Source organism: Cohnella rhizoplanae (assembly GCF_948329515.1).
Taxonomy (GTDB): domain Bacteria; phylum Bacillota; class Bacilli; order Paenibacillales; family Paenibacillaceae; genus Cohnella; species Cohnella rhizoplanae.
Genome location: NZ_CAOJCN010000005.1, coordinates 115,344 through 230,686 on the forward strand (window position 1 = coordinate 115,344; position 115,343 = coordinate 230,686).

At 61.2% G+C, this 115,343-nt stretch carries 105 protein-coding genes and 1 tRNA gene (2 of these 106 cut by a window edge); 30 read left to right on the forward strand and 76 right to left on the reverse strand.

From position 1 onward, the window contains the following. The 12 genes from PQG80_RS10625 to PQG80_RS10680 all read right to left on the reverse strand — a co-directional run. On the reverse strand, positions 1-589 hold the 5' portion of the coding sequence (locus PQG80_RS10625) for an ABC transporter permease (protein ID WP_271751287.1). Its footprint begins 362 nt before the window's first position; 589 of the gene's 951 nt are visible here — the first part of the coding sequence; the start codon lies at positions 587-589; its stop codon lies beyond the left edge, outside the window. A 207-nt stretch (positions 590-796) separates the two neighbouring features. Beyond that, positions 797-2,416, reverse strand: a complete 1,620-nt coding sequence (locus PQG80_RS10630; RefSeq protein ID WP_271751288.1) for a response regulator — start codon at positions 2,414-2,416, stop codon at positions 797-799. Next, positions 2,413-4,137, reverse strand: a complete 1,725-nt coding sequence (locus tag PQG80_RS10635; protein ID WP_271751289.1) for a cache domain-containing sensor histidine kinase — start codon at positions 4,135-4,137, stop codon at positions 2,413-2,415. The genes PQG80_RS10630 and PQG80_RS10635 overlap by 4 nt, the downstream gene beginning before the upstream one ends. Continuing rightward, positions 4,134-5,015, reverse strand: a complete 882-nt coding sequence (locus PQG80_RS10640; RefSeq protein ID WP_271751290.1) for a helix-turn-helix domain-containing protein — start codon at positions 5,013-5,015, stop codon at positions 4,134-4,136. The genes PQG80_RS10635 and PQG80_RS10640 overlap by 4 nt, the downstream gene beginning before the upstream one ends. A gap of 148 nt (positions 5,016-5,163) precedes the next feature. After that, positions 5,164-5,610: a Rieske (2Fe-2S) protein gene (locus PQG80_RS10645; protein ID WP_271751291.1), complete on the reverse strand. Its 447-nt coding sequence runs from the start codon at positions 5,608-5,610 to the stop codon at positions 5,164-5,166. Next, the gene (locus tag PQG80_RS10650) at positions 5,607-6,737 is read right to left on the reverse strand and encodes an amidohydrolase family protein (RefSeq protein ID WP_271751292.1); all 1,131 of its coding nucleotides are present in this window, start codon (positions 6,735-6,737) and stop codon (positions 5,607-5,609) included. The genes PQG80_RS10645 and PQG80_RS10650 overlap by 4 nt, the downstream gene beginning before the upstream one ends. Before the next feature lie 171 nt (positions 6,738-6,908). Next, entirely contained in the window at positions 6,909-10,028 is a 3,120-nt protein-coding gene (locus PQG80_RS10655) for a fibronectin type III domain-containing protein (protein ID WP_271751293.1), read from the reverse strand. A 289-nt stretch (positions 10,029-10,317) separates the two neighbouring features. Then, positions 10,318-11,085 (reverse strand): SDR family NAD(P)-dependent oxidoreductase, encoded by a 768-nt coding sequence (locus PQG80_RS10660; protein WP_271751294.1) that lies wholly within the window; start codon positions 11,083-11,085, stop codon positions 10,318-10,320. 16 nt (positions 11,086-11,101) lie between these two features. After that, positions 11,102-11,944, reverse strand: coding sequence for a fumarylacetoacetate hydrolase family protein (locus tag PQG80_RS10665; RefSeq protein WP_271751295.1), 843 nt, complete (start codon positions 11,942-11,944; stop codon positions 11,102-11,104). Positions 11,945-11,958: 14 nt separating this feature from the next. After that, positions 11,959-12,969 (reverse strand): zinc-dependent alcohol dehydrogenase, encoded by a 1,011-nt coding sequence (locus PQG80_RS10670; protein ID WP_271751296.1) that lies wholly within the window; start codon positions 12,967-12,969, stop codon positions 11,959-11,961. Positions 12,970-12,986: 17 nt separating this feature from the next. Next, on the reverse strand, positions 12,987-14,135 hold the full coding sequence (locus PQG80_RS10675) for a mandelate racemase/muconate lactonizing enzyme family protein (RefSeq protein ID WP_271751297.1): 1,149 nt from the start codon (positions 14,133-14,135) through the stop codon (positions 12,987-12,989). Positions 14,136-14,216: 81 nt separating this feature from the next. Then, positions 14,217-14,861, reverse strand: coding sequence for a GntR family transcriptional regulator (locus tag PQG80_RS10680; protein ID WP_271751298.1), 645 nt, complete (start codon positions 14,859-14,861; stop codon positions 14,217-14,219). Between the two features lie 78 nt (positions 14,862-14,939). On the opposite strand from PQG80_RS10680, the gene PQG80_RS10685 reads away from it, so the two are divergent. After that, entirely contained in the window at positions 14,940-15,569 is a 630-nt protein-coding gene (locus tag PQG80_RS10685; RefSeq protein WP_271751299.1) for a GntR family transcriptional regulator, read from the forward strand. Between the two features lie 597 nt (positions 15,570-16,166). Here PQG80_RS10685 and PQG80_RS10690 read toward each other — a convergent pair. From PQG80_RS10690 to PQG80_RS10730, 9 genes are all read right to left on the reverse strand, one after another. Beyond that, the gene (locus tag PQG80_RS10690) at positions 16,167-19,442 is read right to left on the reverse strand and encodes a DUF6259 domain-containing protein (RefSeq protein WP_271751300.1); all 3,276 of its coding nucleotides are present in this window, start codon (positions 19,440-19,442) and stop codon (positions 16,167-16,169) included. A 35-nt stretch (positions 19,443-19,477) separates the two neighbouring features. Further along, positions 19,478-20,992: a glycoside hydrolase family 32 protein gene (locus PQG80_RS10695; protein WP_271751301.1), complete on the reverse strand. Its 1,515-nt coding sequence runs from the start codon at positions 20,990-20,992 to the stop codon at positions 19,478-19,480. Further along, positions 20,993-21,874 (reverse strand): carbohydrate ABC transporter permease, encoded by an 882-nt coding sequence (locus PQG80_RS10700; RefSeq protein WP_271751302.1) that lies wholly within the window; start codon positions 21,872-21,874, stop codon positions 20,993-20,995. A gap of 18 nt (positions 21,875-21,892) precedes the next feature. After that, on the reverse strand, positions 21,893-22,792 hold the full coding sequence (locus PQG80_RS10705) for an ABC transporter permease (RefSeq protein ID WP_271751303.1): 900 nt from the start codon (positions 22,790-22,792) through the stop codon (positions 21,893-21,895). 142 nt (positions 22,793-22,934) lie between these two features. Next, on the reverse strand, positions 22,935-24,641 hold the full coding sequence (locus tag PQG80_RS10710; RefSeq protein ID WP_271751304.1) for an extracellular solute-binding protein: 1,707 nt from the start codon (positions 24,639-24,641) through the stop codon (positions 22,935-22,937). A gap of 144 nt (positions 24,642-24,785) precedes the next feature. Next, the gene (locus PQG80_RS10715) at positions 24,786-26,471 is read right to left on the reverse strand and encodes an extracellular solute-binding protein (RefSeq protein WP_271751305.1); all 1,686 of its coding nucleotides are present in this window, start codon (positions 26,469-26,471) and stop codon (positions 24,786-24,788) included. A 101-nt stretch (positions 26,472-26,572) separates the two neighbouring features. Further along, positions 26,573-28,267, reverse strand: coding sequence for a response regulator transcription factor (locus tag PQG80_RS10720; RefSeq protein ID WP_271751306.1), 1,695 nt, complete (start codon positions 28,265-28,267; stop codon positions 26,573-26,575). After that, the gene (locus PQG80_RS10725) at positions 28,260-30,023 is read right to left on the reverse strand and encodes a sensor histidine kinase (RefSeq protein WP_271751307.1); all 1,764 of its coding nucleotides are present in this window, start codon (positions 30,021-30,023) and stop codon (positions 28,260-28,262) included. The genes PQG80_RS10720 and PQG80_RS10725 overlap by 8 nt, the downstream gene beginning before the upstream one ends. Before the next feature lie 120 nt (positions 30,024-30,143). Further along, complete coding sequence (locus tag PQG80_RS10730) at positions 30,144-31,103, reverse strand: alpha/beta fold hydrolase (RefSeq protein WP_271751308.1); 960 nt, start codon at positions 31,101-31,103, stop codon at positions 30,144-30,146. Positions 31,104-31,248: 145 nt separating this feature from the next. Here PQG80_RS10730 and PQG80_RS10735 point away from each other — a divergent pair, with 145 nt between their 5' ends. Then, entirely contained in the window at positions 31,249-32,118 is an 870-nt protein-coding gene (locus PQG80_RS10735) for an AraC family transcriptional regulator (RefSeq protein WP_271751309.1), read from the forward strand. A 147-nt stretch (positions 32,119-32,265) separates the two neighbouring features. Then, the gene (locus PQG80_RS10740; protein ID WP_271751310.1) at positions 32,266-33,657 is read left to right on the forward strand and encodes an alpha-glucosidase/alpha-galactosidase; all 1,392 of its coding nucleotides are present in this window, start codon (positions 32,266-32,268) and stop codon (positions 33,655-33,657) included. A gap of 98 nt (positions 33,658-33,755) precedes the next feature. Here PQG80_RS10740 and PQG80_RS10745 read toward each other — a convergent pair whose 3' ends face one another. Beyond that, the gene (locus PQG80_RS10745) at positions 33,756-34,874 is read right to left on the reverse strand and encodes a CapA family protein (RefSeq protein WP_271751311.1); all 1,119 of its coding nucleotides are present in this window, start codon (positions 34,872-34,874) and stop codon (positions 33,756-33,758) included. 212 nt (positions 34,875-35,086) lie between these two features. On the opposite strand from PQG80_RS10745, the gene PQG80_RS10750 reads away from it, so the two are divergent. The 6 genes from PQG80_RS10750 (at position 35,087) to PQG80_RS10775 (ending at position 41,344) form a co-directional block, all read left to right on the forward strand. Further along, on the forward strand, positions 35,087-36,535 hold the full coding sequence (locus tag PQG80_RS10750) for a spore germination protein (RefSeq protein ID WP_271751313.1): 1,449 nt from the start codon (positions 35,087-35,089) through the stop codon (positions 36,533-36,535). Further along, on the forward strand, positions 36,532-37,692 hold the full coding sequence (locus PQG80_RS10755) for a Ger(x)C family spore germination protein (RefSeq protein WP_271751314.1): 1,161 nt from the start codon (positions 36,532-36,534) through the stop codon (positions 37,690-37,692). The genes PQG80_RS10750 and PQG80_RS10755 overlap by 4 nt, the downstream gene beginning before the upstream one ends. 21 nt (positions 37,693-37,713) lie before the next feature. Beyond that, positions 37,714-38,814, forward strand: coding sequence for a GerAB/ArcD/ProY family transporter (locus PQG80_RS10760; RefSeq protein WP_271751315.1), 1,101 nt, complete (start codon positions 37,714-37,716; stop codon positions 38,812-38,814). 91 nt (positions 38,815-38,905) lie between these two features. Then, positions 38,906-39,385 (forward strand): carboxymuconolactone decarboxylase family protein, encoded by a 480-nt coding sequence (locus PQG80_RS10765; protein WP_271751316.1) that lies wholly within the window; start codon positions 38,906-38,908, stop codon positions 39,383-39,385. A 460-nt stretch (positions 39,386-39,845) separates the two neighbouring features. Then, on the forward strand, positions 39,846-40,397 hold the full coding sequence (locus PQG80_RS10770) for a TetR/AcrR family transcriptional regulator (RefSeq protein WP_271751317.1): 552 nt from the start codon (positions 39,846-39,848) through the stop codon (positions 40,395-40,397). 206 nt (positions 40,398-40,603) lie between these two features. Continuing rightward, a complete protein-coding gene (locus PQG80_RS10775; RefSeq protein WP_271751318.1) occupies positions 40,604-41,344 on the forward strand; it encodes an SDR family oxidoreductase in 741 nt (246 codons plus the stop codon). Here the strand turns inward: PQG80_RS10775 and sigJ are convergent. The 7 genes from sigJ to PQG80_RS10810 all read right to left on the reverse strand — a co-directional run bounded on the left by sigJ (position 41,341) and on the right by PQG80_RS10810 (position 47,707). Then, on the reverse strand, positions 41,341-42,252 hold the full coding sequence (sigJ, locus tag PQG80_RS10780; RefSeq protein ID WP_271751319.1) for an RNA polymerase sigma factor SigJ: 912 nt from the start codon (positions 42,250-42,252) through the stop codon (positions 41,341-41,343). The two genes, PQG80_RS10775 and sigJ, sit on opposite strands and share 4 nt — an antisense overlap. A 370-nt stretch (positions 42,253-42,622) precedes the next feature. Next, on the reverse strand, positions 42,623-43,237 hold the full coding sequence (locus PQG80_RS10785) for a histidine phosphatase family protein (RefSeq protein ID WP_271751320.1): 615 nt from the start codon (positions 43,235-43,237) through the stop codon (positions 42,623-42,625). Between the two features lie 170 nt (positions 43,238-43,407). Then, positions 43,408-44,691 carry an ABC transporter permease gene (locus PQG80_RS10790; RefSeq protein ID WP_271751321.1) on the reverse strand — a complete coding sequence of 428 codons (1,284 nt, stop codon included), beginning with the start codon at positions 44,689-44,691 and terminating at the stop codon, positions 43,408-43,410. Continuing rightward, positions 44,684-45,586 carry an ABC transporter ATP-binding protein gene (locus PQG80_RS10795; RefSeq protein WP_271751322.1) on the reverse strand — a complete coding sequence of 301 codons (903 nt, stop codon included), beginning with the start codon at positions 45,584-45,586 and terminating at the stop codon, positions 44,684-44,686. Before PQG80_RS10795 ends, PQG80_RS10790 begins: the two co-directional genes overlap by 8 nt. Continuing rightward, entirely contained in the window at positions 45,583-46,536 is a 954-nt protein-coding gene (locus PQG80_RS10800; RefSeq protein ID WP_271751323.1) for an ABC transporter ATP-binding protein, read from the reverse strand. Before PQG80_RS10800 ends, PQG80_RS10795 begins: the two co-directional genes overlap by 4 nt. Further along, the gene (locus tag PQG80_RS10805) at positions 46,533-46,949 is read right to left on the reverse strand and encodes a GntR family transcriptional regulator (protein WP_271751324.1); all 417 of its coding nucleotides are present in this window, start codon (positions 46,947-46,949) and stop codon (positions 46,533-46,535) included. Before PQG80_RS10805 ends, PQG80_RS10800 begins: the two co-directional genes overlap by 4 nt. Positions 46,950-46,981: 32 nt before the next feature. Further along, positions 46,982-47,707 carry a hypothetical protein gene (locus PQG80_RS10810; protein ID WP_271751325.1) on the reverse strand — a complete coding sequence of 242 codons (726 nt, stop codon included), beginning with the start codon at positions 47,705-47,707 and terminating at the stop codon, positions 46,982-46,984. Positions 47,708-48,295: 588 nt separating this feature from the next. On the opposite strand from PQG80_RS10810, the gene PQG80_RS10815 reads away from it, so the two are divergent. Further along, positions 48,296-49,216 (forward strand): RluA family pseudouridine synthase, encoded by a 921-nt coding sequence (locus PQG80_RS10815; protein ID WP_271751448.1) that lies wholly within the window; start codon positions 48,296-48,298, stop codon positions 49,214-49,216. A gap of 570 nt (positions 49,217-49,786) precedes the next feature. Continuing rightward, a complete protein-coding gene (locus tag PQG80_RS10820) occupies positions 49,787-52,201 on the forward strand; it encodes a putative bifunctional diguanylate cyclase/phosphodiesterase (protein WP_271751326.1) in 2,415 nt (804 codons plus the stop codon). Positions 52,202-52,282: 81 nt separating this feature from the next. Here the strand turns inward: PQG80_RS10820 and PQG80_RS10825 are convergent, their stop codons facing one another. The 4 genes from PQG80_RS10825 to PQG80_RS10840 form a co-directional block, all read right to left on the reverse strand. Further along, positions 52,283-53,155 (reverse strand): fumarylacetoacetate hydrolase family protein, encoded by an 873-nt coding sequence (locus tag PQG80_RS10825; protein ID WP_271751327.1) that lies wholly within the window; start codon positions 53,153-53,155, stop codon positions 52,283-52,285. 53 nt (positions 53,156-53,208) lie between these two features. Beyond that, positions 53,209-54,795: a gamma-glutamyltransferase gene (ggt, locus tag PQG80_RS10830; protein ID WP_271751328.1), complete on the reverse strand. Its 1,587-nt coding sequence runs from the start codon at positions 54,793-54,795 to the stop codon at positions 53,209-53,211. A 103-nt stretch (positions 54,796-54,898) separates the two neighbouring features. Further along, the gene (locus PQG80_RS10835) at positions 54,899-56,107 is read right to left on the reverse strand and encodes an amidase (RefSeq protein WP_271751329.1); all 1,209 of its coding nucleotides are present in this window, start codon (positions 56,105-56,107) and stop codon (positions 54,899-54,901) included. 223 nt (positions 56,108-56,330) lie between these two features. Next, positions 56,331-57,008: a hypothetical protein gene (locus PQG80_RS10840; RefSeq protein WP_271751330.1), complete on the reverse strand. Its 678-nt coding sequence runs from the start codon at positions 57,006-57,008 to the stop codon at positions 56,331-56,333. A gap of 160 nt (positions 57,009-57,168) precedes the next feature. Between PQG80_RS10840 and PQG80_RS10845 the strand changes: the two genes are divergently transcribed. Next, the gene (locus tag PQG80_RS10845) at positions 57,169-57,882 is read left to right on the forward strand and encodes a response regulator transcription factor (RefSeq protein WP_271751449.1); all 714 of its coding nucleotides are present in this window, start codon (positions 57,169-57,171) and stop codon (positions 57,880-57,882) included. After that, positions 57,879-59,264, forward strand: a complete 1,386-nt coding sequence (locus tag PQG80_RS10850) for a sensor histidine kinase (RefSeq protein ID WP_271751331.1) — start codon at positions 57,879-57,881, stop codon at positions 59,262-59,264. Before PQG80_RS10845 ends, PQG80_RS10850 begins: the two co-directional genes overlap by 4 nt. A gap of 94 nt (positions 59,265-59,358) precedes the next feature. On the opposite strand, the gene PQG80_RS10855 is transcribed toward PQG80_RS10850, so the two are convergent. The 6 genes from PQG80_RS10855 to coxB form a co-directional block, all read right to left on the reverse strand. Next, positions 59,359-59,799: a DUF420 domain-containing protein gene (locus PQG80_RS10855; protein WP_432432747.1), complete on the reverse strand. Its 441-nt coding sequence runs from the start codon at positions 59,797-59,799 to the stop codon at positions 59,359-59,361. 103 nt (positions 59,800-59,902) lie between these two features. Continuing rightward, a complete protein-coding gene (ctaG, locus tag PQG80_RS10860) occupies positions 59,903-60,820 on the reverse strand; it encodes a cytochrome c oxidase assembly factor CtaG (protein ID WP_271751333.1) in 918 nt (305 codons plus the stop codon). Positions 60,821-61,065: 245 nt separating this feature from the next. After that, positions 61,066-61,386, reverse strand: coding sequence for a cytochrome C oxidase subunit IV family protein (locus PQG80_RS10865; RefSeq protein WP_271751334.1), 321 nt, complete (start codon positions 61,384-61,386; stop codon positions 61,066-61,068). 4 nt (positions 61,387-61,390) lie between these two features. Then, the gene (locus PQG80_RS10870; RefSeq protein ID WP_217596550.1) at positions 61,391-62,011 is read right to left on the reverse strand and encodes a cytochrome c oxidase subunit 3; all 621 of its coding nucleotides are present in this window, start codon (positions 62,009-62,011) and stop codon (positions 61,391-61,393) included. Beyond that, positions 62,008-63,813 carry a cytochrome c oxidase subunit I gene (ctaD, locus tag PQG80_RS10875; RefSeq protein WP_271751450.1) on the reverse strand — a complete coding sequence of 602 codons (1,806 nt, stop codon included), beginning with the start codon at positions 63,811-63,813 and terminating at the stop codon, positions 62,008-62,010. The genes PQG80_RS10870 and ctaD overlap by 4 nt, the downstream gene beginning before the upstream one ends. Before the next feature lie 80 nt (positions 63,814-63,893). Next, entirely contained in the window at positions 63,894-64,967 is a 1,074-nt protein-coding gene (gene coxB / locus PQG80_RS10880; RefSeq protein WP_271751335.1) for a cytochrome c oxidase subunit II, read from the reverse strand. Positions 64,968-65,396: 429 nt separating this feature from the next. Between coxB and PQG80_RS10885 the strand changes: the two genes are divergently transcribed. Beyond that, positions 65,397-66,119 (forward strand): hypothetical protein, encoded by a 723-nt coding sequence (locus tag PQG80_RS10885; protein ID WP_271751336.1) that lies wholly within the window; start codon positions 65,397-65,399, stop codon positions 66,117-66,119. A 143-nt stretch (positions 66,120-66,262) separates the two neighbouring features. On the opposite strand, the gene PQG80_RS10890 is transcribed toward PQG80_RS10885, so the two are convergent. From PQG80_RS10890 to PQG80_RS10900, 3 genes are all read right to left on the reverse strand, one after another. Next, complete coding sequence (locus tag PQG80_RS10890) at positions 66,263-66,451, reverse strand: hypothetical protein (protein WP_271751337.1); 189 nt, start codon at positions 66,449-66,451, stop codon at positions 66,263-66,265. A gap of 134 nt (positions 66,452-66,585) precedes the next feature. Continuing rightward, a complete protein-coding gene (locus tag PQG80_RS10895) occupies positions 66,586-67,335 on the reverse strand; it encodes an FHA domain-containing protein (protein ID WP_271751338.1) in 750 nt (249 codons plus the stop codon). Between the two features lie 134 nt (positions 67,336-67,469). Then, the gene (locus PQG80_RS10900) at positions 67,470-68,042 is read right to left on the reverse strand and encodes a hypothetical protein (protein ID WP_271751339.1); all 573 of its coding nucleotides are present in this window, start codon (positions 68,040-68,042) and stop codon (positions 67,470-67,472) included. 206 nt (positions 68,043-68,248) lie between these two features. On the opposite strand from PQG80_RS10900, the gene ilvA reads away from it, so the two are divergent. The 5 genes from ilvA to PQG80_RS10925 all read left to right on the forward strand — a co-directional run bounded on the left by ilvA (position 68,249) and on the right by PQG80_RS10925 (position 72,012). Beyond that, positions 68,249-69,523: a threonine ammonia-lyase IlvA gene (gene ilvA / locus PQG80_RS10905; RefSeq protein ID WP_271751340.1), complete on the forward strand. Its 1,275-nt coding sequence runs from the start codon at positions 68,249-68,251 to the stop codon at positions 69,521-69,523. A 106-nt stretch (positions 69,524-69,629) separates the two neighbouring features. Next, a complete protein-coding gene (locus PQG80_RS10910; RefSeq protein WP_334219817.1) occupies positions 69,630-70,823 on the forward strand; it encodes an MFS transporter in 1,194 nt (397 codons plus the stop codon). Between the two features lie 8 nt (positions 70,824-70,831). Further along, positions 70,832-71,473 carry a TVP38/TMEM64 family protein gene (locus PQG80_RS10915; protein ID WP_271751341.1) on the forward strand — a complete coding sequence of 214 codons (642 nt, stop codon included), beginning with the start codon at positions 70,832-70,834 and terminating at the stop codon, positions 71,471-71,473. Between the two features lie 90 nt (positions 71,474-71,563). Further along, positions 71,564-71,707: a hypothetical protein gene (locus tag PQG80_RS10920; protein WP_271751342.1), complete on the forward strand. Its 144-nt coding sequence runs from the start codon at positions 71,564-71,566 to the stop codon at positions 71,705-71,707. Between the two features lie 23 nt (positions 71,708-71,730). Next, positions 71,731-72,012 carry a transposase gene (locus PQG80_RS10925; RefSeq protein WP_271751343.1) on the forward strand — a complete coding sequence of 94 codons (282 nt, stop codon included), beginning with the start codon at positions 71,731-71,733 and terminating at the stop codon, positions 72,010-72,012. A gap of 117 nt (positions 72,013-72,129) precedes the next feature. On the opposite strand, the gene PQG80_RS10930 is transcribed toward PQG80_RS10925, so the two are convergent. The 5 genes from PQG80_RS10930 to PQG80_RS10950 form a co-directional block, all read right to left on the reverse strand. Further along, positions 72,130-73,185: an FUSC family protein gene (locus tag PQG80_RS10930; protein WP_271751344.1), complete on the reverse strand. Its 1,056-nt coding sequence runs from the start codon at positions 73,183-73,185 to the stop codon at positions 72,130-72,132. Continuing rightward, positions 73,182-74,297 (reverse strand): DNA alkylation repair protein, encoded by a 1,116-nt coding sequence (locus PQG80_RS10935; protein WP_271751345.1) that lies wholly within the window; start codon positions 74,295-74,297, stop codon positions 73,182-73,184. Before PQG80_RS10935 ends, PQG80_RS10930 begins: the two co-directional genes overlap by 4 nt. Positions 74,298-74,324: 27 nt before the next feature. Then, entirely contained in the window at positions 74,325-75,194 is an 870-nt protein-coding gene (locus tag PQG80_RS10940) for a DUF8692 domain-containing protein (protein WP_271751346.1), read from the reverse strand. Between the two features lie 51 nt (positions 75,195-75,245). Then, positions 75,246-76,214, reverse strand: coding sequence for a 2-hydroxyacid dehydrogenase (locus PQG80_RS10945; protein ID WP_271751347.1), 969 nt, complete (start codon positions 76,212-76,214; stop codon positions 75,246-75,248). Positions 76,215-76,351: 137 nt separating this feature from the next. After that, positions 76,352-78,118: an ATP-binding protein gene (locus PQG80_RS10950; protein ID WP_271751348.1), complete on the reverse strand. Its 1,767-nt coding sequence runs from the start codon at positions 78,116-78,118 to the stop codon at positions 76,352-76,354. A gap of 118 nt (positions 78,119-78,236) precedes the next feature. Between PQG80_RS10950 and mscL the strand changes: the two genes are divergently transcribed. Together mscL and PQG80_RS10960 are read left to right on the forward strand one after the other, a co-directional pair. Then, positions 78,237-78,728, forward strand: a complete 492-nt coding sequence (gene mscL / locus PQG80_RS10955) for a large conductance mechanosensitive channel protein MscL (protein WP_271751350.1) — start codon at positions 78,237-78,239, stop codon at positions 78,726-78,728. After that, positions 78,725-79,444, forward strand: a complete 720-nt coding sequence (locus tag PQG80_RS10960; protein ID WP_271751351.1) for an NUDIX hydrolase — start codon at positions 78,725-78,727, stop codon at positions 79,442-79,444. The genes mscL and PQG80_RS10960 overlap by 4 nt, the downstream gene beginning before the upstream one ends. A 493-nt stretch (positions 79,445-79,937) precedes the next feature. Here PQG80_RS10960 and PQG80_RS10965 read toward each other — a convergent pair whose 3' ends face one another. From PQG80_RS10965 to PQG80_RS11055, 19 genes are all read right to left on the reverse strand, one after another. Further along, positions 79,938-80,771 (reverse strand): hypothetical protein, encoded by an 834-nt coding sequence (locus PQG80_RS10965; protein ID WP_271751353.1) that lies wholly within the window; start codon positions 80,769-80,771, stop codon positions 79,938-79,940. Between the two features lie 121 nt (positions 80,772-80,892). After that, positions 80,893-81,975: an AI-2E family transporter gene (locus tag PQG80_RS10970; protein ID WP_271751354.1), complete on the reverse strand. Its 1,083-nt coding sequence runs from the start codon at positions 81,973-81,975 to the stop codon at positions 80,893-80,895. A gap of 68 nt (positions 81,976-82,043) precedes the next feature. Continuing rightward, complete coding sequence (locus tag PQG80_RS10975; RefSeq protein ID WP_271751356.1) at positions 82,044-82,820, reverse strand: DUF1906 domain-containing protein; 777 nt, start codon at positions 82,818-82,820, stop codon at positions 82,044-82,046. A 151-nt stretch (positions 82,821-82,971) separates the two neighbouring features. Continuing rightward, entirely contained in the window at positions 82,972-83,472 is a 501-nt protein-coding gene (locus PQG80_RS10980) for a phage holin family protein (protein ID WP_271751357.1), read from the reverse strand. A 38-nt stretch (positions 83,473-83,510) separates the two neighbouring features. Next, positions 83,511-85,772, reverse strand: coding sequence for a hypothetical protein (locus PQG80_RS10985; protein WP_271751358.1), 2,262 nt, complete (start codon positions 85,770-85,772; stop codon positions 83,511-83,513). Between the two features lie 20 nt (positions 85,773-85,792). Further along, positions 85,793-86,365 carry a YmfQ family protein gene (locus PQG80_RS10990; protein WP_271751359.1) on the reverse strand — a complete coding sequence of 191 codons (573 nt, stop codon included), beginning with the start codon at positions 86,363-86,365 and terminating at the stop codon, positions 85,793-85,795. Beyond that, the gene (locus PQG80_RS10995; protein WP_271751452.1) at positions 86,358-87,473 is read right to left on the reverse strand and encodes a baseplate J/gp47 family protein; all 1,116 of its coding nucleotides are present in this window, start codon (positions 87,471-87,473) and stop codon (positions 86,358-86,360) included. The genes PQG80_RS10990 and PQG80_RS10995 overlap by 8 nt, the downstream gene beginning before the upstream one ends. After that, positions 87,473-87,931, reverse strand: a complete 459-nt coding sequence (locus PQG80_RS11000; protein ID WP_271751360.1) for a DUF2634 domain-containing protein — start codon at positions 87,929-87,931, stop codon at positions 87,473-87,475. Before PQG80_RS11000 ends, PQG80_RS10995 begins: the two co-directional genes overlap by 1 nt. Continuing rightward, entirely contained in the window at positions 87,924-88,187 is a 264-nt protein-coding gene (locus PQG80_RS11005) for a hypothetical protein (RefSeq protein WP_432432744.1), read from the reverse strand. The genes PQG80_RS11000 and PQG80_RS11005 overlap by 8 nt, the downstream gene beginning before the upstream one ends. Then, positions 88,180-89,151 carry an XkdQ/YqbQ family protein gene (locus tag PQG80_RS11010; protein ID WP_271751361.1) on the reverse strand — a complete coding sequence of 324 codons (972 nt, stop codon included), beginning with the start codon at positions 89,149-89,151 and terminating at the stop codon, positions 88,180-88,182. The genes PQG80_RS11005 and PQG80_RS11010 overlap by 8 nt, the downstream gene beginning before the upstream one ends. Next, a complete protein-coding gene (locus PQG80_RS11015) occupies positions 89,148-89,738 on the reverse strand; it encodes a LysM peptidoglycan-binding domain-containing protein (protein ID WP_271751362.1) in 591 nt (196 codons plus the stop codon). The genes PQG80_RS11010 and PQG80_RS11015 overlap by 4 nt, the downstream gene beginning before the upstream one ends. A 33-nt stretch (positions 89,739-89,771) precedes the next feature. After that, a complete protein-coding gene (locus PQG80_RS11020) occupies positions 89,772-91,625 on the reverse strand; it encodes a hypothetical protein (protein WP_271751363.1) in 1,854 nt (617 codons plus the stop codon). 7 nt (positions 91,626-91,632) lie between these two features. Next, entirely contained in the window at positions 91,633-91,776 is a 144-nt protein-coding gene (locus tag PQG80_RS11025; protein ID WP_271751365.1) for a hypothetical protein, read from the reverse strand. Positions 91,777-91,799: 23 nt separating this feature from the next. Further along, positions 91,800-92,222 (reverse strand): phage tail assembly chaperone, encoded by a 423-nt coding sequence (locus PQG80_RS11030; protein WP_271751366.1) that lies wholly within the window; start codon positions 92,220-92,222, stop codon positions 91,800-91,802. Positions 92,223-92,300: 78 nt separating this feature from the next. Beyond that, positions 92,301-92,708 (reverse strand): phage tail tube protein, encoded by a 408-nt coding sequence (locus PQG80_RS11035; protein ID WP_271751367.1) that lies wholly within the window; start codon positions 92,706-92,708, stop codon positions 92,301-92,303. A gap of 15 nt (positions 92,709-92,723) precedes the next feature. Next, entirely contained in the window at positions 92,724-94,172 is a 1,449-nt protein-coding gene (locus PQG80_RS11040; RefSeq protein ID WP_271751368.1) for a phage tail sheath subtilisin-like domain-containing protein, read from the reverse strand. 2 nt (positions 94,173-94,174) lie between these two features. Then, positions 94,175-94,372: a YqzN/YkzM domain-containing protein gene (locus PQG80_RS11045; RefSeq protein ID WP_271751369.1), complete on the reverse strand. Its 198-nt coding sequence runs from the start codon at positions 94,370-94,372 to the stop codon at positions 94,175-94,177. Positions 94,373-94,385: 13 nt separating this feature from the next. Further along, complete coding sequence (locus PQG80_RS11050) at positions 94,386-94,835, reverse strand: hypothetical protein (RefSeq protein WP_271751370.1); 450 nt, start codon at positions 94,833-94,835, stop codon at positions 94,386-94,388. Positions 94,836-94,943: 108 nt separating this feature from the next. After that, positions 94,944-95,522, reverse strand: coding sequence for a sigma factor-like helix-turn-helix DNA-binding protein (locus PQG80_RS11055; RefSeq protein WP_271751372.1), 579 nt, complete (start codon positions 95,520-95,522; stop codon positions 94,944-94,946). Between the two features lie 279 nt (positions 95,523-95,801). Here PQG80_RS11055 and PQG80_RS11060 point away from each other — a divergent pair, with 279 nt between their 5' ends. Both PQG80_RS11060 and PQG80_RS11065 read left to right on the forward strand, forming a co-directional pair. Next, a complete protein-coding gene (locus PQG80_RS11060) occupies positions 95,802-96,215 on the forward strand; it encodes a helix-turn-helix domain-containing protein (RefSeq protein ID WP_271751373.1) in 414 nt (137 codons plus the stop codon). Between the two features lie 72 nt (positions 96,216-96,287). Continuing rightward, positions 96,288-96,860 carry an ImmA/IrrE family metallo-endopeptidase gene (locus PQG80_RS11065; RefSeq protein WP_271751374.1) on the forward strand — a complete coding sequence of 191 codons (573 nt, stop codon included), beginning with the start codon at positions 96,288-96,290 and terminating at the stop codon, positions 96,858-96,860. Positions 96,861-96,928: 68 nt separating this feature from the next. On the opposite strand, the gene PQG80_RS11070 is transcribed toward PQG80_RS11065, so the two are convergent. After that, a complete protein-coding gene (locus PQG80_RS11070) occupies positions 96,929-97,471 on the reverse strand; it encodes a type 1 glutamine amidotransferase domain-containing protein (RefSeq protein WP_271751375.1) in 543 nt (180 codons plus the stop codon). Positions 97,472-98,295: 824 nt separating this feature from the next. Here PQG80_RS11070 and PQG80_RS11075 point away from each other — a divergent pair. Further along, positions 98,296-98,673 (forward strand): c-type cytochrome, encoded by a 378-nt coding sequence (locus PQG80_RS11075; protein WP_271751376.1) that lies wholly within the window; start codon positions 98,296-98,298, stop codon positions 98,671-98,673. An 85-nt stretch (positions 98,674-98,758) separates the two neighbouring features. Here the strand turns inward: PQG80_RS11075 and PQG80_RS11080 are convergent, their stop codons facing one another. Further along, complete coding sequence (locus PQG80_RS11080) at positions 98,759-99,136, reverse strand: hypothetical protein (protein ID WP_271751377.1); 378 nt, start codon at positions 99,134-99,136, stop codon at positions 98,759-98,761. Between the two features lie 206 nt (positions 99,137-99,342). Beyond that, positions 99,343-99,418, reverse strand: a tRNA-Thr gene (locus tag PQG80_RS11085). Between the two features lie 137 nt (positions 99,419-99,555). On the opposite strand from PQG80_RS11085, the gene PQG80_RS11090 reads away from it, so the two are divergent. The 4 genes from PQG80_RS11090 (at position 99,556) to PQG80_RS11105 (ending at position 103,202) form a co-directional block, all read left to right on the forward strand. Next, positions 99,556-100,215, forward strand: a complete 660-nt coding sequence (locus tag PQG80_RS11090; RefSeq protein ID WP_271751378.1) for a response regulator — start codon at positions 99,556-99,558, stop codon at positions 100,213-100,215. Positions 100,216-100,242: 27 nt separating this feature from the next. Beyond that, positions 100,243-101,379 (forward strand): AbrB family transcriptional regulator, encoded by a 1,137-nt coding sequence (locus PQG80_RS11095; protein ID WP_271751379.1) that lies wholly within the window; start codon positions 100,243-100,245, stop codon positions 101,377-101,379. A gap of 111 nt (positions 101,380-101,490) precedes the next feature. Beyond that, on the forward strand, positions 101,491-102,489 hold the full coding sequence (locus PQG80_RS11100; RefSeq protein ID WP_271751380.1) for an SPL family radical SAM protein: 999 nt from the start codon (positions 101,491-101,493) through the stop codon (positions 102,487-102,489). 98 nt (positions 102,490-102,587) lie between these two features. Then, on the forward strand, positions 102,588-103,202 hold the full coding sequence (locus PQG80_RS11105; RefSeq protein WP_271751381.1) for a DUF3298 and DUF4163 domain-containing protein: 615 nt from the start codon (positions 102,588-102,590) through the stop codon (positions 103,200-103,202). 68 nt (positions 103,203-103,270) lie between these two features. On the opposite strand, the gene PQG80_RS11110 is transcribed toward PQG80_RS11105, so the two are convergent. After that, complete coding sequence (locus tag PQG80_RS11110) at positions 103,271-104,281, reverse strand: phosphodiester glycosidase family protein (protein ID WP_334219818.1); 1,011 nt, start codon at positions 104,279-104,281, stop codon at positions 103,271-103,273. A gap of 425 nt (positions 104,282-104,706) precedes the next feature. Here PQG80_RS11110 and PQG80_RS11115 point away from each other — a divergent pair, with 425 nt between their 5' ends. Beyond that, a complete protein-coding gene (locus tag PQG80_RS11115) occupies positions 104,707-105,594 on the forward strand; it encodes an aldose epimerase family protein (protein ID WP_271751382.1) in 888 nt (295 codons plus the stop codon). Positions 105,595-105,672: 78 nt separating this feature from the next. Here the strand turns inward: PQG80_RS11115 and PQG80_RS11120 are convergent, their stop codons facing one another. The 6 genes from PQG80_RS11120 to PQG80_RS11145 all read right to left on the reverse strand — a co-directional run bounded on the left by PQG80_RS11120 (position 105,673) and on the right by PQG80_RS11145 (position 114,649). Continuing rightward, a complete protein-coding gene (locus PQG80_RS11120) occupies positions 105,673-106,545 on the reverse strand; it encodes a TetR/AcrR family transcriptional regulator (protein WP_271751383.1) in 873 nt (290 codons plus the stop codon). Between the two features lie 31 nt (positions 106,546-106,576). Then, positions 106,577-109,750: an efflux RND transporter permease subunit gene (locus PQG80_RS11125; RefSeq protein ID WP_271751384.1), complete on the reverse strand. Its 3,174-nt coding sequence runs from the start codon at positions 109,748-109,750 to the stop codon at positions 106,577-106,579. Positions 109,751-110,451: 701 nt separating this feature from the next. Next, entirely contained in the window at positions 110,452-111,159 is a 708-nt protein-coding gene (locus PQG80_RS11130) for an SDR family NAD(P)-dependent oxidoreductase (protein WP_271751385.1), read from the reverse strand. Then, positions 111,156-111,611 (reverse strand): VOC family protein, encoded by a 456-nt coding sequence (locus tag PQG80_RS11135; RefSeq protein WP_271751386.1) that lies wholly within the window; start codon positions 111,609-111,611, stop codon positions 111,156-111,158. The genes PQG80_RS11130 and PQG80_RS11135 overlap by 4 nt, the downstream gene beginning before the upstream one ends. Positions 111,612-111,632: 21 nt before the next feature. Continuing rightward, the gene (locus PQG80_RS11140) at positions 111,633-112,682 is read right to left on the reverse strand and encodes a LacI family DNA-binding transcriptional regulator (protein ID WP_271751387.1); all 1,050 of its coding nucleotides are present in this window, start codon (positions 112,680-112,682) and stop codon (positions 111,633-111,635) included. 476 nt (positions 112,683-113,158) lie between these two features. After that, positions 113,159-114,649, reverse strand: a complete 1,491-nt coding sequence (locus PQG80_RS11145; RefSeq protein WP_271751388.1) for a DHA2 family efflux MFS transporter permease subunit — start codon at positions 114,647-114,649, stop codon at positions 113,159-113,161. Between the two features lie 226 nt (positions 114,650-114,875). Here PQG80_RS11145 and PQG80_RS11150 point away from each other — a divergent pair, with 226 nt between their 5' ends. After that, positions 114,876-115,343: the 5' portion of a TetR/AcrR family transcriptional regulator gene (locus PQG80_RS11150; RefSeq protein WP_271751389.1), read on the forward strand. The gene runs 168 nt beyond the window's last position; only the first 468 of its 636 coding nucleotides appear in the window; the start codon lies at positions 114,876-114,878; the stop codon falls past the right edge of the window.

A 115,343-nucleotide genomic window follows, 5' to 3' on the forward strand; every position in this document is an offset into this window, starting at 1 on the left:
GGAAGATGATCGCGCCCCAGCCCGCTTCCTTCCAGATGTCCGACGCGATCAGGATCCAGCGGAACCAGCCCTCCTCGGTGAGGAAAAAGATCGGCTTGAAGCCCAGCAGCTCAATGGCTTTGTTGACCATCCCGCTGCTCGGGGACAGCAGGTCGATCGCGATGCCGCCGATGATGACCCACGAGATGAAGTGGGGCAAATAGGTCATCGTCTGGATCGTCCGCTTCAGCCGGATATATTTCATCTCATTAAGCAGCAGCGCCAGAATAATCGGCACCGGGAAGCCGAACGCCAGCTTCATCAGGCTGATCGCCACCGTGTTCCGCACCACCTGGGGAAACTCGTCGAACAGGAACAGCTCGCGGAAAAACCGGAATCCGACCCACTCGCTGTCCAGCATCCCTTGCATCGGGTTGTAATCCTTGAACGCGATAATGACGCCGTACATCGGCAAATATTTGAAAATCACGATCAACGCGATCGCGGGCAGCGCCATCAAGTACAAATCCCAGTGCTTGCGAATCGCCCTCAGCGGACCGCCCGTCGCCGCCAAGTCGGGACGCGGCAGCCCCGTATTCGTTTTCGCCATGTTCGTCTCCTTCTTCAGCCGTTTGGGTCCCTGCATCAACTATAGCGCGGGCCCGATCGCGGCAGTAGACGAATGGTTTTACTTTAAACGCAACATATTTGCGGTTCTTCGTAAAAAACGGCATCCGACCGGGTTCGTCGAATGCCGCTGCCTTTGAATCCGGCCGCCTTTGATTGCCGCTCACTTAGCATTTCGCTGCCTATGTCCTCAGGCTTGCATGTCGCTCGGCTTGACGCCCCAATACTTCTGGAAGCTCTTGGAGAAGTAGTTGACGTGCTTGTAGCCGACTTGCTCCGCCGCCTCGTACACCTTCGCGCCTCCCGCGAGCAGCGCCTTCGCCTTCTCCATCCGCAGGCGGAGCACGCTCTCCGAGAAGGAGCTGCCCGTCACTTCCTTGATGATCCGGCTCGCGTACGAGTAATTGATATACAGCTTGGCAGCGACGGTATAAAGGCTGAGTTCTTCCTCGCCCAGATGCGCCTCGACGTAGGCCATGATCTCTCCCACGGTGACGTGCGTGCCGGATCGGCGACGCTCCGCGACGGAGCGGCCGATGCGCGCCATCATCCGCTCCAGCCAGGTCATCAATTGCTCCTTCGTCAGCAACTGGTTGAAGTTCATGAAATCCTCGTAGTCGGCGCCAAGCGTCTCCCGCAAGCCCCAGCCGTGCGCATGGACGATCCGCGTGAGCAGCGCCGTGATCCGCAGCAGCATCTCCTTGGCGTCCGCGAGCTGGCGGCCCGGCGAAAAGCCTCTCTCCATGAGCGCCGCGATCAGCTCCGCCCGCTTGCTCTCGCTGCCGGTATCGATCGCGATCTCGATCTCCTTTTCCACGTCGTTCATGTTGAGCCAGGACGCGTCGGGCGGGACGTCGTGCCGGTAGCGAATGACCGTCTCGTGGCCCAGTACAATCCGCTCCTGCAGCGCCATTCGGCACTGCTTGTACGCGACCGGCAGCAGCGCGGGATCGGTCACCTCGGCGCCGATGCCCGCGCTTGCCGTCAGCTTCAGGCAGTCCTTCACCGTGCCCAGCAGCCTCCCGAGCTGCTGATCCGCCAGCAGTCTTAGCGCCTCTCCGCCGGCCGCGGACGACGCGACAAAAATGACCGCCGTCATGCCGTCGTCGTCCTGCAGCGCGATAGCCTCGAGCGCCGTATCCTCGGCATCCTTCTCCGCCAGCACGTCCTTCGCGATATTAAATAACGCAAACTGCAGCAGCGCGCGCTCGTCCGACGGGAACCTGGCGTCGTTGCCCGCGGTCGGGTCCATGTCCACCACGGCGGACAGCAGCGTTTTTCCTTGCAGTGAAAAGCCGATTTCTTCGCTGCGTTTCGCAAGCTCCCATCCGGAGTAGCGACCGTTCAGCCAGTTTTTGTAGAACAGCTCCTTCAGGCGAGGCAGATGCTCCTTCCACCGGCGTTCGAGCTGCGACAGGTTGTGGTGGTCGTACAGCTCCTGCTCGCGCAGCCGCTTGGCCTTAAGCACGGTGTCGAGGATCAGCTCGTTCTCCGCCGGCTTCACCAAATATTTGAACACGCCCTGGTCGATGCTCTCGCGGGCGTATTCGAACTGGTCGTAGCCCGTCAAAATAATGACCTTCGCATGCGCATGGTCGCGCTTCAGCAGCTTGGCCAGCTCCAGCCCGCCAACGTCCGGCATGTGAATGTCCGTAACGACGATATCGATATGCGCCTCGCGCATTGCGGCGATCGCTTCCCTGCCGTTCTCCACCGCGCCGGCCACCTCGATGCCGTGCGCCTCCCAAGGGATGCCGAGCGCGATCCGTTCGCGGACGCGGTATTCGTCTTCGACGATCAGTAATTTCATGCGCGCTCCTCCGTCCGCATCGGAATGATCAACGTTATCTTTGTACCGACGTATTCCTCGCTCTCCACGAGCAGATCAGCCGCCTCGCCGTAATAAAGCTTGAGCCGGGACTTCACGTTCTTAAGCCCAAAAAAGCGGCTTGACGGACTGTCCTGCGGCAGCCGGTACAGCTTGCTCGTGATCGTGCCCAGCTCTCGGCGAATCTCCTCCAGCCTGGCTGGCGGCATGCCCGCGCCGGTATCCTCCACCTCGACGATCAGTCCGCGCCCGTCCGTACTGGACCGGATACGCAGCTCGCCGTCCATCGCATCCTTCTCGATACCGTGGATAATCGCGTTCTCGACGATCGGCTGCAGCAGCAGCTTTAGCACCGGCATTTCCTTCGTGTCTTCCGCCAGCTCGATGTCCGCGGTGAAATGCGCCGTGCGCATCTGCTGGACGCGAATGTAGTACATCAGATGCTCCGCCGTCTCCGCGAGCGTGAAGTCCTGCCTGCCCTTGCCGAGGCTGACCCTGAAAAATTTGGCCAGGTTCATCACCATGTCGCTGATCTCCCGCATGCCGTGCTTGACGGCGACGGAATAGATCGAATCGAGCGTGTTGTACAAAAAGTGCGGGTTGATCTGGGACTGCAGCAGATTGAACTCCGACTTGGCGATGCGCAGCTCCTTCTCGTAATTCTCCTCGATCATGACGCGCTGAGCGGCCGCCATCTGGTTGAATCCGTCCATGACATGGCCCAGTTCGTCGCGGCGGGCATGCTTGATCTGATGCGTCAGATTGCCGTTTTTGACCAGCTTGAACGCGCCGGACAGCTGATAAAGCGGCCGTAAAATCTGGATATAGACGAACCAGGCGATCCACATGGCGAGCAGGATGCTGAGCACGATCGTCAAGTAGGTGAACAGCTGCAGCCGGTGCGACTGTTTGAAAATCTCCGCCTTCGGCTGCTCTAGCTGAATGGACCACGCGCCGCCCGACTCGCGGATCGTGAACAGATCCTGTCCGCGGACGCGCTCCGCCTCGGCGTTCGTCTTGAGAATCCGCTTGTCTCCGTAGAACAGCGAGATATTCATGTCCGCGGACGTCTGCAAATGCTGGATGATGTCCTGCAGCGCTGTCTTGCGGACGGCGAAGATCAGCACGTTGGGCTCGGGCGATTCGCTCAGCACGTCGAGCAGCCTTATGTAGTAGAGGCTGTCGTCCTTGAGGTAGCGATTGGTCCCTTCGCCGGTCCCGGTTCCCGGGACGTACATCAACAGCGCACCGACGCCGTGCACCGCCTGCTGAAACCAGGCTTCCTCCTTGACGCGCGGCCAGCGGATGCCGCCGAGCGTCGTCGAGACGCCGTTGCCGCTCTCGCCGTGCAGGATATAGGCTTCCTTGATCGAGCCGTTGATGTTGGTCAGGGAATTCAACTGCTGCTGCACGGTGTGGACGTCGTACAGATTGTCCGAGGTGAACGGATCCCGCTTGTCCCGCCAGATGTTGACGATGCTGGGGTTGGAGCTGATAAGCAGCGTCTGCTGATCCATGTTGCTCGCCATCTGGTCCATGTAGGCAAGAGTCGTCTGCAGAGCGCCTTTCGTTCGCTCGCGAATCTGCTCGTTCATGATTCGCTGCGAGTAATTGTTCGCGAACAGACTGACGACCACGAGCGGGATCAGAATCAGGATAAAGGTGAGCGATAGCTTGAACTGCAGTCCCTGCGTCCGTCTCAATCCGTCTCCTCCGTCCCGGCATCGGGATCGTCTCCGCCGCGCCTCGCCTTGCGCCAATGGCCGGGCGGCATGCCGTAAAATTTGCTGAATGCGTGAGTAAACGCATAGGCGTCCGAGTAGCCGAGCATGGCTGCGATCTCCACGATCGCGTAGCCTGCGTCCAGCAGGTCGGCCGCCTTGTCCATGCGCAGCCTTTGCAAATAGTGTATGGGGGAGATGCCCATCCGCTCCGTGAACAGCTTGGAGAAATAGGCGCGGTGAAGGGACAGGTAGTCCGCCACGTCGTGAACGGAGATTTTCTCCGCATAGTGGGTATCCATGTAGGCGACGCTGCGGGCGATCCAGCTATCGATGCCCTGGCGCGTCCGCTCCGCCTCGCCTTGCGGTACAAGCAGCGCGAACACCTGGTATAGAACGGCGCAAAGCTCGAGATGGCGCTTCAAATCGTATCTTCGGGGTTGAAAAAGCAGCCGCAACGCGGACTCGAGCTCCTTGCCCAGCACGCCCGTCAGGAAGGGTTTGTGCCGGGCGAGTCCCGCGCGCTCGAACAGTCCGGGGACATGCGGGCCGTCCATGGAGATCCATGTCATCTGCAGCTCATGGTGGCCCGGCGCCAGGCTGTAGCGGTACGTATCTCCGGGAAACATGCCGAAGCAATCGCCCTTGGACAGCACGACCAGCTCTCCGCCGTGATCGAACTCGACCTTGCCTTCCGTGATAAAGTGCACATTGTAGTATTCCAGGATCTTCAGGCCCGTCCGATAAGTCGGCTTGGCCACGTTTCGGCCGATGCGAAGCGGCCAGATGCCCCCTTTGCAGGCCAAGGCGTCGGGGATGAACAGCTGCGATTCGAACCACTCGATGGCGGTCTCCTGCATGACACATCCCCTTTCCGCATAATCCCCCCTATTATAGCAAGCGCTTTCCAAACGGTGTCAATCGGCCTTCAGCATAAAAAACCTCATCGCCCGGAGAGGTTTCTTATGCTTCCATGCCGCTATCGATCATGCCGCATCGTTCATGCAGCTATAGATGAATCATCACGTAATCTTCTTCGACCGATACGCCGAACTTTTCCACGGTCACCTCGTAAGACTTGGTCCGCACTTTCCCGTCGACGACCATGCAGCCCGTCTTGATGTCGAACTCCCACTGATGCCACGGGCAGCGCACGATCTCGCCTTCCCGCTCGAAGCGAAAATCGTCCGGGCCAGAGGATACGACGGCCGCGGTTACGAGCCCCTTGCAGAGCTCCGCTCCCTGATGAGGGCAAACGTTGCGCAGCGCGTGAAAGGCGCCCTGAATATTGTAGACGCCGATGCTGCGCCCCTCCACCTCCACGATCTTGCGCGCGCCGGGCGGGATCTCCGATACGCGCGCGGCGCGGAATCGCTTGTCTGAAGAACCTGCCGGCCGTCTCGGTTCGACCGAAGCCGTTCGCGGATCGGACCGCTGCTGTCCCGTCGCGCTCATCCTTCCGCCTCCTTCTCTCGCGGCGGCAGGCCGTACAGTTCGGCGGCGGTGTCGTAGTAGACCCGGTCCGCCAGGGCGTCGGCCAGCTTGGGCAGCGCCTGTTTGGGCGAATCGTAGTCCCAGTGCGGATAATCGCTGCAGTACATCAGCGTTTCGTCGGCATGGACGCTGTCCAGCAGGGCGTCGAACAAGGCGCGGCTCGGCGGCTCGTCGATCGGCTGCGTCGTGACGCGGACATGCTCGCGGAAGTATTCGCTCGGCCGCTTGCGGACCCACGGCGTCTGCACGCGCAGCCCCTTCCACTCCTGGTCCATCTTCCACAGCAAGGGCGCGAGCCAGAGGACGCCGGCTTCCTGCAGCACGACCCGCAGCGTCGGGAAGCGCTCGAACGTGCCTTCGAAAATAAAGCTGGCCAGATGCGCCGCCATCGTCGACGGCCGCGCGCAGCGCGTCTCGATGTAGTTCGTCACGTACCCGGCGCCCGTCGGCGGGCTGTTGATGCCCTCGCCCTCCAGGCCGACGTGGATCGTAAACGGCAGGTTGTGCCGCACGCACGCTTCGTAGATCGGATCGTAATACCGGTTCCCGTAGGGCAGCGTCGCGCCGTTGCAGACGATGACCTGCACCATGTCGGCTCTGCCGCCGACGCGGTCGATCTCCTTCGCGGCGAGCCGCGGCTCCTGCTTCGGGATCATGACCGAGCCCCGCAGCCGGCTGTCCCGCGACAGCCAATGCTCGATCGTATAGTCGTTGATCGCGCTGCAGGTCGCAGCCGCGTAGTCGTAGTTAATCGTCGCCTGAATGCCGTAGCCTTCCCCGGTCAGAATGCCGTATGCGACGTTGTAGCGGTCGAGATGCTGCCGCTGCATGAGCGCCAGATCGCTGCCGGCGCGGCCGCCGTCCTCCGGATAGGCGTCGGCCATCCGTCCGCCGACCCCGCCGTTAAAATGCATGCCGCCCGGATACGCGGGTCCGTACGCCTCGACCAGCTCCCGGTAATGCCGCGGCAAATACGGCTTGATCTCTTCCATTCCCGAAATCTGGTGAATGTCGCAGTCGATGATCGGTCGTTTGGCTTTGCTCTTCTTGTCCGCCGGCGCCGGCGTCTCGGCTTGCGAAGTCTGCATGCAAGGTGCACCTCCAAGGTTTCAATGGAACCGCCGGTCGGCGCTTCGAGAGCCGTCCGGCGATTCGATTGCTTGACCTTCATGTTAAAGCGCAGGTCCTCGATCGCCAATGCTGCCTTGTCTGTCGTTTTTGCGATTTTGTAAGGTTGCCGTCCTTAAGGTTCTAACGGTTCACACCTGCTTCACGACGACGTCGTCGAAATACGCCTGGGCGAAATGGGTATACACGCCGATTTTCCCGCTTGCGAGGGAAGCATCCGTCGCGTTGATCTTGAGCGTTCCATTGACGTAGGCCTTGATCGCGGTCCCGTTCACCTCGAGCTTGAACAGATGCTGCGTGCCCGTGCTCAGCGTCAGCGAGGCGGAAGCGACGATGCTCTCCGTGCCGCCTACGACTTTGCGGAGCGTCAACTGCCCCAGATTGTTGTCGTAGTAGACGTAATAGTAATTGTCTTTGTCCGCGAACCGCGCTACAAGTCCGATTCTGCCGTAGATGCTCTGCCACTGGTCGGCTTTGATCTTGGCCTCCACGCTGTAATTCGTCCAGGCCGCTTCGCCGGCCGTAGACTTGGAGCCGCCTTTGTCGAAGTTGTCGGCCAGATAAACGTACGAGCCCCCGTTCGCGACGACGCTAAAGTTGCCCCAGGAGCTGGCGACCGTCCAGCCGGCCGCCGTGCCGCTCTCGAACTGCTCCTTGAACAGCAGATCGCTCGTCGTGACGGCCGTCGGGCCGCTTCCCGCAGAAATGTTGCCCGACGGATCGAACGCCTTCACGACATAGTGATACGTCGTCAGTCCGGTGACGCTCTTATCGGCGTAATGCGTGACGTTGCCGTTAAGCGAAGCGATCTCCGCGCCATCGCGATAGATTTTGTAGCCGGACACGCCGACGTTGTCCGTGGATTTGGTCCACGACAGCGCCACTTTGGCTGCCGTGTCGGATACGGCTGCGACGCCCGAGGGCGCCGTCGGCGCGGTCAGATCCGTGCCGGTGACCGGATCGTACACGAGCTCGAACGCATAGCCTTTGTCGGTTTCGAGCGGCACCGAGATCGTCGTGCCGGTCACCGTGACGGGCACCTCCGCCAGCCGCACGCCGTTCTGCGCGAGCTTGTAGGCTTTGTACGCCGACGGCGTACGCGTCGTATCGAGCTTGAACTCGCCCAGGCCATACTTCACGAGCGTCGGCAGCGTGCCCTGGTGATACGTCGTGAGGCCGCCGGACGTCTCCTCGTATTCCCCGGTCCCGGCGGCGTCGGTCGTATAGCTGAGCAGGATCCGGCCGCTCTCGTCCAGCGGCTCGTCGTCCAGCGACAGCGCGGACACCGTGCCGTGCGCCAGATCGCCCTTCAGCGTGACGGCGCCGAGCTCGAAGCTGCTGTCGTCCAACGTCCCGACGGCCGCCGCCGCGTACGGCGTGTTGATCAGGTACGTATTCGTGTTCAGGTCGAACACGAGCTCGCCCGTATCCGAGACCAGCAGGTCGTCGTCCAGGGCGTCCTGCATGGACGCTTTGAGTCCGGCGTCGTCGAGCGCGTCGATGAACGTCTCCGCAACCTCCTTCATCGTCATCGCGTTCGTGACCGCAATCTCGTTGGCGCTCGGGATATCCCCCGCCGCGATCTCCGCCGGCGTCAGGTCGGGCGTGATCTTATAGATCGTATAAGGCGCGGCCGGATGGTCCGCATATACCGTCACCGTCTTGAACAAATGCGGAATCATCATGCGGTTGCGTTCCTGATCCTGGTTTTCGGTCGCCGAGCCGTGCGTCGTCACCCAATTTTTATCCCGGACGATGACGAACTTCGGTTCGCTCTCCGCGACGTGTCCCCTGCGGAACAGAAGCGCGCTCTGATACTCGGACATCGTCGCCAGCGTATCCGTGACGGAGTCGAAGGAGATGGCGCCGCCGAGCGGCGCCTCGTTGACCGCCTCGTTCACCCGGCTGCTGAAGTCGAAGCGGTTCATCATATCCCAGCCGTTGAAAGCCCCGGTCGCGGACGAGATCAAGCCGAGCTCGTCTCGCCCGTCGGTCGGGAACTCCTGGTTGAACTCCGTGAGCGCGAAGGGCTTCCGGTAGAGCTGGCCGAGCGCAAGGGCGGGAATGTAATTTTTGATAATGGACGAACCGTACTGCGGAGCGTAGCTCGACGCCGTCGCAGGATCGAACACGGTGCTGTAGCGCGGATGCGTGAGCGGGTTGTAACTAAAGACGCCTCTGCCGTTAACCAGTCCGTTGTACAGATGCGTCTCCTGAACGTCCGCCTGCGTCCGCCAGTAGTTGGCCAGCGAATCGTTAATATAGTTGATGCCGCCGATCGGCGCGCGGACGCCTACAACGTTCTTCAAATACGACTTCATGTCGCCGTTGGCCGCGAACTGCTTCTCGGTAAAGTACGCGGTCATGAGGTCCCGGACGCCGGACGGCGCCCCCCAAAAGCTCGTCGGAAACGTCGACACCGTCGGCAGCCCTTTGCCGGTCAGGTAGGCATTGAAGTCCGTCTTGATCCAGTTATTGAAGTTGGCGTCGGAGAAGCTGGCGTTGTAGAGCAGCGATTCGTTGACCGGAGAAAGTCCCATCAGTTGAGGATCGTCCTTCAGCGCAAGGCCGGTATAGGGATTCACGTGCGACAAAAGCTGATTGGCGAACGACTTCCAGATGGCGATTCCGTCCGGCATCAGCGTCGCCAAATACTTGGATGCGGTCGCGCCGTATATGTTCAGGCTCGAGACGCCCGAGAAATCGGCATACGCCAAAATGTCCATGTCGATATAAATGCCGCGCGCCTTGAGCAACGCGTTGAAGTACTCGAAATTATCGAGCTTGGCCGCGTTCAGCGTCACCGTCGTGGACGTGGGTTTCGCCATCAAGCCTTTAGCCCAGTCATAGTTCTGGTCCACGGAGGAATACCGTACGACGTTGTAGCCCATGGCGGCGAGCCGGTCTGCGATGACGACCATCTCCGCGTGGGTCGGATCGGTGCCGTAGCTGCCGTTCAGGTTGCCGCCGTAGAACTTCACCTTTTTCGCCGGTTCTTCCTCGAACACGTAATCGCCGTCCGCGTCGATTTGAACGAAGCCCTTGTCCCCCGCCGGCGCGTCGTTCAGGAACGATAGATCCAGGGCGCTGCCTGACGCCACGGCCATCGTCGTATCGATCGCCCGCCAGGTGCTGTCGGCCACGATCGGGTCCGCGCTTGCCACCTCAGCCTTGCCGGCGACGGACGCGACGGGTATAAGCAGGGCAAGCGACAAGGCGACGGCCGTCGGTTTGGTCATTCTTTTCATCATTTCAAGCCTCCTCAGTGAATGGAATTCGCATGTTGAAGGCGCTTACAAATTTGAAGTCGCCTTCCGGCTGCTTGCGCTTCATCTCCTTTCCCGCCATTTCAGCAATATCATAGAATTAGACGGTCCGACCGACAATGTTCGCCCGTCAGCTGTTTTTGCGAGTTCGTCAGCTTCGGCGGGCCGCACCGAAACACGGCTAATAGGTTAAATAAAAACCCGCGCCTTGCGCGAGTTTTTAAAAGTCTATTCGATTGCGGATACCTGCCTGCTTCTGCTTGCTCCATACAGTTTACAGCTCCACCGTCATGCCGCCGTCGGCCACCAGCGTGGCGCCCGTCATGAACGAGTTGTCGGGACTGGCCGCGAACATGACGACGGACGCGATCTCCTCGGGCTGTCCGACGCGGCCGATCGGCTGCGACTCGTCCCACTGCTTCATGATCTCGTCCCGCGGCGTATCGAGGTTCTTGACGCTGCTCTCGAGCATCGGCGTCCGCACCGCGCCGGGCAGCACCGTATTGGCGCGAATGTTCTGCTTCGCGAAGTCGAGGGCGATCGCCCGCGTGAGACCCGCGATGCCCGCCTTCGAGGCCGCGTAGGCCGAGTAGCCGTCCAGCGTCGCGAGGGCGTGGACGGAGCTTACGTTCACGATCACGCCGCCCCCCTGCTCCAGCATGACAGGGACGACGCCCCGGCAGAACAGGAAGACGGAGGTCAGATTATTCGTGATGACGCCGTTCCATTGGTCCAGACTCATGTCGGTCAGCCGAACCTGCGGGCACATCGCGGCGTTGTTCACCATGACGTCGATCCGGCCGAAAGTCTCCCGCGTATCCCGAATGACCCGGATCACGTCCGCTTCGGACGAGACGTCGGCGGCCATCGCGACCGCGCGCCCGCCCCCCGCGGCGATCTCGTCGGCGACGTCCTGAACCTTCGCCAGCGTACGGCCGACCGCGACGACCGAAGCGCCGGCGCCCGCGAACCGCATCGCGACCGCCCGGCCGATGCCGCCTCCGCCTCCGGTTACGATCACGACCTTGTTTTCCCAGCTCATCGACGCACCTCGCCGTTCATCGGATTCGCTCGGACACGAACGTATTGCGCAGCGTGCCGATGCCTTCGACCGTCGCCTCGACGACGTCTCCGGGCTTCAGCCACACCTGCGGCTTCTTCCCCATGCCGACGCCCGGAGGCGTCCCCGTGCTGATGATGTCGCCAGGCTGCAGCGTCATCGTGTTCGACAGAAACGAGATGAGATACGGGATATCAAAAATGAGTTCCTTCGTATTTGAAGCCTGCATCGTCTCTCCGTTCAGCTTGAGCGAGATGTCCAGACTTCCCGGATGCGCGATCTCGTCGGCGGTCACGATCCACGGTCCCGTCGGCGCGAAGCCGTCTATGGCCTTGCCCCGCGTCCATTGAGGCTCGTTTAATTGGATGTCTCGCGCGCTCACGTCGTTGAGCACCGTGAAGCCGAACACATAATCCATAGCGGATTCCAGCGGTACGCGCTTTGCTGTCTTGCCGATGACGACGGCCAGCTCCACCTCGTAGTCGCACTGCGTCACTTCGGCCGGGATCGCCACTTCATCGTCGTGTCCGGCCAGGCAGTTGTTGTATTTAGGGAACAGGACAGGCACCTTCGGCACCTGCATGTTGGATTCGATGACGTGATCGTGATAGTTCAGGCCGATGCAGATGATTTTCTCCGGGTCGGTGAGCGGCGACAGCAGCTTCACATCCGCAAGACGGTAAGCAGTCCCTTTCTTCAAGGCTTGAACGTCTCCTGCGCGGATAACGTCCCGCATCGTCCCCGCCGCGTTCAGGGCGACGATCCCGTCTTCTCCCTTGAGCACGCCTACCTGAATTCTGCGCGTTTCATCCTGCCTTTCGTAAAACTGCACGAGCTTCATCTAAGCTGCGCCTCCTATTCGATCGTTAGAAAGATTTTCGCAATTTTGCCCGGTCCGCCGATCAGCTTGTCGAAGGCGGCGCCGCCTTCGCTCAAGGGCACCGTCTCCGTCCATGGCAGCAGGTTGATCCTCCCCTGACCGATCCACTGCAGCGCCGTCTCGAAGTCGTCGCGCGAATAGGCGAACGCTCCCTTGGTCCCGACCTCTCCCCGGATCATGTCGTTGACCGGCAGTCTGCTGTCCGCCTCGTGCAGTCCAGTGAAGACAACCGTGCCTCCAGGGCGCGCGGCCGCCACGCTGCGCTGCCGCGTCGCCTCCGCGCCGACGGCGTCGATGACGGCGTCGAAGCCTTCGCCGATCCCGCCGGGCAGATCGTCCGGACTCGATACGGCAATGCCGCCGAGCTCTCTGGCGATCTCGAGCCTGGATTCGTTCAGGTCCACGACGACCGTGTCGCGGATGCCGTACGCGGCGGCGGCCTGAAGCGCGAACAGTCCGATCGGACCCGCGCCGTAGATGAGCAGACGATCCGTCGGCGCGAGCGCCAGCAGGCGGCAGACGTGAATCGCGCAAGCGAACGGCTCGGCCAGCGCGCCCTCGGCGAACGATACATGGTCGTCCAGCCGATATACATTCCGCGCCGGGACGGCGACATATTCCGCGAACGCGCCGGGCAGGTGCGCCCCGAGCAGCCGGCGGGCGCCGCAGAGCTGCGATGCCCCGCCCTGGCAGTACCGGCAATGCCCGCAGGTCACCAAGGGATTCGCCGTCACGCGATCGCCCGCCCGGAAGCCGCTCTCCTGCTCGCCGACCTGAGCGCCGACCTGCTCGATGACGCCCGAGAACTCGTGCCCCATGACCAACGGCGGCTTGCGCAGCGAATTGTGCCCGAGATAGCCGCTCAGCTCGGAGCCGCAGATTCCCGCGTGCGTCACCCGGACCAGAACCTCGTCCGGCTTCGGTTCTGGCGCGGGAAGATCGCGGATATTCATCGCGCGCGGCCCTTCGTACACCAATGCCTTCATGTTCGACCGCTCCTCTCCTATTCGACCCGTTCCCGCTTCTCCCAGCCTTGCTTAAACAACGGCAGCCAATGGCCCGGGTGGTACGGATACTTGGCCGCCTCCTCCAGGTTGAACTCGACGCCGAGGCCCGGCCGTTCGGGCGGCTGGAGATAACCGTTCTCGACCTTGAACGGCGGAGAGAAGATATCCTGCGCCCACGAATGGTTGAAGTCGTCGAAGATCTCGTGCAGGAAAAAGTTCGGCGTCGCCATGTTGAGGTGCGAGCAGACGATCGAGCAGATCGGGCCCTGGGCGCTGTGCGGCGCGGTCACGCCGTTGTGCGCGTGAACCATCCCGCAGATCTGCTTGGACGCGCTCAGGCCGAGGAACTGAGGCTCGAGCTGGATGATATGGACCGCGTCATGCTTCAGCAGCTCCGCGAATTGCTCGCGGTTGTAGTAGTCCTCGCCGCAGGCGATCGGCACCGGACTGCGCTTCGCCACTTCGACCATCGACGATACGCGGTACGGAGGGACCGGCGCTTCGAACCAGGTCGGGCTGTACGGCGCCATCGCTTCCGCGAATTGCAGGGCGGTGTGCACGCTGAACCGGTTGTGGCCCTCGATCAGAATGTCCACGTCCGGTCCGACCGCTTGACGGACGGCGGCGATGTTCCGGATTGCGTTTGCAAAATCGGCCCGCTCGACGGTACGCCAGGCCGCGCCGAACGGATCGAACTTCAGCGCCGTATAGCCCCTTTCGACGACTTCCTTCGCCTGTTTGTAGAAGCTCTCTTCGTCGTTGCCGCCGCGGTACCAGCCGTTCGCGTAGCAGCGCAGCTTGTCGTGGCACCTGCCCCCGAGCAGCTTGTAGAGCGGCTGGCCGGTCGCCTTGCCCATAATGTCCCAGCAGGCGGTCTCGATCGCGGCGAGCGCGGAGCCCTGCACCTGGCCGCCGTCCGAGTAGACGTCGCGGATCATTTTGAGCGAGATCGTCTCCACGTCGAACGGATCCATGCCGATCGCGAGGTGCTTCAGTTCATGAATCGCCGCCTCGACCGTCTTGGCCAGCCCGTTCAGCGTTCCTTCCCCCAGGCCCGTCAGTCCTTCATCCGTGTCCACCTGGACGAACAGCCAATTTTTCCAAGGGTTCCCCACGATATAAGTGCGCACGTCCGTAATCTTCATGCCGCCTAACCTCCGTCTGAAAAGGATGAGTTAAACGTAGCACGGGGAAATTAGATGCTCAAGATGTCTCACTTGTATACATCAGAGCATGATTTGCTTTACGAATTCGATGTGGTTCCGGATCAGGCGTTCGCTCCGCTCGGAATCGTCGCCCGCCAGCGCGTCCCGAATCTGCCTGTGTTCCTCCAGGCTGCCCCACAGCCGGCTTTTGTTTTTGTAAAACGTCGTGCGCACGGCCATCAGAAACTTGTCCTGAATGCGGGACATCGCGTCCGCGTATTCCTCGTTGGCCAACCCGGCGATGATCTCCTCGTGGAACTGGCGGTCCAGCTCGACGTAGCCGACGATATCCTCGCGCTCCGCGGCCTCCGACTGCCTCGACAGATTCGCGTCGATCCGCTCGAAGAAAGCCCGATCCATTTTCCCCGTCAGACGCGTGACCGCGAATGTCTCCAGCGACAGCCGCAATTCATAGATATCCATGATCTTCTTGAGGGAAATTTCCTGCACGACGAAGCCCTGGTTCGGCGTGAGCCTCACCAGTCCCATCATCTCCAGCCGGTCCAGCGCCGAACGGATCGGCGTCTTGCTCATCCGCAGCAGCTCGCTGAGCCGCCGCTCCGACAGAAACGCTCCCCCGCCCCATTCGCCCTTTACGATCCGCTCTTTAATCTGCCTAAAGGCCTCGTCCCTCAACGTCGTTCCGCCCGTGGCTGTCGTAAGCAATCTTCCTTTCCGACGGTTCTTGTTCTATGATGATCGTACGCGATTCATCGAATCCCGCGAGAGAGAGGGACCGAACGAATGGGCAATCCATCCTTGCGCCAGCAGGCTTACGCGCGCATACTGGCCATGATCGAGAACGGGGAATGCCCCAAGGGCTCGGTCACCTCCGAGGTCCAGCTCGGCCGCATGCTCGACATGAGCCGTACGCCGGTCCGGGCCGCGCTGCAGCAGCTCGAGCTCGAGGGATACGTGCGGATCGCCTCCAAGCATGGCGTGCTCATCTTGGATTCCTCGTCCCAGCGCGTGAGCGATCTGCTGGAGCTGATCGCCTCCATGGCGCTATTCGCCGTCAGCGCCGCGATTCCTGCCAGACAGGAGCTGCTGCTCGCGTGGTCGCGCGGCATGTCGGAAGCGTACCGCGCCTTGATCGGCGCCGATCCCGAAGACGTCGGCGCCTTGGCCGCGTTCGAATACGAGCTGCTGAGCCGGCTGATCATGCTCTGCAACAACAGCGAAATGACCAAAGCCTATCAAACGGCGGCTTCCCGCTTGTTCTGGCAGCAGAACGTCGGACGGTGGAAGGCGCCCTATGCGGCCCGAACCCGCGAGCAGGTCGCGGAGCTGATCGAAGCCGCCGCCAGGGGGCCCGAGTCGTTCCGGGAGGCGCTGTTCGACTATTTGCATACGCTCAAGCTGACTTGGCTATAGTGCTTGCGGCGCTTGCTGTAGTGCTTGCGGTGCTTGCATACCGCTATCTGCCCAGCACACTGGCTTCCGCGTAGCGGATAGCGAAAAAAACTTCCGCTATACGCCCGCACACTGGTTTTCACACACCCATAGCGGAAAAAATGTCCGCTATTCGCCCGCAGACTGGCCTCCGCACGCCCATAGTGGAAAAAATGTCCGCTATTCACCCGCATACTGGTTTTCACACACCCATAGCGGAAAAAATGTTCGCTATCCGCCCGCACACTGGTTTTCACACATCCATAGCGGAAAAAATCTCCGCTATTCGTCCGCATACTGGCCTCAGCGCACAAATAGCGGAAAAAATGTCCGCTATTCGCCCGCACACTAGCTTTCGCACACCCATAGCGGAAAAAATGTCCGCTGTTCGCCCGCATACTGACCTCAGCGCACAAATAACGGAAAAAATGTCCGCTATTCACCCGCATACTGGCTTCCGCACGCCCATAGCGGAAAAAACTTCCGCTATTCGCCCGAACACTGGCTTCCGCACACCTGTCCGCTACCCCTGATCGCGCGTCGAAGAACCGCACGGATAACCGTGCGGTTCTTCATACCTTAAGGCAGCGCCTCGAGCTTAGGAACTCCCCAGAACGCCCAATCGAAGCCGTAATCGCCGAGCGAGTCGGTGATCAGCGTGATAACGATGGTCTGACCCGCATAAGCGGAGAGAGAGGCGCTGAAGGGCAACCATGCCCCGCCCGGCACCAAGTCGTCGGACCATTTCTCGCTGCCGTTCACGGCCACGCGGAAGCCGACGCCCTGCGAATCTTCCGCGCCGTCCTTGATGCCCGCGAACCCGGTCAGCTTCGCGCCGCCGGACGGCAGCGTCACGACGTATTCGATATGCGTCTGCCCGCGCTGCGGCGGATGCGCGTCGAGCCCCTGCTTCGTCACGCCCAGCACGGCGCCGCTCCCGACCTTGCCGCCGAACGGATCCTGCGGCGGCGCCGTCGTCCCGTCCTCGAACTGCAGGCTCGAATCGAACGGCTGCGCGGACAGGGACAGCGGAAGCTGCACCGTGCCGCCCGAGCTATAGATCAGATAGATCTGATCGGTCGCGGGCGCCGTGATCTTGTAGCGGTTCGCGCCGAGCGAAGCATAGGTAGCGAGTCCGGACGCCGAAGCGACCGATGCGATCTGCCGCGGGCTGACGAGCGTCAGCTCCACGCTGCGCGCCGCCCCAGCCTGCGCCAGCGCGACATGCGGCGATACCCAGACGGCGGAGTCGTTGTCGACCGTCGTGCCGGGATGCGTCTCCATGCGGATCGTAACTTCCTTCCCCTTCAGCGATGACAGGTTCACCGCTACCGGCGCCGGCGTGGCACTGTCGCTGAATTGCTCCGCGGACAGCACGGGCCGCGTGGCGGCTGGCGCCGCCTTTTCCCAGGCATAGACCTTAAACGTCACGCCGTCGCTGCTGGCCACATTGACTTCGGAGCCAAGCTGAACGCCGGTCTCGAAGGTCGGCGTACGATCCGCCGGCAGCGTCACGTCGAACTCCAGCCACGTATGCCCGCCCTGCCACGTCCCGGAATACGGCGGATGGGCGAGGATGCGGTCGCCCCAGTGCTGCACGGTTCCGCCCTGCGCGAACGAATACGAGAAGCCGTTCGTCGAGGAAAACGCCGTGGCCGTCTGATGCACGGTACCGTCGGCGAGCTTCTCGCCGGCACGAATCGGGCCGGCATAGTTCATGAAGTCGACGGCCCCCGGCTGCTGCAAATCCTGCAGGGAGAGCACGGTATGATTCGTATGGACGGCCACCGACTTCATCGCAATGTCGGCGGGCATCCCGTCAATATGGAAGGCAGCCGGATCGCGCGGTTCGTCATTATATAGATACGTCTTGTCGGGGTTCAGGCCGAACAGCTTGGCGCTGTCATACAGATACCACCCCGGTATCCGTCCAGGCAGCGTCACGCTGTCCGAACCGTACAGATAACGCACCACCTCGACATTGCCGCCGGACCCGCCGGCGCCGTATGCGGTCAGCGTCTCGCCGTGCGCATCCCGCTCGTATTTGGCCGACTTCCCGCTCGCCGTCTTGAAGGCGAACAGCGAATCTTCGTCCCACTGGCTGAAGTCGACCTGCGGCTTGTTGTCCTGGTACCAGCGCGCCTCCGCGAACAGCTGCTCCATGAGCGGCGACGGGTTCGCGACCTGCGCGTAGTTCGGCCGGGTCAGCATCGGAATGGCGCCGAGCCGATTCTGGACGACCTTGTGCCAGGCGATGAAATAGTCCTCGGTCAGCGGATTCGCATGGTCTGGGTGTCCGTAGATGGTCGTATAAGGAGCGAAGATGGCCGAGCTCGCCGGCACGACCTGGTCGATCTTGCTGTCGTCCCAAGTGCCGGTCTGCGCGAAAATGCCGTACGCATGCCTCTGCGCGAACGCTTCGTATCGGGTCGTGATCTCGTTCAGACTCTCGCCCCCGAGCGCTACATTCGCAGGTAGCTGCTCCCGCAGCTCGCGGTGCAGCGCGATATTGCCCTGCATCATGTTACGTCCGTCGATGAGCCCGTTGGCGTCGTTGTACATGAGCAGCGATTGGTCGAGATGGATGCCGTCCGGATGGAGCGACTGGGCGAGCGCGACCATCTTGCCGACGAACAGCGTCCGCCAAGCCTGCGAAGCCGGATTGATCTGCGCGAACTTGATATGACTCGAGCCCGCGGTATATTCGGAGAACACGGGCTGCAGCGAGAAGGGATCCTTGACCTGATACGGCTGCATCGCCGCAAAGGCCGGATTGTTGGGGTCGACGCCGAAAATGTTGACGTACAGCATGACCTTGAAGCCGAGTGCCTGCGCCGCCTGGATCTTGGCCGCGATATCGGCCTTCGGCGTATAGTCCGGGAAGTCGACGTCGTACGGATCCTGGCGCCAGCCGGGCACGACGAGCAGCGTCTGCGACGGCTCTACCTCCTGCGCCAGCGCGTTCAGCGTCTGCGCGTCCTCGAGGTCCGTCAGTACGGTAAACTGAACGTCCTTGGCCCATGCGGGCTGCAGCTTCGACAGCTTGGACAGGTCGAACTTTTTGTCCGCCCACGTCCGGTACATCGTCGCGCCGTTCACCCATTCGCCAGTGTAGGCCTTCAGCCGCCAGCCGGTGGATGCGGCCTTGGTCACCTGGGCGAACGGCGCCGGCGCGTACGTCTCCACGCCGACGTAGAAGTTGCCGTTCTCGTGCTTTACGTGCAGCGACTTGAAGAACCTGGCGTCGTCGTCGCCGTGGACGAGCATGCCGCCGCCGCTGCCCTGGATGATAAACATCTGCGCTTCCCAGATGTTCGGATAATCGAACTGCTGGAAGCCGTACGCCGCGTCCGGCGATTCGGCCGTCAGGCGGATGCCGCCCAGTACCGGGATGATCAGATCGTTCGTATCGGGCACTACCAGTCCCCACTGCACCCCCGATATGCCTCCCGTCTGCGTATCGGCGTTCTGGCTGATCGTAAGCGTGCCGTCGTACTTGGTCGCCACGGTCGTCTCAAGCTCCGCCAGGCTCTGGCCGCTGCCCCATGTCTGTCCGTAGGTCGTATGCCCTTTCTTGACGGTCGAGGCGGATACCGCCGTGTCGTTCCACAATCCGTTGCCGCCGCCCAGCGTCCGGTGCCGGATGCCGGTCAGCGCAGTGCCGCTCCCCTTGGCCAGCGTTACTGTGCCGTAGGTGAAGTTCAGCGCGCCCGTCGAGGCGTTCAAGGTCACGGCGGGACCGTCGGCCGAAGCCGGCCCGCCTCCCGCGAACGTTCCTCCCCAGATTAGGGTGGCGGCAAGCCCCGTCATCATCGTCTTTTTCCATTTCCCGCGCCAACTACCGTTCGCGTTCATCGTCGCATCCCCTTCCGATCGTTGCTTTCCGAATCTTACGGTTCAAGCAATACGGTATTGAAGCTTGCGCTGCCTTCGCTGACGAACAGCCCCCATCCCCCCTCTCGGTGGTCGTACAGCCGCGCGCTCATCGCGACCGTGTCGTCCACGTACACCTCGCAAACCGTGCCGTCAATCACGATGTCGAGCCGGCAGGCGACGCCAGGCGTCAATGCGACGGGACGCTCGAGACCGACCTCGAAGGGAACGTCCCCTTTTCTCGGCCAACGGTCGAAGACGAGGCGCTGCCGTCCCGGCTCGAGCCGCAGCATGTAGCCCCGGTCCAGCGACTCGTCCGTTCGCAGCAGCACGCCGCAGCCGCGCGTGTCCGACCCGAAGGTCACGGTCACCGACAGCCTGCATCGGGACGGCAGCGACGCCGACGCTGCGGCCGCGAACGAATCCGGCGCTTCGGCGGCAGCCGTGCATCCACCCGCTGCTTCGGCGCTCTCGAATTCATCCGCTGCTTCGGCGCTCTCGCCGGCATCCGTCGCTCGAACCGATACCGCGCTCGCGCCCCCGCTTCCGCCCTCGATCCGCCAGCTGCCTACGGCCTCGCGCAGCTCGGCATCCACCCGCCGCGACATCGCCGCCCGCACCGAATCCGGCATCCGCACCGTCAGCGAGCCGTCGGCCTGCTGCGCGAGCTCGTGCACGACCAGGTTGCCGCCCCACTGCCAGGTGCCTTCGTCGTGCTCGCCCTCCCGCGTCGGATTCCAGCCGAACGCATAACGCCGTTCCCCGTCGGTCCAGGTCTTGGCCGCGTAGAAGGCACGATTGTCGAACGTGTCGTTGTCCGGCGCCAGCCAGGGTCCCGCGAGCGACTTGCTCATCCGGTAGTGGGTGACGGTGCGATCGGAAAACGTCGAGTACACGAGGTACCACCAGTCCCCCATTTTGAACAGATCGGGACATTCGTGGGTCGTATACAGCGAAGGCGCCCAGAACGGCTCGCGCACCTCCCAGCTCGTCAGGTCCTTGGAAGCGCACAGCGCGACGCATCCCCTTCTCCGGCTCGGCCCCTCCTTGAGCCGCGCGGCCAGCAGCATCCAGTACTCCCCGGCTTCCTCGTTCCAGAAGACGAACGGATCGCGCCAGTCATGCTGCTCGTAGCGGTCGGCGGGCGCATAGAACGCGTCCTCCGGGATCTTGGTCCAGTGAAGCAGATCGGTGCTGGTCGCATGCATGACCGCCTGCTGGAGCTTGCCCTGCGCGGGATAGTGGAAGTTGTTGCCCGTGTAGAAAATGTGATAGAGCTTGCCGACCTTCAGGATGCAGCCGGTATAGATGTACAGGTCCTGCTCCGACTCGCCGCCTCTCGGCAGCACTTCGCCATACTCCGTATAGTTCACGAAGTCCTTCGTCCCGAGCAGGAACCAGGGCGTCCCTTCGCCGAACCGTTCCTTGTCGCGCCAATCCTTCAGATACAGAAGCTTGAACTCGCCGTCCTCGTAGAACGGGATGACGTCCGCCAGCACGCCGTCCGCCGGCCGGTAAAAAAAATCGCTCATTTACTCCTTCACGCTCCCCAGCACAATGCCTTTGACAAAGTATTTTTGTAAAAACGGATACGCCAGCAGGATCGGCAGCGCGCCGACGATGATCTGCGCCGCCTTGGAGGTGCGGGTCGAGATCGCCGACAGCTTGTGCAGGTCCTCTTGCTTCACCTGGGAAAAGTCGAAATTGATTATAATCGTCTGCAAATAGGAAGACAGCGGGTAATGCTCCGGCTTATTCATTAGAATCAGGCCGTCGAACCAGGCGTTCCAGTGCCCGACGATCGTGAACAGGCCAACGGTGGCCAAGCCCGGCAGAGACAGCGGAACATAGATGGTCCAGAGCGTGCGCAGATGGCCGGCGCCATCGATGAAGCACGACTCCTCCAGCTCCTTGGGCAAGCCGCGGAAAAAATTCAGCAGCAGAATGACGTTGAACACGGGCACGGCGCCGGGTATGACCAGACCCCAGATCGAATCGAGTAAACCTGTATACTTGATCGTCATATACCAGGGGACGAGCCCCCCGGCGAACAGGATCGTGAAGACGAAGATCCAGACGTAAAACGTGCGCATCCGGAACGTCCTCACTTCCTTGGACAGCGGGTACGCGATCATGATCGTGAGCAGCATGTTGATGGCGGTTCCGAGCAGCACGCGCTCTAGCGTAATGACGAAGGAACGGATGAACTCGGGCCTGCTGATGATGAAATCGTACGATTTAAGCGAAAAATCGACCGGCCAGAACGTGACCTGCCCGGCGGCGACCGCCGCGCTCTCGCTTAACGACACAGCGAGCACGTGGACGAGCGGCAGGAAGCACAGGATGGCCAGCAAGCTTAAAAATGCGGCATTCAGGACGAGAAACGCGCGTCTGGCCGGGGAGATGTGATGCAAGCGGGATCTCTCCTCTCTCTAGAAAATGCGATAGTTCGCCAGCCGGTAGGCCAGCCAATAGGAGACCGATATGAGCAGGAAGGACACGACGGACTTGAACAGTCCTACGGCCGTCGCCACGCCGTACTGCGCATCGTTGAAGGCGATCCGGTAGATCATCGTATCGAGGATGTCTCCGCTCTCGTACACCAGCGGGTTGGACAGGTTGAATACCTGGTCGAAGCCGGCGTTCAGCACGTTGCCGAGGCTCAGCGTCACCATCAGGACGATGATCGGCATCATGCCGGGCAGCGTGATATGGCGCGTCTGCTTCCAGCGGCCGGCCCCGTCCATGACCGCCGCCTCGTACAGCGTCGGATTCACGCTCGTGATCGCGGCCAGATAGACGATCGTGCTGAAGCCGAACTCCTTCCAGACGTCGGAGAGGATCAGCACCGCCGGGAACCAGCGATTGTCCGCCAGGAAGAAAATCGGCTCGATGCCGAGCTTGCCAAGCATCAGGTTCACGATGCCCTCCGACGGCGACAGCAGGTCGATCAGGATGCCGCCCAGAATGACCCAGGAGAGAAAGTGGGGCAGGTAGATTAAGGTCTGCACGCCGCGCTTGATGAACGAGCGGGTCACCTCGTTCAGCAATAATGCGACGACGATAGGGACGATAATGCCCGCGATGATCTTCATGCAGGCGATAAACAGCGTGTTCCAGATGACCTGGCCGGTGTTGGGCATATCCAGCACGAACCTGAAGTTGTCCAGCCCGATCCACGGCGAGCCGAACCAGCCGCTGAAGATCGTGAACTTCTGGAAGGCGATCACGACGCCCAGCATCGGCACGTAGCTGTACACGAGCACCAGAATGAGGCCGGGCAGGAGCAGCAGGTGCAAAGGCAATTCCCTCATCCATCTTGCAGCTTTCATTTCGTGCTTCACCGCCTTTGTTATGCGAATCTGCGCCCTCTATAGCCGATTCAAGGCATGACGGAAGAAGGGGAGGATGGCCGGAACCGTCTTCCCCTTCCGTCTGTTCATGCTTCGGGCTGCCGAGCGTCCGCTTCTGCTTCTACTTCTGCGAGCTCAGCCAGTCGTTGATTTCCTGCAAGATCGCTTCGCCGCCCAGCTTGTTCCAGTCCGCCACGAAGGTGTCGAACTCGTCGACGGGCGCCGCGCCCATGATGATTTTCGTGAACGTCTCCTTCTCCAGCTTATCCAGCGTCGCCCACTTGTCGGTCATCGTCGGCGTCTGTCCGCCGAACGCCGTCATGAGCAGCCGGTCGCCGGTATAATTGTCCATCGTGGTCTCGAAGCCGAAGTACTGATGCGCGACCGCCCAGTTTTCCATATTGCCGGTCTTGAGGTAGTCGACCGTCGGGCCGTACTTGTCGGTCTCCGTCAGCGCGTCCTTCAGCAGGCTCTCGTCCTCGTTCTTGATCGCTTCCCGCAGCAGGGTGAGCGACTCCAGCACGCCCTGATCGGATACGCCGGACTGCACGATCGACAGACGCGACGTGTTGATCCGTTCTCCGTTCTCTTCCACGGTGATGAACTGGCCTTCGTTGCGCCGCGAGCCGTGCACCACTTCTTCGTGCAGGTTCAGCATCTTGACGGCGGCCTCGGGATGCTTGGCGCCCTTGCGCACGACGACGTAGCCGCTGGCCGAGAATCCGACGTTCGCCTTGGTCGGCGTTCCGTCGACGGAAGGCACGGGGAACGGCATCCAGTCCATGCCCGGATTTTTCTTGACGGCATCGAGGAACACGTAAGGGTTCCAGTTCGCGCCGAACGCCATGCCGAACTTGTTCGCTGCGATATCCTCGGCGACCTTGTTACTGTCCTTGACGCCGAATTCGCGGTCGAGCTGGCCGGCCTTGTACATCTCCTGCAGCTTGGCGAGCGTCGCCTTCATTTCCGGCTGCGTCGAGCCGTAGACGACCTTGCCCGCGTCGTCCTTCACCCAGGTCTGCGGATAGGCGTGATAGGCGTTGGACAGTCCGGTGATCGAGGTGATCGGGCCGTACAGATAGTTGTTGACCGCCAGGCCGAACGTGTCGGGCTTGCCGTTGCCGTCCGGATCCTGCTTCGTAAACGCTTCCGCAATCTTGAGCACGTCGTCCAGCGTCTTCGGCTCGGACAGATTCAGCTTTTTCAGCCAGTCCGTGCGTATCCACAGCAGGTTGGGCTCGTAGATCGGCGCGTTGACGACCGGGATGGCGAGCAGCTTGCCGTTGAACGTAGCCGACGCGAGCGCCGCGCCGCCGTCGCCGTGCTGCAGCTTCTTGGTATGGTCGGACGCGTATTGCTCATAGACCTGCGTCAGATCCTCCAGCTGGCCGGCGTCGGCGAGCTGCTTGAGCTGGCTGGCCGATACGGCGAACAGCTCGGGCAGGCTGCCGGAAGCGATCGATACGTTCAGCTTGCGGTTGTATTCGCTCGCCAGCGCCGTCCAGTCGTGCACGATCTTAATGCCGAGGAGATTCTCGTACTCGCGGTACCACACGTTGTTGTCGATGCTGTCGCCCTGCGGATACGTCCAGGTCTGGTCGACGGCCCGCGCGATATGGAGCTCGATCGGCGGATCGTACTTGCCGAACGGGTCGGCCTTCTCGGTCGATGTCGATGCCGGCGCCGATCCGGACGCTGCCGCCGAGCCCGTCGCCTTGCCGGACGGCCCCGCGTTCGCCGCGTTGTTGCCGCCGTCGCTGCAGCCCGTCGCCGCTAACGCGCAAGCCAGTATGCCGCATACGAGCGCGATGCGTTGGTTTCTTTTCAAACTCGTTTCCCCCTTTGGACTCCTGCGAAGGTAAGCTTCGTTCCCTTGCTGAGCCCATTATAGAGCGGTTATGCAGACGCCCTCTACTCGCCGATTTTCACATTTCATTATCTGTTTTGGATATCCGGCAAGTCTGCGATATTTTCATCCCTTCTGGGAATCGAGCCATGCGTTGATCTCCTTAAGGATGTCCTCTCCGCCAAGCTTGCGCCAATCGTCAACGAACGCATCGAATTCATCGACAGACGCGGCGCCCATCACGAGTTTCGTGAATACCTCCTTTTCCAACTTGTCCAGCGTCGCCCACTTTTCCGTCATCGTCGGCGTCTGGCCGCCGAACGCGGTCATGAGCAATCGATCGCCCGTATAGTTATCCAGTAAAACCTCAAGCCCCTGGAACTGGTGGGCCATCGTCCAATTCTCCATTTTTCTGTCTCTCCGGTAATCGACCGTCGGTTGATAGAAGTCCGTGGCAGTCACGGCATCCTTCAGAATGCCGGCGTCCTGGTTGTTGACGGCTTCTCTAAGCAAGTGGATGGAATCGATCGCTCCCTGATTGGAGACGCCCGATTGCACGACGGCGAGCCGGCTTGTGTTAATGCCGCTCCCGTTCTCTACGACCGTAATGAACTGACTTTCATCTCTTCTTGAGCCGTGTACGAGCTCCTCAAACAGATTAAGCATTTTGACGACTGCTTCAGGATGCTTTGCGCCTTTCCGTACGACGGTATATCCGCTTGCGGAGAAGCCTACGCTGGCTTTAACCGAGGCACCGTCCACGGCGGACACGGCATACGACTTCCATTCCATGTCCGGATTTTTCTTGACGGCATCGAAGAATACCGCCGGATTCCAGAAGGCGCCGAAAGCCATGCCGAACTTGTTGGCGGCCATATCCTCGGCGACTTTGTTGCTGTCCTTGACGCCGAACTCCCGGTCGAGCTGTCCGGCCCGATACATCTCCTGCAGCTTGGCCAGCGTCTGCTTCATCTCCGGCTGGACCGAGCCGTAGACGACCTTGCCCGAGCCGTCCTCCACCCAGGTCTGCGGGTAGGCGTGATAGGCGTTGGAGAGCCCGGTGATCGAGGTGATCGGACCGTACAAGTAGTTGTTGACCGCCAAGCCGAATGTGTCGTCCATGCCGTTCCCGTCCGGATCCTGCTTCGTGAACGCTTCCGAGATCTCGAACACGTCGTCAAGCGTCTTCGGCTCGGTCAGATTCAGCTTCTTGAGCCAATCCGTACGCACCCACAGAAGATTCGATTCAAAGAAAGGAGCGTTAACGACCGGAATGGCTAACAGTTTGCCGTTGAACGTGGCCGAAGCGAGAGCTGCGCCCCCGTCTCCTTGCTGAAGCTTCTTCGTATGGTCGGAAGCGTATTTCTCGTAAACGTCCGTAAGATCTTCCAGTTGTCCGGCGTCCGCCAATTGCTTAAGCTGGCTTGCCGATACGGAGAACACCTCCGGCAGGCTTCCCGATGCGATCGAGACGTTCAGCTTGCGGTTGTACTCGCCCGCCAGCGCCGTCCAGTCGTGCACGATCTTGACGCCGAGCAGCTTCTCGTACTCGCGGTACCACACGTTACTGTCGATGCTGTCGCCTTGCGGATACGTCCAGGTCTGGTCGACGGCCCGCGCGACATGGAGCTCGATCGGGGGGTCATACTTGCCGAACGGATCGGCATTCCCGGTCGTTGCCGCTGCCGAGCCCGGCGCTTGGACGGACGGCGCCTCGTTCGCCGCGTTATTGCCGCCGTCGCTGCAGCCCGCCGCAACGAGCGCGCCAGCCAGCAAGACGCTCGCGAGCGCCTTTCTTTGATTTCGTTTCATACTCGCTCCCCCTTTGGACTCCTGCAAGAGCAGGCTTCGTTCTCTTACTGAGCCCATTATATTGGGGGGCATAGACGGTCTCTACTCGCCGATCTCCACTTTTAACGATCCGTTTTGGATATTGCCGACCGCTCCTTGTACTCCTGGGGCGTCAGTCCCGTCTCCTTCTTGAAGAAGCGGTAAAAGGACTGCTCGGTCATAAAACCGACGGCACGCGAAATGTCCTGCACGATGAGCTGATTGTCCGCGAGCAGCTTCTGCGCTCGGGCAAGTCGCGTCGCGGCGATATAATCAGTCAGTCCCTCGCCGGTCAGCTGCTTGTACAGGCGGGTCAGGTAATACGGATTGTAGCCGACGACCTCGCCGATGCGGGTCAGCGACAGATCGCCCGCCAGATTGTGCTCGACGTATCGCCTCACGTGCAGGATCAGATCGTCCTCGCGGTCCGACCGTTCGGCCCGTTTGCGCTCGAACAGACGCTCGGCGAGCGCGGCGAAGTATTCCTCCGCCGCGTGCCAGGACGGATGGACGTCGTATCGGGTGAGCCTGCCGAGATCGACCGTCTCGCTCAACTCCCCTTGGATCCCCCATCGGTTCATCTCCGACAGGAAGATCGGGACGAGCGAGTAGTAGATTTCCAGCTTCAGCAGCTCGTCGCCGGCTCCCTTCCCGGCTCCCAGCTCCATCAGCTTCGCGTACTCCGCGAAAAACTGCATGCTCTGGCCGTTTTCCAGGTAAGCCGCCAGCGCGCCGATCTTGTCGAGCCGGCTGCGCGTCTCGTGCGTCCGGACGTCGGGCTCCCGTCCCGCTCCGTCCGAACCGTCCGGGCGGTCGAGCAGGATCAGCTCCTGCCCGAGTCCCAGTCCGCGTCCGAGCAGGCGCCTCAGCGCGTGGAATTGCCCGGGCAGCCGCTCCCAATCCCTCGGCTCGTCGGCCGCGGCGAACGACACGCTGAGCTGCAGCAGCTGCTTGCATGCGCCCTGGATCGTCTCGATCGTCCCCTGGACGAAGCGGACGAAGCGTCTTGTCGCGTCGCCCGTCGACTGCTGCGGATCGCCGGAAGAGACGGCGGCAGGACCCGGCTGCAAGAACCACAGCAGCTTGTTCTGCTCGAAGGTCACGCTTACGCAGGACAGCGACTTGGCGAAGTATTCCTCGGCGATATTCGCGATCGCGTACAGCATCAGATCCTTGTCCCCGCCGCTGAAGCCGTCGCGCCAATCGTCCACGCGCCCGAGGATGAGCAGCGTCTCCGCGCCGCCGTCCAGCGGCAGCTGCAGCTCCCGCAGCCGGTCGCGGCGCTTGCGAAGCGCCTCGGCGTCTCCGCCCGCCAGCGCCAGCAGATACTCGTTCACGAGCAGCGGCCTGGCCAGCTGCATCTGACGCTCCGCGTTGCGGATCAGCTGACGCGACTCCACCGCCTCGTACAGCTGCGCGGCCGCCCGCTCCACCGCCGCGACGATCGCCTCGTGCCCCTCCGTCTTGAGCAGATAGTCGACCCCGCCGCCCCGCAGCGCCTGCTGGATATAGTCGAAGTCATCGTAGCCGCTCAGGAAGACGATCTTGCACCACGGCCAGTGCCTGACGATCTCCCGCTGCAGCGCCAGCCCGTCCATGCCCGGCATCCGGATGTCGGACAGCACGACGTCGATCTTCATCCGGCCGAGCAGGTCCAGCGCCTCATGGGCGGAATACGCGCCGAACGTCTCCAGCTCGAGCTTGCCCGGACGGCCGAACAGGTCCAGCAGACTGTCGACGATCCAGCGTTCGTTGTCTACGATGAGCAATCTAATCATGGCGCGGCTCCTCCTTGTCCTGGCGAATCGTCAATTGCGCCTTCAGCCCGCCCAGCTCGCTCCGCGACAACGACAGCCCGCAGTCCGGCCCGAACTTCAGCTGCAGCCGGCGGTGGATATTCAGCAGGCCCGTCGTCTCGATCGCCCGGTCCGCCGCGGAGACGGACTTGCGCAGCTGCTCCAGCCGGAGGACGTCCAGCTCCTCCCCGTTGTCCTCGATCTCGATGCTCAGACGGCCGTCCGGCTCCTCCCGGAAGCCGATGCGCAGCCTGCCGTCGCCGCTCTTGTTCTCGAGCCCGTGCAGATAGGCGTTCTCGATGAGCGGCTGCACGATGAGACGCGGCACCTCCGCCTGCGCCCAGCCGTTCGGCATCTCCTCCTGCTCGACCTCGACCGTCCCAGAGAACCGGAATTTCTGAATCTCCACGTACGAGCCGGCGTGCTTCATCTCCTGCTCCAGCGTGACCGTCTCCGCCCCGTTTCGCGTGATGAATTGAAAGTAGCTGCCCAGATGCCGGAACATGCGGTCCGCCAGTTCGTGTTCCCTCATCTGAACCAAGCCCTGCAAAATAAAGAAGCTGTTATAGAAAAAGTGGGGATTGATCTGGGACTGCAGCTGCTTGAGCTCGGAGCGCTGGGAGCGGATCTGCTGCTCGTACACCTCGCCGATCAGCGTCTCGATCCGGCCGAGCATATGGTTGAACTGGTTGTACAGATAATGGAATTCGTCCTGGTTGCGATGATATACCCGGACGCCGAGGTCTCCCTTCTCTACCTTCCGGAAGGAGACGACGAGCCGCTTGATCGGCTTGTGGATGAGCCGGTGGATCCAGTACGAGAACGCCACGACCAGCGCCAGCGCGATCATTGAGAGCAGCCAGATCCAGTCGCGATGCCGGTTGAGCGGCTGCATCACCTTCTCCGCCGGCACCAGCACCGCAAGCGTCGTATCGAGGACGGCGGAATATTCGTGGGCGACGAAAAAGGAGCCCTTCTCCGTCTTCATCGTGAATTGCCCCGGCGCCGCGGATTGGCCGTCCGCCGGCTTCGCTCCGATCGATCCCGCCAGCTCGGACAGCACCTGTCCGTCGATGCCCGAAGCCACGTTCCACGCGCCGTCCGCGCTCATCCATACCGCCCCGCCCTGCTCGCCGTTCGCCATCGACGAGAGCGTGCGCACGATCTCCGCCCGCGACAGCTCGATCTCGACGGCCAGCACCGGCTTGCGGTTCACGTAGATCGCATCCGGATATACGCCGCTGAGCAGCAGCCTGTCCTGGAAACTGAAGACGGACGAACTCATATTGCGGGGCTCGAGCATGGCGTTCAGCTCCTCCTCCGGAATCGTGTCGTCGTAGTTGTTGGCCATGACGCTGCGGCCGAGGGCCGGAATATACAGCTTGACGTTTTCTACGAACGGACTGGAGCTCTTGAGCAGATAGAGCTTGCTCTTGACCGCCAGAATCGTGCGCGAACGTTCGAAGTCGTTCATCCGGGCCGCCGCCGTGCCGAGGCTGAGCAGGTCGTCGTCGCTCACGTACTCCATCTCCAGACGGCGGAGCCTGGCCAGCTCGGTCTCAAGCGACGTCAGGTAGAAGTGGACGCGCGAAGCCATCGATGCCGAGATCTGCTTCTTGACGACGTCATGTCCCGACTGGTTCATGAACAGGCTGGACAGGTAGATGGGAATGATCATGAGCAAAAAAGACAATACGAGCTTGGGATATATTGTTAGCGCTTTCAAGAACGTCCTCATAGCATCCCTCCGCCGCGGTATGGCAGGGCCGCTCTCCGTCCGGCGCCCGCTTCTACAACAGAATAACAAAAAAGAGGGGCGCCGTCGCTTCTTTCGAACGGTGCCGCGCTCCCTCGATCGTTACATCCCCAGCATAAACTGCAAGGCTTTGTCCTCGAAATCGGCCAGCCGTTCGTGCACATAGTCGTGATAAAGCTCCATCCGCTTGGCTCCGACGATCTTGTTGTACGCCGCGAATTGCGTGGAGGGCGGGCATACGGTGTCCAGCAGCCCGACTCCCATCATCACCTCTCCGCGGATCCGGTCCGCCAGGTGCTGAACGTCGATATAGCCAAGCTTCTCGAATATCTCATCCTCCCGGGCATGCTGGGGATCGAAGAGACGGAAATAAGTCCGCAGCTCCTCGTAGGCGTCTCTCGCCAGATCCATCTCCCATACCCGCCTGTAATCGCACAGGAACGGGACGCTCGGCGCCGCGCGCCGGATCCGCGGCTCCAGCGCCGCGCAGGCGAGCGCGAGCCCGCCGCCCTGCGAGCCGCCGATCGTGCCCACCCGCGCGGCATCCACCTCGGGCAGCGACATCGCGATGCCGGCCAGCTGGGCCGCATCGAGGAATATATCGCGGAACAGCAGCCGGTCCGGGTGATCGTCAAGGCCGCGGATGATATGTCCTCTGTACGTGGTCCCCCTCGCGCCGCCCTTATCCTCGGACCGCCCGCCCTGCCCGCGGCAGTCCATCGCCAGCACGGAGAACCCGGCCGCGGCGTAACTCAGCTTGTCGATCCAATCGCCCGAGTGATGCGCATAGCCGTGGAATTGCAGCACCGCCGGATGGGGTTCATGGACGCCCTTCGGCCGGACGTACTTGGCATGAATCCTCGCGCCCCCGACGCCGGTGAAGTATAAATGATAGCAGTCGGCATGCGGCACCTTGAACCCGCTCTCTACCAGTTCGACCTGCGGATCCGTCTCCCTCATCTCCGCGAGCGCACGCTCCCAATAAGCGTCGAAGTCGGCCGGCTTCGGGTTTCTCCCTGCGTACGTTTCCAATTGCGCGAGCGGCATATCGATCGTCGGCATTTTCCTGGCACCTCTCCCTGATTAACGGACGCGCGAGCGCCTACTTGTAGTACAATATTTGCAATATTGGGTTTGATCTCTCTGAATGTATGCCAGATAAATCCGCTATTCAATCGCAAATAATTGAGACGGAGGTAGTATAATCTTGCTCAGAAAAAATTTCGGATTTCGATATACGGAGCCTACGGACGCCTTGATGGCGATCCGGACGATCGGCTGGGAGAGCACCGTAAGCGACGGTTATCGCTGGAATGGGCGGTCGCGCGGGGACAAGTTCGTGCTGTTTCAATACACCTTGTCGGGAGAGGGACATCTGGTGAGCGGCGGCAAGCATTATCGCATTCCCAAGCACCATGGCTTTTTCGTCGCCGTACCGGATAACCACGAGTACTATTACAGCCCGGAGAGCGACGCGCCCTGGGAATTCATCTTCCTGACGGCGGCGGGCAGGCATGTCGACGCCTACTGGAGCGACATCGTCGCGAAGACCGGTCCCGTCGTCACCTTCAAGCCGAATGCGCAGCCGATCGCCATGCTATGGGAGATGATGGAGAATGCGGACACGAAAACGGGGCTCGATAAATACGAGCTCTCCGTCCGCCTGTACGAGTGGATCGTCGCCTGTCTGCGCGCCCTCGACGGCAGGCCCGAGGCGGGTCAAGCCGTTCCCGATTCGATTGCCGCCGCCCTGAGATTCATGGAGACGCAGTACCACAGCTTCCTGACCCTGGAGCAGATCGCCGCCGAAGCGGGAATGTCCAAGTACCATTTTTGCAGACTCTTCCTGAAGCACGCCGGCGTCACGCCGATCCATCATCTGACCAAGATCCGGATCGAGGAGGCGTCGCGCCTCCTTCGGCAGACCCGCCAGCCTGTCGCGGCGATCGCCGCCGCCTCCGGCTTCGACAACAGCAGCTATTTCGGCAAAGTGTTCCGCAAGCTGATGGGCGCGTCGCCTCAGCAATTCCGCGACAGCACGGACGATATCCCCGATCATCATATTTTGATCGATTAGCCGCCTGCCGCACTTGGCCTTAAATCAAGAGCAATATTTTCTCACTCCGGCGATAATATTCTGCTATTTACTCCCCGTATATCAGGATCCTATGATATTACCCGAGAGGAAGTAATGCGCAATTATTTCATACGGAGGTCGAGACGAATGCTGAAAATCGCAATGATCGGGGCAGGCAGCATCAACTTCACCCGCAGGCTGATCATGGACTTAATGGCAGTGCCCGAGTTCCGCGATACTGAATTCCGCCTGATGGACATTGATCCGGAGACGCTCGAGATGGTAACGAAGCTGAGCGAGCGGATGCTCGCGACGAACGGTCTGACGGAAGCGAAAATCGTGCCGACGACGAACCAGCGGGAGGCGATCAAGGACGCCGACTATGTCATCTGCCTGGCCCGCGTGGGCGGCCTCGAAGCGTACCGCCACGATATCGAGATCCCGCTGAAGTACGGCGTCGAGCAATGCGTCGGCGATACGCTCGGTCCCGGCGGCGTTTTCTTCGCGCTCCGTACGATCCCCGTGCTGCTCGATATCGCGCGGGATATGCGGGAGCTCGCGCCGAACGCGCTGCTGCTTAACTATTCGAACCCGATGGCGATGAATACGTGGGCCGTCCGGCGCGCCGGCGGCGTCCGGGTCGTCGGCCTCTGTCACGGCGTGCAGCACGGGCACGAGCAGATCGCCGAAGCGTTCGGCCTGCCGCAGGACGAGATCGACCAAATCTGCGCGGGCATTAACCACCAGACCTGGTTCGTCAACATCTCCCACAAGGGCAAGGATCTGACGCCGCATCTGCTCGAGGCGTTCGAGAACCATCCGACGCTGCCGCAAAGAGAGCCGTGCCGCATCGACGTGCTGCGCAGATTCGGCTACTACTCGACGGAGTCGAACGGACACTTAAGCGAATATCTGCCTTGGTACCGCAAGAAATCGGCCGACATGTCCAAATGGATCAACGACAAGGAATGGATCGGCGGGGTAACGGCCGGTTATCTGGAGCATTGCCTGACGCGCTTCGTCGACTACAAGGAGATGTACCCGAAGATGCTGAGCGGCGAGATCGAGTCCATCCCGCTCGGACAGCGCTCGGAGGAGCACGGCTCGTACATCATCGAAGCGCTGGAGACCGGCAAGACTTATCGAGGCAACTTCAACATCGAGAACCGCGGCATGATCACCAACCTGCCGGACGGCAGCACGATCGAGATCCCTTGCTACGTGGATCGCAACGGCATCGCGCCGACGTACATCGGCGATCTCCCGATGGCCTGCGCCGCCACCTGCCGGGCCAGCATCAGCGTGCAGGAGATGGCCGTCGAAGCCGCGTTGACCGGCAACCGCGAGCTAGTGAAGCTTGCCGTGCTGCACGATCCGCTCACAGCCGCCGTCTGCAGCACCGAGCAGGTCTGGAGCATGGTCGACGAGATGCTCGAGGCGCTGTCCCCCTGGCTGCCCCAGTTCAATGGCGAGAACCGCACCTGGCCGGATCTCCCGCAGCCGCAGGGCGACCTGTATCACTTCACGCGCGCGAAGTAATAAAGAAGCGGCAGCCGTCGTATGGGCTGCCGCTTTTTCTTACGCCTGCCGGTGCAGCGCGCTGCCGCCCGCTTGGCTTGGCGCTCTGCCGGCTCCAGTCACTCCCGCTCCACAAACGCCTCGTCGTGCAGCTCCACGCCCACGGACAAGTCCTCCAGATATCGGAGCTGCGCGGCTTCGTACGACGCATCGCGGTCCAGAATCTGATTGTGCCGGATGGAGAGCGGATGGAACGCGATGCCGACCTTTCCTTTATCCAAGGTAAGCTTAAGCAAGCCCGTATCCGCCTTCTTGCCCTTCACGTAATCGGGGAACAAGAAGTTGCCGATGGAGTATGCGATCGGCTTGCCCTCGCGGAACTCGAAGCCCTGCAGCACGTGCGGATGGCTGCCGATGATGGCGCTTGCGCCAGCGTCGAGCATATCCGCCGCCAGCTTGCGCTGCCAGGGCTGCGGCTCCGTCGTATTTTCCACGCCCCAGTGGATGAATACGAGGGTATAATCCGCGTCGGCGCTCTCCGAACGGATGGCCGCCAGGATCTTCTCCGGCTCGTAGGCGCTCGCTACGCCCGGCTTGTCGTCGGTCGCATTCCAGGCGGTCGTCGGCATGAAGCGCGTCACCGCGCCTATCTTCACCGTCGCGCCGTTCAGTCGCACCGTCTCGAAATGGAAGGCTTCTTCCTCGTTCAAGCCCGCCCCCACATGGCGCAGTCCCGCCTTCTCGACGTTCGCGAGCGTGTCCCTCAGCCCCCGCTCCTTGTAATCGAGCACGTGGTTGTTGCCGAGCGACACCATGTCGAAGCCCGCGTTTTTGATGCCTTTGAGCGAGCTTGCCGCCGATTTGAAATTAAAGCGCTGGTTGAGATCCTTGTCCCCCGCTTCGGTGACCGAGGTTTCCAGATTCAGCACGGCATAATCCGCCCGGCTGACTGCGGCTCTGATCTGACTGAACGGATAATCGGCGCCGTGCCGGCGAATCGCCTCCTTCACGCTGCCGTCCATCATCGTATCGCCGGCGAAGATCATCTCGATCGGCTTCGTCTGCTTGGCGGATACCGGGATGGCGTCATTCGCCGGCGCGGCCGCGGCCGCGGAGGCGGACATATGCGACGGAACGGCGTCCCGGGAATGCTCGGCGTGCGCGCCGCAGCCGTTCAGAACGGCGGCGGCGGCCAACGCGATCAAAGGCTTTCTACAATTGCTCAAGAAGTTGTTCAAGGGTATGTACCTCGCTATTGTTTTCTATTGAATGTATCAACCGGATATTTCAAAAATGCATAGGCGTTGTATCCATCCGGTAAACAATCGCATCCGCCTGTATTCTTAAATCCTTGTATCCTTGTATCCCCCAACCTTGCTCCGCATAGACCCTCCCGCCTTGGCCCATAATATTCCTCGCGGCTGCATTCGATGGGATCGGGGGAATCGGCATGAATACCATAAGCAGGAGACTGAGCGAGAACGAAGCCGATCTCAAGCAGCGGTTCCACCCGAGCTCGGATATCGTATTCCGCGCGTTCGCGCTACAGGACCGCACCATGCTGATGCTCGTCTATCTCGACGGCATGGCTAACGTCGACAGCATCGAGACGCAGGTTCTGAGACCGCTGCTCCATGGCGGATTGCCGGACGGCATCGACCGGCTGCAATCGCTGGCCGAGGCGCTCCGGCGCGAATGGGTCCCGCTGGCGAACGTGACGACGGAGACCTCGATGGAGGGGCTCGTCAAGCAGGTGCTGCAGGGCAACGTGGGGATTCTCGCGGACGGCGAAGCGTCGGCGCTCGTCGCGCAGGTCCAGGCGTACGAGCAGCGGAGCATCCAGGAGCCGTCCAAGGAAGCGACGCTGCGCGGGTCGAAGGAAGGCTTCGTCGAGAACATGCGCACGAATCAATCGCTGCTCCGCCGAAGAATCGTGCATGCGGATTTGAAGATGGAGTCCTTCACGGTCGGAAAATATACGCAAACGGAAGTTGCGCTCGTATACATGCAAGGATTGGCCGACGAAAAGGTGCTGGAGAGCGTCCGGGAAAGGCTGCAAAAAATCGAATTGGACGGCGTCATCGACTCTTCCTATATCGAGGAATGGATCGAGAACAGCTCGTTCTCCCTCTTCTCGCAAATTCAGAATACCGAGCGTCCGGACATCGTATCCGCGAGCCTGCTCCAGGGTAAAGTCGCCCTGCTCACGAACGGAACGCCGTTCGCGCTCATTCTCCCGGTCTCGTTCTGGGCGGGGCTGCAGTCCGCCGACGACTATTTCGAGCGATTCGTCTTCGTCATGCTCACCCGGTTCATCCGATATGTCATGACGTTCATCTCCTTCGCCTTGCCGGCCATCTACGTGTCGCTGTCGACCTTCCATCCCGAGATGGTGCCGAGCTACCTGATGATCAGCATCGCGACCGCGCGGGAGAACTCACCGTTCCCCACGGTGATCGAGGTGTTCCTGATGATGTTCGTCTTCGACGGGCTGCAGGAAGCCGGCGTCCATCTGCCCAACCAACTGGGGCCGGTCGTCAGCATTATCGGCGCGCTGGTCATCGGGCAGGCCGCCGTCGAAGCCGGCATCATCTCCACGCCGATCATCATCGTGATCTCGCTCACCGGCGTCGCCGCGTACACGATTCCCAGGTACAGCGCCGCCCTCCCGTTCCGCCTGCTTCGTTATCTCCTGCTCTTCATTTCGGGCATGTTCGGCTTCGTCGGATTCGCATTCGGTCTTATCTTCCTGCTGATCCATCTCGTCATGCTCGAGTCGTTCGGTTTGCCGTTCCTGAGCCCCGTAGCGCCGCTCGACGGCAAGCGGATCAAGGACTTGTTCATCCGGTATCCGTTCTGGATGAAGGACGGCAGGAACAAGAAAGGACGCCCAAGATGAAGCGGTCGATTCTGATTCTCCTCTGCCTGCTCTCGCTGATGTCGGCGTCGGCCTGTACGGACTTCGTCGAGCCGAATCAGCTCGCGTTCGTGATGGGGACGGCGATCGACCAGGGAGAGGACGGGTTAATCGAGATCAGCGAGCAGATCGTCGTTCCCTCGAAGCTGAGCGGACCTTTCGAAGGGGGCAGCTCCGGCGATGCCGGAAGCTCCGTCGTCATGTCGGCGACGGGAAGAGACATCTTTGAAGCGTCCGAAAAAATCCAGAAAAAAATGTCCCGCCGATTGATGACGAGCCACCGTATTCTCATCGCCGTCAGCGAAACGTTTTTTAATCAAAACGACGGCGGTAAATTGTTCGATAAGCTCGGCAGGGATCCCGCCAACAATCTCCGGGACATCATGATCGTGGTGAAGGGCGGCCGCGCCAAGGACATTCTGATGCTCCCGCACCCGATGGAGAACATTACCAGCATTGCCGCCGGCAAGGAGCTTCAGATTAACGGGCTGAACAAATTTTCTTCCAGGCAGCTCATCGTCGAGCATTATACGGACGGGCTGCGACCGCTGCTGCCCGTGCTGCGGATGGAGAAGATCAAGGCGGATGATAAAGAATCCCGCCCGATGGCCGTCCTCGCCGGCTTTGCGGCGCTGAACAAACAGCTTCGGGTCAAAGGCGTACTGGAAGAAAGCGAGAGCTTCGCCGCCGTATGGATGTCCGGTAAAGAAACGTATCAGGGCCTGACGATCCCTTGGAAGGACGGGCACGGCATGCTGTCGTTCAGACTCGTGCGGCTGAAGCGAAAGATCCGCACGCGAAGCTGCGGAGATTCCAAATGCGCGGAATTAAGGGTCAAGGCGCAGGCCTATCTCCTGGAGAATACGACCTCGCTCGACATGTCCCAGCTCCGGAACATGACCGAGGTGGAGAAGTACATGAACGAGCAGATCCAACAGAGCTTCCAGCTGACGATGGACAAGGTCCAGCGGTGGGGGCCCGACATCTTCGGCATCGGCGAGCAGTTCCACCGCCGATACCCGTACTGGTGGAAGTCGAGGAGGGACAACTGGGACGAGCTGTTCAAGACGGTCGACGTGACCGTCAAGTCCCGCATTCAGCTCGTATCGATCGGCTCAAGCGGCGGACCGATGAAATGACGCGAACGGGGGGGGCGCAAAATGAAATTAAGCGGTTATCAACTGTTCTGGATAACCAGCATCTCTTCCATGATCATGTTCACGTACATTCCGATCACGCTCGCCTTGAACGAAGCGCGCCAGGACGCCTGGATCTCCATCCTGCTCGGAGGAGCGGTCATGCTGGCCGTTAACTGGCTGGTGCTCCGGGTGTGCATCCAGAACGAGGACAAATCGCTGGTGCGGATGATGAAAGACCTGCTTGGTACCGTGCTGGGCAAAATCATCGTCACGGCCTATTTCGCGCATTGGTTCCTGCAGATGTCCGCGACCGTCAAGGATATGGTCAACTTCCAGAACCTGGTCATGCTGCACAACACGCCGATGCCGTTGATTCTCTTCTGTATGCTGTTCCTGGTCCTTTATGCCGTTTACAAAGGGGGCCTTACGGTCATCAGCCGCTGCGCGGAGGTGATCGGTCCGATATTCCTCTTCACCCTGTTCGTACAGTTGTTCTTGAATCCGCAGCAAATGAACCTGAAGCGAATCCTGCCCGTGTACGCCGATTCGGGATGGCTGAACATCGGCGCAGGCGCCTTGAGCTCGTTCAACTATATGATGGACCCCTCGATCATCCTCATGCTGTTCTTTTTCGCCGAGTCCAAACGGGCCGCCTCGCGGGCGGTCCTATGGGGAACCGCGGTGTCCGTGGCATGGGGACTGCTGGCGACGCTCGTCCTGCTGGCCGTGACGGGGCCCGACATGGCCTCCAAAATGGTCGTGCCCGTATACTCGCTGACGAAAATGGTATCGATCCTCAATTTCATCCAGAACATCGATGCCTTCTTTATTCCCCTCTGGCTGCTCGGCGCCTTCATTAAGTTAACGACCTGCCTGTTCATTCTCAGCTACGGATTGTCCGAATGGAGCGGCTATCGCAACTGGCGGCGAATCGCATGCGCCCTGACCGTCGTATGGCTCGCGTACATTATCTATAGCGCGCGTATCGTTCAGTTTTCGTATATGTTCCGCAGCCCCTGGATGACCGGCGTTTTCTTCCCCATGCTGTACGTCGGATTCCCCTTGCTGCTGTGGATCGTCGGCAGCGTTCGCAAGCGGCATCAAGCGGCAGGCTATCGTTAGCCTGTCCGCCGATCCGGCTCGTGTCACAGAATAAGCAGCAGTATCGTTATATGTATGCAAGACCAAACAAACCGAGGAGGTCGTACCCGCTATGACGCAACGAATCAACTATATGGCGCAGTCGCCCGAGTTTTTTAAGAAAATGATGGAATTCAGCAGCGCAGAGCATAACAGCGCGATCGATATGAAGACCCTCGATCTCGTTCACATCCGGGCTTCGCAGCTCAACGGCTGCGGCTTCTGCCTGGACATGCACGTCAAGCAGGCCAAGATCAACGGCGAGAGCGAGCTGCGGCTCTACCATCTGCCGATCTGGCGCGAATCCAATCTATTCAGCCCCCGCGAACGCGCCGCGCTGGCATGGACCGAGATCCTGACCCGGCTGCCGGAGCACGGCGTACCGGATGAGGTGTACGACCGGGTGCGCGGAGAGTATTCGGAGAAGGAACTCTCCGACCTGACCTTTTCCGTCATGGCGATCAACGCGTGGAACCGCATCAACGTGGCGTTCAAGAACGTCCCCGGCTCGGCCGACGCGGCGTTCGGCCTGTCGAAGGCGGGCCTGAGCTAAGGCAGTCAAGTTAAAAAAGGTACAGCCCCCGGAAGTTGCGGGGGCTGTACCTTTTTTCTTGCTCTTGGGCGTCTGCGGCACGGGGGCCGGGAGCCGGGGGCCAGGCAACTCGAGAGCCGGGCGCTTCCGGCGCCCTAAGCTCAATTTTTGAACTTACAGCTTAAGAACCGGGCACTTCCGGCACTCTAAGCTCAATTTTTGAACTTACAGCTCCACAGCCGGGCGCTACCCGCGCTCTAAGCTCAATTTTTGAGCTTGCAGCTCCAGAGCCGGGCGCTTCCGGCGCCCTAAGCTCAATCTTTGAACTTACAGTAACCCGCTCCTCCCGCAGCCGCGTTTTTCTCGCTAGCTCACCCTCCCGCCACCAAACCTGTTCTGGCGCAATCCTGAACAGGAGTTGATTTTCCAACCATTGTTCATGCTATTCTGTAGTAAAACTGCGCAGAGGAGAGCGGGCGAAATGGACAAGCAGGCCAAGGTGGATCGACGGATCTTGCGGACCAGAGACGCGATTACGAAAGCATTTCTGGAATTGGTGTCGGAAAAGGACCTCGATCACATCACGATCAACGAGATCGCGGACAGAGCGAACGTCAACCGCGGCACGCTGTACCTTCACTATACGGACAAATACGATCTGCTCGACCAATGCATCAAGGACCATCTGGACAAGATGATGGATGCCTGCGCGCTGCCCGGGATCAATCCGATCGACGACTTGACGCCGATGTTTTCTTATTTCGAAGCGCACTTCGCGTTTTTTCATACGATGCTGTCCAATCGGAAGACGTCCATGTTCCGGGAGCGCTTGCTGCAGAGCATCGCCGCAGGCACCAAGGATAAGATCGGTCCCCTAGCCGCCAAGCAGAACATGAACCTCGAGCTGGTCGCCCACTTCCTGGCCTCCGCCTTCGTCGGCACCGCGGAATGGTGGATCCTGAACCGGATGCCGCTGTCCGCAGAGCTCGCGGCACGGCAAGTCGGCGAGTTGTTCGAGAAGTACGTGATGTAACCCGGAGCACCGGCAGCGACGTTCGCTAGGTTACTGAACAATATCATTTCGAATGTCGTATAACGGACAAAAGGGCATGGATTAACGATTGTATTGCCGCCGCTCCGCCCTATAATAATAATCAACGACAGTTAGTTATGCGACAAGCGTTGATTAATAATGTTGCTGTCGGATTAAAAATCCCGGTACACAAGGAGCGGATCTTCATGCAACACGTCAGCGATAAAGTCATCATCATTACGGGCGCCTCCAGCGGTATCGGAGAAGCCGCGGCCAAGCTGCTCGCGCATCAAGGCGCCAAGCTCGTGCTCGCCGCGAGAAGAGAAGACCGGCTGCGCGCGATCGCCGGCGAGATCCGGCAGGACGGCGGCGAGGTCTCCTACCTACAGACCGACGTGGCCTCCTACGCCGACATGCAGAAGCTCGCGGACTTCGCCCTGAAGCATTACGGCCGCATCGATGCGCTCGTCAACAATGCGGGCATCATGCCGGCCTCCCTGCTTGGCGAACTGCGGGTCGACGAGTGGGACCGGATGATCGACGTCAACGTCAAAGGCGTCCTGTACGGCATCGCGGCGGTGCTGCCCGTCATGAGAGAACAAGGCTCGGGTCATATCGTCAACCTCTCCTCGGTCGCGGGCTACCACGTCAATCCCTCCTCGGCCGTGTACAGCGCGACCAAGTTCGCCGTCAGAGCGATCGCCGAGGGACTGCGGCAGGAGGAGTCTCCCGCCTCCCGCATTCGCTCCACGATCATCGCGCCCGGACTCACCGAGACCGAGCTGCTCGGATCGATCGGCAGCCCCGAGACCAAGGCCATGGTCAAACAGATCGCCGGCATGGGCATCTCCCCGCAAGCGATCGCCCGTGCGATCGCGTACGCCATAGGCGAACCTGATGACGTCTCCGTCAGCGAGATCGTGGTCAGGCCGACCGCGCTGCCTTAATCGGCGGCCTGCGTCAGCCCGGCTCGTGCCGGGAATCCGTAGTCCTCGACAAGCCGGAGCTTGTCGGGATTCCGGATCAGGTAGACTTCCCGGATGACGTTCCCCTCCACTCTCAGCAAGCCGACCGTCTGGATGCCCGTATCCGACCGGATTAAGATGCTTGGCTGTCCGTTCATATGCCCCAGCTCCATCCGCACTTCGCCGTTAAATATAGCGGATTGAAGCACAGGCCCGAGGAGGAACTTCGCCACCAGGTCGCGCGATACGATCGGCGCCGCGGCAGCCAGCACCTTGCCGCCGCCGTCCGCGACGAGCACGACATCCGGATCGAGCATCGTCATGACCCGGTTCACGTTGCCCTGCTTGAGCGCGTCCAGGAAGCCGTGAACCCACTGCTGCTGATCGGCTTCGGGCGGAGCAAGCTCTTCATCGGCGGACAGCCCCATTTTGGCGCTGGCGCGGCTGAACACTTTGCGGCAGTTCACTTCGCTTTTCTCGATCAGATGGGCGATCTCCCGATACTCGAACCCGAGCGCTTCGCGAAGGACGTACACGATGCGCTCCGACGGCGACAGCCGCTCCAGCAGGACGATCATGCCGTACGTCAGCAGATCCTCTCGGAGAACCGACTCCATCGCGTCGTCGTCCGTGCTGGGAAAAGGCTCGGGCAGCCACTCGCCGAAGTATTCCTCGCGTTTCTTGCGCGCCGACTTGAGCAGGTCCTTGCATCGGTTCGTGACCATTTTGCAGAGATAAGCCTTAGGTTCGCCCAGCCGTTCGGGCGGCACGTCGCCGATCTTGATAAAAACGTCCTGAACGGCGTCCTCCGCATCGGATACCGATCCCGTCAACTGATAAGCGAGTTTAAAAAGCAAAGCCTTGTATTTGGTATATAACTGCTCTTGCATCTATGCGTTCCACTTCCGTTCGTATAGACTTCAGCGCACAATCCGCCTAGTAATAAAACGAGATGGACGGCTTTTTTGTGACACGATCGGCGCGTTTACTTTCCAAACGCAAGCATGCATAGTCTCTCCAGTCTCGTGCCCGATATGATCCTTGTCACACGATGCAAAGGGCCGTCGTTATAAGTCCGTACACGCATATTCATACTGATACGAAAGGTGCGTCGGCCAGGAATGTAGGGATCAGGCACTAAAAAAATAGCATGTCAAAAGCAACACCCCCAGCAAAGCGCTCAGGCGCTCTTTGGGGGTGTTGTTTGTTGGCGTTTCCGGTTTGACCATGGCTTGTACAGCAGCGGACCACCGTCCTTCGTCAAGGCGCATCCAAATGCCAGGCGTCGTTATACTTCACGAGAGACCAAGTTTTGTCCTCTTGCCGGGACCAATGCGTCAGGGAAGTATTCTTGGTTTGGAATCCAACCTTCGGCATCTCAAAGACGTTCAATCCGAAAAAATATTGAAACGAGCAGTCGATCACGCCGCCGTGGCAGACGATCGCAATCGTTTTCCCCTCGTATTGGCGGCAAATTCGGTTCAAGGCCGTGCCTACGCGCAAAACGAATTGAGGCCAATTCTCGGCACCGGGGGCAATCGCGGAAAACGGGCTTTGCTTGGGATTATGCAAGACAAGGAGCTCGTCCAAACGCTCCTTCGTCATGCCGAGCGCTTGACCGGGACGCATCTCTTGAAAATCATTTTCCACAACGACGGGCACGCCTAACCCCTCCGCAATAATCTCGGCGGTCTGCTTCGCCCGAAGAAATGAACTTGCGATCCATACGTCAGCCTGAATCTCGCCTGATTTAACAAGCCGATCCCGCAGTCTCGCAGCCTGCTCCACTCCTTTCTCCGTTAATCCGTAATCGTTAACGATGCCGTCCCTCAGAATACATGCCTCGCCATGTCGTATCAGGTATAGCTGCGTCAAGGGGTTCACCACTCCGATTCATAAATAAGATTTCTCCTGCGTATGGATGGCGCCGGGTCAAAAAGCCCCTTCGCCTCCTCTTGGGAGACGAAAGGGCCGAACTGCTGCGGATAAAGTCGTTACTACATACGCATATATACGCATACATACTTCATACGAACTCGTCTAACTCAAACCTTGTACGCCTTCAGCGCCTTGAAAACTTCCTTGAACGAAGGCTTCTTGCCGTACATGAGCACGCCGACGCGGTAGATCTTGGCGGCGAGCCAACCGATGGCCAGCACGGACACGATCAGGATGCCGACCGACAGGACGATCTCCCACCAGGCGGGATCGGCGAGGCCGATGCGCAGGAACAGGATGAACGGAGAGAAGAACGGGATGAACGAGCATACGGTGATGAACGAGCTCTCGGGATTCGTCAGGCCGTAGATGGCGATGTAGAAGCCCGCGAGCGACAGCATCGTGACCGGCATGGACGTCTGGCTGAGGTCCTCCGTCCGGCTCACGAGCGAGCCGATGGCGGCGAACAGCATGGCGTACAGGAAGTAGCCGAGCAGGTACATCAGGATGGCGAAAATGATCATCTTGGGATCGATGCTGGACAGATCGATGCCGTATCTCTCGAGCGCGCCCTTGTTGTGCGGCAGCATGAGATTGATGACGGACGCGCCGACGAGCACCACGAGCTGGAGCAGCCCGACGAGGAAGGTGCCGATGACCTTGCCGAACATCTGCTTGAGCGGCGCCACGCTCGTGACGATGATCTCCATGACGCGCGAGCTCTTCTCGGCCGTGATCTCGGTCGCGATCAGCTGGCCCGTGATCATGACGGACATGAACAGCAGGATCAGGATGGCGTAGGTCAGCCCGATCGCGGTACCCTGTTCGGCCTCCGTCTTGCCGCCGGCGGCGCCGTCCGCGATCTGGACGGTGTCGAGCTTCACGGGCGCCGTCAGCTTCGCGAACTGCTCGTCGGTCAGGTTGGCGTCGCGTACCGCCTGCTGGGTCTTGACGAACTGCAATCCATTCTGGAGCGCGCCCGCCGTATCGGTGTCGAGCATTTTTTTGGATTGGTAGACGACGTCGGGGAAGCCCACGGCTTTATTATCGGTAAAGGTAAGATAGCCTTTGATCTTGCCGTCCTCGATCGCCTGCTTGAGCGCGGCCGCTTTGTCCGCGTCGGAGCCGGATGCCGCGACCGGCACGAGCTCCACCTGTTTCTTTTCCGCCTGCCCGAAGTACGCGTCCAGCCCCTTGATGATCTCGCCTTGTTCTTCCGCAGCGTAACCGACCTTCGTGGCCGAACCCGGCCCCGTCAGCTTGTCGATGAAGTAAGGCACGTTCGCGCCGACGACGAGCAGCACGCCGAGGATGATCGTCGTGACGATGAACGATTTGCTGCGGAGCTTGTTCCGCATCGTAAAGGCAATGACCGTCCGCATGCTATTCATGGCTCTCACCTACCGTCTTAATGAAGATTTCGTTCAAGGTCGGCTCCAGCAGCTCGAAGCGTTCGACCGGACCGTGCGCCATCGCGTGCTTCAGAATGTCCTGCGCGGCCTCCTTGCGCGATACTTGCAGCATGTAGCCCCGCTCCGTTCGGGTCGCCGACAGGACGCCCCCGATCCGCTCCAGCCCCGGAATATCCGTATCCGTGCCGAGCACGACCTTCTCCCGCGGGAAACGGCTCTTGATGTCGCGGATCGGCCCCTGCAGCACCGGATTCGACTTGTGCATGATCGTGATGTTGCGGCACAGCTCCTCGACGTGCTCCATCCGGTGCGTCGAGAAGACGATGCTCGCGCCGTCGTCGCGCAGCTCCTTGACCGTCGTCTTCAGCAGCTCCACGTTGACCGGGTCGAGACCGCTGAACGCCTCGTCCATGATGAGAATGCTGGGCTTGTGAATGACCGCGGCGATGAACTGGATTTTCTGCTGGTTGCCCTTGGAGAGCTCCTCGACCTTCTTGTTGTAATACTCCGGCACCTGGAAGCGCTCGAGCCACCGCTTCAGGTTCGCGTCGGCGTCCCGGCGCGACATGCCGCGCAGCTGGGCCAGATAGAGAATCTGGTCGCTCACCTTGATCTTGGGATACATCCCGCGTTCCTCCGGCAGGTAACCCAGCATCGAGAGCTGCTCCGTGCTATAAGACTTGCCGCGGTAGCGTATGCTCCCCCCGTCCGGCAGAATCAATCCGAGCACCATGCGCATCGTCGTCGTCTTGCCCGCGCCGTTGGCGCCGAGCAGGCCGTAGATCTCCCCCTGCGCGACCTCGAAGCTCAGTCCGTTCACGGCCGTCTTGTCTCCGTATTGCTTGAACACCTTTTCGATTACGAGCGGATTCATCTTCCCGCATCCCCCTTTCGGACTAAGCAAGCCATGATCTCTTCCAATTCCATGCGCTGCGAGGAGAGGATCCGGTAGCCCGCGGACGTGCAGTAGGCTGCCGTCTCCTCGGGCGAGTCCGACTCGATCCGGCAGATGCCGGGCCCCGCCTCCTGCGCGCCCTGGGCGCCCGGCGCCTGCTTGAGCAGCCGCGCGGCGTCGTCCCTGCCGGCCGCCCCGTCCTCGCGCTGGACCGCCAGCACCCGCCAGGCCTCGAACAGCCGGTCCTTCTCGTACAGCCCGAGGCAGCGTCCCCGATGCATGAACAGCACGTAGTCCGCGAGGCGGCGCACCTCCTCCGTGATATGCGTGGCGAGGATGAGCGTGCGGTCCCCCCTGTCCATGAATTGCGTCAATTCGTCGAGCATCGTCTTCCATGCCGAAGGATCGAGTCCCGACGAAGGCTCGTCGAGCAGCAGCAGCTCCGGGTCGTGGGACATCGCCACCGCGAGCTCGGCTTTACGCCGCATGCCCTTGGACAGCTTGCCGAGCTTCTTGGTCCGGTCGGCGTCGAGGCTGCGCATCAGACGCTCGTACCGGTCCCAGCTCCAGCCGGGATACCAGATCGAGGCGAACCGCGCCTTCTCATCGGCGGTGAGCCCGCTCTCGTAGGCGTGGGGCAGCTCCGACAAGAAGCCGATGCGCTCCCGCAGCGAGACGTCGCTGTCCGGCGTCAAACGCTGCCCGAGCACCGCCGCCTCTCCTTCGAACGGCTCCATCCGGAGCAGCAGCCGCAGGAGCGTGCTCTTGCCCGAGCCGTTCGGACCGACGACCGCCGTGACCATGCCAGCCGGGAGGGACAGATCGAGCGGCCCCAGCGCGAAGCCGTCGCGCCGGACGGCAACGCCTCTCAGCGCAACCGCCGCTTCTTCCACCGACGTCGCATGCACCCTGTCCATTCCGCGATTCATCGTCCTTCCCCCTTCTCCCCGTCGGATTCAGCCAGCTTGCGCTTGTAGGCGTCCTCCCAGATCCGCTCCATCTCTTCGCGGGTGCACTCCAGCTGCAGCCCCGTCTCGACCGCCCGCTCGAACGCCTCCACGACGCGCTCCAGCCGGTAGCCGTCCCGCGCCGACTGGTCGATCCCGGCGACGAACGTGCCGGTGCCCTGCCGCGTGCGCAGCAGTCCTTCGTTCTCCAGATCCTGATACACTCTCCGCACCGTGATCGCGCTGCACCGCAGGTCCGCGGCGAACTCGCGGATGGAAGGCAGCAGCGTGCCCTCCGCCAAACGTCCGCTGAGGATGAGGCCGCGGAGCTGCACCTCTACCTGATGATACAAAGGTTCGGGACGGTTCTCATCGATATGCACCGGTATCCACAATCAGCCTCGCCTCATTTCCTCCGCGACGTAATTTAGAAGGTATAACTCCTGCTCCGCATCCGCCTCACGATCGCCCGCCGCATGCCGTAGATCGCGGCTGCCGCGAGGACCGCGGCTCCGGCCGGCACGAGCACAGGATTGGCTGCAGCGGCGCGCAGCACCTCGTCGAAGATGTTCGCGCCGCTCCAAGCCGCGGCGACGGCGATCAAGCCGAGGAGGATGCAGACCGCGGTGTACGCTTTAACATAAATCTTTCCGTTGAATCCAGTCTCCAGGTACAAGTACACCGCGTTCACGATCAGTCCGTAACAGAGCCAGGCGATCGCCGTGGCCGCCCACTCGCCGGGGGCGATCCGGTCGCGAAGCGTCGGGGCCATCAGATACTGGCTGACGAAAAAGGTCGCGCCGCTCGCCGCCATCGCCGCCATCGCCAGCAGCATGCGCGCGCTCGCCATCCGCTCGACGGGAATCGGCATCGTACGCCAGTGGGCGAGCCGCTTGGTGAAGATGTCCCCTCTCCAATAGGCGAAGACCGTACGGTTCATCGCGCAACCGAATACCGGAATGGTGAAGGTATACAGCCAATCCTTCATGAAGCCGAGATAACGGGTCGACCCGCCGGCCTCGAACGATTCGTCGATCAGGGTGCTGATGATCGCGCCAACGTACAGGGCGAACGCCGCCGTAAATAACAACCCCAGCCAGTCGCGCTTGAACTCGAATGCCGCCAGCGCCTTCGTCGCGCGCCATCCCGTCATCTGCTCGCCCCCTGCCACTCATACTGTGTGTATATCCTTATACACACTATAAACACCTGGCCGTCTGGCTGTCAACCCTTAATTTGGCATCTTTCTTCTGGCATCTGTGGTCCATCGGATTAGACCGGACATGCGGAGATTGATTTGTTGCGGACAGGTTTATCCATTAGAATAAAGACACCACGCCCGTCGCGAGAGATGCGCGAACGGGTCGCGATGACCGGAGGGAATAAGAATATGAGTCGGAAAAACAATCAAGAGGATCGCGGACAAGCCGCACGGACGCGTGGCGCGCAAGGCGCAGGCGGCGCATCGGAGGAACGCGGCAGCCCGAAGGCCGGCCGCCGGAACGGCGCATCGGCGAAGCTGGCTGCGCGCGGGGGACGGGACGGCGCGGCCGCGGGTCCAGGGCTCGGGGTCGCCGGCAGCGAAGCGGCGCGGACGGGGCGCGACGGACGGGGCGCAGGCGCGGCGCGATCCACCCCTGCGGCGGCGCAGCGCCGGACGGGGCGCGACGGACGGGGCGCAGGCGAGGCGCGATCCACCCCTGCGGCGGCGCAGCGCCGGACGGGCGGACAGGCTCCCGCGATGGCGGGCCGGGACGGACGGGCAGGCGGGGCGGCGAAGCCTGCCGGCGGCGGCTCGCGCAGCTACGCCGTGCAGGAAGCCGGCGAGCTGCTGCCGTTCCTGCTCGCCAAGCTGAGCGGCCAGGGCCGCAACGCCGTCAAGGCGATCCTCGCCCGCGGCCAGGTATCCGTCGACGGCGTGTCCGTCACCGCGTACAACCATCCGCTCCGGCCCGGCGCCACCGTATCCGTGAGCAGGGAGAAGATCGAGGAAGCGCCGCCGCTGATCGGGTTGTCCATCCTGTACGAGGACGACGACCTGATCGTCGTGGCCAAGGAGGCGGGCCTGCTGTCGATCGCCTCTCCGCAGGAGACCGAGCTGACCGCCTACCGGCAGCTCACCGAGCACGTGCGCCGGACGGACCCGCGCAGCCGGATCTTCGTCGTGCACCGCCTCGACCGCGACACCTCGGGCGTCATGATGTTCGCCAAGCGCGAGGAAGTCCAGCAGTCGCTCCAGAACAACTGGCAGGAAGCGGTCACCGAGCGGACGTACGTCGCGCTGGTCGAAGGCCGCGTCACGCGCGCCGAAGGCACCGTCTCCTCCTGGCTCAAGGAGAGCAAGACGCTCAAGATGTACTCCAGCCCTTATCCGAACGACGGCCAGCACGCGGTGACGCATTACAAGACGCTGGAGGCCAAGTCCCAGCTCTCGCTGCTCGAGGTCAAGCTGGAGACCGGCCGCAAGAACCAGATCCGCGTCCATATGCAGGATATCGGCCACCCGGTCGTCGGCGACAAAAAGTACGGCGCACGCACCAAGCTCCTCGGGCGCCTCGGGCTTCACGCGCGCGTGCTCGCCTTCGTCCATCCGACGTCCGGCGAAGGACTTCGCTTCGAGACGGACATTCCGAAGGCATTCCTTAACGCGCTAAAAGATTAACGTGCATAGGCAACCCGTCAGGAGCAAGCGTCCTGGCGGTTTTTTTCGCATGGAGAGGCCGCGCGGCGTCGGGCAAAGCGTGCACGTAGATCCATAGTCAGCGGAACCAGCGAGCGGCGATGGGCAAACGTGCACGAAGATCCACAGTCAGCGGAACTAGCGAGCAGCGATGGGCAAAGCGTGCACCCAGATCCATAGTTTGCGGAAGCAACGAGCGGCGATGGGCAAACCGTGCACGTAGATCCATAGTCAGCGGAACCAGCGAGCGGCGATGGACAACCGTGCACGTTGATCCATAGTCAGCGGAACCAGCGAGCGGCGATGGGCAAACGTGCACGTAGATCCATAGTCAGCGGAACCAGCGAGCGGCGATGGGCAAACGTGCACGTAGATCCATAGTCAGCGGAACCAGCGAGCGGCGCAATTCCTGTCCTATTCGCGCCTGAATAAGGAAACAGATGCTTTTTTTATACTTAATTGCATAAATAGGCCTATCCAACGCGGGGGATACCCGGTAAAATCAGGATATGTCGATTCATGTCAATTATTGCCTTAGTAAGGATGGTCACGTTGATCGAACTACAAAGCTCATACAATGCGACCATGATCGTATTATCATGCATGATCGCAGCTATCGCCTCCTATACCGGACTTAGCATGGCGCTCCAGTATGCCGCGGCTTCCCGGGGCAGGTCGCGCCTCTTCTGGCTGGGGTGCGGGGCCGCCGCCATGGGGACGGGCGTGTGGGCCGTCTGCTTCTATGAGATCAGCGCCTACCGCTGGACGGTCGGCATCGATTACGACTACAGCATGGTCGTACTCACCCTGGTCGTCGCCATCGCCGCCGCTGCGCTGCTCCTCCCGTCCGTGAGCAGGGACCGCCTCCGCACGCGGGAGCTGCTGGCTTCCGGCGGGCTCGCCGGCGTGGCCGCGGCCTTCCTGCCCTACGCGGGGCTGCACGCCATGCGTTCGAGCCTCCATCCCCGCTTCGATGCGGGGACGTTCTGGCTGTTCGCGACGGTCGTCGCCGCGGCGTTCATCGTCGTTCTCTGGATCGCGCACCGGTTCCAGCAGTCACGAGGCCCCAAGCGCAAGGTGATCGCGGCTTTGCTGCTCGGAGCCGCCTTCACCACATCGATCCATGTCGGCCTGGCATCGGCCACGTGGACGCTCCCCGGGGAGGCGGACCTTTTCAGCTGGAACGGCTCTTCCGCCACGCTCTCCTTTTTCCTGGGCTTCGCCACGCTGTTCGTCATCGGCATCGCGCTCGCGACCATCTTTATCGAGCGATTCTGGAAGGCGCAGATGCGGCGCCAGCTGGAGCGGGACATGCGGATCGAATCGCTGTTCAGACATAGCCAGGACGCGGTATTCTCCTATACGCTCGACGGCAAGCTCCTGGACGCCAATCTGGCCGCCTTCCGGCTCACCGGCTACGAGTGGGAGACGCTCCGCCAGCTCAATCTTAGAGAGATCATCTCCCCCGAGTACCATCACACCGTCACCGTCAACTTCAAGAGCACCGTCGCCGGGCAGTCGCGGAACTTCGATGCGGCCCTCCTCCATCGCAGCGGCCGACGCCTCGAGGTGAACAATACGAACGTCCCCGTTCTCGTGGAGGGCCAGGTCGTCGGCGTATATACGATCGTCCGCGACATCACGGAGCGCAAGCAGGCCGAATGGCAAATGAACTACATGGCGCATCACGACGAATTGACGGGGCTTCCTAATCGGCGGCTGTTCGAGCAGCAGTTGGTCAAGGCGATCGCGGAGCAGCAGCAGGACGGCCAGTCCGCCGCGGTGCTGTTCCTCGATATCGACCGCTTCAAGCTGGTCAACGATTCGCAGGGCCACGACGTCGGCGACCTGCTGCTGCGCTCGGTCGCGGACCGGCTCAGCGACGCGGTCAAGAATGCGGGGATAGTGGCCAGGCTCGGCGGGGACGAGTTCTCCGTACTGCTGACCGGCGGCATCGCGCGCGAGGAAGCGCAGGCGATCGCGGCGCGCATCAACCGGGAGCTGGACATCCCGTTCTCCCTGCGTGGCAAGGACGTTCACATCACCGCCAGCATCGGCATCGCGCTGTTTCCCGAGGACGGAGACTCCTTAATATCCTTAATGAAGAACGCGGACACCGCGATGTACTCGGCCAAGGACAACGGGAAAAATACGTTCAACTTCTACGATCTGTCGATGAACGACTCTCTCTTCGAGCGCGTCCAGCTGGAGAACGAGCTGCGCAAGGCGCTCGACCGCGGCGAGTTCTTCCTCGTCTATCAGCCGCAGGTCGAGCTCGCCACCGGCAAGGTCGTCGGCGTGGAGGCGCTCATCCGCTGGCAGCACAGCAGCAAGGGGCTCGTCTCGCCCGCCGAGTTCATCCCGCTCGCAGAGGAGACGGGCATGATCGTACCGATCGGCGAGTGGGCGCTGCGTACCGCCTGCGTCCTGGCGCGGCGCTGGAGCCATACCAAGGTCGGCCCGCTCCGCATGTCGGTGAACCTGTCGAGCCGGCAGTTCCTGAGTCCGGACTTCGCCGAGTCCGTGGAGCGCGTCGTCCGCGAGACGGGCATGCCGCCCGAGCTCCTGGATCTCGAGATTACCGAGTCCATGACGATGGACGTGAACCGCTCCATCGAGACGCTGAACCAGCTCAAGACGCTCGGCGTGTCCATCTCGATCGACGACTTCGGCACCGGCTACAGCTCGCTGAGCTATCTCAAGAGCTTTCCGGTGGACCGGCTCAAGATCGACCAATCGTTCGTCCGCCAGATGCAGTCGGATACCAACGACCGCTCCATCGTCGCGACGATCATCTCGCTCGCGCACAATCTGAACCTGCACGTGGTCGCAGAGGGCGTCGAGACGGCATCCCAGTCCGAATTCCTCGCCCAGCAAGGCTGCGACGAGATGCAGGGTTACTATATCAGCAAGCCGCTCAAGGCCTTCGACGTAGAAGAGTTCATACTGGCCAGAGCCGCGATGTGACGGCGAAGCCATAACGAAAAGCCGCACGGCGCCCGATCTAGTCGGGTTCGCCGTGCGGCTTATTTTTTTCCAAAAAGTGATCTACGCCTTGACGCGCACCGGATTCGTCAGCGGCGCGAAGCCGTCGATCCGGCAGCTAATCCAGTCTCCGCCTGCGATCGGGACGGCTCCGGGCGTGCCGGTCAAGATGACGTCGCCGGGGAGCAGCGTCATGAACCGAGAGTGAAAGGCGATCGCGCGCCAGGGGCGATAGATCATGCTCGACACCGGCCGACTGTGCCGGTCCGCGCCGTTCAGCGCGGTCGTCACGGTCAAGCGGTCAATATCGCCGAGCTCATCCGGCGTGACGAGCTCGGCGCCGAGACTGCAGAACGTATCGTAGCTCTTGGCCCGCGTGAGATATCGGGGATGGCGCGCATGAATGTCCGCGGCGGTGACGTCGATCGCGGCGATGAATCCCGCCGCGCAGCGGGGCGCATCCGCCTCGCTCACGTCCTTGCACACGGTCCCGATGACGATGGCGAGCTCCGCCTCCGCCTGGACGCGGCCGATGCCCGCCGGCAGCACGATGCCGTCGCCCGGTCCGATCAGGCTCGTATCCGGCTTCATGAACCCGACCGGCTCCTCGGCCTCCCACTTTGCCCGCTCCTGCTCCTGCGCCTCGTCCAGGTAGTTGAAGCCGATGCCCCAGATCTTGCGCGGACGCCTGCAGATCGGCGCAGCCTCGTACTCCGCCGGCTCCAGCGCCGGGAGAGACGCCGCGCGACTGGCGCCCTCGGCCGAGGCGAGCCAGTCCCGGACCTCGCCGAGCGCTCCGCTCTCAAGCAGTGCCGGCAGTTCCTCCGGCCAGCTCCGCCCTGCAGCCCCGCTCAGCGCCTCCAGCAGGACCGCTCCCTGCCGCAGGCCGAGGGCCGTGCGTTCTTTTCCCTCTATCCGCACCTTCAAGATTCGCATGTCTTCATCTCTCCTCTGCCGCTTGGCCGGCTATCTCATCCGCCGGTCCGCGGCTACCAGCCGACGGCGGCCCCGTCGCATCTCGGGTCGGTGCCGCCGCGCCGCATGCCGTCGTCGTCGATCGAGATCGCGTGCGCGTGCCCCATTCGATAATCGTAGGCTTCGACGACGCTCACGTCATGCCCCGCTTTCGCCAGCCGCCGGACGGTCTCGGCGTCGATCCGGCTCTCGAGCTTCAGCTCCCGCGTCGCCTCGCCCCAGGTGCGTCCCCACAGCCAGCGCGGCTCGGCGACGGCCTCGTGCGGCGCCATCCCGTAATCCGCCATGCGCGTGAAGACAGCCGTCTGCGTCTGCGGCTGCCCTTCGCCGCCCTGCGTGCCGTACAGATAACGCGGCCGTCCGTCCTTGCACGCCATGGCCGGCATCAGCGTATGAAAGGTCCGCTTGCTCGGCTCCAGCGCGTTGACGTGCGCCGGATCCAGCGAGAAGAACGAGCCGCGATTCTGCAGCAGGATGCCCGTACGGCCCGCCGCAAAGCCGGAGCCGAACTCGAAGTACAAGCTCTGGATGAAGGATACGGCATGGCCTTCCTCATCGACGACTGCGGCATAGGCCGTATCGCTGCCCGCCGGGGGACTGTCGAAGTCCATCGCCCGGTCCGGGTCGATCCGGCCCGCCAGTTCGTCTGCGTAGGCTTGGCTAAGCAGGCGTTCTAAAGGCGCGCGGTGGAAATCGGGATCCGTAAGCTCCCGGTTGCGGTCGATGAACGCGAGCTTGACCGCTTCGACGAGACGATGATAATAACCGTAGGAACCGTGCGGAATCGAAGCGAGATCGAAGCGCTCCAGCGCTTGCAGCGCCATGATGCCGGCAAATCCCTGCGAATTGGGCGGCGCCTGATAAAGCGTATAGCCGCGATAGGTACCGCTTGCCGGCTCCTCCCAGCCGCCCCGGTGCGCGGCGAAGTCCGCCTCCGTAAGCAGACCGCCGCTCCTCCGCAGGCCGGCGACGAGCTCGCGCGCGATTTCTCCTTCGTAGAACGCGCGGCGACCGCCTTCCGCGAGCGTCCGCAATGTCGCGGCCAGCTGGCGCTGCACGAATCGGTCCCCGGCGATGGGGACCGCGCCGCCAGGAAGGTAGATCGCGGCCGTGTCCGGATATTCGCCCAGCATGTCCTTGCACTTCGCGGTAAAAAAATGCTGATCCGGCGACAGTGGAAATCCCTCGGCCGCGTAACGGATCGCAGGCGCCAACGCCTCGGCGAGCGCCAGCTTGCCGTACGTTCCCTGTACCGCCGCCCAGGCGTCGACCATGCCCGGCACCGTGATCGCGCTCCGGGCGCCGCGCTGCGGGATCGCCGCCAGGCCCGCGAACCGCTCGCGGCTAACCCCCGCGCCGGACCGGCCGCTCCCGTTGTAGGCGCGGACCCGGCCCTCGTCCGCCCGATACGTCAGCCAGAAGCTGTCGCCGCCAAGCCCCGTCATATGCGGATAGACCACGCCGAGGCACGCGCTGACGGCGACGGCCGCGTCGAACGCGTTGCCGCCCCGGCGGAGGATCTCCGCGCCGGCCTCCGACGCCAGGTAATGCGGGCTAACCACCATGGCACGTTTGCCTGCGGCCGCTCTGCTCGTGCTCATCGGCGCCATCTCCTTATTTGCTCGCTTCCTCTTCGTGCGCAGCGGCGCTTTATGAGTCTCTCATCCTCATCCTCATCCTCATACACGCCGATAGCTAAATAGCTTAATGCCCCGCCGCCGCATCGAGCGCGGCTTGCCTGTCGGCCGCCTGATCGGCCGCCCACTGCAGCAGCATCATGTCCTGCCCGGGCCCGGCCAAGAGAGACAGCCCGACCGGGCACCCGTCCACGTCCGCCCAGGGCAGCGTGATTTGCGGCAGGCCGCCGAGCCCCGCGATGCAAGACAGCTGCTGCGTGCGCGCGCGGCGCAGCTCCATCTCGGCCGGCGGCGTATTGCGCAGCGGCGCCGGACCGGTCGCCGTCGGTATGGCCAGCACCGTGTCGTCGCCGAGCAGGTCGGCCAGCCGCTCGCGGATCTCGGCCATCGCCTGCAGCTCCCGCGCGCTGTCGGCTGCGGACAGCGTCCGCGTCCATTCGAAGCGCTCGGCGGTGCCCGGTCCGAAGCGCGGCCGGGCCCGCTCGATCCAGGTCCCGTGCGTGCGCCAGATATCGACGCCTTGGAGCAGCTTGAAGATCCGCATCCATGCCTCCAGTCCCTCGCGCGCGATCGCGATGCGCTCGCTCGCCGCGAACGACGATGCCAGCTCCGCGATCAGCGGCTTCAGCGCCGACTGCGTCGCGGGGTCGACCGAGCGCAGCGCGTCCTTCCCGACGAGCAGCCTGCGCGGCGACGTTCGCGCCTGGGCCCCATCCTCTTCCAGGAGCACCGCGCCTGCATCGGCCGTCAACCGGGCCGAGGTCGACATCCATCCGACCGTGTCGAATAGAGGCGCGAGCGGCACGACGCCGTCGAGCGGCACCCGGCCGTGCGTCGGCCGAAAGCCGTAGATCCCGCAATACGAGGAAGGGATGCGCACCGAGCCGCCGGTATCGGTGCCGATCGCGAGATCGGCGAGCCCCGCGGCGACCGCGACGGCCGATCCGCTCGACGAACCGCCCGGAATGCGCTGCTCGGCCTTCGGATTGATCGGCGTGCCGTAGTTATAATTTTCGCCGTTCAGGCTGTACATCATCTCGTCCGTATGGGTCAAGCCGTTCAGCGCGGCGCCGCCCGCGAGCAGCAGGTCGATGGCGCGGGCATGGCTGGACGCGGCCTCGTGCGTCCGCGCCCAGTCCGGGCTGCCTGCGCCGGGGACGCAGCCGCGCACGGCGAACACGTCCTTCGCCGCGAATGACATGCCGCCCAGCGGGCCGCTGCCTGTCGGCTCGAGCTTGATATCTTGCCGGATGTAGGCGTGCCAGCGATCGTTCATCCGACCCCATCCTCTCATCTTGTCTGTATGAGCAGTATAAGGAGGGGGATCGTCTCAAGTAAATTAACTTCACGTACATTTGGCAGGGACGCTGAAATTCGCGCCATTCTTTGTCAAGGAAGCCAAGCGGCCTTCGCGCATGCGAAAAACGGGACGAAACAGATGGTGCCTCTGCTTCGTCCCGCTCAACATTTCCTTCCGAATCTTGATTTCCGCTCCGCGCTTACTCCGCTTGCTTCAGCTCCGCAATGGCTGTCTTGTACTGCGCCAGCAGCTTGTCCAGCGCGAGGCCGATCTTCTCCGCGTCGTCCGTCCGGACGGCTTCGCCCAAGGCGATGCGGCCTTGCAGGAGCCCGACTCCCCCGGGAGCCGCAGCGGCTGCCGTCGTGACGACCGTAATGCCGGCGCGAGGCGTCAATGTCCCGACCGTTTGCAGATTGCCGACGCTCGCCGCTTTGACCGCCTGAAGCGTTATCGTTCCCGAGCCTGACGCCGTTAAGATCCCCTTTTGGAGAGACACGGCGTTTACGGCATGCGCAGTCCCGTCCGAGCTGGGTACAGAGACAGCAGGCAAGGCTGCCGCTGAGAGCGTCAGCGTATTCTTGCCCTGGGCAAGCTTGGCGTAACTGGCGAGCGTATCCTTCCATTCCTGCACGGCATCCGGCGCATACTTGGCGGCGACCTCGACGGGATCGGTCAGCTGCACGACCGCGGAGGGCGAGATCGGTCTCGCTTCTCCTGCCGCGATCTGCGAGGACTTGGCGGACGCCGTCGTCAGGGAGACCGCGTACTGCTTGGATAGCGCGGGTCCGGCCGCCGCGAAGGCGGCGACGGGACTGGCCAGCGCGGTGACCGCCATGGCGGTGACGGCGATTTTGGCGATGATGGACTTGCTTTTCATGGACGCATCACTCCTGGTTATCGTTTGTCTTGCATCTCCTAATTTAAAGTCCAGGTGTGGCAGGCGATTGGTGGAAATGTGGAAAAACGATGGCACGCGCCCGGCTGTGGACCGGACTTGCTATAATAAACGCATAGTTTGGCCGGGGAGGTCGTTTCCGATTAACGAGTATACGATTGCCGTCGTGGACGACGATCCGAACATCCGTCATCTCGTCGAGGCTTATCTGAATAAAGAAAATTACCGCACCGTCGGCCTCGCGACCGCAGAAGAGGCATGGGAGCTGTGGATGAGCAGTCCGCCGGATCTCTGGGTGCTCGATATCATGCTGCCCGGCATGGACGGGTACGAGCTGTGCAGGCGCATTCGCGGCGACGCCGAAGTGCCGATCATCATGATCTCGGCCAGGGACGACGAGGTCGACAAGATATTGGGTCTCGAGCTGGGCGGCGACGACTATCTGGTGAAGCCTTTCAGCCCCCGCGAGCTGGTAGCCCGGGTGAAGCGCCAGCTTCGGCGCTGGTACAAGCTTCATGCCGGTCACGAGCCGGCAGCCGCGGCCCTCTCTCCTTCGTTCGTCGAAGTCGGCGCCTTGCGGGTGTATCTGGAGGAGCGGCGCGCTTTTTGGAGCGGCGCGGAATTGGATCTGACCTTTAAGGAATACGCGCTGTTGCAGGTGCTCGCGGAGCATCCGAACCGCGCGTACACGCGGGAGGAATTGCTCGTGCTGGTATGGGGCGACGATTACTTCGGCAGCGACCGGGCCGTCGATCATCTGATCAAGCGGCTTCGCAAAAAGGCCGAGCCGCTCCCGATCGAGTCGGTATGGGGGCATGGCTATCGTTTAAGAGCGGACGGAGGGAAACAGCCATGAAGCTGCTGCATCAGATCAACCTGGCTTTTGCCGCGCTGCTCGTGCTCGTCTTGGGCATGACGGCGCTGCTCATCCATCTGGTACTCATCGATCACTTTATGGTCGAGCAAAAGCAAACGCTGACAGCAGCGGCCTCGAACATCGCGACCCGTCTCCAGCTGCAGGCCGGAACTTTAGCGAAGCCGTCCGATGCGACGCTGTCGCTCGGATCCGCCGTCGCGCTGCCGACCGGCGTCGAGGCCTACATCTTGGATGCCGACGGCCATATCTTAAGCGGCGGCGCAGGAACGACTTCACTTACGGCTTCCGTGCAGCAGCTCCCGTCGACCGTCCTGTCGATCGACGGCACGAAGCCCGGGCTGACCCTGTCGAACTCGCCGATCCGGAGCGGCGGCTATCTCGTCCATACGGACCTGGTACCCCAAGGCATGCTGACGCTGCGCACGCCGATCAGTAAGATCAACGCGATCGAACGCGCGCTTCTCGGCCGGCTGCTGATCGTACTGGCCGTCGGCGGCGCCGTGGCGCTGCTGCTCAGCCTGCTGATCACGCGCAGGCTCATTCGCCCGCTGATGAAGCTGCGCAGAGAACTCGCGAAGGTGCAGGAGCGCCAGTTCGCCGACGTCCGGCTCGTCCGGGCCGGCGGCGAGATCGGCGCCGTCGCGCGTACCGTATACGACCTCGCCGGGGAACTGGAACGTTATAGCCGGGTGCAGAAGCAATTTTTCCAGAATGCGTCCCATGAACTCAAGACGCCCCTCATGTCGATCGCAGGCTATGCCGAAGGCATCCGCGACCGCGTGTTCGAGGGCGAAGGCGCCCGCAGGGGCTTGGACATTATTATCAAGGAAAGCGGGAGGGTGACCAAGCTCGTCACGGAGATGACGCTGCTGGCCAAGCTCGACAGCGAAGCGGACATCGTGCAGCCGGCCGCCGTCGGCGTGCGGGAGATGCTCACCGGCGCCGCCGAACGGATCAATCCGCTGCTCGCGCCGCGGGGACTATCCCTGGACATCGTCTGTGCCGGGGGCGCAGAGAATGGCGAGCTGACGATTATGGCGGACCCGGACAAAATGATGCAAGCGCTGCTCAACGTCGTGTCCAATGCGGCCCGGCATGCCGACAGGCGCATCGTTATCGAGGCCGGCATCGATGATAGCCGTATCGTCATCCGCGTGCGGGACGACGGACCTGGCTTCCCGGAGACGCTGCTCCCCCATCTCTTCCATCGCTTCGTCAAGGGCAAGGACGGCGAGACCGGCCTCGGACTCGCTATCTCCCGCGCGATCGTGGAGCGCTGCGGCGGCTTGATCCGGGCAGGCAATCACGCCTCGGGCGGAGCGGAGATCTCGCTCAGTTTCCCGATGATGACCGCTGCCTGAGCCTTCTCCTATCAAAAAGGAGCTGTTCCCCGTCGTCTGGACGACTTCGGGAAACAGCTCCTTTGCGATTGTCGATGATGTGTCGGGACGTCGCTTAAAAAATCGCGTCGATAACAGGCTTGGTATGGCCGCCCGGATAGAGCAGGTAGAGCAGGATGTATACGGTGATGCCGGTAATCGCGGTGATGAACCAGATCACGGCGGTCACGCGTCCCCAGCGGCGGTGCTTCGCGTATTTCTCCTTGAAGCCGAGCACGAGCGTCGTGATGCCGAATACGGCCGCGACCATCGCCAGCGTAATGTGGAACAGCAGGAAGATCAGATAAATCGTCTTGAGGTGATCGGGTCCGCCCCACTCGGTATTGCCGACGAATATCGTACGGGATACGTAGATGATGAAGAATATGATCGCCGCGATCGCCGCCATGATCATCGTCTTCTTGTGGGCCTCGCGTTTGCCCCGGATAATGAGATTCCAGCCGATCGCCACGAGAATAGCGCTGATCGCGATGAAACTCGTGCTGATCGTTGGCATAATGGTATAGCTTGACAAGTGGGCTCACCTGCTCCATAAATGTTGGACAACTGCTCCCATTGTACCCCGCCTACGCGCTTAGTTCAATTGCGCAGAGGCCACTTCACACATTGTTCAAACCGCCGGACGCGGCGTGATCGAACGTCGGATCGTCATCCTGCGCGCGCTCTCTGCGGTACCACTGCATGAAGACGGTATACAGCGCCGCGATGTTGACGAACTCCTGAAGCAGCTTCATGATGATGCCTCCGAGCTGCTGGTCGTCGGTCGGCGACATCAGGCTGAAGAATGCGGGCCCGCCCTTGAACTGGGCCAGGAATGCCGACGGATCGCCCGCGATGCAATAACCCATGGCTCTCGCCCATACGTCGGGATCGCTGTACACGCTGAACAACGGCGTGCTCGCGAATATGATCAGTACGCAGGCCGGCGTGAGCAGCAGGCCGTTCAAGAAAATGAAGCCTAGCTTGCGCAGGTTCGTCAGCCTGCTCCACTCTGCGACGGGACACATCACATGCCACCAGCTGATCATCGCCGCGCCTAGCATCACGAAGTAATAGAATCCGTGGAACACGTAATGGGTCATGATCCAGTCATGATTGGCCGGCATATGGTACACCGAGAACAGCAGGTTGAAGGCGAACAGCCCCAGCAGCGGATTCATGAAAAAGCGCAACGGTCTCCAAAACGCACGGGAGAATATGGACCTCCACAGCCATGCCGGCACGCCGTAAATGAGCATCGGCGGTACGATAAAATAAGAGATCGCCATCGCCGTCATATGGAACGTAAACATCAGGTGTCCCATCAGGCTGAGCGGTCCGCCTTGCGCCAGATAAAGCAGCACGATCCCCGCGATAAACGCCGCTTGCCGCCTTTTTGAGACGGGCTCGCTATTTTCGAACCGTTCCCGCCAGGGTCCCGTGACCAGCGAATATAGGATGATGATCGCGAGCGCGATGATCATCATGACGGGACTCCATAGGTCGGCGAACGAAAAGTATTCTAATCCCATTCCCATCGTAATTCCTCCTTTCATATTTCATGCCATCAACAGTCGGTCTATCCATGGTTCTATCGGCTATCGAAGCGGACCTACGATCCGTTATTCTCGACATTCACGTCGTCTATCCCCTGAATGACGGGAATAGCGGACCCTGTGTCCTCAATATCGTGTGATACGCAACTTGCGGCCCCTGCGAACCGCCTCAAATCGTTAAAAAGAGAGGCGGCTTGTAGGCCCGCCTCTCTTCAGTTCGTGTTCCTTTACCACCAAACCCAGTACAGCGCCATGATCACCATCGTGATCACGACGATGATGCCGAAGAGGATGCCCATCGTCGCGAACATGTGTCCGCGGTCCTTCAAGTGCATCCAGAACGCCAGCTGTACGAAAACCTGCAGCAAAGCCATGGTCACAAGGATGATGTACGTGAACGTCGTATTGATCTCGCCTGCGGAAACCGCGGCGAAGGCGATGATCGTGAGCGCAAGGGACAGGACAAAAGCGACGACGTGCTTCTGCGGTCCCTCGTGCCGGTGACGTCGCTTGGGTTCAGAAGCGGCTGCCGAATGGTCGTTGGCCATGAGGTTAACCCACCTTTCCCATCAGGTATACAACGGTGAAGATGAATACCCAGACGACGTCGATAAAGTGCCAGTAGATGGCGGACACGTAGATCTTCGGAGCGGTGACGACCGTCAGGCCTTTCTTGAAGATCTGGGCGATGAGCAGCCCGATCCAGAGAACGCCGAACGCGACGTGCGCGCCGTGGAAGCCGACGAGCGTGTAGAACGAGGAGCTGAATGCGCTCGTCGTCAGCTTGTGGCCTTCGGATACGTACGTGTTGAACTCGTAAATCTCGAGCCCGAGGAATCCCAGGCCAAGCAGAATCGTGATAATCAGCCAGACGATCATCGCTTTGACCTTATGCTGGTGCAGCGCCTGAACCGCGAATACGCTCGCGAGACTGGATACCAGCAGGATCATCGTCGCCGCGAATACCATCGGCAGTTCGAATAGATGGTCGGGCGTCGGACCGTCGAGGGTCTGATGGCGAAGCGCGATGAAGGCAGCGAAGAGGGTTCCGAACAGAACCGTCTCCGCGCCCAGGAACAACCAGAATCCAAGGATCTTATTACGGCCTTCTAACGTTGCCTTTTCGGGCTCATGAGGAAGGTGTCCGTCTAAGTGATGGTCGTGTGCGCTCATGCGTGCACCCCTTTCTCCTGCTCCTCAGGCTCGATATGGAAGCCGTGATCGTCGAAGACGGAGCGGCAGAACATGCTTCCGAAGGTGACGACGAGCCCTGCGATGGCGACGATCAGATGGTCGTACATAAACCCAAGCGCGGCTGCGAACAATCCGATGCTCATGATGAGCGGGAGGATCGAAGGCGACGGCATGTGGATCGGTCCGACCGGCTCTGCCGGCGGCATTTCGGTGTTGCCCTTTTGCTTTTCGTTCCACCATGCGTCATAGGAGCGCACGAGCGGAAGTTGCTTGAAGTTGTACTCCGGCGGCGGCGAAGGGATGGACCATTCGAGCGAGCGGCCGTCTTCCCACGGATCGTCCGCGACCGGCTTCTTGTTCGCCGCGCTGACGATGACGTTGATGACGAACACGATCGTGCCGATGCCCATCAGGAACGCGCCGACGGTGCTCACCGCATTCATCGTGTCGAAGCCTTGGCCCGGCAGATACGTCCATACGCGGCGCGGCATGCCGATCAGGCCCAGGAAGTGCTGGATAAAGAAGGTCAAGTGGAAGCCCGTGAAGAACGTCCAGAAAGTCAGTTTGCCCAGCTTTTCGTTCAGCACGCGCCCGAACATCTTCGGCCACCAGTAGTGCAGGCCCGAGAAGATGCCGAAGATCAATCCGCCTACGATGACGTAGTGGAAGTGAGCGACGACGAAGTACGTGTCGTGATACTGGAAGTCGGCAGGCGCGACGGCCAGCATGACGCCGGTGACGCCGCCCATGACGAACGTCGGGATGAACCCGATCGCGAACAGGCTGGCGGAGGTGAACGAGATCGATCCGCCCCACAGCGTGAACAGCCAGTTGAAGATCTTGACCCCCGTCGGCACCGCGATGAGCATCGTCGCGATGGAGAACAGGCCGTTCGCTACCGGGCCGAGGCCGGTCGTGAACATATGGTGGGCCCAGACCATGAAGCCCAGGAATGCGATCAGAACGGTCGCGAACACCATCGAGCTGTAGCCGAAGAGACGCTTGCGCGAGAAGGTGCTGACGACTTCGGAGATGACACCGAAGGCCGGCAGGATGAGAATGTACACTTCGGGGTGACCGAACACCCAGAAGATGTGTTCCCAGAGTACGGCGTTGCCCCCGTTGCCCGTCTCGAAGAAGTTGGCCTCGAACAGCCGGTCGAACGTCAGCGCGACGAGACCTACCGTCAGTACCGGGAAGGCGAAGACGATCAAGGCGGAGGTAATGAAGATCGTCCATGTGAACATCGGCATGCGCATGAAGGACATGCCCGGCGCCCGCATATTGATGATCGTCGCCATGAAGTTGATGCCGCCAAGCAGCGTGCCGATACCGGCGATCTGCAGGCCCATCAGGTAATAGTCGACGCCGTGCCCGCCGTTGTACATCGGACCGGCCAGCGGCACGTAAGACGTCCAGCCCGCATCCGGAATATCGCCGGCGAACCAGCTGATGTTCAGCAGGACGCCGCCGGCGAAGAAGGTCCAGAAACCGAGCGAGTTCAAGAACGGGAACGCGACGTCGCGCGCCCCGATCTGCAGCGGGATGACCGCGTTCATGAGCGCGAACAGCATCGGCATCGCCGCCAGGAAGATCATCGTCGTGCCGTGCATCGTAATTAATTGGTTAAAGGTATCCGCCCCGACGAAATCGTTCATGGGCTTAATCAGTTGAATCCGGATCAGGATCGCCTCAAGGCCGCCGACCAGAAAGAAAAGCCCGCCTGCGATTAAGTACAGAATCCCTATTTTCTTGTGGTCGACGGTCGTCAGCCAGTCCATCAAGCCCCGATAACGCTTGACCGTATGCGCGTGTGCAGCCAAAGCCGCGTCCTCCTTCATTCCCCGCAGAAGCTAGAGTATTAGTATTCGAGCTTTTGGCCGGCCAGATACTTCGCGATGCCGTCGAGCTCTTCGTCCGAGAGGCCGGTAGCCGTCGTTCCCTTGCCCGGTCCGTAAGTAACGTTCTGGCTGACGTCCGGCATTTGGTTGCCCGGCTTGATCGTCTGCGCGTGGGCGATCCAGTCCTTCAGATTCTCTTCGACCGACTTCTCGTCGTTGTAGAGAATGCCGCCGACCGTCAGCCTGCTGCCGATGCCCGTCAGGTTCGGAGCCGCGCTGCCCGCGTTGGTCTCGCCGATCGCGTGGCAGGACAAGCATTTGCTCTCGAACGCCGCCTTGACGGTCTCGTCGGCCGGCATGGAGACCGGCGCCTTCATGGCCGCGACCCACCGGTCGAACGACGCCTGGCTGACCGCCTTCGCCTTGAAGTCCATCAGCGCGTGCGAAGGACCGCAGAGCTCGGCGCACTTGCCTCTGAACACGCCTTCGTTGGGGAACTCGAGAAACAGCTTGTTCGTCGTGCCGAGACCCGCGTTGGTATCGATCTTGCCTCCGATGGACGGAATCCAGAAGGCGTGCGTCACGTCGCCGGACGCCAGCTTGAACTGGATCTTGCGGCCGGTCGGCACGATCAGCTCCTGCGCGGTCTTAATGCCGTATTCCGGATAGTCGAACTCCCACCAGTACTGGTGCGAAGTGACCGTAACCTGCACGGCCTCCGGATCCTTGGAATAATCCTTGGAGAGGCCGAACACCGTGTTGATCGTCGGCACGCCCAGAATAAGCAGCAATACGATCGGAATGACGGTCCAGATAATCTCCAGCGTGTGATTCCCTTCGACTTGCTTCGGTATGGAGTTGTCGCCTTTGCGCCGGCGGAAGCGGATCAGTACGTAGATACAGATCGCAAACACGACGACAACGACAAGCGCCATGATCGAGATCGAGAGCGTCATCAGATCAAATTGTTTTTGCGCGACAGGCCCCTGCGGACTCAAGGTCGACAGATCGTCCCTGCCGCATGCCGACAGCAAGAGCGCCATGCCGGCCATAAGCGGAAGTAACCGCTTCATTACGCGCCACCGATTCATCATCCATTCATCCCCACTTTGACATAATCACGGATCGCCTTCTTCTCTGACTGTGGCGGCAGCGACCCATGTGTTGCGCGATGTCGAACTTTGGTCTCGCACGTACCTAAACCCTCTAATAAATATAAAGATTGGTACGACAGTTTGTCAATGTTCACACAACAGTTCACAAATTGTTCTCAAAACTGTCAAAAACGTTGCCGCACAAGGGTTTCAAGGCTCAAATTCCTGTTTCGGCTCCCTTGCCGGAGGGCGTTGCAAAGGCTTTCTTGGGCTCCGGGCAGCCGAATGCGCCCCTCTTCCCGTTGCGATGACCCTTTCCATCAGCTTTTACCATTGGCGGCTGGTTTTATGTACGGAAGGCCGGCATACTTTTGCCGCCCCGGCGAACACTAAATCCATCGCATCCAGATTCCCGAGAGGAGCCCGGTTATGAACAAGCGCCAATACGCGGCGGCCATGGTGCTCGCGACCGCGCTGGTGGGGCTGGGCGGCTGCAATTATAAAGCCCATCATCAGCAGAGCGCGAACGACTACGGCAGCAGAACGTCGAACGATCCGAAAATGTCTGGCATCCGCGCCTACAGCCATGTCGTGACCGATCCGCGCGCGCACGACAACCGCTATTTCGAATACAGCTCCGCCTTGTCCTACCGCCTGTCCAACGTGCCGGGCGTCGCCAACGCCATCGTCATGCTGACGGACAAGAACGCGTACGTCGGCATCTCGACCGACCAGACGGCTACGGGCGTCCGCTCTCACGGCGGAGGCAAGGAATCGAGCGATCAAGACAACACCGGCACGACCGAAGGCGTCTATAACATCGACACCGGGAGCAGCTCGTGGGATCTCACGAAGATCGTCACGCCCTATAACTCCTCCCTGACGCACAAGGACATCTCCGATCTATCCACGGAATTCCGCCAGACGCTGGCGAACGAGGTCCGGAAGATGGCTCCGAACGTGAACGGCGTCCACATCTCCGCCAACATGGAATACGTGAATCAACTGCTCGGCTATGCCAAGGCTGCTTGGGGCGGACGGCCGCTTGCCCCGCTCACGCCATCCTTCAACAGGTTGGCCAGGTACATGTTCGCCGCGACCGACGAGGTACCGCTCCCGGTGCCCGAGCCGACTGCCCGGAACGACCGCTAGATACCGGGAATGTTGCCTAGATACCGACCCATGCAGGTCAGCATATTTATAGGAAATAAAAAAAAGGCCCCCAAGATAACTGCGGGGGCCTTCGCTCTGCCGAAAGCAAATGCTCCATCGGGAGCTTCGCGAATGCGCTGCGCTCAGGAGGCGGACGAGTTCAACCTCGTCAGCTCTCGTTCAACGATAACGGTAAGTTCATCTTCATAGCCGCCGGTGATTCTGTATTTTCGGATGTAATCCTTGACGAACTTGCGCGGATCCTTAGGGCGAAAAATTCTCGTAAGCTCCTGCAAACTTTCCTGAACTTCGTTATGACCGCGCTTTGCCATGCCATAATCCCTCCCGGCGGAAAGTTCCCGCAAGATTCGTACAGAGTTGACGCCCGGCTGCCCTATAGAAGATGTTTACTTTCCGTTCGCCTCATTATACCAGTTCGGCCAGAGGTTTAACAGAAAAACCGTCTTCAGTCGTCTACCTCGAACCATTGCTCCCCGCCCGGCAACGCGAATCTGTCGCCCGGCCTGAGCTCTCGCGCGGCGCCCGCGGCGAGCCGGGTGCCGTCCCGCAAGTATGTACCGTTGGAAGACCCGTGGTCGACCAGCGAAAAAACCCGGCGCGCCGAATCGTAGCTCACGGTGCAGTGCTTGCGGCTGATCTCGGCGTGCCCGTCGGGAAAGACGAGCTCGCACTGATGGCCGTCCCTGCCGATGGCCAGGGGCCTGTCCGCCAGCCGGTAGCTTGCGCCGGCGAACTCGCCCGACAAGCCTACCAAACGGGGCTCTTCGGCCCGCGCGGGCTCGGGCGTGCGGCGTTCCGCCGCATCCGGCGCGTCGCCGAGACTGCGGAGCGGCACCGTGTAACCGAGCGAAGCGTCGACATCTTCGTCGTCGACGTCCGACTCGCGGTCTTCGCGGTGGTCATCCCGGGACGGAGCGTTCGAAGTAAACAAGGCCTGGTCCGTATGCCTGGACTCGTCCTCCTTATTACTCTTACCCCGCGTCGTCATCTGCAGAAACGCCAGCACCGCGATGACGGACACCGCGATGCCGATCGCCATGGCCGCCAGCAGCGGCAGCATGCCCTGCGAAGCCGCGTGCTCCGCGGCCGTCAAGGCCTCGGCCGGCGCGGCCTCCGCCGAAGGGACCGGCCAAACCGCGGCGGCGATGGCCAGGACGGCTGCCGGCAGAACGCGGAGGCCGGACCTTTTATTCATGGCGGGCTCCTCCTACTCATGTAAACGCTTACTAATGCGTATGCGTCAGCTGATTATTTAATACCGCTTATGATCTCGATTATAGCTCGATTCGGTTGTCCGTTCAATCGTCCGACAGGCTGATCGGCGGCCGCTCAGAGGCCGCCGATCAGCTCGCGGAGCTCGCCCGGGGAAGGCGCGCGGAACGCGACCTTCAGCCCCTGCGCGTCAGACTTCACGCTCTTGATGCGCACGACCTTCGGCAGCTGCGCGCCGAGCGGAATGACGACATCGTCGAACCGGTCCGCAGGCAGCGGCACGCCCCGGATCGAAGCCTTCTCGACTACGGCCGTCAAGTTCGGTTCCTGCCACTCCAGACGATATACGAAACTCAAACCCACCGGGATTCGGTTTTTGATCTTTAAATTGACGTCGGCGGCAAGCCGGTTGTCCGCGAGCAAGCGGAATCCGGCTCCCGTGATCAGCACGTCCGGGCTGTACTGCGGATTATCCGCGATGGACGCCTTGGCCAGATTGTTCACGTCGGCCTCGGAGAGCACGAGCTCGGTCGACAGATTCTTGAACATCTGCAGCGCCCTGCTCTCGAGAGGCACCGGCTCGTAAGCCAGGTCAAGCGGCTGGGACGGCTTGATCAGCTGATATAAAATGACGCTGCCCACGGCGGCGAGCACGACAAAAGCGATAAAGGCGAACAGCAGCTTTTTCAAATGAAATGCCTCCTCTGGGCGGTTCTCGAACGAAGGCGCGGGGCCGCCGCGCGGATTGACTTGCTTCCTGCTTAAGAGTATAACATTAGTAATTCAAATGTCGGGCATGGTACTCTCGCCGCGCGGATCTGACGCCCTTGCCGCGTCTTAGCCAGCCGTCCCTATGGGGGCGGCTTCATTTATATTCTCAGGAAGGAAGTTGACCCATGTCTGACCTATTACCCCGTACCGCCCCGGCCTCCATCCGGATGGAGGACATCCTGTTCGCCGCGCATACGCTGCGGGGCGTCGTATCGCCGACGCCGCTGCAGTTCAACAAGGCGCTCTCGGCCAAGCACGGCTGCCAGGTCCACCTGAAGCGCGAAGACCAGCAGGTCGTGCGCTCCTTCAAGATCCGCGGCGCCTACAATCTGATCTCCGGCCTGCCCGCCGAGGAGCGCGCGCGCGGCGTGATCTGCGCGAGCGCGGGCAATCACGCGCAGGGCGTCGCCTATTCCTGCGCCGCGCTCGACATCCCGGGCATCATCTATATGCCCGCTACGACGCCTCGGCAGAAGATCGGGCAGGTCAAGCTGTTCGGCGGGGACAAGGTCGAAGTGCGCCTCATCGGCGACACGTTCGACGATGCCTATGCGGAGGCCCAGCGGGCGACGCAGGAGACTGGCATGACCTTCGTGCATCCGTTTGACGACCCTCGGATCATCGCAGGCAACGGCACGGTGGGTAAAGAGATTATGGAAGCGTGCAAGGAACCGGTCGACGTCCTGCTCGTGACGATCGGCGGAGGCGGGCTCGCCGCGGGCGTCGCATCCTACGTCAAAGCGGTCAGTCCCAAGACGCGCATCATCGGCGTCGAACCCGAGGGCGCCCCGTCGATGCTGGCCGCCCTGGAGCGCGGCGAGGTCGTCCCCCTGGAGGAGATCGACAAGTTCGTGGACGGCGCCGCGGTCAAGCGGGTCGGCGAGCTGACCTACGCGCTGTGCCGCGAGCTGCTCGACGAAGTCGTCGTCGTACCGGAAGGACGGGTGTGCACGACGATACTCGAGCTCTACAACGAGCATGCGATCGTGGCAGAGCCCGCCGGCGCGTTGACCGTGGCCGCGCTCCCGATGCTCGCCGGGCGGCTCGAGGGCCTGAACGTCGTATGCGTGGTCAGCGGCGGCAACAACGACATCGACCGGATGCAGGAGATCAAGGAGCGCTCGATGATCTATGAGGGGCTCAAGCACTATTTCATGGTCAACTTCCCTCAGCGCGCCGGCGCGCTCCGCGAATTTCTCGACGACGTGCTGGGGCCGGGCGACGATATCGTGCAGTTCGAATACACGAAAAAGCATAATAAAGAGAACGGTCCGGCCCTCGTCGGCATCGAGCTCAAGAGTCCCGACGACTACGGCCCGCTGGTCGATCGCATGAATCTCAAGGGGTTCCGGTACGTGGAGCTGAACAAGGACCCGCTGCTGTTCAATCTGCTAATCTGACCGCCGGCGCGCGCGGCTTTTGATCGCATGCAGATTATGGCTATAATGGTGAAGTCATGCATCCCGCCCGCGCTCTAGGCGCAGAGGGCTTCAAAGGAGAATTCCGTTGAAGACTGCTTCGATCCGAACCATGTTCACGAAGGAAATGTCGCTGCTTGCCCTTATTCTATATTTGGTGGAATTCGTGCGCGGCGCCGCGCTCATCGGTTTTTTGCCGATCTACGGCAAGGAGACGCTCGGGCTGGACCTCGACGTCATCGGCGCCGCCATCACCGCCCACTATTTGATCGACACGGCGCTCAAGCTGGGTATGGGCTATCTCGTCCATCGGTTTCCCGTGCGGCGCATCATTCATATCGGCTTGCTGGCCTCGCTGATCGGGATGGCGCTCATCGGCTGGGCGGACGTGCCCTGGATCTTCATCTCGGCGGCCGGGTTGTACGGACTGGGCATCTCCCCCATCTGGATCTACTGCCTGACGAAGGTCAAGGAAGAAGGCCGGGGCGCCCAGATGGGATTCCTGTACATGATCTGGCTCGTCGGGCTCGGCTCCGGCCCGGTCGTGCTGAATCTGGTGCTCGTCCACAGCGAGCGGGCGAGCTACTGGATCATGGTGCTCGTGTCGGCCGGTGCCTGGCTGCTGTCCTTTATGATCCCCAAGGAGGCGCGCGCCGAGGTGGCGGCCGTCCCGTTCCGCAAGCAGCTCGCGGTGCTCGGCACGCATCTGAAGGATATGCGCTTCCTGCTGCCCGGCATGATCCTGCAGACCCTGGCGGCCGGCATGCTGCAACCCATCCTGCCGAGCTTCGTAAAAGATCATCTAGGCATGGCCCCATGGCAGTACACGCTGCTCCTGCTGGCCGGCGGCGGCTTCACGGCCCTCGGGCTCATCCCGATGGGCAGGCTGTCCGACCGTCTCGGGAAAAAGTGGTTCCTGGTGGCGGGCTTCCTGCTGTTCGGCGTCGCCCTGTACGGCCTGACGCTCGGCCCCGCGCCGGCGCTGGCCTTTATAGGGGCCGTCACGCTGGGCCTCTCCTATGCGGCCGTGCTCCCGGCATGGAACGCGCTGCTGGCGGCGTACGTGCCGCCCGGGCAGAAGGGCCTCGGCTGGGGCGTGCTCTCCGCCGTCGAAGGCCTCGGCGGCCTGCTCGGCCCGATCATCGGCGGCTTCGCGGCCACGGGTTACGGAGAGCCGTCGGTCGTCCTGAGCACCGCGGTCATCTTCGCCGTGATCGGCGTCATCTATTTATTGTTCCCATTCCGCCTGTTCCGCGGGGAGTCGCCCGCGCAGCGCATGTGAGGTAATCTATGCATCAGCTATTGACCGACAAGATCACCGCATTCGCAGCCACGCGCTGGCAAGAGTGGATGACATACTTAAAAGGCATGAGCCTGGAGGACATTCAGGCGCTGCTCGACCGCTACTCGGCTCTCGGGCCGCTGCCGGGCATTCTGCTCCCTCTGGCGGAGTCGCTGCTGCCTTTTCTGCCGCTCATCGTCATCGTAGTGGGCAATGCCTTGTCCTACGGACTATGGCTGGGCTTCCTGTATTCTTGGATCGGCGCCTGCTGCGGCTCCGTGGTCGTATTCATGCTGGCCCGGCGCTTCGGCTCGCGCTACGGAGAGCGCATCCGCAAGCGCATGCCCCGCATGGAGCGTTTTTTTTCCTGGGTCGAGCGCAAAGGATTCACGCCGATTTTTATATTGTCCTGCCTGCCCTTCTCCCCGTCCGCCATCGTCAACATCGCGTCGGGCATCTCCAAGATCCCCTTGCATACGTTCGTCATCGCGATCATCATGGGCAAGGCCGTCATGATCTTCACGCTCTGCTTTCTCGGCCACGATCTCAACGCGCTCGTCCATCAGCCCTGGCGCCTGCTCATCGCGGCAGCGATATTGGCCGCGCTGTGGTTCGCCGGCAAAAAGCTGGAAGGACGGTACGTAGGTTAAGGCGCGCCTATTCGCTCCGAGGGCATAATGGCGCCGCGCGCGTGGCAACCTATCCGGGAGTCGACGTTAATACCGGAAGGAGGGATCGCCATGTCCGGCGAACAACCGTCAGGCGCTCAGATCAAGGCCAGCGAAGCGCAGTCCAAGGCCGACAGGACAGGCTCCGGCAAGGACGCGGCCAGCCGCCTCCAATCCGAATCCGACCAATCCGCGATGCGCAAGCACGGCAAGTAATCATAGCGAGGCGGTGACCCGAGATGGGCGAGAACAAGGAAATGATGCCGGTGTCAGGCGAGAAGGTCGAATCCGACGGCGTCTACCGGGACGAATGGGGACGCGAGCTGCAGCTCAGCATCGGTGACACGTATCCGTCGGACCCCGTCCTCGGCAGCACCGAGTGGGAATGGGTCGAGGCGGTGTACGACAACCATCACGACGGGGAGACCGACCCGCGCCTGATTCCCAAGGAAAAGGACGTCAACAAGCAGGATAAAATCGATCATCCGCGAAGACAGACGGGCTACGGCTCTACCAGTTGAATTCAAAAGCGGCGACCGCTCTCCCGAACGGGAAGCGATCGCCGCTTTTTGCATAGAGTGCGCGGTTATCCGGCGCATGTCGATAGTTCAGGATTAAGAAAGCGGTACAAGGAACGACTACAGGCCCAGCAGCCGCTCCGGATCCTCCGGCGCGCCGTCTCTGCGTTCCCGCAGATGCTCGATCAGCTTGTCGAGCCGCCGCAGACGCTCTTCGTAGGCATAGATCGCCGAGGCGACGACCAGCAGCCGGCTCTTGTCCGCCGCGACCGTAACCGGCGAGGCCGCGATGCCCGCCAGCAGGCCGGACGATTCGGGCGGCGGCGCCGAGGCGGCGGCACCCGGCTTCAGCAGGCCGTCCCATTTCCACATCAACTGCTCGTGGTAGCCGCAGAGCGCCTCGATCTGCCGGTCTACCTCCTGCCGCCACTTCTCGTCCGATGCCGCGGGGAAGTAATGCACGTCCACCGCTTCGATCAGCGTGACGCCCCGCTCGAGCGCGTTCAACATGCCTTTGTAGATCACCAGCAGGCGGGCCCGGTCCGCCCGCGACGCCTTGCGCACGACCCGCTCCTCGGCATAGAGGTCGTAGGCGTCCTCCAGCTGGCGCAGCTGTCCCTTGAGCGACGAGAGCTCCTGGTTGAACACGCTCTCCCGCAGCTCGTTGGATACCGAGGTCCGGAGCAGCAGCGACAGCTGGGTCTGGGACTTCTTCATCTGCGCGAAGAACCGGCCGCGATGCCGTGGGGGCGCGACCGTAATGTTGACCACGAACGCGGTGACGATGCCGGTCAGCAGCGCCGCCAGCCGGTCCATGACCAGGGGCCAGCCGAGACCGTGCGCCTCCATCAGCACGACGACGGTCACGACGGTGAGACCGATCGTCTCCTCCGTCTTGAGCCGGATGCAGAGCAGGATCATCAGCACGCTGACGATCCCGATGGACAGCGGGCTGCTGCCGACCAGCCATACGGCAGCGATCGCAGCGGCGGCGCCGAGCACGTTGCTCTGCAGCTGCTGAAGCACTTGAACCCAGCTGCGATAGATCGAAGGCTGGATCATCACGACCGAAGCGATCGCCGCGATGAGCGGCAGCTTCAGACCCATCAGGCTGCCGATCCACAGCGCGATCGCGACGGACAGGCCGGTCTTGAATACGCGGGCTCCGATCGTCAATCCGCTTCCTCCTTTACGGCCTCTAGCACCACGCCGGTCGTCGCCGTCTCCTTCCCGTTGACGACCAGCGCGAGCGTATGCGTCCCCGGGTAGTGGCGCCTGGTGGACAAGTCCTTGAAGGAGAGCTTCCGCGTCCCTGCGATCGTGCCGCCGCCCTCGAGGACCCGCTCGGCGAGCCTGAACAGCTTGCGGTAGCCGCTGCCCTCGGCGCTGCGCGGATAGGTCACGGCCATCTCGAGCCTGAGCTTGCGCGCCTCTCCCGCCGGCAGCGGCAGCTGCACTTCATACGCGACCAGCACGGCGTCCCCTATGGCCGCCGTCCCCGGCGTGACGGTCCAGGCGCTCACGACAGCCTCCGGAGCCGGCAGCAACCCAAACAGACGCATCGCATCCTCGTCCGCCCGGCCCCGGATCAATCCCCGGCAGGCATGGCGCAGCAGCGCGTCCGTCTGCGGGTTGGCGCCGTGCCAGCGGGTGGCCAGCTCCATCACCAAGGCCGGATGGTCTTTGGAAATATCGTTCAGATTGTTGGCGACGCTGCGCCTCACGTACTCCGACGGGTCCGCCTTAAGCGCGTCCAGAATCGGCAGGATCGGCGAGGGATCCCGCTTGAATGCCGGCAGCGCGTCCGCCCACGGCAGCCGCGGCCGGCAGCCTTCGCTGGCGAGCCTCCGCACGTGCTCGTCCGGATCCGCGCTCCATGCGAGCATCTGCGCCATCATGCGCGCCGGATCCTGCTTAATGAAGGGACGGACGGCGAACTCGGCGGACGACGACCGGGTGAACAGCGCGAGCGCGCGCACGGACCTGCCCCAATGGGATAGCCCGTACGACTCTACGAAGTCCGGAAAAAACAAATAAGGAAAGCCCCGGCACTCGCCGGCGATCTCCTCCAAAATATCAAGGGCCCGCTCGTAGTCTCCGGGCAGCACGGCGCCCAGCGATAGGGAGATGCGGCGGATGCGCCCCTTAAGGGCGAGCGCCTCCCATCCGTCCGCCAGCGCCAGACGCACGAACCGCTCCGCGTCGAACGGCGCCCACGCGCGGGCAACCCGCGTGCCGAAGGCGCTCAGAAAGGCTTCGTCGTACATATTTTTAAGCGGCTCCGCCACGATAATAAACCTCCTATATCCGGCGCCTCAATCGCTTGTCTCCCGCCGAATCGAAGCTTTATTATACCATGCGGACAGCCGGCCGGTCAGCACGGACAGGAACGCCGACGCGAACGCGGTCATCGCCGCGGTCTCCAGACATTCCTCGATCGTCTGCAGCAGCCGTTCGCTGCTCTTGCCCAGGCTGCGGATGTCGATCGTGTCCATCGAGACGGCGCAAAGAGCGATCAGCAGCCCTGCCGCGAAAAAGGCCCGCGGCGCCGCAGCCCTGCCGAGCAGGCGCCAAAGTCCCCACACCGCGGCCAGCCCGCACACCGCATAAACGGGGATCAGCCAGTCGCCCGCTTCCATCCAGGGCAGCAGACGGACGCCCGTCCGCTTCAGATACCTGTCGCGCAGACGCTCGTGCAGCGCGAACCGCTCGTCGAGCGCCAGCCAGGCAAAGGCCGCCGCCGTCAACGTCCAGCCCCACGCCGTATGGCGGTCTACGAACGACGACAGGCCCTTGCCGCCGCCGCGACTCCGCCGCCGCGAGCCGGCCGGCTGGTCTCCGGCCACCGCTGCCCGGGGCTCGACGCCGGACCTAGACGCCTGAGCGCGGGTCTCGCCGAGCCCGCGAGACGTCTCGCTGCCGCCAGATTCGAGCGCCGATGCGAACGCGTTCAGCGCCGCCAGGCTCGCGGCCAACACGAGCAGCACGCTCTCGAGCCAGGCCTGAGGCGTCGTCTCCGCAGCCACGTAGATCCAGTACCGTGGCCAGCCGGCCGCGATCATGCCGACCGTGAACAGCAGGACGGCCAGCCAGAGCGCCGCCAGCAATCGTATCGGCGCAGCCGGCATACGATCCGTTTCGGCCCCCGCTACGCCCTCTTCCGCCGCATGCCTTGGCTTTCGCATCGTCCGGCCTCCTCCGTCTCCGCTTCCCGAATACCTATCATCTGTCTCGCCTCACACCAGATTCTGCGGTTGACCCGTCGCCAGTCCGCACAGGTTGTCGACCCAGGTGTCGTATCCCCGCTCGAGCACCTCGACCGAATACCATGCCGTGTGCCCGGTCTGCAGCAGTCTCCCTTGGGCGATCTGCCGCGCCGCGCGCTCGTCCTTGTCCGCGAGCGGGAACAGATCGTCCACCGCGTATCCGCGTAGGCGGCCCTCTTCGATCGCGTGGACGACCGCGTAGGGATCGACCAGCGCGCAACGGGACACGTTGACGAGCGTCGCGCCCGTCTTCATGCGCGCGAGCTCGGCCTCGCCGAAGGCTGCCGGTCCCTGCCACTGCGCCGGCATGTGCAGGCTCACGATATCGCTCGAGGCGAGCAGCTCGTCGAGCCCGACCAGGCGCACGCCGTCGGCGGCGCCCCTCCCGCGCGGATCGCAAGCGAGCACGCGCATGCCGAAGGCGCCGGCCAGCTCCGCGACGCGCGAGCCGATCCGGCCGAGCCCGACGATGCCGAGCGTCTTGCCGCGCAGCTCGAAGCCGAGCACGCTCGTTCCGGGCGGCACGCGCCCGCGGACGCGGTCCTGGCTGAGATGGATGCGCCGCGTCATCGTCAGCATCATGCCGAGCGCGTGCTCGGCGACCGAGTCGGACGAGTATTCGGGCAGATGGCTGAGCGCGATGCCGCGCGCCTTAAGCAGCGCGGTATCGATATAGTCCACGCCCGTCGCGAAAACCGCGATGCCACGGAGCCGCGGCAGGCGGGACACCCAGGAGCCGTCGATGGACGGCACGGAGCGCGGGGTCAGTCCGCACACGTCCGCCTCCTTCAGCATCTCGACCAGCTCGTCCGGCGGGATCGGCCCTTCGGCGGAGAGGAACCGGACATCTGCGGCCCGCTCCAGCCGCGCGGCCTGCGCTTCCGCGAAGGTGTTTCTTCCTCGGGCCGTGATGACGACGGCCCTGCGGCGGTTGGACATGCGATCGTAACCTCCCGTTTAAGCTTGGATCGATTCTCCATTTAGTTATAACCCAAATCGGGGTTCGCCGAATGGCCGGCCGCAAGGGACGCCCTCAACGGCTTGCGCGAGCGTCCTCTTGCGCAGCCTCCGATGCGTCAACCGATCTTGACCGGCGCGGCCTCCGGGTAACGGAACGGCAGCAGGATCTCGAACGTCGTGCCGCTCCCGAGCTGACTGTACACCTGTATCTTCCCCTGATGGTTGTCCACGATCTTGAAGCTGACCATGAGCCCGAGCCCGGTCCCCTTGTCCTTGGTCGTGTAGAACGGCTGCCCCATCTTGGCGAGCTGGCTGTCCTCGATGCCCGGCCCCTCGTCCATGATCCGGATGCGCACCGAGTTGTCGACGCGCGTCATGTGGACGCGGATCGCGCCGCCGTCGGTCATCGCCTCGATCGCGTTTTTGATGACGTTGATGAACACCTGCTTGACCTGGCTCTCCACGCCGTAAATCCAGAGCGGGTCCGGTCCGAAGTCGCTCTCGATCTGGATGCTGTGCAGAATCGCCTGCGTCTCGAGCAGCGTGACGGTCTCCCGCATCACGTGCCGGATATCGTGGTACGACAGCTCGTACACCTGCGGCTTGGACAGCATGAGCATCTCGCTGACGATATTCTCGATGCGCGTGAGCTCGGACTTCATGATGTCGTAGTACGTTCCATTGTTCTTGCGCCCCGAGGAGAGCAGCTGGAGGAAGCCCTTGAGCGACGTCAGCGGATTGCGAATCTCGTGCGCGATGCCGGCCGCCAGCTGTCCCGCGACGTAGAGCTTCTCGGAGTTGATGAGCAGCTCCTCGTTTTTCTTGCGCTCGGAAATGTCCCGGATGATGATCTGCAGCGCGGGCTCGTTCTCGATCGAGGTCATCAGCTCGACGATCTCCGTATTGAGCGTCCTGCCCTTGAGCGTGACCCACTCTTGCTCGAGCGGGCCGCTGTTGCCCGTGATGACGAGATTGTGCATGCGCTCCCGCACCCGATCGTGGTCCTCCGGCAGGAGAAACGCATAGATGGACGCGCCCAACAGCTCGCCCGGCTCCGCCGCATCGAACATCCGCAGTCCCGCCTCATTGACGAAGATCCACTTGTCCTTTTTAAAAATGGCGATCGTATCCAGCGAGTTCTCCACGAGCAGCTTGTATCGTTCATCCATATGATTCATGCGCTTGTCGATATACCAAGTAAACAGCGTGGACGTTAAAATAAGCAGCATGCCGATCCCGATAATCACCGACAGCCGGTAGATATCTTCCTGCAGCCCGTCCGCGGAGACGAACGTGGCGCTATCCCGATATTGGAGCAGCAGCGCTTGCTTGGAGATCTGGCTCTCGATGAATACGGCCGTGCCTAGCGTCAGGCTCGCCAGCCACTTGTACTTCTCGCCCGGCCATTCGGACAGCCGAAGCGCCGCATAGATCCCGCTGAACAGCAAGAACACGCCCAGCACGACGTAGATTCCTGCCATCCGAATCGCGGATACGGGCTCCCCCAGTTCGCCGAAATAGCTCATGAAGGCGACGCCGAAGGCCAGAATGAAGCTCCCCGCGGCCAGACGGTAGCGAATCACGTTCTGAAAAGCGAGCATGACGAACGCCATCGAACAGAAAAAAATGGAGAAAAGCAGCGAAACGACAGTCGCCCAACTGAACACAATCGTCTTGTCCCAGGCCAGCGTGGTTAGAAATTGCTTGACCCACATGCCGATGCCGAAAACAAAGGCCCCGCCCGATAGCCAGAAAACTCGAAATTGATTGTCTTTGCGTTGGAGATTGCCTGTAAAGTTGAACATGGTGTAGGATGCGATTATGCTGATAAGCAGCGCCAACAGCAGGAGGCCAATCTTCCAGGACGTCTCGGAATCGTACATCAAGTGATCCCCCGCAGTCGATGATGTGATGAAGATGCGTAATCTATCTGATACACTTCGACAGTTTTTAAAAAAATCCTACTTTTTCCAACTTAAAAAAATGGAGGTTTTGCAAGAAATGTTAAGAAAAATGGCAGGAGAGTTTAAGACGTTCGCGATGCGGGGAAACGTGATCGATCTCGCGGTCGGCGTCATCCTCGGCGGCGCGTTCGGACAGATCGTCACCTCGCTCGTCAACGACATCGTCATGCCGCCGATCGGTCGGCTGCTCGGGGGCGTGGACTTCAAGGATTTATACTGGAAGATTGGGGACTACAAGAACGGGGCTCCGGCGCCGGTTCCGGAGTCGCTGGATTCGGTCCGCGCCGCGGGGGCGCCGGTCATCGCTTACGGGCAATTCATTAATATTATCATCAACTTCCTCATCATCGCGTTCTGCGTCTTCATGCTCGTGAAGGTGATCAACAGGCTGACAGAGGGGCGCAAAAAGGAAGAGCCGATCGGCGAGCCGACCTCGAAGGAGTGCCCGTACTGCCTGTCGGTCGTGCCGATCAAGGCCGTGCGCTGCGCGCACTGCACGTCGGAGCTTGGGGCGACGGCGGGCGCATGAGGGGCAAGGACACGGTGAACGGCGGCAATGGCGCGGACGATGCAGGCGACAGCGGCTTAGGCGGCCACGTGCGAGCAACGGGCGAGGAGATATTCGACATTTACGACGAGCAGGACCGTCCGATCGGCACCGCGACGCGCTCCGAAGCGCACGCCCTCGGACTGTGGCACCATACCTTCCACTGCTGGCTGGTGCGCCGGGACGAGGACGGTCGCGTGCGCGTACTGTTCCAGAAGCGGAGCCGGGACAAGGATACGAATCCCGACCGCCTCGATATTACCGCCGCGGGCCATCTGGCCGCCGGGGAGACGGCAGCCGACGCCGTCCGCGAGCTCGAGGAGGAGCTTGGGCTGCGCGTGACGCTGGAGCAGCTCGCGCCGCTCGGGACGTTCCGAGAGGAAGACGAAGGCGAGGCGCAAGGCGTGCGGTACGTGGACCGCGAGGTTAGCGAGGTGTACGGCTGCGTGGTGGACCGTGGGCCGGAGACGTTCCGGCTGCAGCGGGAGGAGCTTGCCGGCCTGTACGAGGCGGAAGCCTCCGCGCTGCTCGCGCTGATGCGGGGCGAGGCCGAGTCGGTGCCGGCGGACGGCGCCGAGTTGGACGCGGACGGCGCGCTGGCGCCCGTCTCCGGCGTCGCGGTGAGGCTGGGCGACTTCGTGGCGCGCGATACGGCGTATTACATACGCGTGATCGAGGCGCTGGTCGAATTGGTCTAGGGGGTCCTGGCGGGTCTGGCGGGTCTGGCGGGTCTGGCGGGTTTAATGCCGGTTGTTGGTCTTCATGAAAGTAACACCGGAAAGCGTTACTTTCCGTACTTGGGCGATGACCTGGGGTCCAGTAACGCCGTATAGCGTTACTTCCGTGCTTGGGCGATGACCTGGGGTCCAGTAACGCCGTATAGCGTTACTTCCGTGCTTAGGCGATGACCTGGGGTCCAGTAACGCCGTATAGCGTTACTTCCGTGCTTGGGCGATGATCTGGGGTTAAGTAGCGTTGTATAGCGTTACTCGCCCCCTCGAAGACGCATGTTTCAGGTCAAGTATCACTGATCAGAATCTTTTCCAAGGTCCAGGATGCTTCACCGGCAAAGCAACGCTAATCACATCCTCTTGACCGCACGCAGGTCCACCGATACTCGCTGTGGCTCTCCCATACGCGGCAAAGACCCGGCTTCGTTCCCGAGCCGGGTCTTTGCTGCAGTTCAATTCTTCACCCCGCGGACCGCTTGATCTCTTGCCACCTCAGCTTGCCGCCGACGATTCTGCCTTCCCGCCACTTGCCGTCGGTCCGGCTATAGTACAGCACCTCGCAGCGCCCGTCCCCGTCCGCGTCCCATACGCGCAGGAAGCGCGCGTCGGGTTGCCTCCCCAGACTGTCGCCGTCGCCGACGAGTCGCCAATCGAGATGCGCCGGATGAACGTGAGCCCCGCCTGTCGCAGCGCCGCTGCCCAGCCACCACCGCCCGCTCTCCGGCTCGTAACGGAGCGTCTCCGCCCTCTCCTCAGCCTCTCCGGCGCGGGCGTCCGCGCGGGCGGTGAAGCGGCCGCCCCAATCCAGCATGCCCTGGTTGACGCGGCCAGCCGCCTCCCAATTGCGGTACCAGCCGTCGATCATGCCGTGGATGTTGTAGAACACCGTGTTGCGCGGAGCCACGTCGAAGTCGTTGATATCCGGTTCGCCATATACCGCCGCGGCCGTCTCGTGGATACAGCCGTGCAGACCCGAGGCCTCGATGAACAGCCCCAGCTCGTCTGCCGTTCGAAACGACTGCGGCTGCATCACGATCCTCGCCTCCGCGGACCGGTCATAACACGGCGCCCGGCGAATCTGCTCCGGCACGCCCTGCCATGGCGCGACCAGCGACGAATCGTACCTTTGCCGGCCGTACCAGTCCAGCGCCCTGCGGATGAACCCGCGATGGAATTGCAGGAACTGCGCCCCGTATCCCGGACGCAGCTGCTGCGGATCGCTGACATGATGGGAATGGTGCCAATTCATATGTTCTTCCAGCAGATCCGCCGGAAAGTTCGCTATCGTCGGCATAACCGCACGCCTCCCCGCGCCTTTGCAGCCGAACGGGCTGCAGGGCATTCGCCTTGTTTGCAGTCATCATATGCGGGCGGCGGGGCGTATGGTGAATCCGTCTATGCGGTACGGAGCTGCGTCACTCGATAATCTCGATCTTCCGAAGGCGGTAGATCTGGTAGAGATGCGTCACGATGACCTTCAGCACCGCGTAGCCCGGCACGGCGAGGAACATGCCCAACAATCCGAACAAGCTCCCCACGATGAGCAGCACGATAATGATGGTGAGCGGGTGAATGTCGAGCTTCTTGCCCATGATCTGCGGCGACAGCAGCCGGTCCTCGATCTGCTGCGCGATGAGGATGACGACGATCGTCCAGACGACCTTCCACGGCGAGTCGATGAACGCGACGATCACGCTCGGCACCGAACCGATCAGCACGCCGACGTACGGAATGACATTGAGGAAGGTAAAGACGATCGCGAGCAGCAGCGCGTATTTGAGCCCGATGATGAGGTAACCCGTCAGCATCATGATGCCGAGGCAGATGCTAACCAAAATTTTGCCTTGTATGTAGGCGCTGAGCGCCTTATCCATTTCCAACATGATCGACTTCGCCTGCTCGTCATGCCTGTCGGGAACGGCCTTGACGACGTAGTCCGGCACCTTGTAGCCCGTCTTCAGCATATAATACGCGATAAACGGAACCGTCGAGAGCAGCAGCACGAACTGCGAGATCCAGCCCATGATCTTGTTGAACGCGTTGCCCGTGTTGGAAATGACGCCATTCACCAGATCCGGAATGCGAGAGGTAAGGTCGAACTTCGGATCGTTCAGATACTTGGTCGCCCATTCGTACTGCTGGAGCTTATTCACCTGATCCTGCGCCAACTGGACGAGCTGCGGCACGCTGTCGATGAGACTGTCGATCTGTTCCCGTATGATGGGTCCGACCAGCATGATGAAAAACGCAAACAATGCGGCCAGCGCCAAGTAGACGATTGCGATCGCTGTCGGCTTGGTGAGGCCCCTTTTTTCCAACACGCCCACGACCGGCCGCAGCAGATAGTACATGATCGCGGATAACAGCATCGGCAGCAGCAGCACCTCGAGCACCGTCACGAGCGGGTTGAAAATAAACCGGACCTTGGAAGCCAAAAAGATGATGAGCAGTACTACGATGATGCCGTAGCCAATCCTGAAATACTTGCCTTGAGGCATGGAGCCCACCGACCTTCGAAAAGTTATAATAAAGATATAACCTTCGTCGGCCGGCGGGAAACTCCTTCTTACTCGAGAGGCAGACCTGCCGCTTTGCGAATCTCGTTGGCCAGGCGGTTGAACTCTGTCTTGTCCGTCTTCGTCGTCGCCGCGAACCAGGCCGCAGACAGGAACTTGATGATCTTCTCCGCGTCCTCTGCCTTCATCGTAATTTCCTCCTCCTCGTCGGGTTCGGGATTCGTATTCGGATCCGGATCCGTATTCGTGTTCCACCAGCCCTCGTTGCCGTAGGAGTCGTTCAGGTCGAGCGCGATGCCCGCCACCGTCGTGTCGATCTTGTATTGGTAAATGTTCGCTTGGTCGCTGCGCTTGCCCCGGCTCCAGGCGTACGTCTGCCAGAAATGCGTGCACGCGCCGCGCTTGGCCATCTCCTCGACGACCGCGTAGGAGCCGTAGACGCCGGTCCGGTAACCCGTGACCTGCTTGGACGCGGCCTTGAGGTATGCCTCAATGGCGTCGTAATCCTTGGGCTGCGCGTCGTAATCCACCGCGAAGTAGATCGCCGTGCCCTTGGGCTGGCCCAGCGCCAACGCTTCCGCGTAGGCGGCGGCGCCGTCGTTGCGGCCCGCGTCCGCCCCGCTCGCCGCGCGGCTTGCCGTCGTCTCAAACACCGAGACGATCTGCATGCCGGCAGCCGTGATCAGCCTCGCCTCGTTCGCGGTCATCCGCTTCCAGGCGTACGATGACGGCACCAGGTAGCGCGCGGCAAAGGAGTAGCCGGCGGACGCGAGCGTCTTGGCCTGCGCGGCCGTGACGGGCGTGGCTTTGTCGATGCCTTTGGCCATGGAGGGTGGCTCCTTTCTTGGATGCGTTAATAAGCGCGTGGGTGGAGTAACGAACGGGATAAGATAGTACAGGTTGTATCTTATTCGGGGATTGGTGGTGGAGGTCACGGCGCTCGTCCTACGGTTACCGTTCTATCGAGGAAAAGCTCGATTAACTCGTATTCCGTTTCCCGTTTGATTCGGGGTCGACGACTGGTTCATCTTCCTGCTGGTTGAATTGCTCCAGTCTCTTGGTGATAGATACGGGCAACGTGACGCCGAGCGCGCCGAAGTTCTCTACGAGGCTCAATCCTTCTCTACCGACGTAAAAATAGATAGCAGCAGTCCTGAACATTGGCACTCCGGGCTGCAGCCAATCATCCAACTGGGCCGCGAGTGCGATTACTGCGAGAACCACGATTTTTCGAATGCCGCCCCAATACAGCTTATCCGAATTCAAGTTGTGATTCTTAATCGCAGCGGCGATGCCGCTTGCGTAGTCCAAGACAATAAGCGTAAATAGCACTTCCAACGCTTTGTCCCATCCACCTAAAACTGAAGTGAGAAGCATGCCGATAGCCGCCCCCATTCCGCCCGCGAATGCCTCCTTGCCGCCGGTCGCGGCGGCATACCAGGCGTTTGATAGTAGAAGTTTCAGTTGGTTCAGGTTCAACCTCCCCTTAGCCGTTCTTGTCGCCTTCACGTTACTCCTTATAACTCGGCGTCTGCAGTCCACTGAAACTCATAAGTCTCATTACTGCCCCAAGTTCGATTGACAAACATACTAAATCCGCCTTCGCCTTGATTGAAGTAATTTACCGCTACATCATTTGACCCGCCTATAAGCCACATATTAGCTGCACCTGTAGATGGTGAATAAACATTAGGGATAGCAGTAATACGCTTTTTAACCCTATACGGTATTACACAAGGAACTATTAAATTTCCGCCTGAACTTTGAGTGCGCTTAGAAATCGCACCAAGCCAGGCACCTCCGCCGGCCGTACCCGGAGCTACGCCCATATTATAGCTTTTTTCAAAATAACGCTGACACAACTCCAATTCGTCTGCGAAAGTGCGCGGCTGGAATGGAAGTGCGACGTCGCCTGAACACAATTGAACTTGGGCGATGTCAATTGTGCCAGATCCCCGAAATGTCTCTGCTCCCACTGCGCTTACGCCTACGGATAAGTTTGCACCCCAGGCGATATAGAATCTCAATATTAATACATCATCGTTGTTTGACCCGAATGTTTTACCAACTAGACTGTTGGTGTTAAATGTAAACGTGTATTTTGTCCATCCTGAACTCATTGTCCACGACGTGCCGGTTAGAGTCTCTAGTGGACTGGGAGAACCTCCAGTACCATAAGCCTGATACATAATTACGCCTATTTTCTTGCTGGTAATTGAACTCCGCGCCCAGAAGGAAACCGTAACTTTCTTTCCCATTCCACAGAGGTATCGGGTACCAAACTCGATATTTTGATCAATGGTGTATTCAGAATTTGCACCAAAAGACGTGCCAGCTCCCGACGGTATAATGCGAAAATAATAGGATGCTCCAGGAATGTCCCCCAAAATCACCCCCCTACTCACTGTGATAGAAGGCATCGTGCCACCATCGGGGTTATATCCACCATTTTTCCAGCGATCAGAAAAATATGAATATGGTAAGCCAGTAAGGTTTGTTCCGCGTTGCCACACGTCAAAATTACCGTTAATGAGTGCTTGACGGGCCATGCCATAGGGCAAAGCATCAACATACTGTTTTGTTGACGCACCCAACGCTACTGTGGGGTCAGACGACAATACAAGAGGCCCGGTCATCGTATCGCCATTGAGCTTTACGGCATTTTCGAGCGTGGTCCGGGGAGTGGAGTACCAGTTCGCCTTGCCTGTTATGATCTTGATCATGTTGCCGATCTGTCCAAACAATGTCGTAAGCGGGCCCGATGAACCAGCACTTTGGGCGATTCCGTCGTTGATCGTACGATTACCAATAACCGTATCAGTTGCGCTATTCGTTCCGCCGGCTCCCGTGGCCACGTCGTCGAGCTTGATCTTATCTGCTGCACTCATGAATCCTGCCGCGTTAGTCGTAGCCGCAGTGTGAGCGGCGCCCCCGGTTCCTATATGTGCGGTCAAATTGCTTTGAACAGCATTCGCCTTGCTCGTAGCATCGCTTGCCGCCGTAGCAATCGCGGCATCCACCGTATCCTTCCGCGCGATATCACCAGCTGCGGAAGGCGCCGCTACCTGCGCCCGCCCGGCGCTGTCGCGCGCCATCATCGTCGACGCCGTCGGCGCGGGTACCGCGCCATGCGCCGTAGTCGCGTCCACGTGCGCTTTAGTCGCTTCCAGCGTGATCGATGGGCCGGTGAGGGCGCTGGATTTGCCGGTAATCCCTTTCACCAAGGTGAATAGGCTGGATAACAATGCAGTTAGGGTTCCGCTAATACCCGGCGTCACCGAATCCGTCACCGTCCGATTCCCTATCACCGAATCGTCCGCCGCGCCTGTGCCGCTCGCCTGAGAGAACGTTAACGCGGTCGTACCCAGCGTCACGACGCCCGCATTGCTGAGCACGAAGCCCTTTCCTGCATTCATAGTCCCTTCCCGTACATACACCAAAATGCCAGTCGCCAGCTTCGCGGACGAATCAGCATCCGCGGCCCGCACCCAGGCGCTTGCGGCTGCCACGTAGATCCCATTCTGGCTGCCCGTCGTCTGGTTCTTGACCAGCACCCGGTCGCCCGCAGCGAGCGACACGCCGTCGACCGTCTGCAGACCTGACAACGTCGTGTTGCTCGCCGTCGCCGCGCGAACGCTGCCATTCGCCCCTTTCAACGCCATTGCGGCGTCGATCTTGTCCCAGTTGTCGTTCAGCATCGTCTGGATATTGAACGTATCCGCGCCGTCCGTCGCCGGGTTCTTCTTCAGCAAGTTCAGAATGCTCGTAAAAATAGCCATGCGATTAGCCGCTCCCTTCCCTATGCATCCAAGAACGGCGCGAAGTCCGTCAGCGGATGGCTCTGCATTTGATTGATCGTCAGCCCGTTAACCTCGTTAACGGTCAAGTACCTAAAGGAATAAGACACGGCGAGGTGCGCGGGCACGATGGCGTTCAAGGCATCCTTGATATCGTCCAGGTTAGGCGGCCGCCCGACCGTATCCACGAACCGAATCGTCACCGTACAAAGCGACGGCTGCTGCGTCACCTCGATCGAGCCGTTGTCGAACGACTCGGCCACGCTGCGCATTAAGGCAACCGTCACCGTGCCGGTGCCCCGAAGTTTGGACTTGACCAGACTTCGCCGCTGATCCAACGGTTTGGAAGGATCCGTAGCGATGCCTAGATCGCTCTCCCAGCGATTCAAACCCCACGTTGCCGTGTCTACGAAAAATTGCGCCAGCGTCTCATCCAACGCGCGCTGAAGCTGGTCCATCTCGATACCCTGCGACTCCATCAGCGAGCGCATGACGCGCGAGGAAGCATAGTAGCCCGGCAAATAGCCGAGCATCTGCTGCCCCCTGGCGCTCGTCATCGTTAATGCTTCAGACACTGGCGTTCACCGCCCCAGGCACTGCGACTTGACCGATTCCAACCGTCACATTGGAAGTTCCGCCGCTCACGGTCAACTCCGAAAGGTCTACGATGGCCGGCACGTCGAGCAGCAGGCTGTTCACTTTCGAATAACGAACGACGGAATCGGCAAACGCAAGCGACTTCAAATACACCTTCATCGTCTCTTGAATTCCCGACACGGCCTGCGCGAGCGTCCAGCCGGCGCGGAGCGTTAGCTTCACGCCGATGACAATCGGCAGTTCGGTAGGCGCAGCCACGACTACGTTCGCGCCGATCGGCGCCTTGCCCGCTCCCGTGCCCGCCGACCCCGGCGCGATCACATCCTGCACTGCAGCCACGATAGCCGCGGAAGCCGCGCGCTTTTCCAGATCCAGCACGTATACCTTCACCGTTCCCGGCCCGTTCCACAGCGGCTGCACCTGCGCGCCACCGACGCCATCAGTCTCAAGTGCCCATTGCAAATAGTCCGCCCGATTGCCGCTCGTACCCGGATTGCGCACTTTAAGCAGGTAGCGCTCCAGCAGCGACGCATCGCTCTCGGTCTCGGCGCCTCGGCTCATCGCCGCAGCGTTCGCGATGCCCGTCACGCCAGGCACCGGTTCCACCAGCACAGCGATCGCCCCGGCCGCGATATTGCCCGAAGAGCCCGCCTCGACAGCCCTAACGCTCGCTTCGACTAACCCGACGCCGCCGATCGTCACCGCTTCAATCGTCTCGAACTCCACCGAAGGCGTCGAAGTCACTGCATCTGCCGCCGTAGCCACGCGTGTGCCCGCCGGCACCACGACGCCCGACGCGCCCGCGAACGTCACCTTTCCCGTCGCTCGCTCCGCCGGGCGCCGCTCCACGCCATGCTCGCCGCATCTCAGATCCAGATAGGCGCCGAAAGCCGTCGTCGCGAATCCGCGCCGCAGCACCTCTTGTGCCCAGCCCGCCGACAAAAACAGCTCGTACGCCGCGGGCGCGAGCGCGTCCCAAATATACGAGCCCTCGGCCTTGTCCACGTCCGCCGGGATCCGTCCCAGCATGCGAGCCAGAATGCTCTCTTCCTTTTGCTCCGTCAAATAATCCGGCAACGCCGTCATCACAAGTTCACCACGCTTCCCTCAATCGTTCCCGCTTCGTCCCGTACACTGGTCACCGAGCAGGCAAAGCTGCAGGTGTCGCCTTGCCATGCAAAAGTAAAACCTTCAACACGCGCCGTCCGCGGATCGGCCAGCAGTGTCTCCGAGGCGATACGCGCGATCTCGCTCTCGACCGCCGCACGGGAGAGACCGAGCCCGATGAGCGACTCGAACTCTTGCCCGTATAGCCGGGAATAAACGAGATGGCGGTATCGCTCGGTGGCGAGCGCTTTGCGGCACCATTCAAGCCATGCTTCGGCATCTTCGGCAGCGCCCGCGATTTTTCCCGTAGGCGTCAGCACGAACTCTCCCGCATCGAAGTCGAACCGCCAGCTCCGGCCGAACGACGCGCCCGAAGCCTCCGGCCCGTCCGCCAGAACTTCTGCTGCGATCGTCGCCGCCGGAAATAAATTAGCCACCGGCACTCACCACCTTGCACACGACGACCGCCTGACTGCCGCCGGCAACCGATACCGCGAGCACCCGATCCCCGGGCACCAGCTGCAAGCCCTCCGCTTGCAAATAATCCGGCATTTCATATTTAAAAGAGTCCAGCTTCAAGCCGGCCCCCGTCATCGTCCCTAGTTCGGCGGGTATGCCCGCCACTTGCTTGGCCGCCACCCGGTTCATGCGGCTCTCCAGCGCGGCGGCCAGCTGTTTGTAAGGATCAGCCACAATAATCCCTCCTCACCTTGGCTTCGCGAGCCAATTCCAGCTGCATATGCCCCGGCTCGCCCAGCTGATGCCGGACGGACGTCACGAACAAACGCTGCCCATCTAATTCGACCAGGTCCCCCGCCCGTATCAGATTGATATCGAGCGCCGTTACCGACATCGTTTCCTGCAACCCCAGCAGCAGCGGCTCCGCCGCCTTGCGCGCCTGTGCGTGCGTCTCGATCACGCAGTCCTGCAGCACCTTCTGCAGCGTGCCGTACTTGTCGATCTCGCCTTTGACGATTGCCAGCACCGGAGACAGCTTCGTCTCGCTCCCCTCGCTGCCGAGCACTTTCACCTGCGTTACGGCACCCTCGAGCGTTCGTTTCTGACTGACCGATTCCAGCGACTCCAACTGCCAAACGACCTCGTTGCCCCCCAGCTTAACGAGCGTCAGCCCGCTTGGCGTCATGCGCGGACGGTACAGCTCGCCGCCCTTGCTCGCCGTCTCCTTCAAATCCTCGAGAATCATGCTGAAAATCGACTGGCTGCGCTTGACGCTGCGCTTGAGCTTGATGTTTGTGTCCGGCAGCGCTGCAAGCGGAATGTTCCAGCCTGAAGCATAGGACGCCAGCCGCTCCGCTGCCGTCTGACCGTCCGGCATCAGCCGCTCGTCCTCCGACTTGGACAGGTACAACGTCCTGTCGTAAGCCGTGACGTTCAGATGCTTCCCGCTGCCCGCCGAACGCTCGCTCTCGCACTCCCACACGAGCGCTGGATGAAGCAAATAGGCCAAGCCTGATGCCCCGTAAGGCACGCCCGAGATGCGAATCTCTTGACCCGGCTCGATCGCCGGCAGTCCCGGTCGAACCGTCAGGCGAATGTTCGCGCGGTAAGCGATCTCCTCCAGCGAATCTTCCAGCGTGATTTCTTCCGCCAGATCTCCCAAATAATACTTCCCATCCAAAACCACCTCGTAGCTCACGGCATCACCAGCTTCTGTCCCGGACGGATCAGGCCCGGGTCGCTGCCGATCAGCGCTTTGTTTTTCGCGTAAATCTCGGTCCATCTCGCACTGCTGCCGAGTTCTAGCTTTGCTATGGCATAGAGCGTGTCGCCTTGGCGAACCGCGTATGTCTTCGGGACCGGCTTCATATCCGTGCGGACAGCAGCGCCAGACGACGGCGAAGTCCGGACCTTCGGCTCCCGCCAAGTGCGAATCGCGATATCGAAATAGATGTCGCCAGGCTCCCCACCCCGCAAGCTGGTCGTGTGGGAGGAGATGTAGCCGAGTATGTTAACGCCGGCTCCCGTAATGAGAAGGTGAACCGGCTGCTTGCTGACCAAGTAGCTCGTGAGCAGGTTCATTGAGCCGATCGGATCCTTGTCCGCCGGAAAAAAGGAGGAAAACGAAATCTCCTTCAGCTTCTCTTCCTGCGCCATATCCACCTCGCCAAGCGAGAGGATATTGACCGTTTCGAGCTGTTTCTCGCGCCGAATCGAGACCTCTTCCGGATTGACGGGAAAATGGAAAATGTTTTTAGCGGATGCGTCTTTCAGAATAAATTCCACGCTTCTCCTCCTTCCGCCGCGCGGTCTTCTATATTAAGGCCGGTTCTCCAGCGTCTGCCGGATCGAGGCCGAAAGTCGGGTGCTGATCTGAGCCGTGATGGCGTTGTAGTCGATCTCGGTCTCCTTGACCGTCAGTTGGACGGCGCCTGCGGGGATGTTGATGTTGATGGTTGGGGCAGGCGGATTAGCAGGTTGACGAAGGGGATTCTGCTGGACCGTAGGGGTCACAGGCAATCTCCGGACGGTCGCTTGATTAAGAAGCGAGGTAGAAGAAGCGCCTACGGCAGCAGGTGCGGTTGGTCCGTTCAACCTGCTCTTAAACCACTCCACGATAGGCAGCAGCCCACCGAGCAAGCCGTTCTGCCCCATCGCGCCAGTGCCCGATCGTCCTAATGTTGCACCCATTCCGAGGCCGCCCAAGGCGAACGCTTGCATTTGAGGTGCTGCCGCGAACGCTTTCGGATTTCCCGGCGTCTGGAAGATGCCTGCGGCTTTGCGTAGGGGACTGACATTCAAGCCTAGCGATGCGTCTGCGAGCGAATGGGCGGGCGTTTTGGACGGCCCTTTATCGTCAGCGCTTTTTACTGGAAGAGTAAGCTGGCTTGAGGCAGCAAGCACTTCATCTGAATTCGCTTCTTTATTCTTAGATTTCTTCTTTCCCAGCCCGCGAACCCATTTTGCTCCGCTAGTAACCCAGCCCTGCACGGCTTTCCCGACTTTGCCTTCGGCAAGCTTCTCGCCTACGTAACCGCCGACCAGACCGCCCACTAATGTACCAGCTCCTGGCACTATAGAACCCAGCGCTGCGCCGATCGCGGTTCCGGCAGCGTTGCCGGCAGCCCCGCGAACCAATTTATTGCGCTCTTCTCCGGGCTTAGCCGACGCAATGGATGCAGCCGTTGTGATATAGCCGAGCGGTTTGACCCACTTGCCTGCTGTCTTTAATAGCTTGGATCCTGCTAGCTTAGGAACCGGATTATTCATGGCCTGCGATAGGGTTCGTTGGCTGCTTGTCCCTGTAAAGCCGCGTTTGGACGAGGAGAAACCTCGGCTCTTTTCACTTGGCGACAAGGAACGTTTTTCAGGGATCGAGTTTGTCGGGGCCCCGTTCGAAGGTACGATTCCGCTGCCGGGTCCGCCGCCCATCCAATTTTTAGTTTTGTTAATGGCCTTTTTGCCGAATTCGATGGTGCTTTTGCCGAGATCTTTGAATCTAGTTGCTAAAGGCTTACGGGAGCTTGGCATGGGTCGTTCTTTTGAGTCTAAAATGGTTCCTTCCGGATGTTGCTTATTGTTCGAAGAAGCCGGATCAGATCCTCTGCCTGCTTTCCTTTCTAGGCGATCTTTTCGTTTGTCTCCAAGATAATTACCGAAATATCCCCCGATTGTGCCGCTGATAATATTTGATACTAAATCTACAGCAGATTGAGCCCAGTTAACTGTATTGTCTGAGTTGTTTGAGTCACCTGAACTGTCCTTCCCTCCAGACACAGCCACCTTCACCCGCATCCCCTCAAGCGCCGCCTGCACCTTCGCTATCAAAGCAGTCGGATCAAGCGCAGCCTCAAAGCTGCTGCTGAAGCTCTTTCCAGCTTCGAGACCTGCACTCGAAAAAATAGAAGAGTCCAGCGCAAGATCGATCTTAGTAGTGACTGGAACGATCCATTGCAATTTGGTCAGCGAATCCAGACTCGCACGTATCCGCTTGATCGGCTCGCACAAACAATCGCTCAGCCGAATCGGAATCACGACCCGCATCCGCGACAGCCGGTCCACCCGCCGCTGGATGCTCTCCATGTACCGGTCCACCGTACGCAGCAGCGTCACGTTCTCCTTCAAGCCGTCGGCATCGATAATGTAATCGTAAGGCACAGCGTTTTCCGCCATATGTCGCCTAACCTCCTTTCCCGCCGTTCTGCCCGCGCTCGGCCGCGAGCTCGAGCTCCATGCTCGCCATCAAAAACAGCTGCTCCCCTCGCGGAAGCAGCCAGAACTGTCCGGGACGCAGATGGTGCCGGACCCAGATGGCATGGAGCATGCCGGCCAGCGCCCCGGAGGCGATCAGTTTTTTACGTCTTCGAGCTCCGTGTTGAACCCGGAGAGGTCGAGCACGACGTCGCCCAGCGCCGACAGTTCGCCCGCCAGCAGGATGCGCTTCACGACTTCCTCCGCGCTGCTCGCGCTGTACTTGGACAGCAGCTTGCCATCGCCCCAGGCCGGCGTGACGGTCGCCGCCGCGATGAGCGACACGTTGAACAGCTCTTCGTCGAGCCGTTCAACCGTATGTCCCCGCTTCTCCTTGCGCTCCGTGCACCGTTCGCGAATGCCGAACACTTGCTTGCCCGTCAGCCCCCTGATCTTGACCGGGATGCCCAGCCGCTCCAGCAGCACCGTGCGCTCCGGCAGCGTGTCCGCGTCGAGCAAGCGCTGCAGTACCTGCTCCTCCGTCATTTGACCGTAATCGATCGTCATCGCGCGATCCATCTCCCCTCGGCTCCCGCGTTCGTACCGGACAAGCGCATACGCGCCTGCCCGTTCGCCGCATAGCCATCTTCGTTAAAATTAGTTCGCCACGATCGGATCGAGCAGCTCGTAGCCCTCGAACGTGAACGCCGTCTCCTCGGCGACTTCTTCGCCCGCCGTCCAGTTGGCCAACTGCAGCTTGTCCGCCACGCAGTTCACCAGCCGGATGCGCTCGAAGCCATAGGCTTCCGGATCGGACAGCTTGTTAATGATCTCGAACTTGGCGAAGCCGCGCGCGATCATGTCGCTCGTCACCTTGTAGCCGCTCATCGTGCCTGTACCTTTTTTCGCGCCGAGCTTGTGCGTCGTCCACTCCGAACCGGCGAGCTTGAGCTCGCGCTTCTCCACCTCGACCGAAGCCTCCAGGTGGTTGATGTTCGTCTGCCAGTTGCCGTTGATGAATACTTGTCCGTAGGTACCGAGAATCGCTCTTGTCGGATCCATCATGTCCGTTATCCCCCTTTATTGCACGATAAACGTGCCGAAAATTTGTTCGACCACATCGGTCAGACGCGCTTCCCACTTCAGGAACACCTGATCCGGCGCCGCGGGAACCGAAGCGTCGATCGCGACAGCGTAACCCGTCGCCTCGATGACGCCGGCTTGCGCGAGTCCGGCCATATATTGCTTGCACGCGCCGATCAGCGCCAGACGGCCCTCCTCGGTGTTGTTCACCTTGCCGATGTACTGGTCCTCTGCCGTCCGCTGGAGATCGCCGTTCACGCTGTCGAGCACGCGGATCGTACGGATCTTCTTCCAGGCGGCGTTCTGGCCCTCGCCCAGCGTCACCAGACTGTTCACGCCGCGCAGCGTCTTGACGAGACGCCCGTCGTGAACCAGCAGGAACACGCCGCCGAGGACCGCCTGCTCCTGCTCGGAGCGGGTCCACCTGCGCACGACGTCCCGGAACGGGGAAGACGCATACGTCGTCGACGCATTCAGGGGCTGACCTGCGATGAGACCCGCGGCATAGGCCGCTACTTGAGCGGAGCTGTATTCGGTGTCGCCGAGCAGCGCGCCCGTCCCCACGTTGACGACCCCCTCGTGGTTGAAGGAGGCGCTGCGCTGCGCGGCTTTGCCGACAGCGTCCGCCGCCTTGTCGTCCGCCAGCGTGCCGCCGAGGACGGCGATGACGCCATGGCCTTCGCCGCGAATGCGATCGACCCAGGCGACGACGCTGGCATGCAGCTGGGCGTCGGTCACGCCGTCCAGGGCGATCGCGCCAAACGTCTGGGTCTCTAAGGCGGACAGCGCGTTCACGTAGTCCGCATTGGCGATGCCCGAGATGCCAGACGCGCCGCCGGTCAGTGCGGCGCCGGCGACGGGCGCGAGCGAGCCGCTGCCGCTGGCGACCTTCGATGCGGTCACCCACACGTTGGCCGTGTCCTCATTGATCGCATCGACGGCATCCTGTACGGCGCCGTCCGCGAAGGTGAACGTGCGCAGCAAGAATGAACCTTCATACAGCTTGATGTCCTTCTTGGCTGCATCCGCAGGATTGGCCTGGACCGTTACCTTGAAATTGTTGCCTCGCGCGCCGGTCTGCTTGGCCTCGAGCTTGAGTACGTCAACTGGCGTTCCTGCGCTGTCTTTCAGAACTTTTGAAGCCTTCGCGTCCGTACCGTCCGACAACCGGTAGGCGAGCACCTTGCTCGCGCCGCCGAGCAGCGCGAAGCGCAGCGAGGTATACGCCGTCGCCCCGCCCGTCTCGTCTGCCGAATAGAACCTCGCGATATCGGCTTCGCTCGTCACCTCCGCGAATTGCCGTACCGGCCCCCAATGCGCCTTGACCGGGATCGCGACCACGCCGCGCTCTCCCGCTTGCACCGCCGCCGCTGCCGCCGAGCGGAATGCCATATAGAAGCCGGGCAATACCGGCAGATCCGTCTGATTCCAAGTGCCTCCAGCCATGCTCAGTTCACCTTCCTGTTCATAAAGTTTTGGACGAGCGCATTCGCGCTCTCGATCGTTAAGCCTGCATCGACGTTCGCGCCATGCAGCGCTCCTTGCGCCACTTCCGGCTTCACGCCGAACAGTTCTTGCGCGTAGGCGATCAGCTCTTCCTTGCCGTACGCGGCGATCGCTTCATCGCTATGCTTTTTCCCGGCCATTGTCCAGCCACCTCTACTCTTCGATTTGTCGAAACGATATCTCCCGCATCGGCGGCGCCGTCGCGAACGGACGGCTGCTCTTCCGGCTCAGCGTCAGGCTCAGCTGCCCCGTGGCGAGCGGATCGACGTTCGCATCAGCGGCCGCTTGCCGCACGAGCAGATAACGCCGGTCCGCCGCATCCAACGGCAGCTTGACTGCCTGAGTCAATTCATCCGCCAGCAGCGCTGCCGCATCCGACTGCTCCGCCGCGTCGCGGCCGAGCACATGCCCGGCATATCGCCGCGTCGTCTCGCCGAAGGCCGCGTTCCCCGTCCTCGTCTCGGCGGCGGTCATACGCCACAATACCGCCGGTCGTTCATAGCTCGCCGGCCACTCGCCGGCGTAAACGCGCCAAGCTGCATCTCCGAGCGCCTGCTCCGTCCAGCTTGCGAGCGCCGGCAGCCAGCCTTCTTCTCCGCTCACCGAAGCTCCCTCTCCTTCATGCGGCAGACACGGATATGCCATGCAGCATCTATTAATTATGAGAACTCATGTTCGCTTCTCATCTATAGGTGGCGATCGTACGACAAGCTATCCGACGATGCTGCCGCCGCCCGGGAGCAGGTTCGATTCGATCTTGCGGCGGGCTCGCAGCAGATAGGTACCGGCGCTGGATTTGCTGATGCGAAGCATCTCGGCCACCTCCGCCAGCGTGAAGCCTTCCGCCTGCGACAGCCTGAAGCAGTCTTTCTCCCGCTCCGTCAGCCCTCTTAGCGCCCGCTGCAGCGCGAGATTCGCAGCGTCGGGCTTGTCCTTCTCTACCGGCTGCTTGATCGCCACGGCGCCTCTGCCCTCCAGCACCGCCGCCAGCAGCGACGGATCGGTCGGCGCTTCGCGCTGGTAGCCGGCCCGCCGCTCGATGCCCCTGCGGGTGCCCGGCATGCGCCCCGTCTCCAGCCACTCGATGATATGCGAGCAGCCGGCGATCATGTCGATGACGAGCCTGCGCTGCCTGTCCAACTCGGACAAGGATGCCCCTGTTTCCTCCTGACTTTGGTCTGCATCCTCAATGGCGCCCATCTCCCTCGTGAGCTTGTCCGCGACGATCAGGAGCAGACGCCGCGTCTTTCGGTAGCTCTCGGGCGTCGCTCGGTCTGTGTTCTGATCCATATACCGCACCTCGCTTTACCAAATTGGCAAAATACGAACCTAAGCCTGCAAATACTTCTATTCAAACCGTGACTCTGCGAGTTGATCCTATTCTCTCAACGCAACTGTAATCTCCAATAAACAAGAACATAAGTTCCTATTTTCGGAGTCACCCTATCATATATTACCAATACGGCAACTGTCAATTCCTATTTTAGAATGGTTATGGGAAAGTATTTGCCACATCGGAAAATTCCGTATATAATCTACACTAACTCGTTACCGGAAGGATAGATGGTCATGACGTTGGGAAGCCGGCTTAGAGAACGGCGCGAGCGTCTAGGCAAAACGCAGTTGACGGCCGCCAAGGAACTGGGGATCAGCAATGTCCAGCTGTCGCGTTACGAATCGGACGATCGCAAGCCTGAGCCCGACCTGTTGGGCCGGTTCGCGGAATATTACAAGACGACGGCCGACTACCTGCTCGGCTTGACGGGCGATTCGACCATGGACGGTCCCGCTGTCCCAACCTCATCCGCCCCCGCCGCGGAAGCCGCGGCTTTCGAGGAGTTCATGCGCAATCCGGAGCATGGGCTGTTCTTCAAGGACTACTTGGATGCGCCTGAGGCCAGGCAGGAGGAGATGCTGCGGTTCTGGACCTTTCTTAGAGAGCAGGAGCGCCTTCGCAAGCCGGGCCGCAATCCCGACGAATAGCCGCCGCGCCCTAACGGGCGTTTATTTTTCGCCGCTTAACCGAACATACATTCGCCCATCGAGGTGCCCGATATGCTTCAATACTACCAACCTACGCCGCTCGAACAATGGATCGAGGCGCTGTGGAGCAGGGCCGGCATCGTGTCGCCCGACCAGCTGACCATCGAGGAGGTATCCGACCGTCTGGACGTATGGGTCCACTACATGAGCGAATCGAGCAAGGCGCTCGAATGGATGGGCATCCGCTCGGTGCTGATCGATCTGCGACTGACGGCCGAACGGCAGTGGGAGGATTATCTGCACGAACTCTGCCATATTCTTCGGCATGCGGGCAACCAGACGGTGATGCCGCGCTCGTTTTTGGAGCATCAGGAGGCGGAGGCCAAGCGATTCGTGCTCTATGCCGCGATGCCGTATTCGATGGTCAGGGAGCTGCAGCTTCCCTCCGCGCGCGGCGAGGCGGTTCAATTGTTAGCCGCCAGGTTTCGCGTTACCTGCGAATTGGCCGATGTGCGGCTGGACCAGTTTCAGAGACGGGCGTTCGATGCGATCCTCTGGGAGGAAATCGTCAGGCTAAGCCGCGAGTCGACGGAGGAGGGTCGTACGGGAGGCACGCAAGGGCCCGATCAAGCGGAAGAGTCTTAACGGGGAAAGAAAAAAGGATGCACGCGGCTTGAGCCGCCGTGCATCCCGTGCTGCGCCGAACACGCAGGTTAATAAGCCGATACGCCGAGCTTGGCGATGGTCTCGCGGATGAAGGCCGGCTCGTCCTCCGGTTTGCGGGACGTGATGAGATTACCGTCCACGACGACCTCCCGATCGACGAACGTACCGCCGGCCGCTTCGACTTCCCCTTGGATCGAGGCGGTCGCGGTCAGCGTCTTGCCGTTTAGCACGCCGGCTTTGGCAAGCACCTGCGGCCCATGGCAGATGGCGGCGATCGGGATGCCCGCCTTGTCGGCTTCGGCGACGAACGCGATGATGGCGGGGTCGTCCCGCAGCTTGGCCGGGGAATGGCCGCCCGGGATAACGATCGCCTCGTAGTCGCCGGCTTTCGCTTCGTCGGCCGTCAGGTGAGAGGTGTAGGTTACCGTGCCTTTCTTTCCTTTAAGTTCTTTGCCTTTCTCGGTACTGATGATGTCGATGTCATTGCCGTTTTCGACCAGCGCGTCGTATGGATTTTGCATTTCCGAGTCTTCGTAGCCCTCCTCCAGCAGGAACGCCACTTTACGCAGGCCTTGCTTCACGGTTGCCATGCTTCGCCCACCTCGTTTTCTCTGGTATGTACGGAAGCAGACCGCAGCTTGCTTAGCCGCGATCTGCCCCATGATATTGCATAAGCTTTAATAATGATGATCAACGTCGACAACAACCATTTCGTTCGCTTCGCGCGGGTGCCGGGGAACACTTCAGACGGTTGCCCTGTACGTGCCCTGCCTCATTCGAACCGAGGATTGCTGAGGGCGATTGGCGATGACCTGAGCAAGCGTCAACTCGAACCCTTGGCCTTGATGCGGCGGAGCTTAAGCACGCTCCGCGATTCCGCGCTGCAGTGTCTGGTTCAACGGAATCACATCCTGTTCTTAGGCGATAGCAAGGCTATGCCATTCGTCGGCTTCAGCGCTCGCTCGCGTATCTGCCGTGATCGTCACGGACTTGATTCGCGATATCGGGCTGCAAGCCTGCCCTCTGATCCCATGATGCCCTTGATTCGGCATTCGCGCGTCCCAACTCTTCGTAGTCGTGTTCACGATCCGGAGATCTTGCCCTAGCTTCTCCGCCGTGCATGTTGGCTTCGCGCCTCGTGCTGACGTCTGGATCTGCTCGTGCCATATGAATCACTCCTTCAAGGGTGGAATGGCCTTGCCTCCTATTATTACCCCGTACGGCTCGTACGAACCGGATTAAAGCGATTTCAATCATTAAACAATTCTAATGGTCGGATGCCGGAAACGACGATTCGCTTCGTATTATAATTCGTTTCACAAAAATGATAGAAATAGCTCCGATGAGTCTAACTAACTTTCCTCCAAACGGGTAATCTTAATCAGAAGATGCCTACAGAGGAGGAATTCCAACGATGAAAAAGTGGTTTGTGCCCGGCATTTTGACCGCCTGCTGTCTGCTCGCCATACTCCTGGTGTTCTTCTCCCTCCGGGAGGACGAGCCGTCCGGCGGCTCGCACGAGGCCGCGCCCTCGGCCACGGCCGGCGAAGGCGCCGCCACGGTCGACGCCGAAGCGGCGACGGCAATCTACAAGGCCAACTGCATCTCATGCCACGGCGATCAACTGCAAGGCGGCATGGGCCCGGCCCTGACGCAAGTCGGCGCGGAGATGTCCCAGGACGATATTCACAAGCAGATCGCCAACGGGGGCGGAGGCATGCCGGCTTTCAAGGGACGATTGTCCGACGAAGAGATCAACACGGTCGCCGTCTGGCTCGCTTCCAAGAAATAATCCTTTTACGTTGCAGAAGAAAGGCAGCCGATCCCTCCGGTCGGCTGCCTTTTTGTGCGCTGAATTTTTTACTGGTCTTCGTCCTTTATCTGTTCGGACTGATTAAGGGGATCGTGCTCAGCTCGGCTTGCGCGAAGCCCTGGTCCGTGACCAGGTTGCCGAATTCATCGATGCCATAAACGGACAGAAGCGCATTCGGCGTCGAGACGGAAGTCACGCTCAACTGCACTTCATAGGCGACATTGCCTGCAATGAAGAAGGTTCTGACTTCGTAATCGTCCGCAGGCACGGCAAACGTGGACACGTAAGCGGTGTAAAACGTGTCCGAGTCGACGGAAGCAAAAATTTTGACGAGGACGGTGACAGGCGAAAATAAATCCAGATTTCTCACGTTCAAGACGACGTTGGATGCGGCTGTTCCAAAATCCCTGGTATTCGTAACCGTACAAGTTGAAAAAGGCATGTGATCAGCATCTCCTTCCTGCATGGAATGCTGTATAGTATGTAGCGTTCCTCGTTGTGCTTGGACAAGGGTTGGCCCTGGCGTCCATCGTGCGAGCCTGATGCGCCGTATACGCTGGGGAAGCCGTTATATTTATAACGAGCTCCAAATTGGCACCAAAAAAGCGCGGCCCCGAATTCGGGAACCGCGCCGTAATGTCATATATATGGTGCTGATGAAGGGATTCGAACCCCCGACCTACGCATTACGAATGCGTTGCTCTACCAGCTGAGCTACATCAGCGAACACTTTTACAGAATACCGAATTGGGCTCCGATAGTCAAGCCTTTTTTCAACTTTATTTGACCTGCCATCATTTGGCGCGTTGCGGACGCGAGCGGCTTCTATGCTTTATAATGAAGCCAAAGGAGTGGACGCGGGTGTACAGAATTCTCATTGCCGACGACCAGACGCTTATGCGGGACGGTCTGCAGACCATTATACAGCTCGAAGAAGACATGGAGGTCGTCGCGACGGCCGAGAACGGCCAGGAAGCGTGCGCGCTGGCGCTGCGGCACAAGCCTGACCTGGTACTGATGGACATCCGGATGCCCCTGATGAACGGGATCGAGGCGGTGAAGAAGCTTCGCCTGGAGGCGCCCGGCGTTCGGGTGCTGATGCTGACGACCTTCGACGAGGATGACTACATCATCGAGGCGCTGGCGAGCGGCGCCGTCGGCTTCCTGCTCAAGGACATCCAGAGCGACAAGCTCATGCAGGCGATCCGCGAAGCGGCACGGGGAGAAATGATGCTGCCCGCCGGCATCGCGGCCAAGCTGGCCGCGCGTCTCGCTTCTCCGATGGCAGGTAAGCCTACGGGCCTGCGCGCACGCGGAAGAACCGAAGGCCTGAAGTTCACGGACCGCGAGCTCAGCATCATCGCGCTCATGGTCGAAGGCAGGACGAACCGGGAGATTGCCGGCCACCTGTTCATGAGCGAGGGAACGGTCAAGAATTATGTGAGCACGATCTACGACAAGATCGGGACCAACGATCGCACGCAAGCGGTGATATGGCTGAAAGACATGGCGAACGGCTAACCTATGCTGCAAGAAAGGAAGAACATCATGAACGCGGGTATGCCATTCTCCGCCCCGCGTCGATGGACGCGGGGACCGATCGCGCTCGCCACGGCGCTGGCGGGCGGCTTTATCATGTATATTTTGCATTTGCCCCTGCCTTGGCTCCTCGGTCCGATGCTCGGCGTACTGATCGGATCCTCGATATGGCCGCGAAGCTATTACTGGCCCGGCTCGGTCCGCAATGCGGGCATGATCGTCGTAGGCTATACGATCGGCCTGTCGCTGACCGGTGCCGCGCTGCGGGAGATGGGCGGGCAGCTGCCGACGATGATGCTGATGACGGCGCTGCTGCTCCTGCTGTGCGCCGGCCTCGCGGCGGCCGTCGCGAAGCTGTCCGGCATCTCCTATCTGACCGCGCTCATGGGCAGCATTCCGGGCGGGCTGACGCAGGTGCTCGCGCTGGCGGAGGAGACGAAGGGCGTCAACCTCACCGTCGTCACGATCATTCAGGTCGTGCGCCTGATGCTGATCGTCGTCTGCATCCCGCTGCTGATCTTCAGTCCGATCTTCGGCTTCCATGCAAGCGCCGCGTCGGACGCCGCCAACATGGCAGCCGCCCACGCGGATTGGAGCGGCCTTTGGCCGAACCTGCCGGTCTATGCCGCCGTCTGCATCGCTTGCGCGCTGCTGGGCCATAAGATTCGTTTCCCCACCGCCTTCTTGCTCGCGCCGGCGCTCGGCGCCGCGCTCCTCCAGGGGGCGGGCGTCACCGGCCCTGCGCTGCCGTCGCCGTTCATCGATGCGGCGCAGCTGACGATCGGCGCCTACGTGGGACTGTTGCTGAAGCCCGGCGGTCTGGAGCGCAAGCTTCGCACCGTTTCCCTGGCCGTTATGAGCGGCATCGGCCTGCTTGCGTGCGCGATCGGCTTGAGCTTGCTGCTGACCAAGCTCCATCCCCTTTCGCTCCCCACGGCCCTGCTCAGCCTGGCGCCCGGCGGCATGGACCAGATGGGCATCGTCGCCCACGAGATCGGAGCGGACCTGCCGTCCGTCGCGGGCTACCAGCTTTTCCGCACGTTTTTCATCTTTTTCGCCGTGCCTCCGCTGCTCAAGGCGATCATCCGGCTGGCGTCCAGGAGAAGAGACGGCGCGGGAGCGCATTCCTCCGACAGACAGACATAATAAGGCAGCGCCCTGGCGCTGCTCTTTTCTTTACTCAGGCCGCGAAGTTTGCTATGCTCATAGGAGAACATAAGTTCGCATTGAAGTCCTATCCCGGAGGAGGCCCTCAGGATGAATCCGACTCAATATTTGCCCATGCGGGCCAAGACGATACTGAACGCCGTGAGCGCGCCGAACATGCCGTTCGACTGGTCGATCAACCCCTATCGCGGCTGCCAGCACGGCTGCAGCTTCTGCTATGCGCGGAGCACGCACGCCTACCTGGGCGAGGCGGCCGACGATACGTTTCAGCATCGCATCTTCTACAAGGACGACGCGCCCTCCATCCTGCGCGCTCAGCTGCAGCGCATGCGCGCGCGCGGCAAGCTCCCGAATCACGTGGCGATCGGCACCGCGACGGATCCGTACCAACAGCTGGAGGCCAAGGCTCGGCTGACGAGAGGCTGCCTGGAGACGCTCGCCGAATTCGGCGTAGGCGTCAGCATCACCACCCGCTCGCCGCTCGTGCTGCGGGACTTGGATCTGCTGCGCAGCCTGCCCGGCGTCTCGGTGAATATTAGCATCCACACGCTGGATAAGGGGATCTGGCGGACGTTCGAGCCTTCGACGCCCTCGCCCCGGCGAAGGCTCGAATGCGCCAGGACCCTGACGGACGCGGGCATCCGCGTCCATGCCTTCGCAGTGCCGATCCTGCCGCACCTGACCGACGGCGAAGCCGACACCGAGGCGCTGGTCGATGCGCTGGCGGATGCCGGCGTACGCCATATGATGTCCTCTTTCATGCGGCTGTCCACGCCGGAGGTCAAGGGATGGTTTTTCTCGGTGCTCCGGGCGTCCTATCCCGAGCTGGCCGAGGTCTACGGCAAGCTCTACTGGCACTCGGCCCATCTGCCCGCCAGTTACCGCAAGCCGGTCTATGCCCGGATCGCCGCGCAGATGAAACGCCGCGGGATGTCCGAGATCGGCGCCATGCTGGTGCCGAGGGGCGATGCGGCCCTTACCTTGGGATCCGCGCCGGCTGTATCCCCCGACCTATCGGCGGGAACGCCCGCATCGGAGGCGGCTCCCGCCGCTTCGTCCTGCCAGCCCGTACAGCTGGCGCTGTTCTAGCCAAGCAGGACGCCCGAGTGCCCGCCCTTCCTTATAGCACCCCCGCGTTCCCCTGCGCATAAGCTGTGTAGACAATCGCCTACGGCAGGCAAAGGGGAATGAAGATGAACGTACAGACGTTGATGCTTCCGATCTCGATCGATCGGACCGAGAAGCCCCCGCTCAAGCTCAGCACCCCCGTCATCACGGGCGGCACGGGCGAAGAAGCGCGCAAGACGATGAACGAAGCGATCAAGCGCGAAGAAGATACGCTTATGGCCAGCCAGGGCTATCCGTCTCCCGACGTGCAGGAGATGGACGGCACGTTCGAGCTGAAGACCAACCAGCGCGGCGTGCTCAGCCTCTCGCTGCTCAACTACGTCTTCACCGGCGGCGCGCACGGCAATACGATCCAGAAGTCGCTCACCTTCGACGCCGACACGGGACGCGCCTATAAGCTCGTCGAGCTGTTTAAGCCCGGTTCCGACTATCGCAAGAAGCTCAACACGCTCATTGAGGTTCAGATCAAGGCGCGCAAGCTGCCCCTGCTCGGTTCTTATCCCGGAATTGCGGCCGACCAGGATTATTACATCGCGGACAAAGCGCTGGTGATTTACTTCCAGCTCTACGAGCTCGTCCCGTATGCTTGGGGCTTCCCTTACTTTCCGATCTCCGTCTACGCGATTCAGGACATCATCGACGAGGACGGCCCGCTCGGCGCGATGATGTACTGAGACTGTTCACAATACTTAAGGCTCCCTTCGTCGCACTCGCGGTTCGGGGAGCCTTATTCGCGTCGGCTTTACCACTTGGACGGATCGATATCCGCCGAGGTCAATCCGGCCCATATATTCGGCACTTGCACGGATGCCGGGTCGTCGAAGACGAGGAAGGCCGTCGGCAGGTAGCGCCCGCCCTCGCCCTTGGAGGACGGCTTGTTCACGAGCTCCCCGCCCTTCTTCACCAGCACGGAGGAGGAGCCCCCGTCGAGATTGGCCGCGATGACCGCGCCGTGCTCCAGCATGATCTGCTGGCAATCGTACAAGTCGGCGCCGATGCTGTATCCGACCTGTCGTCCGTCGATCACGAGGAACAGGATCTTGCCGTCCGCCCGCTGCCCCATGACCGTGCGTGGCGCGATGCCCCAGCCGTTGGCATGGTTCTTGATCAGCCCTTTGCCGTTGACGATGAGCCTGGGTTCGAAGCTCACCGCTTCGGAGATGCCCAGGTCCATCAACTCCTGGATCGAGTAATGGCCGGCGATCATCTTGCCCTTCTTGTCCAACCCTACGATCTGAGTGCTGCTGTTCTTGCCTAGGCCGTTATAATAAATCTTGCCCTGCGTGATGACGAGACCGATGGGCTGAAATCCGTTGCCTTGCCAATTCGGATCGGCGAAGCCGCCTGCATTGACGCCCGCGATCGCGCCGGTCCGCTCCACCATGCTCGGCACCTTCTCGCCTTTGCCCGCCTTGGCCGGCACGACGAGCCGTATCTTGGTCGGATCGGACACGGTCAACAGATAACCGTGGAAGCCCTTGCCATCCACTTCTTCGATCGAAGTGAGGGGCTCGGACGCCGCGCCTCCGTCCTCCTGCTGCGCGCCCGCCGGCATCGCGATCTCGTGCGTATCCTTCTCCTCGCCCATGTCCTGGAACTGCTCCGCATAAGCGGCCACCCGCCGCTCGAGCCCATTCTCTCCGATGAGATACTTTGCGTATTCGCGATGCTGGGTGGTAATGACGGCATCCGCCAGCCGATAGCGGACCGAGGTACCCGAGGGCGTCAGGAAAAACCAGACGATAAACGACAACGATAAAAGAACGACGATCCAGAAAAACGCGACGAATCGCCGCCAGATTTTATTTTTCTTGCGGCGCTGGCCGCCCGCCGGACCCGCGGTTCTGGAATGGGCCTCCGACCGGGACCGACCGACGGGCGCGCCTCCGGATGTCGATATGTGTGGATTAGGTATGATGGCTCTCTCCTGTCTCTTGGCAAACCTATCGAATAGACGATGCCGCCGCATGCAGAGTTGCATTTCCCGATAAAATGGGTATGATCGTCCCCTCGCAGCGTCATCCGACACCATTGCCCAGGAAATGACAGCTTAAAATGTCGTTTAACCTTCTCATTTACCGCGACAATCGGTTACCATAAGGCGAATGAACTTGTTATAATGAACCGAAAGCCCGCAAGGCGGGATGGATGCGAGACACTGGATCGGAGGCCTGACCCATGAGCGCGAACACGAACACGAAAACATACGAAGTATCCACGAGCACCGATACATATCTCGTCTACGAGCTGACCGACCGCTCCACGGATTCCAAGGTGACCGTTTGCCCTCAGCGCGGGGGCATCGTCATCGGCTGCCGCTTGAACGGCGAGGAGTTGCTCTACTTGGACCGCGGGACGTTCGATGATCCGGCTGCCAACATTCGAGGCGGCATCCCGGTGCTGTTCCCGATCTGCGGACAGCTCCAGGACGGCGCCTACGAGTGGGAAGGACAGACCTACCGCATGCGCAATCACGGCGTCGCCCGCACGTCCGCCTGGGAAGTCGTCCACGCGTATGCCGACGAGGAGGAGGCCGCGCTGACGCTCGAGCTTCACAGCAACGAGGAGACGCTCGCGGCTTACCCGTTCGCGTTCGAGCTCCACTTCACCTACCGGCTCAAGGCCGGCAAGCTCTATATCGAGCAATCGTACAACAACCTGTCCGAGCGGGATATGCCCATTCAAGCCGGCTTCCACCCGTACTTCGCGCTGTCGGACAAGCATCTGAGCTATGCTTCCGATGCGACCAAGGTGCTGGACTACAACGACGGACAGGTCAAACCGTTCGAAGGCTCGGTCGACCTCGGCGGCTTGGTCGAGTCGATCGCGCTCCTGGACCCCAAGACGCCCGAGATCGCCTTCCCCTCGCCTTCCGGCCGCCGGATCAAGCTGAGCTACAGCGACGTATTCGGCGTCGTCGTCCTCTGGTCCGTCGAAGGCAAGCCCTTCGTCTGCGTCGAGCCCTGGACCGCGCTCAATGAAGCGCTGAACCGCAAGGAAGGTCTCGTTCTCGTGCCGCCCGGCGACAGCCTGGACGCGGACTTCGTGATCGCCGTAGAGGCTTGATCCGGGAACTCCCCGCATACGACAGCGGCCTGACGCCTGTGCATCCGATCGGATGTCACGGGCGTCAGGCCGCTTTTTCTATTCGAGCTTGAGCTTGGCTCCCGCCGCTTCGAGCCGGTCCAGCCAGACCGGCAGGCAGAGCGCCTTAAGGTACGAATACAGGCTTCGCACGACGATCCGGTCCGGGATGGGCTGGCCGAGCTCCTCGATCAGACGACCCGAAGCCTCCAGCAGATCGGCGCGCCGATCCGGAGCCAGCTCCTCGGCACCGCTCCGCTCGACGAGGCGGACGAATTCGAGCAGCGGAGCGATGTATTCCTCGTCCAGCCCGCTCCGCCTCTCCTCGTCTTTCATAAGCGGCGGAGATCGCCGTTCGATGAAGGCGGCCATCAGATCGTCGAGCCGTTCCAGCAGGTAGCCGCCGACCCGATCGCCCTTCATCTTCCTTTTCTCCAGCAAGCAAGTATGCATGATCTCGTTCAGCATGCCGCTGAGCAGGTGCGCGCCGTCCGAAGCGTAGGGTACGGCGGATTCGCCGTAGATGGCTTCGATATACTGGCGCTTCCACATCAGCAGCCGGTGGCGCAGCTCGTGCAGCATCTTGGACTTCTGTTCCTGCCCGATATTCGCCTGCGGCTCCTGCATCAACATCATGAGGAACTCCCAGTTGTTCTGAAAGTAGTCAAAATGCCTGACGAGCTGCAGCTTGAACTGCTCGCGGGGACCGAGCTGCCGTTCCTCCGGCAGCACGGTCATCTCCGCCATCATCCGCTCCACGAAGTGCCAGATGACCGCGATCAGCAGCTCTTCCTTGCCTTTAAAGTAGAAGTATATCGATCCCTTCGCCATCCCGAGCTCGTCGACGATCTCCTGGATGGACGTCGCGTGGAATCCCTTGCGCGCGAAGCAGCGCATAGCCGCTTCGATGATTTGATTTTTGCGGTTGCTCATATCGTACCTCCTCCTTGCGGAAGAAGCTCTCTTATACGCTTGGCTTCGACTTGCGGCTCAGCTTGGCGCGAAGCTTCATCAGCGTCTCGTAGGCGATCGGCACGATCAGCAGGGTGAGCAGCGTGGAGCTGACCAGACCGCCGATGACGGTGACGCCGAGTCCCTTGGAGATAATGCCCGCGCTCTCGAATCCGAACGCAAGCGGCAGCAGCGCGCCGATCGTGGCGAGCGCCGTCATGAGGATCGGACGCAGACGCGTGCCGGCCGCCTCCAGGATGGCATCCCGCGTGGAGAGGCCTTCCTGTTCCTTGTGAATGACCCGGTCGATCAAGACGATCGCGTTGGTCACGACGATGCCGATCAGCATCAGCGCGCCCATCAGCGCGGATACGCTGAGCGTCTCTCCAGTCAGCCAGAGGGCGACCAGACCGCCGATGATGGCGAACGGCAGCGAGAACATGATCGCGAACGGCGCGAGGCCGCCGCCGAACGTCAGGACGAGCACCAGGTAGACGATCGCGATCGCGGCGGCCATGGCCAGGCCGAGCTGCGTGAACGTCTCGTTAATTTGTTCCGTGACGCCGCCGTAGCTGACTTCCACCCCTTCGGGCAGTTTCAGTTCATCGACCTTCGCCTGCAGATCGGACGACGCCTTGGCTACGTTGGAGGCGGTGATCTCTCCGCTCACCGTCGCGACCAGACGGCCGTTCTCCCGGGCGATCGAGTTGGGCGCCGTGCCTTCCTCGATATCGACGACGTCCTTGATCGGGACTTGTACGCCGAGCGGCGATTGAAGCGTGACGCTGCCGATATCGTCGATGCCGCCGTAGGTCGCCGTTTCCTTTTGCACGAAGACGTCGTACTTCTTGCCCTCTTCCTGGATCCGGGCCAGCGCCTGGGACTGCTGCTGCGGCATGAGCGCCATCGCGACCTGACCGGCCGTCAGTCCGTAGCTGCTCAGCTTCTGCTGGTTCGCAGCGAGCGTGTATTGCTCGTACGTCTTGGAAAGGCTCGTATCGACCTTCTTGAAGTTGCCGTCCTTGTTCATGAGATCGGCCACTTGACTCGCGGTCGTGCCGATGGCAGCCAGATCGTCGCCATAGATGCTCATGCTGAACGTGCTGCCGCCGACGCCGCCGGAGAAGTCCATCTCCGACCATGTGCCTTCGGGCACGAGCTTCTGCAGATCCGCGACGAGCTTCTCCTTCTTGTCGGCGAAGTGCTTGGTCTCGTTCTTGAACTGCAGGTAGAACAGGCCGCCCTTGGAAGGGCCCGGGGACAGCGGGTTACTGCCGCCGATCGAATATTGCATGTTCGTGATGTCCGCGTCCTTGAGCAGCGCGTCCTCGACTTGCTTGGCGCGCGCCTCGACGTCGGACAGCAGCGCGCCCGGCTCCGGCGAATACGTGATCATCGTGTACTTCTCTTCCTCCTCCGGGAGGAAGCTCGCGCCGATGACCGGGATCAGGAACAAGCTGGCGACGAGAATAACGACGGAGATCACGACGGTAATCACCTTGTGGCGGAGCGCGGCGGACAGGATCCGGCGGTAGCCCAGCGCCATCTTGCCCGGCTTGCCCTCGTGGTCATGCCCCTTGCCCGGCTTCACGCCGTTCTTGAAGAGCGTGTGCGCCAGCATCGGTACGACGGTGATCGCCACGAGCAGCGAGGCCAGCAGGGCGAATACGATGGTCAGCGCGAACGGCAGGAACAGCTGTCCGACCATGCCGCTGACCGTGCCGAGCGGCAGGAAGACGGCGATGGTGACGATCGTCGAGGACATGATAGGCATGAACATCTCGCGCGTCGCTTCCAGCACGAGCTCCTTGCCCCTCAGCTTTTCTCCCGACAGCGACATCCGCCGGTATATATTCTCGATGACGACGATCGAGTCGTCCACGACCCGACCGATCGCGACCGTCATCGCGCCGAGCGTCATGATGTTCAGCGTGATGTCGAACTGCTTCAGCAGCAGCACGCCGATGATGAGGGACAGCGGGATCGACAGGATGGAGATCAAGGTCGTGCGGATATTGCGCAGGAACAGCAGGATAATAATGATCGCGAACAGCGCGCCGAACAACGCCTTGTTCAGCATCGTCTCGACCGACTTCTCGATCGGCTTGCCCTGATCGAGCAGCGTCGTCAGCGACAGCTCCGGGTGGTCGGCCTTGAGCTCGTCGGCCTTCTCCTTGACGGCGTTGACGACGTCGACCGTGTTGGCGTCGTTCGACTTGACGATCTGGATGCCGATCGAGTCCTGGCCGTTGGTGCGCGACACCGATTCGGACTCGGAGACGAGCTCTACCTTCGCGAGCTCGCTCAGCTTGACGGTCGGAATGCCCGCTGCGGCGCCAGATGCGCCCGAGCCTGCCGTCGAGCCTGCGCCTGCATTGCCTGTGCCTGCAGCGCCGCCGGCTCCGCCGCCTTGCGGGGCGCCCGCTGCGCCCGATCCCGCTGAAGCGGGTACGGCCGGAATCGCCAGGTTCTTCAGGTCGTCCAGCGTAACCACGCCGCCGTCCACGAGGATGGACTTCTCCGACTTGCCCATCGTGAAGATGCCAAGCGGCACTTCGACGGCGGACGCCTGGATCATTTGCTCTACGGAAGCTTCGGTCATGCCGTACTGCGCGAGCTTGGCCTGGTCGAAGGTCAGCTCGACCTCCTTGACCGCTTGACCCGAGATCTGTACGGAAGCGACGCCGTTGATATCCTCGAGCGCCGGCTGCACGACGTCGCTCACCATCTTGGTGAGGTCCTCCAGGCTGCCTTCGCCCGACGCGCTGAGCGACATGACGGGGAACGTGTTGATCGAGAACTTGGAGATCGTCGGCGTCTGCGCGCCCTCGGGCAGCGACGTCGCGGCGATCGCTTCGCGGACGTCGCTCATCGCCTTGTCCATATTTTGCCCGAAGTCGAATTCCAGATTGATGTTGGAGACGTTCGACATCGACGTCGACGTGACGTTCTTCACGTTCTCCACGCTCTGCAGCCGCTGCTCCAGCGGCTCCGTCACCTGCTCGATGACGCCTTGCGGCGCCGCGCCGGGCACGACGGTCGTCACGCTCAAGTACGGAAACGACAGATTGGGCAGGCTCTCCTGCTTCATGTTCAAGCCGGAATACATACCGGCGATGAGGACGATGATGGTAATCATCCAGACGGCGAATTTGTTTTTAAGCGAAAAACCGATAATGCTCCTCATGCACTCCGCTCCCTTTGATCTCTTTGGCTTGCGGGCGCAGCTTGCTGCCTTGTCGGCCGCGGGCTGTTCCCCAAGTCTTCTGATGCCATCCTATCGAACAGTCGTTCAAATGTCAAATAAGGCAATATCACAAGGTTAGTTTAATTAAACTACCTCCCAAAAAACCTTATGTACGCCAAATTCGAACAACCGGTCGAATCCCCTTTTAGCCTTTGTGCGCTGCACGGTTGAGACCTCGTCCCCCGTTTTGAGTCCTCTTTGTATACGCCGTTCTTGCCGGGTCCGTTTCAGGGGAAAAACCGAGCCTTTTCGGCTCAGGAAGTCTCGGCTAAGAACAAACTGACCCCGCTCCACATGCGGCTTCGCCCAGGAAGTCTCGGTTAAGAACAAACTCGCCCACTCGCCACGCCGCTTCGCCCAGGAAGTCTCGGTTAAGAACAAACTCGCCCACTCGCCACGCCGCTTCGCCCAGTAAGTCTCGACTAAGAACAAACTCGCCCGCTTACCACGCCGCTTCGCCCAGGAAGTCTCGACTAAGAACAAACTCGATCATTTTCGACTCAAGGCCCACCTGGCGAAAAGAAAGACCGCCAGGGAAATTCACCCTGACGGTCTATTCTGGTCATTCGGCCACAAATGATCCGCAAACCCCCGCTTTCAATCGAATAGCGGATCTAAGGTCCCCCGGCCCCGCCGCAAGATCAGACCGGCATCGCCCTGCCCGCATAATCCACGAACCACGTCTCCGCCGGCACCGCGGTCGTGCCCTCGATCAGATCGATAATGCCCAGCGCGCTCTCCGCCGGCGACAGCGGCGCCGACTGCCCGCCCATGTCCGTGCGGATCCAGCCCGGATGCACGGCAAGCGCCCGGATGCCCCGCGGCTTCAGCTCCTCGTTCAGCTGCTTGGTGAACATCGACAGCGCGATCTTCGAGAGCGCGTACGGATAATCGCCGCCGTAGGCGCCGGCGAAGCTGCCCGCGTCGGACCCGACGTGCACGACGATCTCCGCGCCCGACCGGCTCTCCCGCATCAGCGGCGTCAGATGCTTGGCCACGATCAGCGGTCCGTACAGGTTCACCTCGAACGTACGCTTCAGATCGTCGAGCTCGAGCGAAGCTATGCCTTCGCCGCGTCCGAGCAGGACGCCCGCGTTGCTCACGAGCGCATCGATCGCGAAGCCGTCGTCCCTCAGCTTCGCGGCAAGCGCCCGCGCCTGCGTCTCGTCCGATACGTCCAGCGTCTCGATGCGGACGAGGCCCCGGTAACGTTCGGCGAGCTCCGCGAGTCCGTCGCCTACTCGGCCGATATCCCGCACGCATGCCGCCACCGCATGGCCCCGGGCCGCCGCTAGCTTGGCGAGCTCGAACCCGAGTCCGCGACCTGCGCCCGTGATCAGTACGTTCATCGGTCGTTCTCCAGCAGCTCGATCAGCAGCTTCAGCTCGGACGAGGTATCCATATAGGCATAACGGCCGCCCGTATACTCGCCCTTCTGCAGCAGCTTGTGACCTTGCCGGCCGAGCAGCTCGATCTTCTCCTGCATGCCCTCGATCACGAAGGCGATGTGGTGGAAGCCCTCGCCGTCCCGCTCCAGCGACTCCCGCCAGGTGCTCGGATGCTCGTCCGGCTCGATGAGCTCCAGCTGCAGGGAGCCCATGTCGAAGAACGCCAGCTTCGCCCTCGCCTGCGAAGGCTGCCCGCCGTACTCGGTGCGCGCGACCTCGGGCGCGTCCGTCCAGAACCAGTCCGGCTTATCGATGCCGAAGAAATCCGCGTATGCGTTAGAAGTCTTCTCGATGTCGCGGACGACCAATCCGATCTGCGTAATTACCTTATTGCCCAGCAAGTTCTTTTCCACGATCAATCGCTCCTCTGTCGCTTATTGCCCGATCGGACGGCACGACTCCCGCCGGATGAGCTTGGATTGGGAATAATAGCGTACAGCAGTCCCTTCGGCACCTTCGATATGGCCGATCAAATAGTCCGTCAAGCTGCTCATCATATCCCTGAAATCGATGGCTACCGTCGTGAGCGCCGGCTTGTATCTGGCGCTGAGCGCATGATCGTCGAAGCCGATGACCGACATATCGTCCGGCACCGCCATCCCCGCCTCCTGGAAGGCGCGGAGTGCGCCGAACGCCACGCTGTCGTTGGCCATGACCAACGCGGTCGGCAGACGCTGCTCCTCCTGCAACAGCTCGCGTACCGCCAGGTATCCCGCTTCCTCGTGGAAGGATCCGGGCCTCACCCACGCGTCCCGGACCTCGAGGCCGCGCTCCTGCATCGCCGCCAGGAAGGCATTGTACTTATCGATGCCGGAAAAGCGGTTCATATCGCCGTTCACGATGCCGATATCCCGGTGCCCCAGCTCGTGCAGATAGCCTACCGCCAGCCGCATGCCGTGCTCATTGTCGAAGTTGGCGACGATCCGGTTGCCCTCGTTCCGCCCGGGAAGATACTGGTCTACGACGCCGACCGCGAACCCTTCCGCGATCAGCTCCTCGATGAACGGCTCTTCGTTGGCCGCGCCGATGAAGATGCCGCCGTCCACGCGCCGCTGGTAGAAAATATCCTTGACGCCCCGCACGTTCTCCGCGTCCGACGTATTGCGGATGATGTAGGTCAGCACGTAGTAGCCGCGCGAAGAGGCGTGCTCGACGACGCTGGCCAGCAGGAGGTTCGTCAGCATATCGCCCGACACATGCCCTCCGGCTTCAATGACGAATAGGCCGATCGTCCTCGTGCCTTTGCCCGCGAGCACCTGCGCCGACAGGTTGGGAACGTAGTGGTAGGCGTCGATCACCTCCATGACCTTCCTGCGCGTCTCTGGCGGCACGTTCGCGTAGTTGTTGATGACGCGGCTGACCGTGCTTCGGGATACGCCGGCGAGACGGGCGATCTCGACGGAATTGATTTCGGTTTTTTTCATGTATAGCCACCCTTTATTAATGCATATTGAAGAGTAAACACGTGTTTATGATCTTATTCTACCGAAACCCCGGTGAACGGTCAATGCCCGAATATCGTTATTGTTATTGACACTCGATGCCGAGTCGTGTATTATAAGGAATTAGACAAGTGTTAACCCTCTGATTTTTCCTCTCAAAACTGGGTTGAATCCCTCCCGTTCACCACACCATTCCTTTTTACCAAGGCTGCTGGAAGGACACGAATTCAAGACTGGCGCGGTCATTGGAGCCGCAAGAACGACTGAGAGGCAGGGCTTTCGTTGCTTTCGTGCATGTGATTTATTAGGAGAAATTGCGCGGTTAAGCTTGTATCATCAATTGAATATGCATCGCTGCAACAAATCAGACCCCCGCAGGTACCCTGCGGGGGTCGTCCAATTCATTGGGGACCTGCCCGCGCGAACGTGGACAGGCGGCATGTCGGTATGTCGGCAGGTTAGCCTACGATCATATGCACTTCTGCGCCGGCTTCCCCTTCCGGGAGCGGGTTCTTCGGCTTGGAGAGCAGGACGCCGAGCACCAGGCCGACGACTGCGATGCCGGTCAGCACGAGGAACGTGTAGCCGAACGCATCGGCGTAAGTGTGCAAATCGGGCGACTGCAGTTGCTTGTCGATCATGATATCCTTCATCCGCGTAGCGGACAGCGTCGTGAGTCCCGCTACCGCGAACGACATCATGACCTGCTGGGCGGCGTTGGTGAGCGAGGTCACGCGGCCGACGAGATTCTGCGGAGCGGACTGGATCAGGTACGTGTTGAGCGGCATCATGAACAGCCCCATGCCCGCGCCGAGCAAGGCCAGCGGGAGGATGATCGAACTCACGCTGGCCTCGGCCGAGATGCCGGACAGCAGGAAGGCGGAGACCGTCGTGACGATCATGCCGGCGAGTACGAGCGGGCGGGCGCCGAACTTGTCGCTCAGCTTGCCGCCGATCGGCATCATGATCGCCGAAGCGAGCGCTTGGGGAATCATAATCAAGCCCGTCTCGAATGCCGTGTAGCCCTTGGCCTGCTGCAGGAACAGCGGGACGAGGAACATCGTGCCGAACAGGGCGATCTGCGATACCCACTGCACGATGATGCCGCGGGTAAACGTGCTGGAGCGGAAGACGCGGAGCTCAAGCAACGGATCGCGGCGCCGCAGCTCGACGATGACGAACAGGATCAGCGCGACCACGCCGATGCCGATGCCGGTCAGCGTCGTAGGCGCCGTCCAATTGTTGCCCGTGGCCACCGGAGTGCCGCCTTCGGAAACGCCATAGACAAGCGCGGCGAACGCAATCGGCGCCAGGATGATGCCGAGCATGTCGAGCGAAGCGACGGATTGGCGGTCCATCTTCGGCAGCGTGCGGATGCCGAGCAGGATGCCGAGCACGCCGATCGGCAGGTTCAGCAGGAAAATCCATTCCCAGCTCGCAAAATCGACGAGCCAGCCGGCGATAACGGGACCGAGCGCAGGCGCGAGCAGGATCGGGATGCCAAGCATGCCCATGACCTGACCGACCTTGCCGGGAGGCGACAGTCTGTAGATGAAGGCCATGGCGATCGGGCTGACGACGCCCCCGCCGAGACCTTGAAGGATACGGAACGCGATCAGCATCTCGACCGAATTGGACAGCGCGCAAAGGATCGATCCGATCGTGAACAGGCCGATCGCGATCAGGAACACCCGCTTCGCGCCGAAGCGGTCGGACAGCCAGCCCGCGAGCGGGATGACGGCGGCCTGGGCGAGCGCGTAGCCGGTGACCGTCCATTGCACGAGGGACAGGCTGTTCTGATTGAACTCGACCATCAGCTGGGGCAACGCGACGTTCACGGCCGTCCCGTCGAGGATGACCATGAAGATGCCGACGATGATGGCGATCAGCGGCGCGAATACGTCCCGGATGGATCCCGACTGACCCGGCGAAGCAGTATTGGCTTGCATGTTTGCACTCCACTCTCCCTTAGATCGCCGCACGTCCCCCGCGCCTCTCTCCGATCCATCGCACCGTTGACCGCCGGTCGGCTTCAACGTTACAATAGATTCACTCAAGGCTTTATAGGACGACGGCTTCTTTAAACGGACAATTGTCCGCTTTTCAATGTCATGTTACCGGACAATTGTCCGTTTGTCAACGCGATTTTGCATGCCAGGAAAGGAGTGTCTCTCGATGATCAAGCCCCGTAAACGCAGCGATGCCGCCGAGAATTGCCGACTGATCCTGCAGACCGCGAAGAAGCTGTTCGCCGAGCAAGGCGTCCAGACGGTCAGCATGCACCAGATCGCCAAGACCGCGGGCGTCGGCCAGGGCACGCTCTATCGCTGCTACGCCCACAAGGGCGAGCTGTGCGCCGCCATCGCCGAGCAGGTCGGCATGGATACGGTGAAGCAGCTCGAGACATACCTGCAGGAGAACAAGCACCTGCCGGCAACGGAACGGATCGGCGGCGTACTTCAATACATTATTCAATTCATCGACGATAAATTTCAGCTTTTGCTGCCGATTCACTCGGTCCACGATTGCGAGGACGAGTCCGTGTTTTTCCGCTCGCCGATGTACCGGTATATGCTGAACCTGATCGCCGGCTTGCAAGAGGAGGCCGCGCGCGCCCGGCACGAGGAGCCGGCGTCCCCAGCC

Excerpts from the sequence above, each read along its gene's own strand:
- PQG80_RS11105 (WP_271751381.1), top strand. The coding sequence starts at position 102,588 with ATGAAGATGAACGTACAGACGTTGATGCTTCCGATCTCGATCGATCGG.
- PQG80_RS10765 (WP_271751316.1), top strand. The coding sequence starts at position 38,906 with ATGACGCAACGAATCAACTATATGGCGCAGTCGCCCGAGTTTTTTAAG.
- PQG80_RS10645 (WP_271751291.1), bottom strand. The coding sequence starts at position 5,610 with ATGAGCGCGACGGGACAGCAGCGGTCCGATCCGCGAACGGCTTCGGTC.
- PQG80_RS10985 (WP_271751358.1), bottom strand. The coding sequence starts at position 85,772 with ATGGCTATTTTTACGAGCATTCTGAACTTGCTGAAGAAGAACCCGGCG.
- PQG80_RS10670 (WP_271751296.1), bottom strand. The coding sequence starts at position 12,969 with ATGAAGGCATTGGTGTACGAAGGGCCGCGCGCGATGAATATCCGCGAT.
- PQG80_RS11045 (WP_271751369.1), bottom strand. The coding sequence starts at position 94,372 with ATGGCCGGGAAAAAGCATAGCGATGAAGCGATCGCCGCGTACGGCAAG.
- PQG80_RS10950 (WP_271751348.1), bottom strand. The coding sequence starts at position 78,118 with ATGTACGATTCCGAGACGTCCTGGAAGATTGGCCTCCTGCTGTTGGCG.
- PQG80_RS11080 (WP_271751377.1), bottom strand. The coding sequence starts at position 99,136 with ATGCCTTTTTCAACTTGTACGGTTACGAATACCAGGGATTTTGGAACA.
- PQG80_RS10850 (WP_271751331.1), top strand. The coding sequence starts at position 57,879 with ATGAAGCTGCTGCATCAGATCAACCTGGCTTTTGCCGCGCTGCTCGTG.
- PQG80_RS11035 (WP_271751367.1), bottom strand. The coding sequence starts at position 92,708 with ATGATGGATCCGACAAGAGCGATTCTCGGTACCTACGGACAAGTATTC.
- PQG80_RS10865 (WP_271751334.1), bottom strand. The coding sequence starts at position 61,386 with ATGGCCAACGACCATTCGGCAGCCGCTTCTGAACCCAAGCGACGTCAC.
- PQG80_RS10855 (WP_432432747.1), bottom strand. The coding sequence starts at position 59,799 with ATGCCAACGATCAGCACGAGTTTCATCGCGATCAGCGCTATTCTCGTG.
- PQG80_RS10975 (WP_271751356.1), bottom strand. The coding sequence starts at position 82,820 with ATGGCCAAAGGCATCGACAAAGCCACGCCCGTCACGGCCGCGCAGGCC.
- PQG80_RS10705 (WP_271751303.1), bottom strand. The coding sequence starts at position 22,792 with ATGAAAGCTGCAAGATGGATGAGGGAATTGCCTTTGCACCTGCTGCTC.
- PQG80_RS11055 (WP_271751372.1), bottom strand. The coding sequence starts at position 95,522 with ATGGATCAGAACACAGACCGAGCGACGCCCGAGAGCTACCGAAAGACG.
- PQG80_RS11065 (WP_271751374.1), top strand. The coding sequence starts at position 96,288 with ATGCTTCAATACTACCAACCTACGCCGCTCGAACAATGGATCGAGGCG.
- PQG80_RS10715 (WP_271751305.1), bottom strand. The coding sequence starts at position 26,471 with ATGAAACGAAATCAAAGAAAGGCGCTCGCGAGCGTCTTGCTGGCTGGC.
- PQG80_RS10640 (WP_271751290.1), bottom strand. The coding sequence starts at position 5,015 with ATGCAGGAGACCGCCATCGAGTGGTTCGAATCGCAGCTGTTCATCCCC.
- PQG80_RS10660 (WP_271751294.1), bottom strand. The coding sequence starts at position 11,085 with ATGAGCTGGGAAAACAAGGTCGTGATCGTAACCGGAGGCGGAGGCGGC.
- PQG80_RS11115 (WP_271751382.1), top strand. The coding sequence starts at position 104,707 with ATGAGCGCGAACACGAACACGAAAACATACGAAGTATCCACGAGCACC.
- PQG80_RS10840 (WP_271751330.1), bottom strand. The coding sequence starts at position 57,008 with ATGAAAAGCAAGTCCATCATCGCCAAAATCGCCGTCACCGCCATGGCG.
- PQG80_RS11070 (WP_271751375.1), bottom strand. The coding sequence starts at position 97,471 with ATGGCAACCGTGAAGCAAGGCCTGCGTAAAGTGGCGTTCCTGCTGGAG.
- PQG80_RS10655 (WP_271751293.1), bottom strand. The coding sequence starts at position 10,028 with ATGATGAAAAGAATGACCAAACCGACGGCCGTCGCCTTGTCGCTTGCC.
- PQG80_RS10800 (WP_271751323.1), bottom strand. The coding sequence starts at position 46,536 with ATGAATCGCGGAATGGACAGGGTGCATGCGACGTCGGTGGAAGAAGCG.
- PQG80_RS11025 (WP_271751365.1), bottom strand. The coding sequence starts at position 91,776 with ATGCTCCATGCCATCTGGGTCCGGCACCATCTGCGTCCCGGACAGTTC.
- PQG80_RS11125 (WP_271751384.1), bottom strand. The coding sequence starts at position 109,750 with ATGAGGAGCATTATCGGTTTTTCGCTTAAAAACAAATTCGCCGTCTGG.
- PQG80_RS10915 (WP_271751341.1), top strand. The coding sequence starts at position 70,832 with ATGCATCAGCTATTGACCGACAAGATCACCGCATTCGCAGCCACGCGC.
- PQG80_RS10690 (WP_271751300.1), bottom strand. The coding sequence starts at position 19,442 with ATGAACGCGAACGGTAGTTGGCGCGGGAAATGGAAAAAGACGATGATG.
- PQG80_RS10770 (WP_271751317.1), top strand. The coding sequence starts at position 39,846 with ATGGACAAGCAGGCCAAGGTGGATCGACGGATCTTGCGGACCAGAGAC.
- PQG80_RS10795 (WP_271751322.1), bottom strand. The coding sequence starts at position 45,586 with ATGAATCCGCTCGTAATCGAAAAGGTGTTCAAGCAATACGGAGACAAG.
- PQG80_RS10920 (WP_271751342.1), top strand. The coding sequence starts at position 71,564 with ATGTCCGGCGAACAACCGTCAGGCGCTCAGATCAAGGCCAGCGAAGCG.
- PQG80_RS10720 (WP_271751306.1), bottom strand. The coding sequence starts at position 28,267 with ATGATTAGATTGCTCATCGTAGACAACGAACGCTGGATCGTCGACAGT.
- ilvA (WP_271751340.1), top strand. The coding sequence starts at position 68,249 with ATGTCTGACCTATTACCCCGTACCGCCCCGGCCTCCATCCGGATGGAG.
- PQG80_RS10970 (WP_271751354.1), bottom strand. The coding sequence starts at position 81,975 with ATGCCTCAAGGCAAGTATTTCAGGATTGGCTACGGCATCATCGTAGTA.
- PQG80_RS11020 (WP_271751363.1), bottom strand. The coding sequence starts at position 91,625 with ATGGCGGAAAACGCTGTGCCTTACGATTACATTATCGATGCCGACGGC.
- PQG80_RS10650 (WP_271751292.1), bottom strand. The coding sequence starts at position 6,737 with ATGCAGACTTCGCAAGCCGAGACGCCGGCGCCGGCGGACAAGAAGAGC.
- PQG80_RS11130 (WP_271751385.1), bottom strand. The coding sequence starts at position 111,159 with ATGAACGTACTGATCACGGGCGCAGGTCGCGGACTCGGGTTCGAGCTC.
- ctaG (WP_271751333.1), bottom strand. The coding sequence starts at position 60,820 with ATGGGAATGGGATTAGAATACTTTTCGTTCGCCGACCTATGGAGTCCC.
- PQG80_RS10825 (WP_271751327.1), bottom strand. The coding sequence starts at position 53,155 with ATGCGAATCTTGAAGGTGCGGATAGAGGGAAAAGAACGCACGGCCCTC.
- PQG80_RS10870 (WP_217596550.1), bottom strand. The coding sequence starts at position 62,011 with ATGAGCGCACACGACCATCACTTAGACGGACACCTTCCTCATGAGCCC.
- PQG80_RS10675 (WP_271751297.1), bottom strand. The coding sequence starts at position 14,135 with ATGAAGATTACGGACGTGCGCACTTATATCGTGGGGAACCCTTGGAAA.
- PQG80_RS10790 (WP_271751321.1), bottom strand. The coding sequence starts at position 44,691 with ATGAATAGCATGCGGACGGTCATTGCCTTTACGATGCGGAACAAGCTC.
- sigJ (WP_271751319.1), bottom strand. The coding sequence starts at position 42,252 with ATGCAAGAGCAGTTATATACCAAATACAAGGCTTTGCTTTTTAAACTC.
- PQG80_RS11140 (WP_271751387.1), bottom strand. The coding sequence starts at position 112,682 with ATGAAAAAAACCGAAATCAATTCCGTCGAGATCGCCCGTCTCGCCGGC.
- PQG80_RS10685 (WP_271751299.1), top strand. The coding sequence starts at position 14,940 with ATGGGCAATCCATCCTTGCGCCAGCAGGCTTACGCGCGCATACTGGCC.
- PQG80_RS11145 (WP_271751388.1), bottom strand. The coding sequence starts at position 114,649 with ATGCAAGCCAATACTGCTTCGCCGGGTCAGTCGGGATCCATCCGGGAC.
- PQG80_RS10925 (WP_271751343.1), top strand. The coding sequence starts at position 71,731 with ATGGGCGAGAACAAGGAAATGATGCCGGTGTCAGGCGAGAAGGTCGAA.
- PQG80_RS10730 (WP_271751308.1), bottom strand. The coding sequence starts at position 31,103 with ATGCCGACGATCGATATGCCGCTCGCGCAATTGGAAACGTACGCAGGG.
- PQG80_RS10725 (WP_271751307.1), bottom strand. The coding sequence starts at position 30,023 with ATGAGGACGTTCTTGAAAGCGCTAACAATATATCCCAAGCTCGTATTG.
- PQG80_RS10630 (WP_271751288.1), bottom strand. The coding sequence starts at position 2,416 with ATGAAATTACTGATCGTCGAAGACGAATACCGCGTCCGCGAACGGATC.
- PQG80_RS11100 (WP_271751380.1), top strand. The coding sequence starts at position 101,491 with ATGAATCCGACTCAATATTTGCCCATGCGGGCCAAGACGATACTGAAC.
- PQG80_RS10815 (WP_271751448.1), top strand. The coding sequence starts at position 48,296 with ATGGCGGGCCGGGACGGACGGGCAGGCGGGGCGGCGAAGCCTGCCGGC.
- PQG80_RS10940 (WP_271751346.1), bottom strand. The coding sequence starts at position 75,194 with ATGCGAAAGCCAAGGCATGCGGCGGAAGAGGGCGTAGCGGGGGCCGAA.
- PQG80_RS10750 (WP_271751313.1), top strand. The coding sequence starts at position 35,087 with ATGAATACCATAAGCAGGAGACTGAGCGAGAACGAAGCCGATCTCAAG.
- PQG80_RS10890 (WP_271751337.1), bottom strand. The coding sequence starts at position 66,451 with ATGGCAAAGCGCGGTCATAACGAAGTTCAGGAAAGTTTGCAGGAGCTT.
- PQG80_RS10760 (WP_271751315.1), top strand. The coding sequence starts at position 37,714 with ATGAAATTAAGCGGTTATCAACTGTTCTGGATAACCAGCATCTCTTCC.
- PQG80_RS10995 (WP_271751452.1), bottom strand. The coding sequence starts at position 87,473 with ATGACGGCGTTGCCGGATTATTTGACGGAGCAAAAGGAAGAGAGCATT.
- PQG80_RS10755 (WP_271751314.1), top strand. The coding sequence starts at position 36,532 with ATGAAGCGGTCGATTCTGATTCTCCTCTGCCTGCTCTCGCTGATGTCG.
- PQG80_RS11030 (WP_271751366.1), bottom strand. The coding sequence starts at position 92,222 with ATGGATCGCGCGATGACGATCGATTACGGTCAAATGACGGAGGAGCAG.
- PQG80_RS10810 (WP_271751325.1), bottom strand. The coding sequence starts at position 47,707 with ATGACGGGATGGCGCGCGACGAAGGCGCTGGCGGCATTCGAGTTCAAG.
- PQG80_RS10945 (WP_271751347.1), bottom strand. The coding sequence starts at position 76,214 with ATGTCCAACCGCCGCAGGGCCGTCGTCATCACGGCCCGAGGAAGAAAC.
- coxB (WP_271751335.1), bottom strand. The coding sequence starts at position 64,967 with ATGATGAATCGGTGGCGCGTAATGAAGCGGTTACTTCCGCTTATGGCC.
- mscL (WP_271751350.1), top strand. The coding sequence starts at position 78,237 with ATGTTAAGAAAAATGGCAGGAGAGTTTAAGACGTTCGCGATGCGGGGA.
- PQG80_RS10895 (WP_271751338.1), bottom strand. The coding sequence starts at position 67,335 with ATGAATAAAAGGTCCGGCCTCCGCGTTCTGCCGGCAGCCGTCCTGGCC.
- ctaD (WP_271751450.1), bottom strand. The coding sequence starts at position 63,813 with ATGGACTGGCTGACGACCGTCGACCACAAGAAAATAGGGATTCTGTAC.
- PQG80_RS10885 (WP_271751336.1), top strand. The coding sequence starts at position 65,397 with ATGAACAAGCGCCAATACGCGGCGGCCATGGTGCTCGCGACCGCGCTG.
- PQG80_RS11095 (WP_271751379.1), top strand. The coding sequence starts at position 100,243 with ATGAACGCGGGTATGCCATTCTCCGCCCCGCGTCGATGGACGCGGGGA.
- PQG80_RS11075 (WP_271751376.1), top strand. The coding sequence starts at position 98,296 with ATGAAAAAGTGGTTTGTGCCCGGCATTTTGACCGCCTGCTGTCTGCTC.
- PQG80_RS10695 (WP_271751301.1), bottom strand. The coding sequence starts at position 20,992 with ATGAGCGATTTTTTTTACCGGCCGGCGGACGGCGTGCTGGCGGACGTC.
- PQG80_RS11120 (WP_271751383.1), bottom strand. The coding sequence starts at position 106,545 with ATGAGCAACCGCAAAAATCAAATCATCGAAGCGGCTATGCGCTGCTTC.
- PQG80_RS10965 (WP_271751353.1), bottom strand. The coding sequence starts at position 80,771 with ATGCCGACGATAGCGAACTTTCCGGCGGATCTGCTGGAAGAACATATG.
- PQG80_RS10740 (WP_271751310.1), top strand. The coding sequence starts at position 32,266 with ATGCTGAAAATCGCAATGATCGGGGCAGGCAGCATCAACTTCACCCGC.
- PQG80_RS11060 (WP_271751373.1), top strand. The coding sequence starts at position 95,802 with ATGACGTTGGGAAGCCGGCTTAGAGAACGGCGCGAGCGTCTAGGCAAA.
- PQG80_RS10835 (WP_271751329.1), bottom strand. The coding sequence starts at position 56,107 with ATGAACGATCGCTGGCACGCCTACATCCGGCAAGATATCAAGCTCGAG.
- PQG80_RS10960 (WP_271751351.1), top strand. The coding sequence starts at position 78,725 with ATGAGGGGCAAGGACACGGTGAACGGCGGCAATGGCGCGGACGATGCA.
- PQG80_RS11040 (WP_271751368.1), bottom strand. The coding sequence starts at position 94,172 with ATGGCTGGAGGCACTTGGAATCAGACGGATCTGCCGGTATTGCCCGGC.
- ggt (WP_271751328.1), bottom strand. The coding sequence starts at position 54,795 with ATGAGCACGAGCAGAGCGGCCGCAGGCAAACGTGCCATGGTGGTTAGC.
- PQG80_RS10665 (WP_271751295.1), bottom strand. The coding sequence starts at position 11,944 with ATGAAGCTCGTGCAGTTTTACGAAAGGCAGGATGAAACGCGCAGAATT.
- PQG80_RS10775 (WP_271751318.1), top strand. The coding sequence starts at position 40,604 with ATGCAACACGTCAGCGATAAAGTCATCATCATTACGGGCGCCTCCAGC.